The 92,498-nt window shown below is 63.4% G+C and carries 92 protein-coding genes, 7 pseudogenes and 1 other annotated feature; of the genes and pseudogenes, 60 read left to right on the top strand and 39 right to left on the bottom strand.

What is annotated here, in order from left to right; translation table 11 throughout:
* Positions 1-263: 263 nt before the first annotated feature.
* Positions 264-1,427, bottom strand: coding sequence for a TDT family transporter (locus D9601_RS18925; RefSeq protein ID WP_198355604.1), 1,164 nt, complete (start codon positions 1,425-1,427; stop codon positions 264-266).
* On the bottom strand, positions 1,424-2,296 hold the full coding sequence (locus D9601_RS18930) for a LysR substrate-binding domain-containing protein (RefSeq protein ID WP_198355605.1): 873 nt from the start codon (positions 2,294-2,296) through the stop codon (positions 1,424-1,426). Before D9601_RS18930 ends, D9601_RS18925 begins: the two co-directional genes overlap by 4 nt.
* 212 nt (positions 2,297-2,508) lie before the next feature.
* Here D9601_RS18930 and D9601_RS18935 point away from each other — a divergent pair, with 212 nt between their 5' ends.
* From D9601_RS18935 to D9601_RS18980, 10 genes are all read left to right on the top strand, one after another.
* Positions 2,509-3,930: a cytochrome ubiquinol oxidase subunit I gene (locus D9601_RS18935; protein ID WP_198355606.1), complete on the top strand. Its 1,422-nt coding sequence runs from the start codon at positions 2,509-2,511 to the stop codon at positions 3,928-3,930.
* Entirely contained in the window at positions 3,927-4,952 is a 1,026-nt protein-coding gene (cydB, locus tag D9601_RS18940) for a cytochrome d ubiquinol oxidase subunit II (RefSeq protein ID WP_198355607.1), read from the top strand. Before D9601_RS18935 ends, cydB begins: the two co-directional genes overlap by 4 nt.
* Positions 4,952-5,068 carry a DUF2474 family protein gene (locus tag D9601_RS18945; RefSeq protein ID WP_173575250.1) on the top strand — a complete coding sequence of 39 codons (117 nt, stop codon included), beginning with the start codon at positions 4,952-4,954 and terminating at the stop codon, positions 5,066-5,068. Before cydB ends, D9601_RS18945 begins: the two co-directional genes overlap by 1 nt.
* A gap of 203 nt (positions 5,069-5,271) precedes the next feature.
* The gene (locus tag D9601_RS18950; protein ID WP_198355608.1) at positions 5,272-6,207 is read left to right on the top strand and encodes an MBL fold metallo-hydrolase; all 936 of its coding nucleotides are present in this window, start codon (positions 5,272-5,274) and stop codon (positions 6,205-6,207) included.
* 18 nt (positions 6,208-6,225) lie between these two features.
* Positions 6,226-6,522 (top strand): hypothetical protein, encoded by a 297-nt coding sequence (locus D9601_RS18955; protein WP_061781379.1) that lies wholly within the window; start codon positions 6,226-6,228, stop codon positions 6,520-6,522.
* 17 nt (positions 6,523-6,539) lie between these two features.
* Positions 6,540-7,349 carry a DUF692 domain-containing protein gene (locus D9601_RS18960; RefSeq protein ID WP_332838056.1) on the top strand — a complete coding sequence of 270 codons (810 nt, stop codon included), beginning with the start codon at positions 6,540-6,542 and terminating at the stop codon, positions 7,347-7,349.
* 1 nt (position 7,350) lies between these two features.
* Positions 7,351-8,046 (top strand): HvfC/BufC family peptide modification chaperone, encoded by a 696-nt coding sequence (locus tag D9601_RS18965; RefSeq protein ID WP_198355609.1) that lies wholly within the window; start codon positions 7,351-7,353, stop codon positions 8,044-8,046.
* Complete coding sequence (locus D9601_RS18970; protein ID WP_198355610.1) at positions 8,043-8,723, top strand: HvfX family Cu-binding RiPP maturation protein; 681 nt, start codon at positions 8,043-8,045, stop codon at positions 8,721-8,723. Before D9601_RS18965 ends, D9601_RS18970 begins: the two co-directional genes overlap by 4 nt.
* Before the next feature lie 137 nt (positions 8,724-8,860).
* A complete protein-coding gene (locus tag D9601_RS18975; RefSeq protein WP_198355611.1) occupies positions 8,861-9,877 on the top strand; it encodes a malate dehydrogenase in 1,017 nt (338 codons plus the stop codon).
* A gap of 299 nt (positions 9,878-10,176) precedes the next feature.
* A complete protein-coding gene (locus D9601_RS18980; RefSeq protein WP_198355612.1) occupies positions 10,177-12,249 on the top strand; it encodes a catalase in 2,073 nt (690 codons plus the stop codon).
* 36 nt (positions 12,250-12,285) lie between these two features.
* On the opposite strand, the gene D9601_RS18985 is transcribed toward D9601_RS18980, so the two are convergent.
* Positions 12,286-13,002, bottom strand: a complete 717-nt coding sequence (locus tag D9601_RS18985; protein WP_198355613.1) for a recombinase family protein — start codon at positions 13,000-13,002, stop codon at positions 12,286-12,288.
* Between the two features lie 125 nt (positions 13,003-13,127).
* Between D9601_RS18985 and D9601_RS18990 the strand changes: the two genes are divergently transcribed.
* The 5 genes and pseudogenes from D9601_RS18990 to D9601_RS20250 all read left to right on the top strand — a co-directional run.
* Entirely contained in the window at positions 13,128-13,490 is a 363-nt protein-coding gene (locus tag D9601_RS18990; protein WP_198355614.1) for an AbrB/MazE/SpoVT family DNA-binding domain-containing protein, read from the top strand.
* A complete protein-coding gene (locus D9601_RS18995; RefSeq protein ID WP_116463056.1) occupies positions 13,483-13,881 on the top strand; it encodes a type II toxin-antitoxin system VapC family toxin in 399 nt (132 codons plus the stop codon). Before D9601_RS18990 ends, D9601_RS18995 begins: the two co-directional genes overlap by 8 nt.
* A 405-nt stretch (positions 13,882-14,286) precedes the next feature.
* Positions 14,287-17,175, top strand: a complete 2,889-nt coding sequence (locus D9601_RS19000; protein ID WP_145147071.1) for a class I SAM-dependent DNA methyltransferase — start codon at positions 14,287-14,289, stop codon at positions 17,173-17,175.
* Positions 17,176-17,255: 80 nt separating this feature from the next.
* A complete protein-coding gene (locus D9601_RS19005; RefSeq protein ID WP_198355615.1) occupies positions 17,256-17,504 on the top strand; it encodes a hypothetical protein in 249 nt (82 codons plus the stop codon).
* A gap of 269 nt (positions 17,505-17,773) precedes the next feature.
* A pseudogene (locus tag D9601_RS20250) lies at positions 17,774-18,106 on the top strand (DMP19 family protein); the annotation flags it as partial.
* 200 nt (positions 18,107-18,306) lie between these two features.
* On the opposite strand, the pseudogene istB reads toward D9601_RS20250, so the two are convergent.
* Positions 18,307-18,825: pseudogene (gene istB / locus D9601_RS19010) on the bottom strand (IS21-like element helper ATPase IstB); the annotation flags it as partial.
* 4 nt (positions 18,826-18,829) lie between these two features.
* A complete protein-coding gene (locus tag D9601_RS19935; protein WP_238995146.1) occupies positions 18,830-19,072 on the bottom strand; it encodes a transposase in 243 nt (80 codons plus the stop codon).
* A gap of 276 nt (positions 19,073-19,348) precedes the next feature.
* Here D9601_RS19935 and D9601_RS19020 point away from each other — a divergent pair, with 276 nt between their 5' ends.
* Complete coding sequence (locus D9601_RS19020; RefSeq protein WP_232474419.1) at positions 19,349-19,573, top strand: hypothetical protein; 225 nt, start codon at positions 19,349-19,351, stop codon at positions 19,571-19,573.
* 5 nt (positions 19,574-19,578) lie between these two features.
* Here the strand turns inward: D9601_RS19020 and D9601_RS19025 are convergent, their stop codons facing one another.
* Both D9601_RS19025 and D9601_RS19940 read right to left on the bottom strand, forming a co-directional pair.
* On the bottom strand, positions 19,579-20,133 hold the full coding sequence (locus tag D9601_RS19025; RefSeq protein ID WP_116463053.1) for a DUF488 domain-containing protein: 555 nt from the start codon (positions 20,131-20,133) through the stop codon (positions 19,579-19,581).
* A 48-nt stretch (positions 20,134-20,181) separates the two neighbouring features.
* Entirely contained in the window at positions 20,182-20,964 is a 783-nt protein-coding gene (locus tag D9601_RS19940; RefSeq protein ID WP_232474420.1) for a MarR family winged helix-turn-helix transcriptional regulator, read from the bottom strand.
* 155 nt (positions 20,965-21,119) lie between these two features.
* Between D9601_RS19940 and D9601_RS19035 the strand changes: the two genes are divergently transcribed.
* The 5 genes from D9601_RS19035 to D9601_RS19055 all read left to right on the top strand — a co-directional run bounded on the left by D9601_RS19035 (position 21,120) and on the right by D9601_RS19055 (position 24,416).
* Positions 21,120-21,743 (top strand): uracil-DNA glycosylase family protein, encoded by a 624-nt coding sequence (locus D9601_RS19035; protein WP_116463051.1) that lies wholly within the window; start codon positions 21,120-21,122, stop codon positions 21,741-21,743.
* 146 nt (positions 21,744-21,889) lie between these two features.
* Complete coding sequence (locus D9601_RS19040) at positions 21,890-22,123, top strand: heme-binding protein (protein WP_198355616.1); 234 nt, start codon at positions 21,890-21,892, stop codon at positions 22,121-22,123.
* Between the two features lie 57 nt (positions 22,124-22,180).
* A complete protein-coding gene (locus D9601_RS19045; protein WP_010408781.1) occupies positions 22,181-22,855 on the top strand; it encodes a putative quinol monooxygenase in 675 nt (224 codons plus the stop codon).
* Positions 22,855-23,001 carry a hypothetical protein gene (locus D9601_RS19050; protein WP_018250478.1) on the top strand — a complete coding sequence of 49 codons (147 nt, stop codon included), beginning with the start codon at positions 22,855-22,857 and terminating at the stop codon, positions 22,999-23,001. Before D9601_RS19045 ends, D9601_RS19050 begins: the two co-directional genes overlap by 1 nt.
* 52 nt (positions 23,002-23,053) lie before the next feature.
* Positions 23,054-24,416 (top strand): IS3 family transposase gene (locus D9601_RS19055; protein ID WP_420822844.1). Its coding sequence is split into 2 segments (ribosomal slippage): positions 23,054-23,401 and positions 23,403-24,416, totalling 1,362 coding nucleotides; the frame shifts between segments, so codons are not numbered across the junction.
* A gap of 193 nt (positions 24,417-24,609) precedes the next feature.
* Here D9601_RS19055 and D9601_RS19060 read toward each other — a convergent pair.
* The 3 genes from D9601_RS19060 to D9601_RS19070 are packed head-to-tail and all read right to left on the bottom strand — an operon-like array spanning position 24,610 to position 26,468.
* Positions 24,610-25,512, bottom strand: coding sequence for a cation transporter (locus D9601_RS19060; RefSeq protein ID WP_198355617.1), 903 nt, complete (start codon positions 25,510-25,512; stop codon positions 24,610-24,612).
* A gap of 32 nt (positions 25,513-25,544) precedes the next feature.
* Positions 25,545-25,985 (bottom strand): hypothetical protein, encoded by a 441-nt coding sequence (locus D9601_RS19065; RefSeq protein WP_133177343.1) that lies wholly within the window; start codon positions 25,983-25,985, stop codon positions 25,545-25,547.
* A 57-nt stretch (positions 25,986-26,042) separates the two neighbouring features.
* A complete protein-coding gene (locus tag D9601_RS19070; RefSeq protein WP_116462985.1) occupies positions 26,043-26,468 on the bottom strand; it encodes an Rrf2 family transcriptional regulator in 426 nt (141 codons plus the stop codon).
* Between the two features lie 78 nt (positions 26,469-26,546).
* Here D9601_RS19070 and D9601_RS19075 point away from each other — a divergent pair, with 78 nt between their 5' ends.
* Genes D9601_RS19075 through hmpA form a run of 3 tightly spaced genes read left to right on the top strand, consistent with a single transcriptional unit; the run spans position 26,547 to position 28,515 of the window.
* Entirely contained in the window at positions 26,547-26,978 is a 432-nt protein-coding gene (locus D9601_RS19075) for a group III truncated hemoglobin (protein WP_198355618.1), read from the top strand.
* A gap of 1 nt (position 26,979) precedes the next feature.
* Positions 26,980-27,255 carry a DUF1971 domain-containing protein gene (locus D9601_RS19080; protein WP_116462983.1) on the top strand — a complete coding sequence of 92 codons (276 nt, stop codon included), beginning with the start codon at positions 26,980-26,982 and terminating at the stop codon, positions 27,253-27,255.
* Positions 27,256-27,303: 48 nt separating this feature from the next.
* Positions 27,304-28,515, top strand: a complete 1,212-nt coding sequence (gene hmpA, locus D9601_RS19085; protein WP_145147073.1) for an NO-inducible flavohemoprotein — start codon at positions 27,304-27,306, stop codon at positions 28,513-28,515.
* Between the two features lie 362 nt (positions 28,516-28,877).
* On the opposite strand, the gene D9601_RS19090 is transcribed toward hmpA, so the two are convergent.
* The 4 genes from D9601_RS19090 to D9601_RS19105 form a co-directional block, all read right to left on the bottom strand.
* Positions 28,878-29,798 carry a TDT family transporter gene (locus D9601_RS19090; protein ID WP_145147075.1) on the bottom strand — a complete coding sequence of 307 codons (921 nt, stop codon included), beginning with the start codon at positions 29,796-29,798 and terminating at the stop codon, positions 28,878-28,880.
* A gap of 202 nt (positions 29,799-30,000) precedes the next feature.
* Positions 30,001-31,029: a Swt1 family HEPN domain-containing protein gene (locus D9601_RS19095; protein WP_116462980.1), complete on the bottom strand. Its 1,029-nt coding sequence runs from the start codon at positions 31,027-31,029 to the stop codon at positions 30,001-30,003.
* 20 nt (positions 31,030-31,049) lie between these two features.
* Positions 31,050-31,715: a hypothetical protein gene (locus D9601_RS19100; RefSeq protein WP_116462979.1), complete on the bottom strand. Its 666-nt coding sequence runs from the start codon at positions 31,713-31,715 to the stop codon at positions 31,050-31,052.
* A 334-nt stretch (positions 31,716-32,049) separates the two neighbouring features.
* Positions 32,050-32,922 (bottom strand): LysR family transcriptional regulator, encoded by an 873-nt coding sequence (locus D9601_RS19105; RefSeq protein WP_116732679.1) that lies wholly within the window; start codon positions 32,920-32,922, stop codon positions 32,050-32,052.
* 146 nt (positions 32,923-33,068) lie between these two features.
* On the opposite strand from D9601_RS19105, the gene D9601_RS19110 reads away from it, so the two are divergent.
* From D9601_RS19110 to D9601_RS19125, 3 genes and pseudogenes are all read left to right on the top strand, one after another.
* The gene (locus tag D9601_RS19110; protein ID WP_114688962.1) at positions 33,069-34,136 is read left to right on the top strand and encodes a molybdopterin-dependent oxidoreductase; all 1,068 of its coding nucleotides are present in this window, start codon (positions 33,069-33,071) and stop codon (positions 34,134-34,136) included.
* Positions 34,133-34,645, top strand: coding sequence for an MgtC/SapB family protein (locus D9601_RS19115; protein WP_116732694.1), 513 nt, complete (start codon positions 34,133-34,135; stop codon positions 34,643-34,645). The genes D9601_RS19110 and D9601_RS19115 overlap by 4 nt, the downstream gene beginning before the upstream one ends.
* A gap of 350 nt (positions 34,646-34,995) precedes the next feature.
* Positions 34,996-35,214, top strand: a pseudogene (locus D9601_RS19125) (Tn3 family transposase); the annotation flags it as partial.
* A gap of 21 nt (positions 35,215-35,235) precedes the next feature.
* On the opposite strand, the gene D9601_RS19130 reads toward D9601_RS19125, so the two are convergent.
* Positions 35,236-35,418: a hypothetical protein gene (locus tag D9601_RS19130; RefSeq protein ID WP_116463104.1), complete on the bottom strand. Its 183-nt coding sequence runs from the start codon at positions 35,416-35,418 to the stop codon at positions 35,236-35,238.
* Positions 35,419-35,571: 153 nt separating this feature from the next.
* On the opposite strand from D9601_RS19130, the gene D9601_RS19135 reads away from it, so the two are divergent.
* Positions 35,572-37,470 carry a sensor domain-containing phosphodiesterase gene (locus D9601_RS19135; protein WP_254688145.1) on the top strand — a complete coding sequence of 633 codons (1,899 nt, stop codon included), beginning with the start codon at positions 35,572-35,574 and terminating at the stop codon, positions 37,468-37,470.
* Between the two features lie 124 nt (positions 37,471-37,594).
* On the opposite strand, the gene D9601_RS19140 is transcribed toward D9601_RS19135, so the two are convergent.
* A complete protein-coding gene (locus D9601_RS19140) occupies positions 37,595-38,770 on the bottom strand; it encodes a zinc-dependent alcohol dehydrogenase (RefSeq protein ID WP_116732693.1) in 1,176 nt (391 codons plus the stop codon).
* Between the two features lie 254 nt (positions 38,771-39,024).
* On the opposite strand from D9601_RS19140, the pseudogene D9601_RS19145 reads away from it, so the two are divergent.
* Positions 39,025-39,324: pseudogene (locus D9601_RS19145) on the top strand (transposase); the annotation flags it as partial.
* A 481-nt stretch (positions 39,325-39,805) separates the two neighbouring features.
* On the opposite strand, the gene D9601_RS19150 reads toward D9601_RS19145, so the two are convergent.
* Positions 39,806-40,108, bottom strand: a complete 303-nt coding sequence (locus D9601_RS19150) for a UBP-type zinc finger domain-containing protein (RefSeq protein ID WP_198355619.1) — start codon at positions 40,106-40,108, stop codon at positions 39,806-39,808.
* Positions 40,105-41,748, bottom strand: a complete 1,644-nt coding sequence (locus D9601_RS19155) for an FAD-dependent oxidoreductase (protein ID WP_198355620.1) — start codon at positions 41,746-41,748, stop codon at positions 40,105-40,107. Before D9601_RS19155 ends, D9601_RS19150 begins: the two co-directional genes overlap by 4 nt.
* A gap of 166 nt (positions 41,749-41,914) precedes the next feature.
* Between D9601_RS19155 and D9601_RS19160 the strand changes: the two genes are divergently transcribed.
* Positions 41,915-42,244 (top strand): putative quinol monooxygenase, encoded by a 330-nt coding sequence (locus tag D9601_RS19160; protein WP_332838058.1) that lies wholly within the window; start codon positions 41,915-41,917, stop codon positions 42,242-42,244.
* 17 nt (positions 42,245-42,261) lie between these two features.
* Here the strand turns inward: D9601_RS19160 and D9601_RS19165 are convergent.
* Positions 42,262-43,677 (bottom strand): annotated as a pseudogene (locus D9601_RS19165) (FAD-containing oxidoreductase).
* A gap of 660 nt (positions 43,678-44,337) precedes the next feature.
* Here D9601_RS19165 and D9601_RS19170 point away from each other — a divergent pair.
* Positions 44,338-45,096 (top strand): hypothetical protein, encoded by a 759-nt coding sequence (locus D9601_RS19170; protein ID WP_198355621.1) that lies wholly within the window; start codon positions 44,338-44,340, stop codon positions 45,094-45,096.
* A 78-nt stretch (positions 45,097-45,174) separates the two neighbouring features.
* Here the strand turns inward: D9601_RS19170 and D9601_RS20090 are convergent, their stop codons facing one another.
* The gene (locus tag D9601_RS20090) at positions 45,175-45,795 is read right to left on the bottom strand and encodes a methyl-accepting chemotaxis protein (protein WP_443024777.1); all 621 of its coding nucleotides are present in this window, start codon (positions 45,793-45,795) and stop codon (positions 45,175-45,177) included.
* 571 nt (positions 45,796-46,366) lie between these two features.
* Positions 46,367-47,077, bottom strand: a complete 711-nt coding sequence (locus D9601_RS19180) for an Abi family protein (RefSeq protein WP_232474422.1) — start codon at positions 47,075-47,077, stop codon at positions 46,367-46,369.
* Between the two features lie 403 nt (positions 47,078-47,480).
* On the opposite strand from D9601_RS19180, the gene D9601_RS19185 reads away from it, so the two are divergent.
* From D9601_RS19185 to D9601_RS19210, 6 genes are all read left to right on the top strand, one after another.
* A protein-coding gene (locus tag D9601_RS19185; protein WP_198355623.1) for an IS3 family transposase occupies positions 47,481-48,709 on the top strand; the annotation gives its coding sequence in 2 pieces (ribosomal slippage) (positions 47,481-47,769 and positions 47,769-48,709; 1,230 coding nt in all).
* Positions 47,762-47,878 (top strand) — a sequence feature (AL1L pseudoknot). Its footprint overlaps the gene before it by 117 nt.
* Positions 48,710-48,843: 134 nt before the next feature.
* Positions 48,844-49,977: a major royal jelly family protein gene (locus D9601_RS19190; RefSeq protein ID WP_232474423.1), complete on the top strand. Its 1,134-nt coding sequence runs from the start codon at positions 48,844-48,846 to the stop codon at positions 49,975-49,977.
* 8 nt (positions 49,978-49,985) lie between these two features.
* Positions 49,986-51,068, top strand: a complete 1,083-nt coding sequence (locus D9601_RS19195; protein WP_198355624.1) for a catalase family protein — start codon at positions 49,986-49,988, stop codon at positions 51,066-51,068.
* A gap of 23 nt (positions 51,069-51,091) precedes the next feature.
* On the top strand, positions 51,092-51,604 hold the full coding sequence (locus D9601_RS19200) for a (2Fe-2S)-binding protein (RefSeq protein ID WP_232474424.1): 513 nt from the start codon (positions 51,092-51,094) through the stop codon (positions 51,602-51,604).
* Positions 51,601-52,614 (top strand): FAD binding domain-containing protein, encoded by a 1,014-nt coding sequence (locus tag D9601_RS19205; protein ID WP_198355626.1) that lies wholly within the window; start codon positions 51,601-51,603, stop codon positions 52,612-52,614. The genes D9601_RS19200 and D9601_RS19205 overlap by 4 nt, the downstream gene beginning before the upstream one ends.
* A gap of 12 nt (positions 52,615-52,626) precedes the next feature.
* Positions 52,627-54,873: a xanthine dehydrogenase family protein molybdopterin-binding subunit gene (locus D9601_RS19210; RefSeq protein WP_198355627.1), complete on the top strand. Its 2,247-nt coding sequence runs from the start codon at positions 52,627-52,629 to the stop codon at positions 54,871-54,873.
* A gap of 43 nt (positions 54,874-54,916) precedes the next feature.
* On the opposite strand, the gene D9601_RS19215 is transcribed toward D9601_RS19210, so the two are convergent.
* The 3 genes from D9601_RS19215 to D9601_RS19225 all read right to left on the bottom strand — a co-directional run bounded on the left by D9601_RS19215 (position 54,917) and on the right by D9601_RS19225 (position 57,055).
* The gene (locus D9601_RS19215; RefSeq protein WP_198355628.1) at positions 54,917-55,564 is read right to left on the bottom strand and encodes a TMEM175 family protein; all 648 of its coding nucleotides are present in this window, start codon (positions 55,562-55,564) and stop codon (positions 54,917-54,919) included.
* Positions 55,565-55,570: 6 nt separating this feature from the next.
* On the bottom strand, positions 55,571-56,401 hold the full coding sequence (locus tag D9601_RS19220; protein ID WP_198355629.1) for an aldo/keto reductase: 831 nt from the start codon (positions 56,399-56,401) through the stop codon (positions 55,571-55,573).
* Between the two features lie 75 nt (positions 56,402-56,476).
* Entirely contained in the window at positions 56,477-57,055 is a 579-nt protein-coding gene (locus D9601_RS19225) for a TetR/AcrR family transcriptional regulator (protein WP_332838059.1), read from the bottom strand.
* A gap of 138 nt (positions 57,056-57,193) precedes the next feature.
* On the opposite strand from D9601_RS19225, the gene D9601_RS19230 reads away from it, so the two are divergent.
* The 3 genes from D9601_RS19230 (at position 57,194) to D9601_RS20095 (ending at position 62,266) form a co-directional block, all read left to right on the top strand.
* The gene (locus D9601_RS19230; RefSeq protein WP_198355631.1) at positions 57,194-58,183 is read left to right on the top strand and encodes a zinc-dependent alcohol dehydrogenase family protein; all 990 of its coding nucleotides are present in this window, start codon (positions 57,194-57,196) and stop codon (positions 58,181-58,183) included.
* 99 nt (positions 58,184-58,282) lie between these two features.
* Positions 58,283-59,392: an S-(hydroxymethyl)glutathione dehydrogenase/class III alcohol dehydrogenase gene (locus D9601_RS19235; protein ID WP_198355632.1), complete on the top strand. Its 1,110-nt coding sequence runs from the start codon at positions 58,283-58,285 to the stop codon at positions 59,390-59,392.
* Positions 59,393-59,605: 213 nt separating this feature from the next.
* The gene (locus D9601_RS20095) at positions 59,606-62,266 is read left to right on the top strand and encodes an excinuclease ABC subunit UvrA (RefSeq protein WP_269769699.1); all 2,661 of its coding nucleotides are present in this window, start codon (positions 59,606-59,608) and stop codon (positions 62,264-62,266) included.
* Positions 62,267-62,523: 257 nt separating this feature from the next.
* Here the strand turns inward: D9601_RS20095 and D9601_RS19245 are convergent, their stop codons facing one another.
* The 6 genes from D9601_RS19245 to D9601_RS19270 all read right to left on the bottom strand — a co-directional run bounded on the left by D9601_RS19245 (position 62,524) and on the right by D9601_RS19270 (position 67,234).
* The gene (locus tag D9601_RS19245) at positions 62,524-63,093 is read right to left on the bottom strand and encodes a type 1 glutamine amidotransferase domain-containing protein (RefSeq protein ID WP_198355633.1); all 570 of its coding nucleotides are present in this window, start codon (positions 63,091-63,093) and stop codon (positions 62,524-62,526) included.
* 31 nt (positions 63,094-63,124) lie between these two features.
* Positions 63,125-64,264, bottom strand: coding sequence for a glutathione-independent formaldehyde dehydrogenase (locus D9601_RS19250; protein ID WP_198355634.1), 1,140 nt, complete (start codon positions 64,262-64,264; stop codon positions 63,125-63,127).
* A gap of 457 nt (positions 64,265-64,721) precedes the next feature.
* Positions 64,722-65,015, bottom strand: a complete 294-nt coding sequence (locus D9601_RS19255) for a putative quinol monooxygenase (protein ID WP_037093999.1) — start codon at positions 65,013-65,015, stop codon at positions 64,722-64,724.
* 111 nt (positions 65,016-65,126) lie between these two features.
* Complete coding sequence (locus tag D9601_RS19260; RefSeq protein ID WP_198355635.1) at positions 65,127-65,867, bottom strand: SDR family oxidoreductase; 741 nt, start codon at positions 65,865-65,867, stop codon at positions 65,127-65,129.
* A gap of 204 nt (positions 65,868-66,071) precedes the next feature.
* Positions 66,072-66,368, bottom strand: coding sequence for a putative quinol monooxygenase (locus tag D9601_RS19265; RefSeq protein ID WP_066521495.1), 297 nt, complete (start codon positions 66,366-66,368; stop codon positions 66,072-66,074).
* Between the two features lie 71 nt (positions 66,369-66,439).
* Positions 66,440-67,234, bottom strand: coding sequence for a type 1 glutamine amidotransferase domain-containing protein (locus D9601_RS19270; RefSeq protein WP_198355636.1), 795 nt, complete (start codon positions 67,232-67,234; stop codon positions 66,440-66,442).
* A gap of 113 nt (positions 67,235-67,347) precedes the next feature.
* Here D9601_RS19270 and D9601_RS19275 point away from each other — a divergent pair, with 113 nt between their 5' ends.
* Both D9601_RS19275 and D9601_RS19280 read left to right on the top strand, forming a co-directional pair.
* Positions 67,348-68,283 (top strand): LysR substrate-binding domain-containing protein, encoded by a 936-nt coding sequence (locus D9601_RS19275; protein ID WP_198355637.1) that lies wholly within the window; start codon positions 67,348-67,350, stop codon positions 68,281-68,283.
* Positions 68,284-68,367: 84 nt separating this feature from the next.
* Positions 68,368-69,384, top strand: a pseudogene (locus D9601_RS19280) (zinc-binding alcohol dehydrogenase family protein).
* Between the two features lie 216 nt (positions 69,385-69,600).
* Here the strand turns inward: D9601_RS19280 and D9601_RS19285 are convergent.
* Positions 69,601-70,509 carry a LysR family transcriptional regulator gene (locus tag D9601_RS19285; RefSeq protein ID WP_198355638.1) on the bottom strand — a complete coding sequence of 303 codons (909 nt, stop codon included), beginning with the start codon at positions 70,507-70,509 and terminating at the stop codon, positions 69,601-69,603.
* 91 nt (positions 70,510-70,600) lie between these two features.
* Here D9601_RS19285 and D9601_RS19290 point away from each other — a divergent pair, with 91 nt between their 5' ends.
* From D9601_RS19290 to D9601_RS19325, 9 genes are all read left to right on the top strand, one after another.
* Positions 70,601-71,440, top strand: a complete 840-nt coding sequence (locus D9601_RS19290; RefSeq protein ID WP_232474425.1) for a DODA-type extradiol aromatic ring-opening family dioxygenase — start codon at positions 70,601-70,603, stop codon at positions 71,438-71,440.
* A gap of 29 nt (positions 71,441-71,469) precedes the next feature.
* Entirely contained in the window at positions 71,470-72,324 is an 855-nt protein-coding gene (locus D9601_RS19295; RefSeq protein WP_198355639.1) for an SDR family oxidoreductase, read from the top strand.
* Between the two features lie 194 nt (positions 72,325-72,518).
* Positions 72,519-73,618 (top strand): IS3 family transposase gene (locus tag D9601_RS19300; RefSeq protein ID WP_198355640.1). Its coding sequence is split into 2 segments (ribosomal slippage): positions 72,519-72,771 and positions 72,771-73,618, totalling 1,101 coding nucleotides; the frame shifts between segments, so codons are not numbered across the junction.
* A gap of 138 nt (positions 73,619-73,756) precedes the next feature.
* Positions 73,757-73,924 (top strand): hypothetical protein, encoded by a 168-nt coding sequence (locus tag D9601_RS19305; RefSeq protein ID WP_181814892.1) that lies wholly within the window; start codon positions 73,757-73,759, stop codon positions 73,922-73,924.
* Positions 73,917-74,696, top strand: a complete 780-nt coding sequence (locus D9601_RS19310) for a Crp/Fnr family transcriptional regulator (RefSeq protein WP_114689032.1) — start codon at positions 73,917-73,919, stop codon at positions 74,694-74,696. The genes D9601_RS19305 and D9601_RS19310 overlap by 8 nt, the downstream gene beginning before the upstream one ends.
* The gene (locus tag D9601_RS19315; protein ID WP_198355641.1) at positions 74,693-75,421 is read left to right on the top strand and encodes a sensor histidine kinase; all 729 of its coding nucleotides are present in this window, start codon (positions 74,693-74,695) and stop codon (positions 75,419-75,421) included. The genes D9601_RS19310 and D9601_RS19315 overlap by 4 nt, the downstream gene beginning before the upstream one ends.
* The gene (locus D9601_RS19320) at positions 75,418-75,603 is read left to right on the top strand and encodes a hypothetical protein (protein ID WP_232474426.1); all 186 of its coding nucleotides are present in this window, start codon (positions 75,418-75,420) and stop codon (positions 75,601-75,603) included. Before D9601_RS19315 ends, D9601_RS19320 begins: the two co-directional genes overlap by 4 nt.
* Before the next feature lie 78 nt (positions 75,604-75,681).
* Complete coding sequence (locus tag D9601_RS19965) at positions 75,682-75,933, top strand: plasmid stabilization protein (protein WP_332838060.1); 252 nt, start codon at positions 75,682-75,684, stop codon at positions 75,931-75,933.
* Between the two features lie 126 nt (positions 75,934-76,059).
* The gene (locus tag D9601_RS19325; protein WP_198355642.1) at positions 76,060-76,833 is read left to right on the top strand and encodes a protein-L-isoaspartate O-methyltransferase family protein; all 774 of its coding nucleotides are present in this window, start codon (positions 76,060-76,062) and stop codon (positions 76,831-76,833) included.
* A gap of 234 nt (positions 76,834-77,067) precedes the next feature.
* Here the strand turns inward: D9601_RS19325 and D9601_RS19330 are convergent, their stop codons facing one another.
* The gene (locus D9601_RS19330) at positions 77,068-77,706 is read right to left on the bottom strand and encodes a recombinase family protein (protein ID WP_198355659.1); all 639 of its coding nucleotides are present in this window, start codon (positions 77,704-77,706) and stop codon (positions 77,068-77,070) included.
* 478 nt (positions 77,707-78,184) lie between these two features.
* Here D9601_RS19330 and D9601_RS19335 point away from each other — a divergent pair, with 478 nt between their 5' ends.
* Positions 78,185-78,601 carry a hypothetical protein gene (locus D9601_RS19335; RefSeq protein ID WP_198355643.1) on the top strand — a complete coding sequence of 139 codons (417 nt, stop codon included), beginning with the start codon at positions 78,185-78,187 and terminating at the stop codon, positions 78,599-78,601.
* Positions 78,586-78,819, top strand: a complete 234-nt coding sequence (locus D9601_RS19340) for a hypothetical protein (RefSeq protein WP_198355644.1) — start codon at positions 78,586-78,588, stop codon at positions 78,817-78,819. The genes D9601_RS19335 and D9601_RS19340 overlap by 16 nt, the downstream gene beginning before the upstream one ends.
* 220 nt (positions 78,820-79,039) lie before the next feature.
* Here D9601_RS19340 and D9601_RS19345 read toward each other — a convergent pair whose 3' ends face one another.
* On the bottom strand, positions 79,040-79,987 hold the full coding sequence (locus tag D9601_RS19345) for a hypothetical protein (protein ID WP_198355645.1): 948 nt from the start codon (positions 79,985-79,987) through the stop codon (positions 79,040-79,042).
* Between the two features lie 131 nt (positions 79,988-80,118).
* Here D9601_RS19345 and D9601_RS19350 point away from each other — a divergent pair, with 131 nt between their 5' ends.
* From D9601_RS19350 to D9601_RS19365, 4 genes are read left to right on the top strand one after another with little or no spacing between them, the layout of a single operon-like run.
* On the top strand, positions 80,119-81,600 hold the full coding sequence (locus D9601_RS19350; protein WP_198355646.1) for a TolC family protein: 1,482 nt from the start codon (positions 80,119-80,121) through the stop codon (positions 81,598-81,600).
* Positions 81,597-82,607, top strand: a complete 1,011-nt coding sequence (locus tag D9601_RS19355; RefSeq protein WP_198355647.1) for an HlyD family secretion protein — start codon at positions 81,597-81,599, stop codon at positions 82,605-82,607. The genes D9601_RS19350 and D9601_RS19355 overlap by 4 nt, the downstream gene beginning before the upstream one ends.
* On the top strand, positions 82,604-83,725 hold the full coding sequence (locus D9601_RS19360; protein WP_198355648.1) for an ABC transporter permease: 1,122 nt from the start codon (positions 82,604-82,606) through the stop codon (positions 83,723-83,725). The genes D9601_RS19355 and D9601_RS19360 overlap by 4 nt, the downstream gene beginning before the upstream one ends.
* The gene (locus tag D9601_RS19365; RefSeq protein WP_198355649.1) at positions 83,722-84,849 is read left to right on the top strand and encodes an ABC transporter permease; all 1,128 of its coding nucleotides are present in this window, start codon (positions 83,722-83,724) and stop codon (positions 84,847-84,849) included. Before D9601_RS19360 ends, D9601_RS19365 begins: the two co-directional genes overlap by 4 nt.
* 238 nt (positions 84,850-85,087) lie before the next feature.
* On the opposite strand, the gene D9601_RS19370 is transcribed toward D9601_RS19365, so the two are convergent.
* Positions 85,088-85,285, bottom strand: a complete 198-nt coding sequence (locus D9601_RS19370; RefSeq protein ID WP_198355650.1) for a hypothetical protein — start codon at positions 85,283-85,285, stop codon at positions 85,088-85,090.
* 32 nt (positions 85,286-85,317) lie between these two features.
* On the opposite strand from D9601_RS19370, the gene D9601_RS19375 reads away from it, so the two are divergent.
* Positions 85,318-85,548 carry an EAL domain-containing protein gene (locus D9601_RS19375; RefSeq protein WP_269769700.1) on the top strand — a complete coding sequence of 77 codons (231 nt, stop codon included), beginning with the start codon at positions 85,318-85,320 and terminating at the stop codon, positions 85,546-85,548.
* 120 nt (positions 85,549-85,668) lie between these two features.
* Here the strand turns inward: D9601_RS19375 and D9601_RS19380 are convergent, their stop codons facing one another.
* Together D9601_RS19380 and D9601_RS19385 are read right to left on the bottom strand one after the other, a co-directional pair.
* A complete protein-coding gene (locus D9601_RS19380; protein WP_116732693.1) occupies positions 85,669-86,844 on the bottom strand; it encodes a zinc-dependent alcohol dehydrogenase in 1,176 nt (391 codons plus the stop codon).
* Between the two features lie 99 nt (positions 86,845-86,943).
* Positions 86,944-87,243 carry a diguanylate cyclase gene (locus D9601_RS19385; protein WP_232474428.1) on the bottom strand — a complete coding sequence of 100 codons (300 nt, stop codon included), beginning with the start codon at positions 87,241-87,243 and terminating at the stop codon, positions 86,944-86,946.
* 274 nt (positions 87,244-87,517) lie between these two features.
* On the opposite strand from D9601_RS19385, the gene D9601_RS19390 reads away from it, so the two are divergent.
* Positions 87,518-89,686 (top strand): catalase, encoded by a 2,169-nt coding sequence (locus tag D9601_RS19390; protein WP_232474429.1) that lies wholly within the window; start codon positions 87,518-87,520, stop codon positions 89,684-89,686.
* A 95-nt stretch (positions 89,687-89,781) separates the two neighbouring features.
* Here the strand turns inward: D9601_RS19390 and D9601_RS19395 are convergent, their stop codons facing one another.
* From D9601_RS19395 to D9601_RS19405, 3 genes are read right to left on the bottom strand one after another with little or no spacing between them, the layout of a single operon-like run.
* Positions 89,782-90,378: a class I SAM-dependent methyltransferase gene (locus D9601_RS19395; RefSeq protein ID WP_198355651.1), complete on the bottom strand. Its 597-nt coding sequence runs from the start codon at positions 90,376-90,378 to the stop codon at positions 89,782-89,784.
* Positions 90,375-91,028 (bottom strand): PIG-L deacetylase family protein, encoded by a 654-nt coding sequence (locus D9601_RS19400; RefSeq protein ID WP_198355652.1) that lies wholly within the window; start codon positions 91,026-91,028, stop codon positions 90,375-90,377. Before D9601_RS19400 ends, D9601_RS19395 begins: the two co-directional genes overlap by 4 nt.
* On the bottom strand, positions 91,025-92,044 hold the full coding sequence (locus D9601_RS19405) for an acyl-CoA dehydrogenase (protein WP_232474430.1): 1,020 nt from the start codon (positions 92,042-92,044) through the stop codon (positions 91,025-91,027). The genes D9601_RS19400 and D9601_RS19405 overlap by 4 nt, the downstream gene beginning before the upstream one ends.
* Between D9601_RS19405 and D9601_RS19410 the strand changes: the two are divergent.
* Positions 91,992-92,105, top strand: a pseudogene (locus D9601_RS19410) (transposase domain-containing protein); the annotation flags it as partial. The gene D9601_RS19405 and the pseudogene D9601_RS19410 sit on opposite strands and share 53 nt — an antisense overlap.
* Positions 92,106-92,498 lie beyond the last annotated feature (393 nt).

Below are 92,498 nucleotides of genomic sequence, written 5' to 3' on the forward strand. Positions count from 1 at the left end.
CAACCGCCCCCGCCACGGGCATCGGGACAACGAAGCTAACTTATCAGCGGCCTGAAAACGGGGAGCAGGTCAGCCTTCGAAAAAAGTCATTCTTCCGCAGAGCTTGTCGTCGGTGTTGGTCAAGTCGGGGGGTGATCAGGGGCATTCGAGATCGGTACAGGAAAGCCGCTCGGCATCTACGCAATGGTCAACTGCAGCGGGGCTAAGACGGCTTCCATATCGAGGGTCGTCACATATCGTTCCGATCCCTTCAAGCGAGCGGTTCAGCGCGGGGTGGCGATACAGGGCGAGACGAATAGCCGGCCAGCCCAGGCCCCCGACAGCGTCTTGGCGCCCACCAGCAGCCACATCGCCGCGAGCGCCACCGTCAGCACCGTCCCGGTCACGCCGAAGAAGACGAGGTGCAGCGTCGTGCCGAGCCGGAAGGTCGCGACCGTGTAGACGCCGAGCGGGAAAGTATAGCCCCACCAGCCGAGGTTGAACGGCACGCCCGCCCGCCAGTAGCGGATCGTGATCAGCGTCGCGAGCAGCAGCCACCACAGGCCGAAGCCCCACAACAGCAGCCCCGCCACAGTGCCAAGGCCCTGCGCCAGGGCGCCGACCAGCCCCAGACCGTTTGCCGCCAGGATCGCGGGCGCATCGCCGCCCAGCACCAGCATGCCGAGCGCACCGGTCCCGATGGGTCCTAACGCCAGCCAAGAGGAAGCCGCCATGCTCTCGTGCGGCAGCTTGTGCAGCGCCATGCGCAGGATCAGGATGGCGAGGATGCCGAACGCCACCGGCACTGAATAGGCCCACAGCACGTAGGAGGTGGCGAGCACCACCATCTGCATGTGTGCGCCCACCAGGTGCGGCGCGAGCAGCCCGCCACTGGCGCCGGCGACCTCGGCCGCGACCACCGGCAGTAGCCACACTGCGGTCATACCATCCAAGTTGTGCTCGTGGCGCGTGAACATGAGGTAGGGGATCAGCACGCCGCAGGCGAGCGACATCGCCACGTCCAACCACCACAGGACCTGCGCCACGCCTACGATCCCGGGTCCGAAGCGGGCGATGCCGAAGGCGAGGCAGCCGTTGATGATCGTCGCCAGCCCCATCGGGATCGTGCCGATGAACATGGACACGGTGTTGTGGCCAAAGATGCGCTTGGCCTCATGCCCGAACAGAAGCCAGCGCGCGCCGTAAAGGCCGCTGAAAAGCATGAAGAGGCCGATGTTGAACAGCCACAGTGCCTCCCCGATCGGCTTCACCGCCGGGCCGATGCCCGGCATCTGCGGCAGGGCGAGCGCCAGGATGCCAGTGCCCATGGTCGCGGCGAACCAGTTGGGGGTGAACTGGCGGATCATCTCCCGCGGGTGTTCGAGCTGCACCAAAGGGCGCCAACCGCGGCTCACTTCTTGGAGGTTTCCGGTGTCGTCGGGCGTCATCTCGCCTGCTCCTTGATGAGGTCGGTCAACGCGTCGGCTGCCCGGGTGCGGTAGCGTTCCTTGTGGCGAAGCGCGTGGAACGGACGGTCGGGTAGGACGAACGGCAGCTCGGCGAGCGTGCCGGCCGCGAGTGCGGGCGCCACGACGAGGCGCGAGAGCGCCGCCACCCCTGCCCCGGCCTCTACCGCGGTCCGCACCGCCTCGTTCGAGGGCAAGGTCATCGTCACATCGAGACTTGCTGGATCGACGCCACGGCCACGTAGCACCTCCTCGAAGCTGGAGCGCGTGCCCGAGCCCTGCTCGCGTACGATCCAGCGTGCGGCACGGAGCCACGCCTCGTCGACTTGGGCCACGTCCGCTCGGCTAACCAAGACCATCGGATCCTGCCCCACGATCCAGTCGGCCAAGGCGGGCTCGTCGATTACGCCTTCCACGAAACCTAATTCGGCGGCCCCATCCAGCACCTGGGCAGCGGCGCCTTCCGTGTTGTCGATCGCGAGCTCGACCGCGATCTGCGGATGGCGTTCATGGAAAGCCGCCAGGATCGGTGGCAGCCAGTAGCTGGCGATGGTCTGGCTGGCGACCAACCTCAGCGTGCCGCGCGCCAGCCCCGCATAGTCGGCCAGCATCGTCTCGGCATGCGCGGCGCGGCCGAGCACGGAGCGTGCCTCGTCCAGGAAGCCGCGGCCTGCCTCAGTCAGCTGGATGCCACGGCCCACGCGATGGAACAGCGGGACGCCGTAGCGCCCCTCCAGCGCGGCGATCGCCCCAGAGGCAGCCGACTGCGTCACGTTGAGCGCCTCCGCGGCCCGCGTCATGTGCTCGCGTTCCGCCACGCCGACAAAGATCCGAAGCTGCTCAAGCGTCATTGTGTTGCCTCCTGTACCCACGAGATAGGCTTTGAGGATCGATCACACCAACCGTTTGTGGCGCTTGTTCCAATCACATGATCGTATCGATCTGCTGGCGACGAGAGGCGGCAGCCCAATCCGTTCCGTCAGCCGATCAAAATGATCTCAGCCGACGCAGTGATTTGCCGCCGCCTGCAACCTATCTGGAAGTCAGGAGGACACATCGTCCCATGCTCCAATCGCTCGACCCCGTCGTGCTCGCCCGTGCGCAGTTTGCGTTCACGGTGTCGTTCCATTTCATCTTCCCGGCCTTCTCGATCGGACTGGCGAGCTATTTGCTCGTACTGGAAAGCCTGTGGCTGCGCACGGGCAAGCAGCTCTATCTCGACCTGTTCCGCTATTGGGTGAAGATCTTCGCGGTGGCGTTCGGGATGGGCGTCGTGTCGGGCATCGTCATGTCCTACCAGTTTGGCACCAACTGGTCGGTGTTCTCGGCCAAGGCCGGGCCGGTGATCGGACCGATCATGGCCTATGAGGTCCTGACCGCCTTCTTCCTCGAAGCCGGCTTCCTCGGCGTCATGCTGTTCGGAATGAAGAAGGTCGGCCCGCGCCTTCATCTGCTCGCAACGGCGATGGTTGCACTCGGCACGCTGATCTCGGCCACTTGGATTGTCGATGCCAACAGCTGGATGCACACCCCTGCCGGGTTCGCAATCAATGCGCAGGGCCAGTTCGTGCCGGCCGGCTCATGGTGGCCGATCATTTTCAACCCGAGCTTCCCCTACCGCGTCGTCCACACCGTCATCGGCGCCTATCTCACCACCTCGCTGGTGGTGGGCGCGGTCGGAGCTTGGCACCTGCTGCGCGACGCCGGTGACGCGCACGCGCGCAAGATGTTCTCGATGGCGATGTGGATGGCGGCGCTGGTGGCACCGGTCCAGATCTTCGCGGGCGACACCCAGGGGCTCAACACCCTCCAGTATGAGCCGGCGAAGATCGCGGCGATGGAAGGGCATTTCGACAGCCATCCGCATGGCGCGCCGCTCGTTCTGTTCGGCATCCCCGATCCCGCACGCCACCGCATGGATCATGCCATCGAGGTGCCCAAGCTGTCTTCGCTCATCCTCAAGCACGACCTGAACGCGCCGCTGGCGGGGCTCGACGCCTTCCCCGCGAACCGCGTGCCGCCGGTCTCGATCCTGTTCTGGTCGTTCCGCCTCATGGTCGGGCTCGGCTTCGCAATGCTCGGCCTCGGCCTGTGGAGCCTGTGGGCGCGCTGGCGGGGGACACTGTTCGAGAACCGCTGGTTGCAGCGCGCCGCGATCCTGATGGGGCCTTCGGGCTTCGTCGCGGTGCTGGCAGGCTGGGTGACGACCGAGGTCGGCCGGCAGCCCTGGACGGTCTACGGCCATCTCCTCACCGCCCAGTCGCACTCCCCGCTCGCCGCGCCGGCCGTCGCCGCCTCACTCACCGCCTTCGTGCTGGTCTACTTCGCCGCCTTCGGCGCAGGCACCTGGTATATCCTGCGCCTGATGGCGCGCTCGCCCGACGCGGGCGAGCCAGAGCCCGCTCACATGCCGGTGCGCGCCGCGGGGATCACACCGGCGCCTGGCGTCGATGCCGACGGGCCGAAGGTGGAAGTGCACGCATGAGTTACGACCTCGACCTCTCGACCGCCTGGGCTTGCGTCATCGCCTTCGCGATCTTCGCCTACGTGGTGATGGACGGGTTTGATCTCGGCATCGGCATCCTGTTTCCAACTCTCAAGGTCGGCCCGGAGCGGGATGCGGCGATGAACAGCATCGCGCCCGTTTGGGATGGCAACGAGACCTGGCTGGTGCTGGGTGGTGGTGGGCTCCTGGCAGCGTTCCCGCTGGCCTATTCGATCATCCTGCCCGCGACCTACCCGCTCATTATCGCCATGCTGCTCGGGCTGGTGTTCCGCGGCGTGGCGTTCGAGTTCCGCTGGCGGCACGCGCCGCATCGCCCGCTCTGGGACGCGGCGTTCACCATCGGCTCGGTCGTTGCGACGCTAGCGCAGGGCATCGCGCTCGGCGCCATTCTTCAGGGTATCTCGGTGCGGAGCGATGCTGCTGCGGGCGGTTGGACCTATGCCGGTGGCTGGCTCGACTGGCTATCACCGTTTTCGCTGCTCACCGGCGCGTCGCTGCTCGTCGGCTATGCGCTGCTCGGCGCATGCTGGCTGGTGTGGAAAACGGAAGCGTCGGGTCAGGCACATGCCCGGCGCATGGCGTTCTGGTTGGCGATCGCCATGCTGGTCGCGCTCGCTGCAGTGAGCGCCGCCACGCCCTTCCTCAGCTATGCCTACTGGCGGCGCTGGTTCGCGGTCCCCGGCGTGTTTGTGACGGCGCAGGTGCCGCTGCTTGTACTCGTCACCGCCGTGCTGTTCTTCCGCTCGCTGGCACGTGGCGGCGAGCGCCTGCCATTCCTGCTCGCGCTCGGGCTGTTCCTGCTCGGGTTCGTCGGGCTCGGGGTCAGCATGTATCCTTACATCGTGCCGCAGAGCCTGACGATCTGGCAGGCCGCCGCGCCCGCGCAGAGCCAAGTGTTCATGCTCGTCGGCGCCGCCGTCATCATTCCCACGATTTTGGCCTATACTGGCTGGGCCTATTGGGTGTTCCGCGGCAAGGTTGCCGCCGAGGGGTATCACTGATGCAGGCGCCGCTCTGGCAGCGTCTCGCGTGGCTGGGCGCGATCTGGCTGGCGAGCGTCGCCGCACTCGGCTTGGTGGCCGGACTGCTACGGTGGTGGCTGATGGGTTCAGCCTAAACGGTGGCCAAGCGCTCCAAGCGCTCCAATCGATCCCAATACGAGATCAAAACTATCGGACCAAACGGTTGGATTGATTTGATAGGCCGAGGCATCTCCTTGTCATGGTTTCAACCCTCTCAGCCGTGACCGCGCAACTCTCCGTATCCGGTGTGAAAACCCGGCTCGGCGATGCCAATCCCGGAGCATCAAGGATCCCTCTGATGAAAAAGCTCTTGCGTAGCCTGCCCATGGCTGCCGCCTTTGCCATGGCATCGCCGTCGATGGCGCAGGAGGTCCCGCAATGCGGCACAAGCGGTGTTGCGCTGCAACTGCTCGGCTCGGGCGGGCCGATCTCCGACGATGCGCGCGCTTCGTCCGGGGCGATCATCTGGATCAACGGCAAGGCGCGCATCCTGATCGATGCCGGCGGCGGTACCTATCTGCGCTACGGCCAGTCGGGCGCGCGGCTGGAGGACCTCGACTTCATCGGCATCTCGCATTTCCACACGGATCACAGCGCCGATCTGCCCGCGATCCTGAAGGGCGGCTATTTCCTTGCGAACAGCCATGCGGTGAGGCTGGTCGGCCCGACGGGCAACGCCAATTTCCCCAGCATGACCGGCTTCTTCCAGCGCGAGTTCGGTAAGGGTCATGGCTCGTTCGCCTATCTGTCGGGCCTGTCCTCGGCCAGCGAGGGATTGAAGCTCGACGTCCATGCATTTGACGTCAATGTCGCCAAGCCGGTGCCGACGCTGGTATGGCGGGGTGATGGCGTGACCATCACTGCCCTGGGCATTCCCCACGGCGACGTCCCCGCGCTGGCCTTTCGCATCGCCACGCCCAAGGGGGTGATCGTGCTGTCCGCCGACCAGAACGGCAGCCGGCGCGAGTTCCTCGATTTCGCGCGCGGTGCCGACATCCTGATGATGCCGGCGGCGATCGACGACGATGCCGATGCCGCCTCGCGCTTCCTGCACGCCCCGCCGACCGTGGTGGGCAAGATCGCCGCGGCAACGCACCCCAGGATGCTGGTGCTGGACCACTTCATGGGCCGGTCGCTGCGCGACAAGGATCACAACATCCAGATCATCCGCGGCTTCTACCACGGCCCGGTCGCCGCGGGACGCGACCTGTCCTGTTTTCCCTTGTCCCGCTGACCCCAAGGAGTTGTTGTCATGAAGCGTGAACTGATCCTCGGCATCGCCGTCACATCGCTGGCAGCCAGCGCGGCGCAGGCGGCAGAAGCCGCACCCGCCGCGACCACCACCGCCAGCCCGGCGGCGCACGGCGGCGGCAAATGCGCCAGCGGCAAGTGCGGCACGGAAAAGATCTATGCCCAGACCAAGCTGAAGCAGGATCCCAGCGGCCAGCTGGTCCGCGCCCGCGACGGCCAGTGCGGCCTGAGCGGCAAGGGATACAAGGTCGCCCAGACCAGCCAGGACCGGCTGGCCGAGGGCGTATGCGGCCGCTGAGTGCCACCGCCCGCGGCGTGGGCCTTCGTCCGGAACTGGTCGCGCCCTTGTGCGACCAGCCCCGGCGGCGGGACATCGATTTCCTGGAGATCGCGCCGGAGAACTGGCTGGGGATCGGCGGGCGCAAGCGCGACCAGTTGGACCGCCTCGCCGACCTTTATCCGCTGGTGGCGCACGGGCTGAGCCTGTCGATCGCGGATCCGCGACAGCTGAACCGGGATTTCCTCGCCGATGTCCGGCGTTTCCTCGACGATTACGGCATCGCCCTGTACAGCGATCACCTCAGCCTGTCGCGCGACGAGACCGGCTATCTCTACGATCTGCTGCCGGTGCCCCGGCGGGCGTCCAACCTCGATTACCTGGCCGATCGCATCGACCAGGTGCAGGATGCGACCGGGCGCCGGCTCGTGCTGGAGAACATTTCCTATTATCACGGCTTCCCGGACCAGATGCCGGAGGCCGAGTTCGTCTCTGCGCTGGTCGAACGGTCGGGCTGTGGCCTCCTGCTGGACATCAACAACGCTTATGTGAACGCGCACAACCATCACGAGGATGCGCTGGCGTTCGTCACCGCGCTGCCGTCCGATGCGATCGTTTATTACCATATCGCCGGGCATCTGGAGCTGGAGGACGGCACGTTGCTCGACACCCACGGCACGCCGGTCGCCGATGCGGTGACCGCGCTTGGCCGGGCGGTGTGGCAGCATCACGGGGCGCGGCCGCTGCTGCTGGAGCGCGATAATTTCGTACCCTCGCTCGACGAGCTGGCGGAGGAGGTGGCGGCGGTGCAGGCCGCGATGGCGGAGCCGGCTCATGCGCTCGCCTGACGTGGCGGCGCCCGACCGGCTGCTTATCGAGATCGCCGATCTTGCCGGCCGGGCGCGGCGTGATCCCCGCGACCTGTACGGGCAATTGTTGCGCGAGAACGTCGCCGACGCCATCCGCTGCAGTTTCCCCGCCGTGGCACGCATGGCGGGCGAGGTCGTGGTGGCCGCGGCGGCGGATGCCTTCGTCGCCGCGCATCCCGCGAGCCGGCCGCAATTCCACCAGATCGCCACCGAATTCGTGCTGTTCGCGCAAGGGCAGCCGGTGCTGCCGCCCGCGCTGATGCCCCTTGTCGAATATGAATGGGTGTTGCTCCAGGTGGAAATCGACCCGGCGGCGCTGTCGGGCGATGCCGCAGGGAGCACCGACGCGGCTGGGCCGGTCACGGCCAATCCTACGCTGCGCGTGGTCATGCTGCCGTTCGATCCCGCGCTCATCGATGCGAACGACAGCCTCACACCCGCGCGACTGCGTCCGCACGGGGTGTACCGGACGCGCGAGCATCATGTCCTTACCCGCCCGCTGACCGTCAGCGACTGCCTGCTGCTGGATCGCCTGGAGCAGGAAGAGACGATGACATCGCGAGCGCTGGCCGAAGCCGTCGAACCCTCCCTCTCACCGCTGGTGTCCGACTGGGTCGAACAAGGCCTTGCCGACCAGCTTCTTGTTCTCGCCGATCAGAAGGACACTTTCCGATGATGATTTTCCGCTGGCTGGATACCGCGTTCCGCCGTGTCCAGCTGCTCGATTTCCTGCCGCTGCTTGCGATCCGGATCTATCTGCTGCCGATCTTCTACGAAGGTGCCCATGCCAAGCTGACGGGCTTCTCCGCGCTGGTACAATGGTTCGGGGCACCCGCAGCCCAGGGCGGGCTCAACATGCCGGCTCCGCTGCTCATGGCGACGCTGGCCACCGCGACGGAAACGGCCGGGTGCATCTGTCTCGCGCTTGGCCTCTTCACGCGGCTGATCTCGATCCCGCTGATGGTGACCATGACGGTTGCCGGGCTGTCGGTTCATTGGTCGCATGGCTGGGCTGCGATCGCGGGCAAGACGGCGGAGTCGACCCTGCGCTTCCAGGCTTTCATGGAGTGGCTTGCGCAGAACTTCCCTGGCCGCTTCAACTATATCACCAAGCTTGGCGATCCGATCATCCTGAATAATGGGATCGAGTTCACCGTGACCTATGTCATCATGCTGGCCGTCCTGCTCTTCTATGGCGCTGGTCGGTTTCTCAGCCTGGACTATTGGATCGCACGTGGGCGACCACTGCTGTTCGGTTGGTTGCTGCCTGCCTACCATGATGCGGCGCTTGTGCGTCCGACCGGTTCGCCGCCGATGCCACAACCGACGGGCTATCCGGCTCCGGCGATCTAAGCGGGAGAAGAGCCGTCTACATAGGTTGACGCGCCCCCTCCCGAGACAAGACAACCTGACGGCGGAGAGCGGGCCGCCATCCTCGCTCCGCTCCCCCCGCCCTCTTCCTAGCCAAGCTTCACCCAAGGACTTCCGCCATGTCAGCCAAGCCTCCCGTCCACATCGCCATCAGCGGCGCCGCCGGCCAGATCTGCTACGCGCTCCTATTCCGGATCGCGTGTGGCGACCTACTTGGCCCCGACCAGCCGGTCCGGCTTCAGCTCCTCGACCTCGAGCAGGCGCTGCCGGCAGTCTGGGGCGTGGTGATGGAGCTTGAGGACTGCGCTTTCCCGCTGCTCGAAGGGGTGGACGTCACCGCCGATCCGCACGTCGCGTTCGCCGACATCGACGCCGCGTTCCTGGTCGGATCCCGGCCTCGCTCGAAGGGCATGGAACGCCGCGACCTCCTCGCCGCCAATGCCGCCATCTTCCGTACGCAAGGCCAGGCTCTGGACCGGGCCGCGAAGCGGGAAGCCAGGGTGCTGGTTGTCGGCAACCCGGCCAATACCAACGCCTGGGTGCTGGCCGAGCACGCGCCCGGCTTCGCCCGCGACAACATCACTTCGATGATCCGGCTCGACCACAATCGCGCCGCCAGCCAGCTGGCGACACAGGCGAACGTCAACGTGGGCGAGATCGAGCGGCTCGCGGTCTGGGGCAACCATTCGCCCACCATGTATGCCGACTGGACGAACGCCGTCGTCGGCGGCGAGCCCCTGCCCCGCCTGATCGGCGACCCCGACTGGTGCACCGACACGTTGATCCCGCAGGTGGCGCAGCGCGGCACCGCGATCATCGAGGCGCGCGGCGCATCCTCGGCCGCGTCCGCCGCCAATGCCGCGCTCGATCATATGCGGGACTGGCTGCTTGGGTCGGACGGACGATGGGTGTCGATGGGCCTGTCCTCGACCGGCGAGTACGATATTCCGGAGGGGCTGATGTGCGGTGTGCCTGCGATCTGCTCGCCCGGATCGGTCGAGCGAGTGTCCGGGCTTCGGCTCGACGACTTCCAGCATATGATGATCCAGCGCAGCGTCGCCGAACTCGTGCAGGAGCGCGACGCGGTTTCACTTCTCCTCAAGGAACAGTCGGTTTCCAGCGCTGATCGGAGGTAGGCGCATGCAAGACATCGAGGATGAGCGGGCACGTCCTCCACGACGCGAACGCGCGGAGCATCTCCAGTTGGCTACGCTTTATAGGGCAGAGTTCGCTTCTCGTGCTGTTATTCGCCGCGGCAAGCTGAGCATTCTTCCGCCCGACAGCGCCCGTCGGGGACAGTCGGATCAGATAGGTCCTGTCCGCATGGACGCGTGAACAAATCGATGCTCATGCAAAGCGCGGCCGTTATCTGGCTTCGCGAGCAACCCTAAGGATTTGATATCGTTACCCTCTAACAAGCTATTCGAGGTTTCTCATGACGGACGTCCATCAGACTAAATTCGGCAACGGCGGCGAGCCGCACCAGCAGCCGCTCGGTGCGGATGACGTGCTGACTACCAACCACGGCGTTCCCGTGAGCGACAATCAGAACAGCCTGAAAGCCGGAAAGCGGGGTCCGACGCTGCTCGAGGATTTCGTGCTGCGCGAGAAGATCTTTCATTTCGATCACGAGCGTATTCCGGAGCGGATCGTCCACGCGCGAGGGTCGGGTGCCCATGGAGTGTTCGAAGCGACGGACGACATCAGTGACCTCTCACGGGCTGCGGTATTCACCAAGGGTGAGAAGACCGAGGTGTTCGTCCGCTTCTCGACGGTGACGGGTGGAGCCGGTTCGGTGGACACGCCTCGCGACGTTCGCGGCTTCGCGGTCAAGTTCTACACCCGCGAAGGCAATTGGGACCTTGTCGGCAACAACATTCCGGTGTTCTTCATCCAAGACGCGATCAAGTTTCCCGACCTGATCCATTCGGTGAAGATGGAAGCCGATCGCGCCTATCCGCAGGCGGCGACTGCTCATGACACCTTCTGGGACTGGGCGTCGCTGATGCCCGAGACGACCCACATGTTGATGTGGGCGATGTCGGATCGCGTGCTGCCGCGTTCGTTCCGCATGATGGAGGGGTTCGGCGTCCATACCTTCCGGCTCGTCAACGCGGAAGGGCAATCGAGCTTCGTCAAGTTTCATTGGAAACCACGGCTGGGCCTTCAGTCGACGATCTGGGACGAGGCAAACAAGCTCCAGGCGGCGGACAATGATTTTCAGAGGCGCGACCTATGGGAAGCGATCGACACCGGCGCCTTTCCGCAGTGGGATCTGGGCATCCAGGTGTTCGATCAGGCGTTCGCCGAGGCCCAGCCCTACGACGTGCTGGATGCGACCAAGCTGATTCCCGAGGAGGACGTGCCCGTCCGGGTCATCGGTACGCTGACCCTGAACCGCAATCCTGACAATTTCTTCGCCGAGACCGAACAGGTCGCATTCCTGCCGACGAACATCGTGCCGGGGATCGACTTCACCAACGATCCGCTGCTGCAGGGGCGTTTGTTCAGCTATCTGGATACGCAGAAGTCGCGGCTCGGCACGACCAACTTCCATCAGATCCCGATCAATGCGCCGCGGTGTCCCTTTGCGAACTTCCAGCGCGACGGCCTGATGCAGACGCAGGTGCCCAAGGGACGTGCGAATTACGAGCCGAACAGTCTGGCGGAGCATGGCGAGGAGGGCGGCCCGCGCGCGAGCATGGAGCGTGGGTTCGTCACGACCAACGCGGCGACCGGCGCGGACGAGGAGGGCGACAAGCTTCGGGTTCGTGCCGAGTTGTTCGCGGACCACTATAGCCAGGCGCGTCTGTTCTATCGCTCGCAAACAGAAAGCGAGCAGGCGCATATCGCGTCGGCCTATGTCTTCGAGCTGTCGAAGGTGGGTCTGCTCGACAAGGTGCCTGTGCGGATGGTCGCCAATCTGCGCAACGTCGACGAGGACCTGGCGCGCCGGGTCGCTGATGGGCTGGGAATCGATCTTCCCGAGCCCACGCCGGCTGCCCGGCCGACGATCGATATGGCGCCTTCGAATGCGCTGTCGATCCACAAGAACATGAAGCCGCTCCTCGAAGGTCGTGCCGTCGGCATCCTGATCGCCGATGGTACGGATGCTGACGCGCTGGCCAAGCTCGTCGCTGCGATCGAGGCCGAGAAGGGTAAGGCGGTGATCGTCGCGCCGAAGATCGGCACCACTTTGTCCGACGGCAGCAAGCGCAAGGCGGACGGCCAGCTGGCCGGCACCCCAAGCCAGATATTCGATGCTGTCGCAATCCTGGTGAACGAGGAGGGATGCGCTTCGCTACTGAAGCAGGGGCCGGCCATTCAGTTCGTCATGGATGCCTTCGGGCATCTGAAGGCGATCGGCATGACGGGGGCTGCGAGGCCGTTGCTCGAGAAGGCGGGGGTCGAGCCGGACGATGGCGTCGTCGACATCGATCACGCCTTCCTGAACGCGGCGGCAAAGCGCTTCTACGACCGTGAACCGGACGTGCGTCTTCTCGCCTGAAATATTACGGCCCCACGTCTCGCGGCGTGGGGCCGCTTAGCCTTCAACGATTCTCTGCCGTTGATCAAATTGATTAGTGGTCAGTTCGTCCTTTGACGGCGCGTGAATAGAAGACTTCGCCCGGTGCAAAGCTGTCACGCGTTTAACCTGAGCAATACTACATCCCGCTAGCTCGGCAGTACGAGTGATGCTCATGCCAGCATCTCGAAGAGCGATAATGCGACGGTGATGCGCAAGGTCTGGCTTTCGCCCGGTGTACCGCCCTGCCCGCTTCGCGATCTCGATCCCTTCACGCTGCCGCTCCCGGCGCGTCTCGTAATCGTCGCGTGCGGATTGCAGCGCTAAACGCAGTAGCATGTCCTGCACCGCTTCGAGCACAATCCGGGCGACCCCGGCACTGTCAGCCACGAGATCGGTTAAGTCCACGATTCCCGGCACGGCGAGCCGCGCCCCCTTCCCTCTTATTGCGTCGACTAACAGCTCCGCTTCGGCGAGCGGCAGACGGCTGATCCGGTCAATTTTCTCCGCGATCACCACTTCGCCCGGCTGGAGGTCGGCGACCATGCGTAGCAGTTCCGGTCGGTCGGGTCGCGCGCCCGACGCCTTCTCCCGGTAGACCGCCGCCACATAGAAGCCCGAGGCGCGGGCGCCGGCAACGATCGCCTCCTGGCGGGCTAGGTCCTGCTGTTCGGTGCTGACCCGGAGGTAGATGCGTGCCGCCTGGATCACGTTCGGTCTTGAGGTGCCGCTCATCGTTCCCCGGCTCCCATGAGTATACCCTTGTGAGCCAGTCATGCCCCAGTCGGCTCAGAACGGCAACTACCGATCCTACGTAGCGTAGCCAAGCGGACCGGGTCTAAGTAGCTGCTCCATCATCGATGAACGCTATTTCGGTGATCGGCCGTGCATCGATCCCTACCTGCGCACTGGCGTCCGACTTTGTTCTCCGGTATAAAGCCGTTGGACAGGTCGGAACAGCGGGTTTGGTGCAGATGGAAGCACAGAGGGTCAAGATCGTGGACGGTGGTAAGCTCGTTATCCCGGCAGCAATGCGCCGTGAGCTCGGGATCACCACGGGTGACACCGTTCTCGTCGATGTGGACGATGGCGAGTTGCGGGTACGTTCCGTACCTAAGGCACTTGAGCGTGCTCGCGCGATCCTGCGCAAGTATGTGCCCGAAGGTGTCGGCTTGGCTGACGAGCTGATCGCGGAGCGTCGGCGTGAGGCGGAGCGTGAGTAGCAAAGTCGTACTCGACGCCTCCGCCCTGCTCTGCCTTCTGAACGATGAACCCGGTGCGGATCGGGTAGTCGACGTCCTGACCCGCAGCATCATCGGAACGGCCAATCTCGCTGAGGTCGTTTCCAAGCTTCGGGACCGGGGATTGCCGCTCGACGAGGTGCGTGAGGCGCTTGGCGGGCTGCACCTCGATGTCCGGCCGCTCACTCCTGCCCAGGCACTCATAGTAGGCGACCTCCGGCCAGCAACGAAGGCGCTCGGTCTGTCTCTCGGCGATCGGGCGTGCCTTGCCTTGGCGATCGACTTGCAGGCCGAGATGCTCACGACGGACGGACCACTAGCGAGCGCTGATGTAGGCATCACCATCACCAACGTGCGCCCTCCGGCAGAGTAGTCGCACATTCGTGCTTTTGGGTGCGGCAGGCTCACGCGGATGCGGCGCGGTCGACCAGTGCGCCCGACGTCCACTGGTTAAGGCACAAATCTACTCTTTTCTGGTGCTGCTGTGGACGGATTACGTCCACTATTTCAGGGAAACCTACAATCGCAAAGCCGGAAGCAGCTGCCATACTGCCGATGTTGCGTCGCCGGCGTCTGGTAATGCCGGAAATACGACTATGTTCGCCGGATGCGGACGCTCGATCGAGTTCAGTCCGCCGGACTCGCTCCAGCGGGTGCCGGATGGGCGCCATGTGGGCGTGGCGTCGGTCCACGAGGCTGACCGCTGCTCCAGCGCGATTGCCCGGGGAGCACAATCAGTTATGCCCTGCATCCTCCCCGCTGCTTCGATTTGGATGTTATGACGCCCTACGACTTTCTCACCAAGTGGCGTGCGAACGAACTGAAGGAGCGGTCGGCGTCACAGAGCCACTTCATCGATCTCTGCGCGCTCCTTGGCTTGCCAGATCCGGTGTCGGCCGATCCTACGGGTGACTGGTTCACCTTCGAGAAGGGTGCCAGCAAAACGAGCGGCGGAGAGGGGTGGGCCGATGTCTGGCGCAAAGGCTGCTTCGCCTGGGAATATAAAGGACGTCATGCCAATCTCGACAAGGCGAACGCCCAACTGCTTCAATATGCGGTAGCCCTGGAGAATCCGCCGCTGCTGATCGTGTCCGACATGGCCCGAATCGTCATCCGGACCAACTGGACCAACAGCGTGCAGGAAAAGCACGAATTTGTGCTCGACGACCTGGTGGACGCTGCGGTGCGGGACCGGCTCAGGGCCGCGTTTCTTGATCCGGAGGTCTTCCGTCCCAAAAAGTCGCGTCAGGAACTCACCGAGGAAACGGCCGCTGAGTTCGCCGGACTGGCTCAGCGGTTGCGTGATCGCGGCCACGAGCCGCACGACGTGGCGCATTTCGTCAATCGCTTGGTATTCTGCATGTTCGCGGAGGATGTTGGCCTCCTCCCGGATCACCTGTTTACTAAAATGCTCGAGGTGAGCCGCCGCAGCGTAGACGAGTTTTCGCAAAACGCCTCGACGCTATTCGGCGCTATGGCCCATCGTGGCGGCAAGGTCGGTTTCACCGCTATCGAGTGGTTCAACGGCGGGTTATTTGAGAACGACGCCGTTCTGCCTGTGACAGCGGACGACATCGAGCAGCTTCTACGCGCAGCCGGGCGAGACTGGAGCCAGGTCGACCCGTCTATCCTTGGTACGTTGTTCGAGCGCGGGCTCGATCCCGCAAAGCGCAGCCAATTGGGCGCGCATTACACCGATCGCGACAAGATCATGGCGATCGTGCGCCCTGTGATCATCGAGCCCATGGAGGCCAGGTGGGCCGAAGCCAGAGCCCGTATGACCACGCTCGTCGAGAATGCCCCCCGTCAAACCAAGGAAAAGCTTCTTCGCGGCGCCGAGCTGGGCAAGCGCACCCGCGCGCTTGCCGAGGCTGCGGCAATCCACGAATCCTATATTGAGCAGCTGGCACAGTACCGAGTCCTCGATCCCGCCTGCGGGTCGGGCAACTTCCTTTATGTCGCGCTGCGGGCGCTCAAGGACATAGAGCACAGAGCCAATCTCGATTCCGAGGCGCTCGGCTTGCCCCGGGGCTTTCCGCGCGTTGGCCCCGAATGCGTGCTCGGGATTGAGCTTAACCCGTATGCTGCGGAGCTCGCGAGAGTTTCGGTCTGGATCGGCGAAATCCAGTGGATGCGGCGGAATGGGTTTGATGCCGCCAAGAACCCCATCCTTCGACCACTCGAGACAATCGAGTGTCGAGACGCGGTACTCCGGGAGGATGGCACACGTGCCGAATGGCCGACTGCAAATGCCGTGATTGGAAATCCTCCCTTCCTGGGCAACAAGAAGATGATCGCCGAGCTCGGTGAGGACTATACTCGCGCACTCCGCGAGGCGTGGCCCGAGGTGCCCGGAGGCGCTGATCTCGTCTGTTATTGGTTCGCTGCAGCGTGGTCGATGATGGCCGGGGAACGCCTGGATCGCGCAGGGCTCGTGACAACGAATAGCATTCGAGGAAGTGCAAACCGTGATGTCCTAAAGCCGGTCGTTGACCAGGGGCGCATCTTCGCTGCTTGGAGTGACGAAGGATGGACGGTCGAGGGAGCGGCGGTTCGGGTGTCGCTGGTGTGCTTCGACCGTGACCATGGGCTGCCCGCTCAGCTGAACGGCGTCCCGGTCGGTCGGATCTTTGCCGATCTGTCAGCCGAGCGCGGCGGTGCCGATCTCACGACTGCGGCCCGCCTCGCAGCGAACCGGAACGTCGCGTTTCAAGGTCCGGTCAAGGTTGGGCCGTTCGATGTGGAAGGGGAAACCGCAAGGAGCTGGCTGAGGAAGCCCAAGAATCCGAATGGCCGTTTGAACGCAGAGGTTGTGCGCCCACTCCTAAATGGCATGGATATAACTAGACGGCCTTCTGATCGGTGGATCGTCAACTTCGGCGAGATGGCTCTCGACGAAGCCGCGTTCTTCGAGGCTCCATTCGAGTATGTCAGAACCGATGTGAAACCTTTGCGGGATCGCAATCGTGACGAGGGCCGGCGTGAGAACTGGTGGCGTTTGGGTAGGTCCGGACGTGACATGGCCGAGGCATGCGCTGGTCTCACGAGAGCGATTTTTACCCCCCGTGTCGCAAAGCACCGCCTGTTCGTTTGGGCGCAGCCGCTTACCGTGCCAGACAGCCGCGTGGCTGTTATCGCCCGAGACGACGATACTACCTTTGGCATCTTACATTCCCGTTTTCACGAGCTGTGGTCGTTGGCGCTTGGCGGCTGGCATGGCGTCGGAAACGACCCCCAATATACACCCTCTCTCGGGTTCGAGACCTTCCCATTTCCTGATGGTCTGACGCCAAACCGACCGGCTGCCGGTTATGCCGATGATCCTCGAGCCCAAGCAATAGCTTCGGCTGCAGCGCGGCTAAACGACGGTCGCGAAAGCTGGCTCAACCCGGAAGAGCTGATTATCCGGATTCCGGAGGTCGTAGCGGGTTATCCCGATCGTCTTATCCCCAAGGATGAGGATGCCGCAAAGGAACTCAAAACGCGGACGCTGACCAACCTGTACAATGCACGGCCGCAGTGGTTAGCCAATGCTCATGCAGTGCTCGATGAAGCCGTTGCAGATGCCTATGGATGGGGGGACGATTGGCGTTCCGGGCGCCTCTTAGACGATGAGGTTTTGTCGCGGCTTTTCCAGCTAAATCAGGAACAGCATCAACGGCGGTGAGGAACTGGCTCGCGCCTGCGTTGGAGCAGAGCCTCTTCCCCCGCGTTCTCCCGTCTACCAAACTGCTCAGACGGGAGATCATGATGGAGCAACCGGGTCTGCATGGACGTCACCGTGACAAGAACGGTGAGATCAGCCGCAAACATGGCAACACTCTCGTGAGGACCCTGCGGAAGATCTATGGGTCATCGTTCGCCCAAGGCGCGGAGCCGAATGAGAAGCTGTCCGACTTGCTGGCCGAGATGGACGAGCCATCGCTGACCAAGTTGGTTCATGACCATGAGCATGGCCATCTCGAACGGAAGATTGGCGAAGCCGAGGCCGCCTAACCTGTACTGGTCGCGCGGAGGCGAGCCTTGCGTCGGCTTTCGCGTGATCACTCCAACTCCCCCCTTGTGCGAACCAGCGTCCCTGTCACCATCGGCAGGCGTGAGCCGGCGTGACGTTACTGGCCGGCCATCACCGGAGCCACAGGGGGGAAGTTATGGCGCTATTCGGCTGGGGCAAACGCCCCACGCGCGCGGTTCCTGAGCAGCCGTTCCACGCGGCACGTGTGCCGATGGCGCAGTCCATCATGGACAGCCACAATCCGTCCTACATGACGGAAACCGTTGTCGAGATCGTCAACCGGCTTCTGTTCGACGGCGGATTCACGCGCGCCGAGCTGCCCCCCGAGCTGCTGATGGGCTATAGCGTCGACTACTACCTCGCCCAGGTGAACAACGGTGGCCACGCCCAATTCGGGCACAACAGCAGGCTGGTCGAAGGCACCCTCAGCGACATCAGGCAAGGCCTGGTCGCGATGGGCGACCTTGAAGCTGCGGGTATCTTTGCAGACTTCGAGGCGTATCGCCGCGACGATCCGGCCGGCTTCACTCAGGGCTTGACCGATGGGTGGAAGAACCCGGTGATGAAGTCGCTCGACGACCGCTTCTACGCAGGTCTTTCGAAGAGGCTTGTCAATCGGCGTCCAAAAAGGACCCTCTATCGGCGTGCAAAAGGGACCCCCTTCGTCAAGCAGCGTGACGGGTATGAGGGTCGCACCGTTTGCGCTGGTTGCGGCGTAGGGCGGGCGCAGCCCGACCGGAGGCGCAACCAGCGCAAAGCGTCCTCTTCGGGGTGCCCCGGGCGTCAGCTTCGGTGTTTGAAGCGCCAGCTGTCGTTGCCGGTTTCAACGATGTCGCAATGGTGGGTAATGCGGTCGAGCAGCGCGGTGGTCATCTTGGGGTCGCCAAAGACCGTCGGCCATTCACCAAAGGCGAGGTTCGTCGTGACGATGACGGAGGTCTGCTCATAGAGCTTGCTGACGAGGTGGAAGAGCAGCTGACCGCCCGAGCGGGCAAAAGGCAGGTAGCCGAGCTCATCGAGCACCACGAGGTCGAGCCGGGAGAGCTGGGCCGCCAGCGTGCCGGCCTTGCCGAGGCGCGTTTCCTCCTCGAGCCGGTTCACCAGGTCGACCGTGTTGAAGTAGCGCCCGCGGGCGCCGGCCCGCACCACGTTGGCGGTAATGGCGGTGGCAAGGTGCGTCTTGCCGGTGCCCGTTCCGCCGACCAGCACGACGTTGCGCCGACCGGAGAGGAACGAGCCGCTGTACAGTGAGCGCACCAGCCCTTCGTTGATGGGAGTGTCGCCGAAGACGAAGGCGTCGAGGGGTTCATCGCAGCACCGACAGCACCCGTGCCAGCGCCCCCGCATCCACGGCAACATCCACGCTCACCCGTACGCCACCCGGCAGTTCGATCTGGATGAACCCCGGTGGACATGGTGCCGGCTGCGGTGTCCGCACGACCGGTTCCGCCACCTGCACTTCGGCGAACACCGGTAACGAAGCCACGACGCCCGCCAGCTTGCCCTCCCGCAATTGCTTGCGCCACGTGTAGATCAGGCTGCTCGACACCTCACGCCGGGCGATGACGTCGCAAACCCGCCCCCCGGCCGGAACGCTTCCGCCAGGATCTCCAGCTTCTCCGCATCCGACCATCGCCGTCGGCCCGATACACGGCCAACGACTTCCATACGACTGGTCATACGAGCGCTCGTATGACCAGTCGTAGAACCCACAACTTCCCGCACCGCCCGCGCCCTCATCAAAGGCGAAAAGCATCCCGCCTACCGGCGCTACCGCAAGGCGGCTTGCCGAACACGCTTACTGTACAACTTCCATCGAAACACCATGAAGGCGCTCGCTGAGATGACCGCGGCGGCAGGCCTGGACCATCCCTCGCTGCTTGGCCCCCATCATCTGGTGCGGCGCGTGTCTCTAACCGAGATCCGGCTGTTCTCACAGCTTCACATCTTCCTTGAGGAAGGCGAGCTGCTCACCAACTCCCATAACCGTGACTTCTACAGTGCCGCCTGGAATCTCGCGCGGGCGGATAGCTTCGAACTGCCCGCATGACGATGCTATTCGGTTGCCGCGCCTAGCTCTTGAGCTGGGTAGTGAAGACCGTCTGCTGCTTCGATGGCCCCGGGGGTCATTGAAGCAGCGCTCACCGTCGTCTCCGACATCAGGTGGAACACGCGTCTGCCCTCCTTGATGAGGTAATCGGCTACGATCCGGCGATGGCACCGCCACCAGACGGCTTCCGCGCACATGATGGCGGTACGGCGCTCCGCTGACACCTGGAGGAGATGGGCCAGACCGGAACGGAACGGCTCTGAAAGGGCGTAATCCGCATAATTGTGGAAGCTCTGGTTGCGCCACAAGGCGTTCGCGTCCGCCGGCATTCCCGACTTCTTCCGGAGCCCACCGAGCTCCGCGAACCGCATATGGGCCACCTGGAACTCGGCCAAGGCATCGGGAAGCGCGTCCAGATTATATTGTGGATTGGTCCGCGATTTCGGGACGCTGCGAATATCCACGACAAGCTGCACGCCGCCAGTCTGCAGCAAGGCGGCGAACTCAACGATTGAGCGGGTCGAATGGCCGATTGTGAAAACCGGGAGCATCTCAGGCATCCGTGTGCCCCATAGAGTGCAGCACAAGGGAAGGCATCTCTCGACCTGTCACAGCCGGGAAACCACGTTGTCAAGCATCGGACGCAGCCGTGCTAACTCCGCACGGTGCGCATTCGCCAGTGATGACAGTAGCGCCCGCCCCGCCGCGGTGAGCCGGATCCCAACCCGCCGCCGGTCGCTCCCTGACCTCAGCCGCTCAACCATGCCGATAGCCTCGAGCCGATTAAGGAGACCGCTCGTACTGTGCGGCTGAAGCAGCATCTGGTCTGCCAACTCGCCTACCGAAAGCTGGCAATCCGGGGCTGCTCGCAGCGCAAGGAGCGCTTGGTACTGCTGCGCAGTGATGCCGGCTGCCTCGGCCGCAATTTCGCTGAAACGGAGAAAGCTGCGGAGGTTCTGGCGGAACGCAGCTAAAGTGGCATAATCGTCATCGCCGAGAAGCTCGCCGCTCGGATCGATGTCCGCTCTCATTTCCGGAGCCACAGACGCCGAAACGGTATCCCCTTCCTCCGGTAGAGGCAGGGTTCTGGGCGCAAGCGACACGTTGTGTTCAATGGACTCGGAGATCGGGCTTTCGCGTAGTGCTCGCTGGCGCAACGTCGACGAGTGCACATCGTCACGTTGGGGCATCCCCACCGCCACAAGTGCGACCTCGAACGTTTGCCTGTGAAGCTCGCTGCCTCGCGTCACACTGTCCCACCCGAGTGCACCTGGATGAGTTTCGTGCCAGATCCGGCTTGCAAGTCTGTCGATCTCACCGGCCGTCGGTGGGCGATCTCTGCCGATACAAGCTGCAAGCACCGGCCATTCTGAGCCTTGCGCGTGCGCCATGCCACTTCTCCATCAATTCGGTCCGAGCCGGGCAGACACAAATCGTATCACCCCACGGGCGTGCAAAAACCTATAGCCATGTCGTTGGTATATCGCAATGCGATACATCGGGCTTTGGCCAGGGAACACCTCAAGCAGGGAGACATTCACAACTTATGGACGGAGGAACTGCGGACGAATTGGGGCCTTTGATAGAGAGGGTGCGATCATGCAGCGCATGCGCCAATTACCTCCCTCTCGGCCCGCGGCCCGTCCTGCAGCTGTCCAAGAGTGCCACCCTTCTGATCGCGAGTCAGGCGCCAGGAACCAAGGCACACGCGAGTGGCATCCCCTTCTCTGACGCGTCCGGCGACCAGCTGAGGCGCTGGATGGGCATCTCTGACGAGCAGTTCTACGACGCGGCACGGGTCGCCATCGTTCCGATGGCCTTATGCTACCCCGGGCGAGCCAGCGGCGGCGGTGATGCGCCGCCTCGCCCTGAATGCTCGACACTTTGGCGGGAGCCGCTGCTCGCACAGCTTCCCCACCTGCAGCTCACCCTACTCGTCGGGACCTACGCACAGGAACATGTGCTCGGTTCAGGAAGGATGGCCGACCGCGTGCGTCACTTCGATCGATACCTTCCCCGCCACTTTCCCTTGCCGCACCCGTCGTGGAGGTCGAGAGGGTGGATGACAAAGAACCCTTGGTTCGAGGAAAACGTGCTCCCGGAACTGCGCTGGCAGGTGTCCAATGCGCTAGGACCAGGCCACAGCGGGCTGCGGCCAAATGGAGCATGAGGTACCAAGCTATGTTATGAGGAATGTTCAGGAACCCGGCTGCTCACCGGCTTGTTGACGCTATCGATCACGCCTCCAAATGACCTGAAGGCACCGCTGATGGACACGAAGCAGAAGGCGCTTGCGAGCGAGCCAAGGAGAGTCTCATGACCATTAAGCAAGAGTCCGTGTCGCTCGAAGACGCTCAACGCGTGATCGCCGCCGGTCAGGTCAAGGCGGCCGAGATCGGGTCGCCGAGCAACGTGGCCGTGGTCGACGCGGGCGGCAACCTCGTCTCCCACATCCGCATGGATCACGCTTGGGTGACGGACGCCGAACTCGGCATGATCGATGCGGCGTTCCCGCTCGGCGCCCGGCCGCGCGAACTTCCCATGATTTAGGCCCAGAACGCCTTCCGTGGAGCTCGAGGCGCTACCATCGGAACAAGGAGAGAAAAGATGCACAAGGCACTGTTCGTAGGCATTGAAGCCGGGCCGACCCACCAGGAAGATGCCGCTGAATTCCTCCGGGGTGCGCTGGAGCCGGTCGAGCATGAGCAGGACACGCGGCACTGGTACGCGCTGCGCTTTGGCCCCGCCGACTTCGCCATCTTCGATACCTTCCCCGGCAATGCCGGCCGGCTGAAGCATCTGTTCGGCACGGTCGGCCGGGCGCTGGTGGTGAAGACCTTCACCATCCTCAACGGATTGCCGGAGATCGAGCCGGCCGACATCCTCGCCCTCAAGGTGCCGGCGGCGGACGCCCTGCCGCGCTTGGCCCTGCATGTTCCGCTTGAAGCACGGGACGGTGCGGAGGAAGAGGTTGCCCGCTTCCTCCAAGGAGCCCGATCGGCCGTGGAGCGGGAGCCTGGCACCCTGTCGTGGTACGCTCTGCGTCTCGGAAAGACTCGGTTCGCCATCCTCGATACCTTCGCCGACGAGGCAGGGCGCGAGACGCATCTGTCGGGCGAAATCGGCACGGCGCTATCGGGAAGCGCTGCTTCGCTGTTCGCCGAGCCTCCCCAGATCCACCGCGCACAAATCTTGGCGTTCAAGATTGCATCCGCTGGTGATGAGGAGAGGACGAGCAGGAACACGTCGGTCGCGCGGCCGCTTGAGAGAGGGACAGTCTGATGGACACGAAGCAGAAGGTGCTCGTTGGAGCGGCCGTCGCCAGCACCGCGGCAGCCGGGGCCGCGTTCGCGTTCAAGTCCGCGGGCACGGATTCGAAGCTCACCAAGGTCGCGTGTCCGCCGTCAGCACCAATGGCACAGATTTGAGGTTGTGATTTAAGGAGGATCTGGGCTTCGTCGTAGTGACGAAGGAACGAAGATGAAGCCCAGATCCTCCAATGTAAAATCGCCCGCCAAGGCCCCAGCAGAGCGGGTAGTGAAGGACATCCGCCGACAGACCCGGCGCCACTTTTCGGCCGAGGACAAGATCCGCATCGTGCTGGATGGCCTGCGCGGGGAAGACAGCATCGCCAAGCTATGCCGCAAGGAAGGCATTGCCCAGAGCCTGTATTACACCTGGTCGAAGGAGTTCATGGAAGCTGGCAAGCGCCGCCTGGCCGGCGACACCGCCCGTGCCGCGACCACCGGAGAGGTCCAGGACCTGCGCCGCGAAGCCCGGGCCCTGAAGGAATGCGTGGCCGATCTGACACTGGAAAACCGTCTGCTCAAAAAAGCATGGTCGCGGATGGGGGCAACGACGAATGAGGTATCCCGCATCCGAGAAGCTCGAGATCATCAGAACCGTCGAGCAGTCGCACCTGTCGGCCAAGCGCACGCTGGACCAACTCGGCATCCCTCGTCGGACATTCTACCGCTGGTATGATCGCTACCTCGAAGGCGGGCCGGAGGCGTTGGAAGATCGGCCATCGGCGCCGAGCCGGGTGTGGAACCGCATCCCGGCGGGCATCCACGACCAGATCATCGAGCTGGCGCTGGAACAGTCTGAGCTGAGCCCCCGGGAACTGGCCGTGCGCTTCACCGATGGGCAGCGCTACTTCGTGTCGGAATCCACGGTTTACCGCCTGTTGAAGGCCCACGACCTGATCACCAGCCCGGCCTATGTCGTGATCAAGGCTGCCGATCAGTTCCACACGAAAACCACGCGGCCGAACGAGATGTGGCAGACCGACTTCACCTACTTCAAGATCATCGGGTGGGGCTGGATGTATCTGTCGACCGTGCTTGACGACTTCTCACGCTACATCATCGCCTGGAAGCTGTGCACCAACATGCGAGCCGAGGACGTCACCGACACGCTGGATTTCGCCCTGGCGGCTTCTGGTTGCGACAGCGCCACGGTGCTGCACAAACCCCGGCTACTCAGCGATAATGGCCCCAGCTACATCGCGGGTGAGCTGGCGGAATACATCGAGGCCCGGAAGATGAGCCATGTCCGCGGCGCCCCGTGCCATCCCCAAACCCAGGGCAAGATCGAGCGCTGGCACCAGACCCTGAAAAACCGCATCTTGCTGGAAAACTACTTCCTGCCCGGTGACCTCGAAGCCCACATCGAGACCTTCGTCGAGCACTACAATCACCAGCGATACCGCGAGAGCCTGGCCAACGTGACGCCTGCCGACGCCTACTTCGGCAGGGCTCCGGCAATCATCAAACTGCGCGAAAGGATCAAGCGACAGACCATCGAACATCGGCGCTTGCAGCACCGCAAGTTCGCCGCCTAACATCAACCCCCTGACGAGGTCCGCACTCCGCTAATCTACGTCGCGAGTTGTGCCGAATGTTCTGACGACGGACACTGGCGCAAATGACAAGAGGGTAGGAATCAGGTCTCAGCGATCAACTACTTGCTTAAGCCGAACAGCGCATACGAAAAGTGGAATACGGAGTCGGGTAGTCTCAGCTCGCCGGGAGTCCTCAGTTTCCAGGTACATCGCCCCGATCGGAGCGGGGCGGGACGAAGCTGATGTGCCCTAGCCGCCAAGCGCGATCGGGATCGCCCGGCCAATAATCACGGACATCGAGCGTATCGTCAGGCGGCGTCGCGCCGACGATCTGAGCGCTGATCACGCGGCCGGTTTCCCGCAGATGTATCTCGGCACCGGGGAACCGTGCATCGAGTACGGCGTGTAGCGCTGAGGCATCCTCCGCGATATCGTCGCTGTCCAGTGCCCGCGGCGCCCCATCGACGAGTTCGGCCGATGCCGCTCGAAGCGCTCGTATGCCGTCGTTGAGAATGTCGAGCGAGATCAGCCCGGCAGCCACCGCGTCCGTCCACCAGTACCCAAGTCGGATGCCGATCACGCCGCCTATTCCCGCGATCCCGGTCATCCAGTTCGCCTTCTGGGTCATGGCATCGGTAAAGAGTGTCTTGTCGTTGAGCTGCTTTGCCAAGGGCAGTTTCAGCCATCCGAGCACCACAGGCACGACGATCGAGTAGACCTGCGCTGCCACCATGATCCATCCCAGCCATATCTCTTTCCCAAAGATATGGACCGCGGCCACGGTCGCGTGCTCCTGCGAGACCAGGCTCATCGCGGAATCGACCAGCAACGTGCTGCCCAAGGCCGTAAGCGCCGTAGCGGCGATGACGAAAGCGAGGCTCGGTACGCGCGCGAACCCGTTGGGAAAGCGCGCGTTAGCGGGACGACGTTCCACGCGCGCCGAGATCAGGAAGACCGCCGGCGGGATCAGGCTGAGACAATCTTCGATCCAGGCCGTCTTCATGGTCTGGCTCGAACCCATCGCCGCGCCCATGACCACGATCACGCTGATCGTCCACGCGATGGACCACCACTCAAGGCGCTCGGCACGGCGCATGGCGCCTTGCAGTTGATCGGGGATTCCTTCTCTCACGGCTCTTTCCCCGCCGCCTTAGCTTCGCGCTGGACCAACATGATCCACGCATTCTCGCCGTTCCGCGCAACGATGTGACTGGCGGTCGTACCAATTGGCGTTTCGGCCTTCGCGATTGGCGGACCGAGGGTCACTCGCGTTTTCCACGGTGTCTTCTCGTCGAAACGTCCACCCACCACGAGGTCGAGCTTGCCCGCCTCCAGGTCCAGCAGCAACGGCTCCAGCATGCCGGGTTGGAAGACCGGCTTCGCTCCCGTCGATGCCTCCACGCGTGCCAGAACCCGTCGCCAGTCTGACGCATCGGCAGCCGACCCACCCTCAACACGGCCGACCCTGATGACGTGTTCTTGACGAATGCGATCGAGCGTACCCTCCGGGTCCTTGGGCATGTTGCCGCAGCCGGCGAGGCACAGAAGCATTAAGTGATGAGTCTTCATGGACAGGGCTATGGGGCCGCGTTTGGATTGCGTCCACGACATCGGCCTGTTTGGCACTCAAGCCGCCTTCGGAGCGAACAGGTTCGCTATTTCGCTACGTTTCGCGAGCAAGTCGGCGAGTGTATAGCCATCGAGAACAGCCAGAAAGGCAGCCAACGCCTCGCGAAGGGCACCGGTCAGTCCACAGGCCGGGGCAATGATGCATGTGCCGCAATCCACGAGATCGAAGCCGTCTTCGGTGTGCCGAACGACAGCGCCGACGATGATGTCCTCAGGTGCTCGCCCGAGCTTGATACCCCCGAACCTGCCGCGAGCGCTGGCGAGATAGCCGGCTTTGCCGAGGTCATGGACCACCTTCATCAGGTGGTTTTGGGAAATCCCATAGGCACGCGAGATTTCCGCGATCGAGCACAGCCGCTCGGGGCGCGCGCCGACGTAAAGAAGCACCCGCATCGCATAATCGGTGTAGCGCGTCAGCCGCATTGGGTCTCCCGGTCAAGGCCTCATTGGCCGGTGCCGCTTATATGTATTTCCGTTGCATGTTTCAAAGCTGCTGATTAGATGCATACCTGGTACATGATTGGAGCACGACTCGTGAGCGGTTTCGCTGAGATCGACGAGCAAGGGCTGGAGCGGCTTATCGCCCTGTTCTACGCGCGGGTTCGGGAGGACGCCGAACTCGGCCCGATCTTCAATGCCGCGATTCCCGACTGGCCCGAGCATCTGGATAAGCTCACCGCGTTCTGGTCGTCGGTGATGCTGACCAGTGGGCGCTACAAGGGCAATCCCGTTGCGGCGCACCTCCGGCATACCGGACGCATTACCCCCGCCCTGTTCGATCGCTGGCTGTCATTGTGGGCCATGGTCACCGAGGGCGTGATGGCGCCTGCTGCCGCAGCGGCTCTCCAAGCCAAGGCGGCCCGCATTGCGGAAAGCCTTCAGCTCGCAATGTTCTTCAAGCTCCCGTCCGCGCAAGATCGCAAGGCCGCCTGAGATGAGCGCCGCCATTCCCTACCGCTCTACCCCGGTGTTCAATGAGGCGACGCTCCCTGCCGCCTTGCGCAGCGAGCATCGCACGAAGGCCGAGGTGTGGGGTGTGATCCGGGTGACGGAGGGCAGGTTGAAGCTCACCTACCTTGACCCGGTATCGGAGACGATCATCACGCCGGGTGTGCCCGGGCTGATCCTGCCCGAGCAACCGCATTTCGTGGAACCGCTCGGGGCCATGAAGATGCAGGTCGATTTCTATAACGAGCCGCCCAGCGGCTGATCCCTATCCTCGACGGTCAAATGACCGCCCCATTCAGCAGGAGACCTTATGTCGCAGCCCTTGAGCGAGCAGACGATCGCGCTCGTCAAAGCCACCGTTCCGGCCCTTGAAGCACATGGGCTGGAAATCGTGCGCGTCATGTACGCGCGGATGTTCGAGAACCCGATGATCCGCGACCTGTTCAACCAGTCGCATCATGGCGAGACGGGCTCGCAGCCCAAGGCGCTCGCGACCGCCATCCTCGCTTACGGTCGAAACATCGACAATCTCGGCGCACTGGCGCCAGCAGTCGAGCGGATCGCGCAGAAGCATGTCGGCCTGCAAATCCTGCCTGAGCACTACTCTTACGTTGCCGAAGCCCTGCTCGGCGCGATCAAGGAGGTCCTGGGAGAGGCCGCGACGCCCCAAATCCTCGGAGCCTGGGGCGAGGCCTATTGGTTCCTCGCCAACATCCTGATCGCGCGTGAGGACCATATCTACCACGACCTGGCGTCTGCCGAAGGCGGATGGTCCGGATGGCGGACGTTCGTCGTTGACGAGGTGCGGCCCGAAAGCGCGATCATCACCTCGTTTGTGCTACGGCCGACCGATGGCCGGCCCGTCATCGCGCACAAGCCGGGCCAGTATCTCACCTTCTGGCTCGAAATCCCCGGTCATCCGCCGCTCAAGCGCAACTACAGCATCTCGGCTGCCCCGAACGGCACGACCTATCGCATCTCGGTCAAGCGCGAGCCGCAGGGGATCGCCTCGAACTGGCTCCACGATCATGCCGCACCCGGAACGGTGCTCAAGGTCGCACCGCCTGCCGGCGAGTTCTTCCTGGCCGATCGTCCGGAACGGCCTGTGGTGCTGCTCTCGGGCGGCGTCGGGCTGACACCGATGGTGGCGATGCTGGAGACGATTGCCCAGCGTCATCCGGACCTGCCTGTTCATTACGCGCATGGAACTCTCAACGGTTCGACGCACGCAATGGGTGATCATGTGCGCTCGCTTGTGGCTGATCGCCCCAACATCCGGATCACAACCTTCTATCAGCAGCCGCGGACCGAGGATGTGGCGGAGCGCGATTTCGATGAGGCGGGTCTGATCGACGAGGAGTGGCTGCGCCAGGAAACGATGGGCGCTGAAGCCGATTACTATCTTTGTGGGCCACGCCCGTTCCTGCGGACGTTCGTTTCCACGCTGTCGCTCGCCGGCGTGCCTTCCGATCGCATTCACTATGAGTTCTTCGGTCCCGCCGACGAGCTGTTAGCGGCGTGACGAGACGGGGCAGAGCCGTGGCAGGCGCCACGGCTTTGTCCTGACAACGTTCGTATGGAGGAGGAGAGCGCCCGTTATCGCTGCGTCGGGGACGACGGCTCTCCGCTGATCGTGGTGGAATACCGTCATGTCGGCCAGCTCGATACCGATGCTGGCCCGCGCCGTTATCCAGGCGCGCGGCGGCTAGCCCTCTCTACGGGGGAGCCGGTCCGGTATATCGATGCTTGCACCTTCGAGGTCATCGATAGCGGGGAGCTGCTTCGCCGACGTGATGGAGGATGAAGCCTTCGCCGCCCTCAATCGGTTCTCGCGTCGGGCCAGTTCCTCGTGACGGCAAAGTGGAGCTGGATCGGGATCCTCACTCAAGCGCTAAATCCCTTTTCCAGCCCCGCGATCAGATCGTCCACATGCTCCAGGCCGATTGACAGCCTCAGCAGGGCATCCCTGATCCCCGCGATCCTCCGAGCTTCGATCCCCATGCGCGACGGCACCGACACCGGCCAGCCGTGCGCCGCGAGGATAGCCGGCGCGTCCGCCCCGAGCACCAGCATGCCCAGAGCACCCGTGCCGATCGGTCCCAGCGCCAGCCAGGAGGACGCCGCCATGCTCTCGTGCGGCAGTTTGTGGAGCGCCATGCGCAGGATGAGGATGGCGAGGATGCCGAACGCGACCGGCACCGAATAGGCCCACAGCACATAGGAGGTCGCAAGCGTGACGAGCTGCGCGTGAGGATCGGCCAGATGCGGCGCGAGCAGCCCGCCGCTGGCGCCCGCCACTTCGGCAGCGACGACCGGCAGCAACCATACCGCCGTCATGCCGTCCAGGCTGTGCTCGTGACGGGTGAACATCATGTACGGGATCAGCACGCCACAGGCGAGCGACATGGCGACGTCGATCCACCACAGGACGTGTGCGACCGGTACGATGCCATTCCCGAACCGTGCGATGCCGAAGGCGAAGCAGCCGTTGATGATCGTCGCGAGGCCCATCGGGATGGTGCCGATGAACATCGACACGGTGTTATGCCCGAAGATGCGCCGCGCCTCGTGCCCGAACATCACCCAGCGCGCGCCATAAAGGCCGGCGAACAGCGCGAAGAGTGCGATATTGAAGAACCACAACACCTCGCCGACGGGTTTAAGCGAAGGTCCGATGCCGGGCACCTGCGGCAGCGCGAGGGCAAGGATGCCCATGCCCATCGTCGCGGCAAACCAGTTGGGCGTGAACTGACGGATCATCTCGCGGGGATGATCGAGCCGGCTGAGCGGCTTGGGTCGGTACATAGAACGGACCCAGATATACGTTAAGCACCCTCATCTGGGTTCAGGCGGCGCAAATCACCTATTTTTAATACAGTATGGAAGGACCGGCTCTAGGAAACCAAGTGGAGCCGTTGGATGGCGTGTAGTGGCGCACTGCTACCAGACTGACTTTCGGTTCCCTTCGCGGGTCAGTTGCGTTCGCTCTGCTGCCCCTTTGAAATCCTCAGACGCCGAAAAACGAACAAGGCATATCAGGACTGAGAAAGGCGAGCGGATTCTCGGGTCCGAGCACATATTCCGGCCATTGCGATGCCAAAGCGATCACCGCTTCCTTATCCGAAAAAGCGGCGCGCACGATGCTATTCACCGCGGCCTCGTGGCACTTTTCGATAAGCGCAACGATAGCTTTGGTACCCAGGACCGAAGGTATCGTCACGCGAACCTCGCTAGAGAAGCTGTCAAGCAGAACATGGACGAGGTGCGGGTGGAGCGCGCGGGTTCGATCTAGGAATCGTCGGTAGTCTAGGCCGCGTCCATCCTGCGCGAACAGTCGAATGTCATAAAGGAGACCCGGCTGCCCGGCTTTGAGGGTTGTGACATTGGCCCACGGACGTTGCTGGTAATGCACGGTCATCCCAACCGGCAGCTCCTTGTTCCGCGTTCCGATTTGTGCCCAACGCTTCTTCTCGAACTCGACGAACGGGAGCGGGTCGAGCGGCAAAAAGCGCTTAGCCACTGGATTGATCCGCTGCGGCAGGAAGGGCTGGCCGTTGTTGTAACTGGTGCAATATCGCCAAAAGCTCTTGTCCAGATCCCGTAGAAACTGAAGAATGCGGGCGTAGTCATCAGCATGCCCAGCGCGAAAGTGCGCGACGCGGTTGCGGATTTGCTTAACCTCGCGCAACTTGGCATGCCAAAGATCGCGCGGGGGGAAATAGGTTTCGAAGCAGTCCCAATGTGTCTCGATCAATTCGAGCAAGGCGGGCAACTGACTGTAGCTCAGCGCGCTGCTTTCCGCTGTAGGCATATGGGTAAGCGATGCATCTGCCTGTTGATGGCCCGGCTTCTTTTTCAGATCATCTGCCCAAGAATCGCCGAGCTTCGCTCGAAGCTCGACGTAAACCATCGCCCGCAGCCACGTTTCGAACTGCCATAGACGTGAGTAGGTGTTGACGACCCGCACCGGGACATCGCCTATGCTCTCGGGACGGACCTCGCCTGCTGGCTCGGTTGCTTGCACGCCATTCGTCATCAAAATCCCCCGGGCGACCGTCAGCGCATTTTCACCGGGCCGAACATCCCCGATTCCACAAGGCTCAGATAAATCTTCTTGAGAGCCAGTGCGGTCTCCTGCGTCACGAACAGGGACGATCGACTGCCATGGGGCTCGCCAAGCAGATAGGGGCGCATCGTTTCCCACGTTTCGGCGCGCTGCGACCAGCGCCAGCAGGGGAGTTCCTGCTCGAGCATCAGAGGCACGGCGAGCGATTTTGGGATGGTGTGGTTGGCTTCCAGACCGCGGTCCCAATTGCACCGGACGAGGATGGGCTCAGCGTTGTCCATGTAGAACGGACCGTCGAGACGTTCGGCGGAAATCGAGACCCCAGGCGGGCAGACAATTCGTTGCGCTGAAGCGATCACCTTGTCGCCGTCAACGTAGGGACAGGTGATGAAGCCATGCGCAAAATAGCGCGTATGGTCGAGACCTTCATAGCCCGTGCGTTCGCTGGGATAGGTTTCCGGATTCCGCCCGTCATGCTGGGCGACCAGCGGGTGCCAGGTGGGATAGCCGTCGACCGGCGGACCGATCTCCTCGACAATCGCACGAAGTGCCCCGTCCGACAGCTCGCGCTGTGCTGGCGTGAAATGCCGCGACACAAGGTAGTTGCGCGCCTTCTCATAACCGCTCGCAGCGGCTTCATCTGCTCTGAACGCCATTTCGATTCCTAATACGGCCTTACTGTGCGCTGAAACGGCAAATTACACATGAGATGTCAATATCGTGCGCGTCTTAGGTATTAAGCGCGACGGCGACACGTTGCCTCGTGAACATGTCCGACAAACACATGTTTTCGGACAGGGTGCGCTCCGGCCTTGGGTCGTGGTGCCAACAGGACGGCAGAGTGTGCGACAAATCCTGTCGCTTTGGTCAGCTGTACGGAAACCCGAATCTGGGGGTTTGCCGACACCCGATCGCGTTACCGTATATCTGGGTCCGTTCTATGTGCTGACCCCGGCTTGAGGCCGCTGAGAACGGAGTGCGTGTCGGCAGTCATGCGACCTGCTCCTTGACGAGGTTCGTCAGCGCGTCGGCCGCGCGGGTGCGATAGCGTTCCTTGTGGCGTAGCGCGTGAAAGGCGCGGTCGGGCAACCCAAGCGGCAGCTCGACCAGATCGCCGGCCTTGAGCGCGCGTGCGACGACCAATCGCGACAACACAGCGACGCCGGCACCGGCCTCGACCGCGGTACGCACCGCCTCGTTGGACGGCAACGTCATCGCTACCGTCAGCTGGGCCGGATCGAACCCGCGCGTTCGCAGCACGTCCTCGAAGGTCGAGCGCGTGCCCGAACCCTGCTCGCGGACGATCCAGCGTGCAGCGCGAAGCCAGTCCTCGTCGACGCGCCCGGCGTCCTCGCGGCCGACCAGCACCATCGGGTCATGCCCGACATTCCAGTGGGCGAGCGCCGGTTCGTCCACCTCGCCCTCGACGAAACCGAGCTCCGCGGCGCCGCTCAGGACCTGCGCTGCTGCACCTTCGGTGTTGTCGATCGCCAGTTCGACCGCGATCTGCGGGTGGCGTTCGTGGAAGGCGGCGAGCTTTGCCGGCAACCAGTAGCTCGCGATCGTCTGGCTGGCGACGATCCGCAACGAACCACGGGCAAGCCCGGCATAGTCCGCCAGCATCGTCTCGGCATGCGCTGCCCGCCCCAGCACCGCGCGCGCTTCCTCCAGAAAGCCTCGGCCTGCTTCGGTCAGCTGGATGCCACGCCCGACGCGGTGAAAAAGAGGAACTCCGTAGCGCGCTTCGAGGGCCGCGACCGCGCCGGAGGCAGCGGACTGCGTCACGTTCAGCGCCTCCGCTGCTTTGGTGACGTGTTCGCGCTCCGCGGCACCGACGAAGATTCTGAGCTGCTCCAGGGTCATGCAGCATATATCGCGTACTTAGATCGATACGACCAACCGTTTGATATGGTCATTCCAATCTGGATATCGGAATGATCGGCAGCCTTTCGTCTGCGATGGTCTCGAAGACTTGGAGCGTTAGGCGGGCCTGCGACGTTTGATCGTCCATGACCAATATGATCGCGCGCAATTCCGATCCCTACAACGCCGAGCCGACGCCCGGTGCGTTGATCGAGCGGTTCCTGACGCCGCAGGCGCTGTTCTACGTGCGCAGCCACGGGCCAGTGCCGGATCTGCCCGCCAATCATCGGATCGAGGTGAGCGGGACGGGCATGGCGAGCCGCTCTTTTTCGGTAGAGGAACTGAAAGCTACGTTCCCCACGCGGACGGTGACGGCAGTTCTCCAGTGCGCCGGCAACCGGCGCACTGACCTCCAGCAGGTCGGAAAAACGTCGGGTGATCCTTGGGATGTCGGCGCGATCGGCAATGCAGAGTGGACCGGCGTACGCCTGGCCGATGTGCTCGATGCGGTCGGCGCACCTGATGCTTCCGACCTGTTCGTGGCGTTCACCGGCGCGGACGAGGTGGACGTGGAGGGCGAGGAAGCCTTGTTCGGGGTATCGATCGCCATGAGCAAGGCGCGGCAGCCCGACGTCCTCCTCGTCTGGGCGATGAACGGCGAGCCGCTGACGCCCGAACACGGCGCACCGCTCCGCATGGTGGTGCCGGGCTATGCCGGCGTGCGCAGCGCCAAGTGGCTGACACGGATCGAGGTGCGAGACATGCCTTCCGACGCACCGATCCAGGCGCACGACTACAAGCTGTTTCCCGCCGATGTGACGAGCGACACCGTCGACTGGAGCCGGGGTCTGACCATCAATGCCATGCCGCTCAACGCCGCGATCTGCGTGCCCGGCTCTGGCGAAAGCCTGCCGGCCGGGGAGGTGCGGATCGAGGGCTATGCCATCGCCTATGATCGCCGCGTCTCTCGGGTCGAAGTGTCGGTAAACGGTGGTCGCGAGTGGCAACAGGCGACGTTCGCCGATGATCCGGAGACGCACTGGGGTTGGCGGCGCTGGACCCTCGACGCCACGCTTGCCAAAGGTCGCCAGCACCTCGTCGTGCGCGCCTTCGACGGGGCTGGACAGGGACAGCCCGAACGGCCGGACACGATGTGGAACTTCGCCGGCTATCTGTGCACCGCCTGGCATCACGTCCACGTGCTGGTCGAATGATCGAAGCGTCAGCGGGATCGGACATCGGCTTCTGGATCGATGCGATCGGGCGGCTGGTGGTTGCGACCGTGGCCGGGATGGTGCTCGGCTGGGAACGCTCGCGCGAGAACCGGCAGATCATGGGCTTGCGAACGCTGGGTCTGGTCGGTCTGGCGAGCTGCATCGCCGTGCAGGCGGTCGTGCATAGTGGCCTGCCAAATGTAAACGCCGACGCCGCAGGGCGGGCGATGCAGGGCATTCTGACAGGCGTCGGTTTCATCGGTGCCGGCGCGGTGCTGCGGGTCGGCCAGGGTCAGGAAGTGCATGGATTGGCGACCGCCGCGTGCATCTGGGTGACGGCCACGATCGGCGCGGCAGCGGGGTTGGCAGTGTGGCCGCTCATCATCGGCGGGGTGAGCCTTGCAATGCTCGTCCTGTTCGTCGGTGCGCCGCTGGAACGCCGCATCCGCGAGCGGGCTCGCCTGACGCCGGCCGAGGCCGACAGGAAGGACGTCGAGCGCAAGCCGTGATCCCGCTGGATCGCCCGGTGCCTGTCGGCGTCGGGAAGCGGCAAGGTGCAATCAGGACACCAGCGCCGCATCGGCCTGGCGCCGGACCTCGTCGGCGATCGGATGCGGCTCGGAAGCGGGGCGCTCGCCCACCACTGTGGATCGGCGTGCAAAAGGGACCCCGGTAGCGGGGTGATCGGCGTCGAAAAAGGACCCCTCATCCTGGGGGTCTAGGCTGCTTGCTTGGCGGTGTGTCAAGCGGCGAGATCGGGATGGGGAACGGTGAGAGAAGGGCCGAAAACGTACGCTAAGAAGTCTTTGGAGAGCAGCGATACAGCCAAGCTCCCGGCCGTATTCGGCAGGTTACGTCAACAGGCAGCGCAACGCTGTGGAACACCGTCTATCTCGACCAGGCCGTCCGGCACCTGCGCGGCAGCGGCGTCGACGTACCCGACGAACTGCTCGCCCATGTCGCGCCGCTGGGCTGGGAGCATGTCGGCCTCACCGGCGACTATCTATGGGGTGAGATCGACAAGCCCCGCGGGCGATTCAGGCCGCTCCGCCTTCACCAGCAGGGTCGCGACGCTTAGCGTACGTTTTCGACCATCCTCTCACCGCCCCCGATTCGAGTCGGCATGCACCAGCTTTGCGTAGCGCTCTGCCATATTCAGGTGAATTGCTGCAATTGCTGGGTCGGCCGCAGACGCGGCCAGCTCGCGTTCTTGCTGCTCGCGCTTCACGTAATAGTCAGTCGTGGCCTGATCCATTATCGCAGCTCCTTGAATCAGCGCCATGCGCCATGTCCCGGTGCGTGCGCCCCCGCTCGCATCCACGACAATAGCACATGATTGTTGCGGAAGCGAGTCGACTCCAAAACCCTTGGAGCGTGTGTGTTAGCGGTTTGGTATCGATTCGCCGGCTAGGTCCGGGGCGAAGAGGCACGGATCGTGAAACAGAACGAAGAAGCGCGACTTGACGCGCTGTACCAGTTGAACCTGCTCGACACGCCTCCGAGCGCGAGCTTCGATCGCATCACGCGCATGGCGAGCCAGATCTTCAATCTGCCTATTTCGGCGGTATCACTGACCGATCGGGACCGGCAGTGGTTCAAATCGCGTGTCGGGGTCGAACATAGCTCCATACCGCGCGACAAGGCACCGTGCGCGCAGGTGGCGGAGACCACCGAGGTGCTGGTCATCCCCGACCTTCTCGCCGACAACTGCTATGCGACGAGCCTCCTGGCGGAAACAGGAGTTCGCTTCTACGCTGGCGTTCCGCTCGTTACCCGCGAAGGATTCGGCCTCGGCTCGCTTTGTGTGCTCGGCACGGAGCCGCGAACGGTGTCTGAGGTGGAGATGACCGGCCTGAGCGATCTGGCCGATATGGTCATGGTGCAGATCGAGATGCAGCACGCGTTCGGGCGCATCGATCCCCTCAGCGGCCTTCCCAACCGCACCCAGTTTCTCGACGATCTTGAAGACCTTGGTCGGGATGCGCCTGGCGAGCGGCGATATGCCGTGCTGCTCGACCTTGCCCGTAACGACCAGCTCAACAACGGCCTGCGCGTGAGGGGGCCTTCGTTCGTCGATGACATGGTGCAGGATGCCGCCAGGTCGCTCCGGGCAGCACTCGGCCCCGGACGAACGGCCTACCATGTCGCTGCAACGCAGTTTGCGTTCCTGTCCCCGCCTGAGCCGGAGCGGGACGCATATCTGGCGTTGCTCGGCTCGATGCTGGCGACAGCCCAGAATGCTTCCGTCGTTCGGTTCGCCATGACCACCGCGATTGGCGTCACGTCCGTCATTCTTGGTGAGGCGGACCCGCGCGATGTGCTGCGCACCGCCTATAGCGCCGCCCAGGACGCCCGTGCGTCAGAGAACGCCGTTAGCCTCTACTCACCCGACGAGGACCGCGTTCACGGTCGCAGGTTCACGCTCCTCAACGATTTTGGTGCCGCGCTCGACCAGCCGGGTCAGCTCAGGCTCGTATTTCAGCCGCGGGTCGATGTCGCCTCGGGGCAGTGCGTCGGGGCGGAGGCGCTGCTCCGCTGGAAGCATCCTCGCTTGGGGGAAGTGTCACCCGGAGAGTTCATTCCGATCATCGAGCAGACCTCGCTTGCGAAGCCCACTACCGCATGGGTGCTTGATACGGCCATGCGACAGCTTGCAGCCTGGCGGAAAGAGGGGCTCGACCTTCAGCTTTCGATCAACGTCTCTGCGGCCAATCTCGAAGAAAGCGACTTCGCCGGACGCGTGCAGCTCTATCTCCTGAAGCACCGGCTGCGCCCGGATGCGATCGAGCTGGAGGTGACGGAAAGTGCCGTGATGGAGAATGGCGGTCGCGCCATGACGCAGCTTCGCGAGCTGAAAGCCGCCGGGGTGCCGCTGGCAATCGACGATTTCGGCACGGGCTATAGCAGCCTTGCCTATCTCCAGCGCCTACCGGCGCGGGTGGTCAAGATCGACCAGTCATTCATCCGGCACCTGGCGGAGGAAGAGCGGGAGCAAGCCCTTGTTCGTTCAATGATCACCCTCTCGCACGATCTGGGCTACCGCGTCGTTGCCGAAGGCGTTGAGAGCGCCGCCGCTGCGACGATGCTGGCCGGGATGGGGTGCGAGGAAGCACAGGGCTACCACTTCGCACGACCAATGGAGGCGGAGGATTTCCGGCAGTGGTTGGTTGCTTCGCGCAGTTTGCCGCTGAGGACCGCCACCGCATCCGAAGCAGCAGCAGGCGGACATCCTGGCCCGAGCCGGGTGCAACGCGATCCAGGGCTATCTTTTCGCAAAGCCGCTCTCGCCGGCTCAGGCCACCGATCTACTCGACCAGGCGGCACGCTCGGCTAAAGGCAGCTGCCTAGGTCCGTCGACATACTTGGTCTCAAGCTGATCGACACCGCCGCTGAACATAATCCACAGCGGCGGTGGCGATCGGCATCGATAAGCGTCCTGTTCCCGGTTGTTCCGCCAATCAGCCGTGCGGCCGCATGACAACCTTGATTACACCTTCTTCCTTGTCGCGGAATTTAGCGTACATTTCTGGCGCGTCTTCAAGACTGGCCGGATGCGTGATCACGAAGCTGGGATCGATCGCGCCCGCGACGATCTTATCCAGTAGCGGCTTGGTGTAACGTTGCACGTGGGTCTGCCCAAGCTTGATCGTCAGCCCCTTGTTCATCGCTGCACCGATCGGAAGCTTGTCACCCATCCCGACGTAGACGCCGGGCACGGAGACCGTGCCGCCCTTGCGGCAGCTCATGATCGCCTGCCGCAGGACGTGGACGCGATCAGTGGCGAGCATCATGCTTGCCTTCACCTTGTCCATGACCGCGTCCGCCGCCCCGTGCGCGGCCGCCTCGCAGCCGACAGCATCGATGCAGCTGTCGGGGCCCCGGCCCTTGGTTCGCGCCTGCAGCTCGTCATAGACATCGGTTTCGGCGAAGTTAATCGTCTCAGCGCCACCGGCCTCCGCCATGGCGAGTCGCTCGGGCACCTCGTCGATCGCGATCACGCGGCCGGCGCCCATCATCAGCGCGGAGCGGATGGCGAACTGGCCGACCGGACCGCAGCCCCAGATCGCGACGGTGTCGCCATGCTCGATCTGCGCATTCTCGGCGGCCATGTAGCCGGTCGGGAAGATATCCGATAGGAAGAGGGCCTGCTCATCGGTTACGTTGTCGGGAATCTTGATCGGACCGACATCCGCCATCGGCACCCGGAGATACTCCGCCTGGCCGCCGCAGTAGCCGCCCAGCATGTGGCTGAAGCCGAACAGCCCGGCGGGCGAATGGCCCATCGCCTTGGCGGCCATCTCGGCGTTCGGATTGGTCCGATCGCAGGCCGCAAACAGACCCTTCTTGCAGAACCAGCAATCGCCGCAGCTGATCGTGAACGGCACCACCACCCGGTCCCCGATCTTGAGGTTGGTGACCTCGGACCCGAGCGCCACGACCTCGCCCATGTTCTCGTGGCCGAGGATGTCGCCGGCCTCCATGGTGGGCTGGTAGCCATCCAGCAGGTGAAGGTCCGACCCGCAGATCGCGCAGGCGGTTACTTTGATGATCGCATCGCGCGGGTGCTTGATCTCGGGATCCGCGACGGTGTCGACGCGGACATCGCCTTTACCGTGCCAGCATAGTGCGCGCATGTCGTTTCCCCCATCTAATCGGACGTCCCCGTGGTAAGGACCTCGTCTAAGGCGCCCAACGCCTTGGGCTGCGGCATGGTTCCCGTCTGTCGGATCCGTGAACGAGCAGCCATTTCGGGCAGCGATCGGCGAGCTCACCCGCGACATCAGGCTCAAACTGTTCGTAAAACGGCCGGGGCTGTTGAAAAGGCCGAGTGATCCGATCGCGTTCCTAACGCGTTCCCTGCTTCGACACATCGGGAGCAGCGGCCATGATGGGTGAGCAACAGCGAGGCGGCAAGGACGCAAGTTGGCGGGCGCTGGGAGCGATGAGCCCCGCCGATCACATACTACGCAGGATAGACAGGCTGATCGACCTGGGTGAGCTGCGCGATGCGCTCGCCCCGCACTACAGTCGCCGTGGGCGTCCCTCGATCGCGCCCGAATTGCTGGTTCGCATGTCACTGATCGCTCGCCTCTATGGCATCACGTCGGAACGCCGGCCGTGCGAGGAAGTCCGCTTCAACCTCGCCTACCGCTGGTTCTGCCGATTGCCGCTCGACGCGCCGGGGCCGCACGAAGACATCGAACTCGGCGGATTAGCCGCCTATTTTCGGTATCTCGACGAGGAAAAGGCCATAGCCGGAGCCGACGTGTTTCGAGCACAGGGGCTAAGCCACCTTTGTTACATAAAGGACAAGATCGTTTTTCCGACGTCTGACATCTTGAAGATATACAAAAATGCGAAGGATGCTGTGGCGTCGAAGAAAATAAAGGATCCTGCTGCGTGGCAGCCTGCGTTTCGTAATGCCCTAATCGCACAAATGATAAAACGTGATGCTGAATATAAGAGGGATTCGCGCCGAATTCTTTATCCAACATGGTTGCCGCCGCATCCCGACGAAGCAGAAGATCTCAAGCCGACTGCGGATGACCCAGCAAGGTCAAACAATGAACGTGATGACGCCCTTGATCCTCGACTAAGGCGAACATCACGCAAGCCAGGTAGTTTCAAGCTAGCGTCAATCAAGTACGATCCGAGCTAAACTGAGGGATCTAATAGTAGCGCGGCATCGGCCCCCATTGTGGGGTCTGGTCTGGAAGGTCGACCTCGATCTCGTCCACGTAACACCATCCCCAGCCCTCGGGTGGATCATAGCCTTCCATGATCGGATGGCCCGTCTTGTGATAGTGGGCCGTGGCGTGCCGATGCGGGGACTGGTCGCAGCAGCCCACATGCCCGCAGGTGCGGCAGATTCGAAGATGAACCCAGGGGCTGTCGATCTCGAGGCATTCTTGGCAACCGCGCGCGCTCGGTGTGACGTCGCGGACGGCCCCATTGTGCTGGCAAATGCTCATGGTTGCTCCTTGGTCGCTTGGCTCGCCAACATGGCGTGAATCTGGGAGACGACGGCCGCGCCCTCGCCGACAGCCGCGGCTACGCGCTTGGTCGAGGTAGCTCGCACGTCGCCGATCGCAAAGACCCCCGGCAGACTGGCTTCTAGGGGAAGGGGACCGTTGCCGGTCACGACGAACCCTTTGCCGTCAATGTCAACGCAGTCGTGGAGCCAGCCGGTGTTCGGGTCGGCCCCAATGAAGAGGAAGAGATGATGGAGATTGCAGCGGTGCGTCGAACCATCGGTCCGGTTGCGGAAGGTGGCGGCCGACAGGCCGGATGACGCATCGCCTTCGAGCCCGACAACCTCGCTGCCCACATGCAGTTCGACGTTGGGAAGTGCGGCGATCCGCTCGATCAGGTAGCTCGACATGGTCTGCTCGAGCGGACGTCGAACGAACAGGTGAAGCTTTCGTACCTGCGGCGCAAGGAAGACGATGGCCTGGCCGGCGCTGTTACCGCCGCCCACCAGCGCCACTTCCTCGCCCGCGCAGAGCCGCGCCTCGATCGGCGATGCCCAATAGGAGACGCCGTTCCCCTCGAACTCGGCGAGGTTCGGAATGTCGGGTCGGCGATAGCTTGCCCCCGAGGCGATCACGATCGCCTTGGAGATCACGCGGGTGCCCCCCGCGATTTCGAGCGTCAGTTCCTTGCCCGAGCAGTCGAGCCGGTCGACATGCATCGGGACGGCGATCTCCGCGCCAAACTTGATCGCCTGATTGAAGGCGCGCCCAGCCAGCGCACGACCGGAAATCCCAGTCGGGAAGCCCAGATAATTCTCGATCCGCGACGAGGCCCCGGCTTGGCCGCCTGTGTTGCGCCCGTCAAAGACGACTACCGAGAGCCCCTCCGACGCGGCATAGACGGCCGCCGCCAGCCCGGCCGGACCGGCACCGACGATCGCGACATCGAACCGCGCGCCATCCTTGATCGACGGCGTAATGCCGAGGCAGGTCGCGAGCTCGAGTTCGGTCGGATCGCGCAGGAAAGTGCCGTCAGGGCAGACGATCAGCGGCAGTTCGGCCGCTGATATACCAAGCCGCTCGATCAGCGCCTTGCCTTCTGCGTCGGTCGTCGCGTCCAGCACGAGGTTGGGATAGCCGGCACGGGTGAGGAACACCTGCAGCCCGACAACTTTCGGGTTCGAGGGAGCTCCCACCAGGATAGTCCCGGCCTCCGCATCCTCGATGAGCTCGACCCGGCGCAGGATGAGCGCGCGCATGACGATTTCGCCGAGATCGGCTGTCCCGATCATCAACGCACGAAGGTGCGGTGCGTCGAACGGGATGGCGATGCAGCCATCAGGCCCCGCGCGCCCTGCCGAGATGGAAGGACGGCCGGCCAGGGCGTTCACCTCGCCGCTAAACTGGCCGACACCGTAACTCGTGACGGATGTCTCGCCTTTAAGGCCGCGTCGCCGGGTCAGCTCGATCTCACCTTCGATCACGAGCCATGAGGGGGTGCCGACGGCCCCGATCGAAAAGACAGCCTCGCCGGGCGCGAAGCGTTGCTCCGGACCGCTCGCGAACCTGCGCGCGCTGTCGACCTGGTGGGCGGTCAGCGTCGGGAAGATCTGGTCTTTGCGGGTTTCCAAAATGCCCATGGGAACGCTAATCCTCGACGAGTTCATGTTGTCAGATGCTGCGGGGCGCCGGCTCGCTCCCGCAAGCTTTGCTCTGCGCGATGATTTGGCAAGGGCGCGGACTGTGCCTCCGGGCACAAGCATGTTTCACTCTCTCCGGTTGCCCTGCGCTGCGGGGAGTGTGAGCGTGCCGACGAACCCGCTGAGAAAGGACCGCCAATTGTCCTCCCATGTGAAGATCGTTGCTGTGCTCGGCGCCAAGCCTGGCAAGGCTGATGCGCTCGAGGCGCTGCTGCGTGGAATGTTGGCGCCAAGCCGGGCCGAAACCGGCAACCTGCGATATGATCTCTGGCAGGAGCCTGCACCGTCTGGTCGGTTCGTGCTCGACGAGCTCTATACCGATCAGGCGGCGGTCGACGCCCACCGGGCGACCCCGCACTTCCCGAGCTATCTGGGACAGATCGAGGGGCTCGCCGAACGGCTGGCGGTCGTTGTCCATCCCCTCGACATAGGCTGAACGAAGCTCCTCGCCGTTCATTCGAGACTGCCTGCAATTGTCGGCAGAAGTTCGGAGACGGTCGGATGGATATGCACGGTCTGCCGCAGGCGATCAGCGGTGGCGTCGTTCGCCATCATATCGAGGATGCAATGGATCGCCTCGTCGCCAGAGGTGCCTCATATCGTTCCGCCCAAAATCCGGTCCGTCTCCGCGTCGACCACGATTTCCATGAACCCTGCCGTCTCATCTTTCTCCACCGCACGCCCTACCCTCGACATGGGGCGGCGGCCGACCTTTACGCTGCGCCCTGACGATCGCGCCTTATCCGCGCTGATTCCGACCCGGCCGAGAGGCGGGTCGGTGTAGAGCGCGTAGCAGGCGATCCGGTCGGTGACCTTGCGATCCGCGCCGTCCAGGAGGTTCTCTGCGACGATCTCGAAATCATTGTAGCTCGTGTGGGTGAAGGCGCCGCGGCCGTTGCAGTCACCGAGCGCCCAGACACCGGGCGCGGTCGTCTCGAGCCGATCATTCACGCGGATATAGCCGCGCTCGTCGATCTTGATGCCGGCGGCCTCGAGGCCCAGATCGCCCGTGTTGGGGATGCGGCCAACGGCCATCAGGACATGGCTCGCGATAATTGCCGGCGCGCCGTGCGCGCACGTCAGGCCTACCTCGATCTTGTCCCCGTGAGGCGCGAAGCGGATACACTCGGCGTGCGTCCGGATTGTGATCCCTTCGTCCGCAAAAATGCGCTGCAATTCGGCCGAGACCCGCTCGTCCTCCCGGCCCACCAGGCGTTCGCCCTTTTCGACGACGGTCACTTCGGCACCGAAGCGGTGGAACGCCTGGGCGAATTCCAGGCCGACATAGCTTCCGCCGATCACGACCAGATGCGCCGGCACGGTGGAAAGCTTCAGGATGGAGCTGTTGGTGAGAAGCGGAACATCGGCGACGCCCGGCATGTCGGGAATGAAGGCCCGGCCGCCGACGTTGATGAAAATCTTGGCGGCGGTCAGAAGGTCGTCACCAACCCGAACCGATCTGCCGCCCTCGAACCGCGCGTGACCGAAGATGAGGGTGCAGTTTTCCAGGCCGCGCAGCCATTCCTCATCGCGTCCCTGCGCATCCGAAGACACCCTGCTGGTGCGCGCATGGACGCGCCCCATGTCGATGCTGATCGGACCCGTGACGACGCCGTACTCGGCACCGCGGCGCGCGAGATGCGCGGCGTAGGCTGAGGCCACCATCGTCTTGGTCGGCATGCAGCCGGTATGACGCATGTGCCGCCCACCAGATGGCGCTCGACGATCGCGACCCTTTGTCCTGCGGTGGAAAGGCGGGCGGCGAGGGCGGGGCCAGCCTGGCCGGCACCGATGATGATCGCGTCGAAATGCTTCTCCATAGGACTCCGCCTCCCTGCTCGTGCTGGGTGACGAGCGCGTTCGGAACATCCGAGCCTATCGTTCTGACCGGCATCGCGTCGAGGGCTACCGCGCGCCTTCCCGCGATATTCATAACGTTTAACCGGGATTTACATGGCGGCCGTCGTGCGCGGATGAGATGAAGGGAGAGTCGATTGTTAGGTGTAGGCGCTCGCAATCGTAGCGGCGTCTGCTCGTCATTGGAGCGATTTCCTGCTCACGCTCTCTGCCACTGGCGCATGACCCCATACTCGGATTAGCTGCCAATGTGCTCGCCATCATCCGGCGATGCTCGCAATCGGAGATGCCAGCTCACATTATCTGCTCCGGGCGTATGCTAGAGGCGGGTTCCTCTCACGGACCGAATCGTCCCGTTTCTCCGTCTCCAACCGGCCATTTTGGGAATGAGCAATCGGGAACATATTTTGGGAAAACGGCTGTCTCCTTGCCGTCCAGCGCGCCTTGCGACCGTCAGCCGTCCCGACCATCCTTCGTTTTCGGGAAGGGCAAGACTGGCAGGCAGCCACTTGCATTGGCCGCTACCAACAGCATTATGACGTAACGGATTGCTATGCCGTCCGCTCGCAGTGCCGGCGACGAACTCGGTGCCATCGAAAGGCTGTCAATGTTCAAGGGGCGGAGCAAGGACGAGAGGCATTCGAGGCCGTTGCAGAACTCGACGATTTGAACATGCAGCGCGCTCTTTTGGCCATGCTGGCACTAGCAGGTTGCGCCGCAGCGGACATACCGGAGATTTATCACGGTCATGCGGGCAAGTCGGTGCTGGCTGTGCCTAGCCGGATTGCCTCGTCGGTGCTTTACGATGGGGAGAGCGATTGGACGGCACCGGAGAAGCCAAAGGCGCAACGCACCGATCGTGACCCAATTCGATTGATCGAGTTCTACGTCGATCTAGATCACCCCGACAGCATCATAACCGATCAAGCCGCTCGCGACCGTCTTCTGGCGAGAAGCGGAACGGTGAATGTGCCAGCGGTTGTAGGGCACGTCGTTGGGATCACCGTTGACTTACCAGCTGAGGCGCAACCGAGCGTTGCGGCGATCCGCTCGCAATTCAGCAAAGGCCATCTATTCCCAGCGCCTGCGTTTCAGGCGCTGAAGCCCGCACCACCAGAATTTGGACTTGAGACCCGCCGCGCTGACTGGTCGAAACCCGTCAAAGATCGTGAGCGGCATGGCGGCGGCATCTTCAACGTCGATGTCGATTATCTAAGCGTGGCGGATAATATCTGGCTCTATTGCAACGACACGCGGCAAGTGGTCGCGCCTTTCGCACCGATGGCTAGCTGCCAGTTCGTGATCGTCGTGCCCGAGATGGGCGGGCGAATATCGGGATGTATCGACCGAGGCGACGTTCCGCGCTGGCGCGACCTCCGCGCTGCGGCGCTGGCGACACTGCACTCTTTTGTTGTTTCCCCTTCACACTGATTTGGACCCTCTCTCCTTCCCGTTTCAGCAGGTGAGACCGGTTTCGGGAATGCGCTAGCCTTCCCGAAAATCGATCGTTCATCGGGAACGATGGGACGAGGCGGCTTCCGTCACCTCCGGTTGCCCGCTGCATGCATGGTGGCGCGCGAGCATGTCGCTGGCGCGTTGCGTTGCTGCGCTCGTATCACCGGATAGCTTCTTCACCTCCGACGCGACCACCGCAAATCCCCGGCCGGCATCGCCGGCTCGTGCCGCCTCGATCGTGGCGTTGAGCGCCAGGAGGTTGGTCTGGCTGGCGATCCCGTTGATGGCAGTAACGATCTCCGCAAGCTCGCCCATGGTGCCCTGCATCGCCGCTTGGTTTGCTTGCAGCGCGCGTTCCAGCAGCACTTGACGCGTCACGTCTGTAGCCACCTTGAGCACGCGCCGGATCACTCTCTGTCCATCAAAGATTGGGTTGTAGCTAGCCTGCATCCATACCTCAGACCCGTCTGCCCGACGGCGATTGAATTTCCCCTGCTCAAACTCGCCCTGTCGGAGCAAGCGCCAGAACTGCTCATATTCGACCGATGCGGCATATTTCGGATCGCACAGAACTTGGTGATGCTGCCCGACCAGCTCGGCAAGACCGTAGCCCATCATGGCTAGAAACCGGTCATTCGCCCATGTGATGATGCCGGTAGTGTCGAACTCGATCACCGCTTGCGAACGGCAGACCGCCTCCCATGCCGCCCGGCAGTAGCCGTCGCTAGGAACATGACCGGCGGGACGAATGAGGGGCGATGCTGGCATATCTGAGGGGTATAATCACCACTCCTCGGCGGTCACCCCCTTTCCCTCAAACGATCCCATGCGAGACGGGATCGCTATGCTTTGGGGTGTCATTCCGCCCCCAACCGGACTCGGCTACCAGCGGCACATTTTTCAACAGCCCCGTATGTCGTAATATGGACGTGCGACGGACTGAGGTAAAAAGGTCTACCTTTCTGGCTGTCGCCCTCGTGGGAACAACGTCGTCACGTTTGCAATGCCGTCCCGACGAGCTAGGGTCACCGACCATGATTGCTCATGAGCAGTTGGCGCCGGAGCATGCTGCGTCACAGCCGGAGGGTTTGGGCGCTAGGGGCCGAGGAAAGCTTCAAAGCCACAGGGGCCTAGCTGCCCAGTTCTGAGGGAAGCCCATTGCGGCTAGATCGCCGGTCGGATGCTGAGCGAGCAACGTCACCAGCTCATCCCGCCAGGCTGATGTCGAAGCGACCTGTCTCAGCAGTTAAACGATGAGGACCAGGGCGTTATAGAGCTGGGCTGGAGCACGGGCTGCGGGCGGCTCAAGTGTGCTGACGAGGGCGGCCGGTTTGAAGGGCACCCGCATGCGCAGCAAAAAGCCGCGGTTCCAAAGCCGGGCATGATGCGCGCAGCTGTTTCGGATCGTGGAGAGATGCTTCAGGAGCGGCACGAGCACCGCTTCAGGGAGCCCGAGGGGTTTGGCTATGGCGTTACGCAACCCTCGATCGTCGAGCAGCGCATACCATCGAGAGAGCTGCCCGAACGACATCATCTCCGCCACCATCCACACCGGCGGCATTGCCGGAGTGCTGTAGGTCCGACGATAATGATCGATGTACGTCTCGGGCGAGCTCGCCACGTCGTTGGTTAGGCGGGTCAGGTTGTCGTGGTACTTACCCGGATGATAGTAGAGCGCTGCATCCAGGTAGCCGTGGGGTCCAAACCGCTGCGCCAGCTCGTACGCCCAGCTACCCCGTACAGCGACTTCGATCCGTTCGATTGCATCGAGCACTAGCAGCCGAAGGCGGCGGTCAAAATCGTACAGGGCGGTGACGGTATCGAAGCTGGTGCCCGGCAAGAAACGGGCGCCAGAAGTGCCCTTAGGATATTCGAAGGGCAGCCAGTAGGCGCTCAGGCGGTAGTAGCTGACATGGCGTAACCAGTGCTCGGCCCGCACCACGTCGGGGATTGCCATGCCTTCGGCCTGGAGGTGTTGGAGCTGCTGCGCGATCGTCGTCGCGGGTTTTGTGAAGGGGCGTAGCACCCATCCCGCTTAGCAGGGCAAAAAAAGACCCGCCAAGTGTGCATACCCTTGCGGGCAGAGGCCTGGCGGGTTCGATTAACCCCGAGATATGAGCGAAAACCCAACAAAGCAATAACGACTAGCCCGTTTTTGGGGCGGCCCCTTGCAGCAGCTACGATCTGGCCGTTCTTCACCGAATCCAAGCATGAATCGATGAGCTACCATCGAGCATGCTGAGCGGGGTGGGCGTGATCCAGTCGGCGCCCAACACGGGATAAGGTCCGTAGAACAAGTCGCCAAGATGAACCGCCCCGGGTTTGTCGGAGGCTCCAACTCCTGAGAAGGTGGAGCCTGTATGAGCAAGACGACGAACAAGTTTGCGCCTGAGGTCCGCGAGCGAGCGGTACGGATGGTGCTGGACCACGAGCGCGATCATTCGTCGCGCTGGGCAGCGGTAGTTTCCATTGCCGAGAAGATCGGCTGCGTTCCGCAGACGCTGCATGAGTGGGTGAAGAAGGCGGAGGTGAACAGCGGCAAGCGTGCTGGCGTTCCGACCGAGGTCGCTGACAAGATGAAGGCGCTGGAGCGGGAGAACCGCGAGCTGCGACAGGCCAACGAGATCCTGCGCAAGGCATCGGCATATTTTGCCCAGGCGGAGCTCGACCGCCCGTTCCGGCGATGATCGCCTTCATCGACGATCACCGTAAAGCCTATGGGGTCGAGCCGATCTGCCGCGTCTTGCCGATCGCCCCATCGACGTATTTCGAGCGTGTCGCGCAGCGGCAGGATCCGATGCGCCTGTCGGCGCGGGCGCAGCGGGATCAGGTTCTCAAGCCCGAGGTGGCGCGCGTGTTTGCCGAGAACTTCGCGGTCTACGGCGTGCGCAAGGTGTGGCGGCAGATGCTGCGCGAGGGCTTTCCGGTCGCCCGCTGCACCATCGAGCGGCTGATGCGCGATATGGGCCTACAGGGCGTCATCCGGGGCAAGCCGGTTCGCACGACGATGAGCGACAAGGCAGCGCCTTGCCCGCTGGATCATGTCAACCGCAGGTTCTACGCGGCAGCGCCTAACATGCTGTGGGTGTCGGACTTCACCTACGTCGCGACCTGGGCGGGCTTCGTCTATGTCGCCTTCGTGATCGACACCTACGCCAGGCGGATCGTGGGGTGGCGGGCGAGCAGAACGGCGCATGCCAGCTTCGTTCTCGATGCCCTGGAGCAGGCTCTCCATGCCCGCCGGCCGGCCCATCGGGGCGGCCTTATCCATCACAGCGACCGCGAGTCGCAATACGTGTCTATAAAGTACACCGAGCGCCTCGCCGAAGCCGGGATAGAGCCATCGGTCGGCAGCGTCGGCGACAGCTACGACAACGCTTTGGCCGAGACGATCAACGGCCTCTACAAGGCCGAGGTGATCCACAGGCGTGGACCGTGGCGCAGCTTCGAAGCCGTCGAATACGCCACGCTCGAATGGGTCGACTGGTTCAACCATCGCCGGCTGCTGGAGCCCATCGGCAACATCCCACCTGCCGAAGCCGAAGAGCAATATTATGCTGCCGCGGAGAACCTGGATATGGCAGCGTAACTCACAACCCACGGCCTCCGGCAAACCCGGGGCGGTTCACTCCCGGTCGTGGAGACGCTGTCTAACCTGTTTTATTCGTGGTTTTCCTGGATCTAAGCATGGGCCACGGTCGTTGACGAGCGAACCGTCGCGCGATGCGTCCGGTGAACAGGAGCGGACAGATGCGGAAAAGCGGTGTTCTGATCGGGCTAGGAGCCTTCACGATAGCGCTGGCGGGAGCAGCTTATGCCCAGACGGGACGCAGCGCCGCGCTAACGCAGGTGGCACGCTTCGACCACCAGGCTACCGGCGTCGCCGTCTCGGTTGACGGGCGCCGCTTCGTCAACTTCCCGCGCTGGACCGACGACGCGCCGATCTCGGTTGCGGAGGTGATGCCGAATGGGTCGCTCCGGCCCTACCCCGATGCCAAGTGGAACAGCTGGCGCAACGCCAGGGCAAACGAAATGCCGGTTGGCGACTACTTTGTCTGCGTCCAGTCGATTGTGCCGGACGGCCACGGCAATTTGTGGGTGGTCGACCCCGGCGCACCGGGCAACGAGAAGATCCTGGAGGGCGCACCGAAGCTTGTCCGCATCGACCTGAAGACGAACAAGGTGACCAAGGTCATCGCGGTGCCTGGCGACGTTGCGCTGCAGGGCACCTACCTCAACGATATCCGGTTCTCGCCCGATGGCCGGACCGGCTACATCACCGACAGCGGCACGCGCGGCGCAATCATCGTCGTCGACTTGGACGACGGAAAGAGCTTCCGAGCGCTTGATGGCCATCCTTCGACCCAAATCGACAAGAGCGTCACCGTCGCCATCGAAGGCAAGCCGCTTGTTCGCCCCGACGGGCGGCAGCCTGCGTTCGCGTCCGACGGCATCGCGATCTCGAATGACGGGAAGACGCTCTACTGGCAGGCGCTGACCGGGAAGACGCTCTATTCGATCGCCACCGACAAGCTGCGCCCCGACATCAGCGAGCGAGAGCGCAGTGGTGCAGTGCAGACCGTTGCCACCACCGCCGTCGCGGATGGGCTGTGGATGAGCAAGGCTGGGACGCTCTACATCACCTCGCCGACCGATTACTCGATCAGGCGGCTCGCCGGGTCGGGGACGGAGATCGTCTTGACGGATAAGCGGCTACGCTGGCCGGACACCTTCGCCGAAGGTCCCGACGGGACGATCTACGTCACCGCGAGCCACATTCAGGACACGCCATGGTTCACGCCGGGTGCCCCGCCGTCCATCCGTACCGAGTTGTTCTCCTTCGCTCCGATCCGCTGAGGATCGTCATGGCCTACTTGCGCTACCGCGACGACATCGAGACGCGCGAGCCCGACGAGCAGGAAACGATCGACGGCATCATCCAGGGCATGACGCAACGGAGCGAGGTGGTCGAGAAGCGCGAGCAGCACGCCGTGCGCGCCAGCCATGCCAAGAGCTCGGCCTGCGTCGTCGGCACGCTGACGATTGCCGACGACCTTCCGCCGGAGCTGGCGCAGGGGCTGTTCGCCGAGCCGGGCAGCTATGACGTCGCGATCCGCTTTGCACAGGGCCCGGGCGAGACGCTGGGCGATCGCGTGTCGACGCACCGCGGCATGGCGATCAAGGTGTTCGGCGTCGAGGGTGAAAAACTGCCCGGGCATGACGCGCCGACGCAGGATTTCGTCCTTGCCACGGGACGGACGTTCCCGTCCGGAACCGCTTCCGGCTTCCTGAGCGATGCGAAGAAGATCGGCGCGGCGACGCCGATGCCCGAGGGCGTCAAGAGCGCGGTGTCGTCGATGGCGCGCAACTTCAACAAGGTGCTGAGCCTTTTCAACACCGCCTACGCCAAGGCGGATTTCTTCGGCCATCCGTTCAGCCACCCGATCGGCGACGATTATTTCAGCCAGGCGCCGGTGCGCTACGGCGACTATGTCGCAAAGCTCGGGGCCGTGCCGGCGTCGCAGGCGCAGGACGCGTTCGGCGAGTGGCAGCTCGATCCGCATGAAGACGAGGACGGCTTCCGCCATGCCGCGACCGATTACTTCCGCGACCATGAGGCGGTGTTTGAACTTAAGGTGCAGCTCTGGGCGAACGCGGAGACGCAGCCGATCGAGGACGCCTCGGTCGAGTGGCCATCGCAGGACAGCCAGTACCGCACTGTCGCCACGATCCGCATTCCTGCGCAGGAAGCCTATAGCCCGGCACGCGTGCGCTATTTCGACGAGGTGATGACCTTTCGGCCCGCGCATAGCCTGGCCGCGCATCGGCCGCTCGGATCGGTGATGCGGGCGCGGTTGCAGGTGTATCGTGCGCTGTCCGCCTTTCGCCACCGCGAGAACGGGGTTGCCGAGGAAAACACCGCCGACATCATCGCCATCCCGGCCTAACGCAAAACATGAAGGCGCCGATCATGCCGACAGCCGTCAACTCCGCCACATACGCCGCCGTGCCGATCGGCACGGTGCCAACCACGCTGACGATTAACGGTGAGACGCGCACCCGCGCGATCGAGCCCTGGACGACGTTGCTCGACCTGCTGCGAGAAGGCGAAGATCTGATCGGCACCAAGAAGGGCTGCGACCACGGTCAGTGCGGCGCATGCACCGTGCTGGTCGACGGGCGCCGCATCAACTCGTGCCTCAAGCTGGCGGTGACGCTGGACGGGGCGAACATCACGACGATTGAGGGGTTGGGCCAGCCTGGCGACCTCCATCCGCTGCAATCCGCCTTCTGCGACCACGACGCGTTCCAGTGCGGTTATTGCACGCCTGGCCAGATTTGTTCGGCGCAGGGCCTCATCAACGAGGGCAAGGCCAGGACACGCGACGAGGTCCGCGAGCTGATGAGCGGCAATCTGTGCCGGTGCGGCGCCTATTCGAACATCGTCGATGCGGTGCTCGACGTGATCGGAGAAAAGGCATGAACCGCTTCGACTATGCCCGCCCGACCAGTGTCGCCGAAGCGGTGCAGGCGGGCGGCGGAGAGCAGGTCCGCTACCTCGCAGGTGGAACGAACCTGATCGATCTCATGAAGGAGAACGTCGATCAACCGACGACGGTGATCGACATCAACCGCCTGCCGCTAGACGCAATCGAGGAGCTGGACGGCGGTGGACTGCGGCTGGGCGCGCTCGTGCCGAACTCCAACACTGCGTGGGACGCGCGGGTCGAGCAGCGGTATCCCTTGCTGTCCTCGGCGATCCTCGCCGGCGCCAGCCCCCAGCTGCGCAATGCCGCGACCAACGGCGGCAACCTCAACCAGCGCACGCGCTGCTATTATTTCTACGACGTCGCCACACCTTGCAACAAGCGCGAACCGGGCTCGGGCTGCGGCGCGATTGGCGGGGTCAATCGCATCCATGCCATCCTGGGCGCGAGTGACCAGTGCATCGCCACGCACCCGTCGGACATGTGCGTGGCGCTGGCGGTGCTGGACGCGACCGTCCAGGTGACCGGTCCGGACGGCGACCGAGCGATCCCGATCGCCGATTATCATCGGTTGCCCGGCGACGAGCCGTGGCGCGACAATACACTGAAGCCCGGCGAATTGGTGACGGGCATCGACCTGCCGGCCGAGGATTTTACCCGCAACTACACCTACCTGAAGCTGCGCGATCGTCTGTCCTACGCCTTTGCGCTGGTGTCGGTAGCCGTCGCGATGCGGGTCGAAGGCGGCACGATCGCGGAGGCGCGGGTGGCGCTCGGCGGCGTCGCGCACAAGCCATGGCGCAGCACGGAAGCCGAGAAGCTGCTGAAGGGCCAGCAGCCGTCGCCGCAGGCGTTCGGCGCCTTCGCCGACGCCCTTCTCGCCGGCGCGGCCGGTCAGGGCGAGAACGACTTCAAGATCCTGCTCGCCCGCAAGGGGATCATCCGTGCGCTGAAGCAGGCCGCTGAGGCCACCCCGCAATCGCAGACCGACAAGCGCGTCGCTTAAGGAACAGACATCATGGCTACCGCAGCGAAAATCGGAATCGGCAGCGCGATCAACCGCGTCGATGGGATCGAGAAGGTCACCGGCACCGCGCGCTACGCCGCCGAGCATCCGGTGGCGAACTTGCTATACGGCTACATCGTCGAGGCCGCGATCGCCAAAGGGCGGATCGTCAGCATCGATGAGGAAGTCGCGCGCGCTGTGCCCGGCGTCGTCGAGGTTATCACCCACCTCAACCGGCCGCACGTTGCCTGGACCGACCACAGCTACCAGGACGAGATGAAGATTCCTGGCTCGCCGTTCCGTCCGCTTTACGATGACCGCATCCATTTCAGCCAGCAACCGATCGCGCTGGTGCTGGCCGAGACGTTCGAGGCAGCGCGCTACGCCGCCAGCGTGGTCGAGGTCGCCTACGAGGCGGAGGCGCACAATACCGACTTCGAGGTTGCGGTCGGCGATAAGTACGTGCCGAAGAAAAAGCGCAGCGGCTATATGGCGCCGAAAAATCGCGGAGACGCGGCGCAGGCGTTTGCGGACGCCCCGCTGAAGGTGTCCGGCGACTACCGGCTCGCGCCGGAACACCACAATCCCATGGAGATGTTCGGCTCCACCGTCGAATGGCACGGCGACGGCAGCATCACCGTGTGGGATAAGACCCAAGGTTCGCAGGGGGTGCATGCCTACCTTGCCAGCGTGTTCGGCTTTTCGAAAAAGAAGGTACGCGTGCTCAACCCCTATGTCGGCGGCGCCTTCGGCTCCGGACTCCGACCGCAGCATCAGGTGTTTCTCGCGGTGCTCGCCGCAAAGATGCTTGAACGCTCCGTGCGTGTGACGATGACACGCCAGCAGATGTTCAGCCACGCCTACCGCCCGCAGGCGGTTCAAAGTATTGCCTTGGGCGCGGAGACGACCGGTAAGCTCACCGCGATCCGCAACGAGGCGACCACCTCCACCTCGCGCTACGAAGATAATATGGAGAACGTGGTCACCTGGGGGCTGATGAACTACGACTGCCCGAACGCCGACGCTGAATACACCGTCGCTCAGATCGACACACCGACATCAGCAGACATGCGCGCGCCGGGGGCGGCGACCGGCATGACGCTGTTCGAGATCGCGATTGACGAGATGGCCTATGTCGCCAAGGTCGATCCGCTTGAATTCCGGCTCGTCAATTACTCGCCCATCGATGCGATGAATGGCACGCCGTACACCAGCAAGGCGCTACGAGAGGCGTTTCGCGAAGGGGCCGAGGCGTTCGGATGGAGCGAGCGCTCGGCTGAGCCGCGCTCGATGCGCGATGGCAAGGAGCTGGTCGGCTGGGGTTGCGCGACCGGCATGTGGGACGCGCAATTCTCCAAGACGTCTGCGAGCGCGAAGCTCACGGCCAACGGCCATCTGGAAGTAGCATGCGCGACGTCGGACATCGGCACCGGCAGCTACACGGTGATGACCTTGGTCGCCGCAGAGACGCTCGGCCTGCCGCCCGAGCAGATCACCGCCAAGCTGGGCGACTCAGACCTGCCGACCGCCCCGGTCGAAGGTGGATCGTGGGGGGCGGCATCGACCGGTGCGGCGGTACAGCTCGCTTGCCAAGCGCTCGGCAAGAAGCTTTTGAAGGCGGCCGGCAAGATCGCCGGTGAACCGCTGAGCGGAGCGAAGATAGACGACGTGCTGTTCGAGGACGGCTGTCTGGTGCTCAAGGACACACCGACGGTCCGGGTGCCGTTCGGAGATGCGATGCGTGCCGCTGACCTGACGGCGATCGAAGAGGAAGCCACCGCTGCGCCCGGGTTCGGCGACATGTGGAAGGGTCTGCACAAATCCAAGAACACCCACAGCGCGATCTTCGCGGAGGTGAAGGTGGACGAGGAATTGGGCGTGGTGCGGGTCACACGCATTGTCGATGCGGTGGCCGCCGGCCGCATCATCAACCCGAAGACGGCGCGCAGCCAGATCCTCGGCGGCGTGGTGATGGGCATCGGCATGGCACTTCACGAGGAGACCTTCCCCGATCACCGGCTGGGGCGCTGGATGAACCACAACTTCGGCGAATACCATGTGCCCGTGCACGCCGACATTCACGATATCCAGGTGATCTTCGTCGATGAACCCGATCCCGAAGTGACCCCGCTCGGGGTCAAGGGCCTTGGCGAGATCGGCATCGTCGGCACCGCTGCCGCGATTGCTAACGCGATCTATCACGCGACCGGTAAGCGGGTGCGGTCCCTGCCGATCACGATCGACAAGATTCTGGACTGATTAGCCGATGTGAGCATCCGCCGTGCCGGGTCTATAGCCGGTCTCAGCCATTCTCCGGTTCTTGGCCTGGCTTGTAGCTGGGCTTTGCTGGCGGAACGATGTAGGTCAAGGTCAGGATCCCCGCGGCGATCAGTCCAACACGCCAATCCCAGAATGCCAAGCCGAATGCCGCCCAATAGGCAGCGGCGGTTAGGCCATATTTGATGGTAAGGCGGCGAAGATAAGCGTCGGTCAGCCTTCGATCGGGAAGACCTCTGGCGGTGGCGTACACCCACCTTAGAAACCACCAGGTCGCCGGTGTCGCTGCTACGCCCAGATACCATAAAGTGGCGGTGGCGCTCTCCGCATCTCCGCCGAGGTGTTCGACCAACGGGCGGGCGGGAAATGGAGTGATGCTGACGGCAGCCAGAAAGCCGATGCTCAGCAGGTTGTAGCCGTGATCGGTCTTCTCCAGCAGCTTGCCGCTGAAATGGCTGTGCGCCCAGTAGAGGCCGATGAGGATCACGCTGAGGACGTAGGTGCCGTACTCCGGCGCCAGCTTCAGATACGCCGCTGCGAGATCGCCCTCTTCAGGCTTCGGTGCATGCAGCTCCACCGCAGGAAGGGTGATCGCGATCGCAAGCACCGCGTCCATGAACGCCTCGAGGCGATCCGATTCGCGTTCGGTTGCTTTGAGAGAGGATGTCACCATCTGACGCTACAGCATTTCGAGCGGGCGACGGCCCGCTGGCCGGGGAAATGCCGCATCGAGTGCCGCAAGGTCGGCGTCGGAGAGGACGATATCTGCGGCAGCGCGGTTCTCCCGCACATGTGCAATCGAACTCGCTTTCGGGATGGCGATAAGTCCACCGTGGCGCAACGTCCAGGCAAGTGCGACCTGCGCAGGGGTTCCGCCAACCTGGGCCGCTACTTTGTCGAGGGCGGGATGGCTTGTGAGGCGTCCCTGCTCGACGGGACTATACGCCATCACTGGCACTTTGTGCTGTGCGAGCCACGGCAACAGGTCCAACTCAGGGCCTCGACGGACGAGATTGTAGAGGATCTGATCGGTCACGCAGCCATCCCCGCCGGCAGCGACAAGCTCGTCCATATCGTCGGTATCGAGGTTGCTGACACCCCAATGCCTAATTTTCCCCGCTGATTTTAGCGCCTCCATTGCCTCTATCGTCTCAGCGAGCGGCACTGATCCCCGCCAGTGGAGCAGGTAGAGGTCGAGCCGATCGGTGCCGAGCCGCTTCAGGCTCGCCTCGCACGCACCGGCAAGGCGGGAGCGCGATGCGTTCTGTGGATACGCCTTGCTGACGAGGAATAGTTCGTCACGACGGTCGCCGAGCGCTTCGCAGATCAGCGTTTCCGCCGCACCATCGCCATACATTTCAGCGGTATCGACGAGCGTCATGCCCAACTCGACACCGGCGCGTAGCGCAGCGATCTCATCGGATCGCCGCTCGGCACGTTCGCCCATCTTCCAGGTGCCTTGACCCATTGAAGGAACCACTTCCCCGCCGGGCAATGTCACGTGTTTCATGTGCTTTCGTCCTATGAGATGAGTTCGACTGTTCGGTCGCGGGATGCGGATTGGCAGATGACCACCATGTAACGATCATATCGCGGCCGGCCATCGAGCGAGTGCCATTTTGGCGATGGAGAGCAGTTCGTTGATCGTAGCGCCGTCGCGCGCCTGAACGGACATGCCTTCCATGACCGTATTGATGAATTTGCCTAGCACAGCCGGATCGGTGTTGGCCGCAAGCTCGCCCTGCGCGGCGCCGCGTTGCAGACGCTCGATCAGGAGGGCCTCCGCCGCGATGCGCTTGTCGCGCAGCAGGCATTCGATGGCGGCGGACGCCGGCGAAACGGCTGCCGCTGCCGAATACATGAAGCAGCCGGCCGGCGTTCCAGGTTCCGAGAATGATGACGCCGCTCGTTCCAGCAGGTCTTTGACGGCCTCGTAGGTGGACAACGCCGGATCGTTGATGGGTGCATAGAGGTGGACGCTGAACGTCGCGGCGTAGCGCTCGATCACCGCCGCAAACAGCCCCGCCTTGTTGTCAAACGCTGCATAGAGACTGGCGGCGGCGACGCCAGTCTCCGCCACCAGATCGGCCATCGATGTCGCCTCGTAGCCGCGCTGCCAGAACAGCCGCACCGCCTTGTCGAGCGCAGCGTCAGTGTCGAACACACGAGGGCGACCTGCGCGGCGACGGGCTTTCGTCTCTGTCATCTCTGGTGCACGATATGGAACGATCGATAAATAATATCTTGAAACTGGTGGTCCGCTCCCTTACAGAACGATCATTCAATAATCAAGGATTTACCAATGAGCCGCATCGTCCGTATCCACGAATATGGCGACGCCAGCGTCCTCAGGATTGAAGATGTGGCAGTCCCCGCGCCCGCGGCCGACGAAGTGCAGATCGCGGTGAAGGCAATAGGCATAAACCGCGCCGAGGTGATGTTCCGCAACCATGCCTACCTTCAGGAAGCCGAGTTCCCGAGCCGCCTTGGCTATGAGGCTGCCGGCACTGTCGTTACGGTCGGCGCAGACGTGACCGGGTTTGCGGAAGGCGAAGCCGTCAGCGTCATCCCCCCGCTCGATATCGCGCGCTGGGGCACTTATGGCGAGGTCGCCAACGTACCCGCCCGCCTCGTCGTCAAGCATCCGGCGGCGCTGTCGTTCGAGGAAGCGGCGGCCGTGTGGATGCAGTATGTCACCGCCTGGGGTGCGCTGGTGGAGCAGGCGAAACTCGGCGAGGGCGATTTCGTCATCGTCACTGCTGCCTCCAGCAGCGTCGGCCTTGCTGCCTTCCAGATTGGGCGGATGGTCGGCGCGACGGTAATCGCGACGACGCGTACCGGCGCCAAGCGCCAGGCCCTGATCGATGCCGGTGCACATCATGTCGTCGCAACCGGGGAAGAGGATCTGGTAGCGAGGGTGATGGAGATAACCGATGGTCAGGGTGCGCGCGTGGTGCTCGATCCGGTCGGAGGCCCGTCGTTCGAGCCGCTGACCGAGAGCATGGCACGCGGCGGCATCCTGCTCGAATATGGCGCGCTCAGCGGCGAACCGACGCCGTTCCCGTTGTTCTCCGTGCTGGGCAAGAGCCTCACGCTCAAGGGGTATCTCTACAGCGAGATCGTCTCGGACGATGCCGCCCTCGATCGCGCCAAGGCGTTCATCGTGGCGGGTCTGGAATCGGGCGCGCTCAAGCCGCGGATCGCGCGCACTTTCCCGCTCGACGCCATCCAGGACGCTCACCGCTTCCTCGAATCGAACGACCAGATCGGCAAGGTCGTCGTTACGGTTTGACCGGCATACCGGGGAGTGAGCGATCGCTCCCCCACGAATTTGCGCTGACGCAACGGCCTCGCACCAGCAATCGGTTTAACTCAACGAGGGTATCCCAACATGAAATCTCGCGCCGCTGTAGCCTTCGAGGCGGGCAAGCCACTCGAAATCGTCGAGATCGATGTCGCCCCACCCCGGAAAGGCGAAGTCCTTATACGGGTGACGCACACCGGGGTGTGCCACACCGACGCGTACACGCTAGCGGGGAGTGATCCGGAGGGTGTTTTCCCGGTGGTTCTGGGCCACGAGGGCGCGGGCATAGTTGTCGAGGTCGGTGAAGGCGTCACCAGCGTCGGGCCGGGCGATCACGTGATTCCGCTCTACACCGCCGAGTGCGGCAAGTGCGACTTCTGCCTGTCGGGCAAGACCAACCTGTGCGTCGCTATCCGCGAAACGCAGGGCAAGGGCTTGATGCCCGATGGGACCACCCGCTTTTCGTACAATGGTCAGCCCCTCTATCATTACATGGGCTGTTCAACCTTCAGCGAATATACTGTCGTCGCCGAAGTCTCGCTCGCCAAGATCAATCCCCAGGCAAACCCCGAACATGTCTGCCTGCTCGGCTGCGGCGTCACGACCGGCATCGGCGCAGTCCACAATACCGCCAAGGTCCAGCCCGGAGACTCGGTCGCCGTTTTCGGCCTCGGCGGCATCGGCCTCGCGGCGATTCAGGGTGCACGCCAGGCGAAGGCGGGTCGCATCATCGCCATCGACACCAATCCGTCCAAGTTCGAGCTGGCACGCCAGTTCGGTGCGACCGAGTGCATCAACCCCAAGGACCATGACAAGCCCATCCAGCAAGTGCTGATCGAGATGACGGGCTGGGGCATCGATCATACCTTCGAGTGCATCGGCAACGTCCACGTCATGCGCGCCGCGCTTGAATCAGCGCACCGTGGCTGGGGTCAGTCGATCGTGATTGGCGTTGCCGGCGCGGGCGAGGAAATCTCCACCCGCCCATTCCAGCTCGTCACGGGCCGCGTATGGAAGGGGTCCGCTTTCGGTGGCGTCAAGGGACGGACACAGCTCCCGGGCATGGTCGAGGACGCGATGAGAGGCGATATCGATCTGGCCCCGTTCGTAACCCACACGATGGGTCTGGAGGAGATCAACGAGGCCTTCGAACTGATGCACGAAGGCAAGTCGATCCGCTCGGTCATTCACTACTGACCCGCCGATCCGAAGCGGCGCGAGGCGCCCGGATCGACAATTCGGCCGTCATCATGGCCCGAACCCGGCCATGATGACGCGCGCTCTGGCAAATGGGCAACGCGTCGCGATGCGGTAACAACCGTTGGATGTATTGCGTCGGAAATGTATTCATCTGTTACCCGATTGTGATGAACCACGGGCCGCACGGGCGTATTGGGCAGGAAGACTGAATTGAAGAGCAAGGACATTCACGCGATGACGCCGGCCACCGATCATGGTCATACGGGGCCGCCCGCTTGCGTGCAGGTTCGCGGCGCGCGCCAGAATAACCTCAAAAATATTGACGTCGATGTACCGCGCGACGCCTTCGTGGTGTTCACCGGAATATCGGGCTCGGGCAAATCATCGCTCGCGTTCGGCACCCTTTATGCCGAAGCCCAGCGGCGTTACCTGGAATCGGTTGCGCCCTATGCCCGTCGGCTGATCGACCAGGCCGGCGTGCCGGAGGTCGACGCGATCGACGGATTGCCGCCTGCGGTCGCGCTGCAGCAGCAGCGCGGTTCGGCCAACGCGCGATCCTCGGTCGGCAGCGTGACGACGCTCTCCAGCCTGGTGCGGATGCTCTATTCGCGCGTCGGCGAATATCCGCACCATCAACCCATGCTCTATGCGGAGGATTTCTCCCCCAACACGGTCGCGGGGGCCTGCCCGACCTGCCACGGCATCGGCCGCGTATATGACGCGACAGAAGAGACGATGGTTCCTGACGGCAGCCTCACCATTCGCGACCGGGCGATCGCCGCCTGGCCAACCGCGTGGCATGGGCAGAACCTGCGCGATATCCTCGTTTCGCTCGGCTATGACGTCGATACGCCGTGGCGCGACCTGCCGAAAAAGGATCGCGACTGGATCCTCTTCACTGAAGAGGCGCCGACGGTGCCGGTCTATGCGGGCCTGACGCCCGAACAGACCCGGACGGCGCTCAAGCGCCGCATGGAGCCAAGCTACCAGGGCACCTTCACCGGCGCGCGCCGCTATGTGCTGGAAACCTTCGCCAACACCAAAAGTGCGCTTATGAAGAAGCGCGTCTCGCAATATATCATCGGCCGCGATTGCCCGACCTGCGACGGCAAGCGCCTGAAGCGCGAAGCCCTGTCGGTCAAATTTGCGGGCCTCGACATTGCCGAGTTCGGCGACCTGTCGGTGCTCAACCTGAAGGACTTGCTGATGCCCGTCGCGCATGGCGCGTATGGGGCGGTCTCCGCCCCCTCAAAGGGCCATGTTCTGGAAAAAGCGGCTCGCGATGCAGCGGTCGAACAACGGGTTGCGGCGGGCGGCTCTGCGCACAAGAGCGCGCCCGACGTACGCCGCACGCCCAATCTCTCCGACGAGAAGCGGATCGCCGCCCAACGCCTTGCCTGCGAATTGATCGAGCGGCTAGAGCCGCTGATCGATCTTGGCCTTGGCTACATTTCGCTCGACCGCAGCACGCCGACGCTCTCCTCCGGAGAGCTGCAGCGCTTGCGGCTTGCCACGCAATTGTCGTCACAGCTTTTCGGCGTGGTCTATGTGCTTGACGAGCCTTCGGCAGGGTTGCACCCGGCAGATGGCGAAGCCTTGATCACTATCCTCGAGCGTCTCAAGGCGGCGGGCAACTCCCTGTTCGTCGTCGAACATGATCTCGACGTGATCCGCCGCGCGGAATGGCTCGTCGATGTCGGGCCAGGAGCCGGGGAAAAGGGGGGTGAAGTCCTCTACAGCGGGCCGATAGAGGGGCTTGCCGACGTCGAGACTTCGATCACCCGCCGCTACCTGTTCGCAGAGCCGCTCCGCAGTGAGCGCACACCGCGCGATCCCAAGGCATGGCTACGCCTGGAAGGGATCAGGCGGAACAATCTCCATGGTCTCGACGTCGAGTTTCCCATCGGCTGCTTCACCGCTGTCACCGGCGTTTCGGGATCGGGCAAATCCAGTCTTGTCAGTCAGGCGCTGCCCGAGCTCGTTACGGAACACCTCGGCGGCTCCCCCGTGGCCGAGGAGGAGGATATCGATCCGCTGCTCGATGTTGCGCAGAACGACACTGAAGGACGCATTGTCGCAGGCATGGAGCATGTTCGCAGGCTGGTGCGGGTCGATCAGAAACCGATCGGCCGCACGCCGCGCTCGAACCTATCCACCTACAGCGGCATGTTCGACCAGGTGCGACGGATCTTCGCTGATACGCCGCTCGCCCGCCGGCGGCACTACAGCCCGGGAAGGTTCTCGTTCAACGTCGCGCAAGGCCGCTGCCCTGTGTGCGAGGGCGAGGGATACGTCATGGTGGAGCTGCTGTTCCTGCCGAGCGTTTTTGCCCCGTGCTCGACCTGTCATGGCTCTCGCTACAACCCGCAAACGCTCGAAGTCGAATGGAACGGGCGCAATATCGCCCAGGTGCTCGAACTGACGGTCGACGATGCGTGCGATTTCTTCGCTGGCGAGGCATCTGTGATGCGCTCTCTCGACGTGTTGCGGGAGATCGGTCTTGGCTATCTGCGGCTCGGTCAGCCGGCGACCGAGCTGTCTGGCGGGGAGGCGCAGCGCATCAAGCTGGCGACCGAACTGCAACGCGCTCAACGCGGCAACACGATCTACATCCTCGACGAGCCAACTTCGGGGCTTCACCCCTCCGATGGCGACCGGCTGATGCAACACCTGCAGGGCCTCGTAGACGCCGGCAATACCGTCGTAGTCGTCGAACATGACATGCGCGCCATCACACAGGCGGACTGGATCATCGACTTGGGACCGGGGGCCGGGGAAGATGGAGGCCGTATCGTTGCCAGCGGCGTCCCTGGCGTCGTTGCGGAAGCGGAAGGCAGTCTCACCGCCCGCTATCTCAAGGCGGCGCTGTAGGTCGTAAATCTGGCCGAACGCACGTTCGATCAGGTGCATCTCGACCAGACGTTGGAATGGGTCGAAGCTGGAAGCGGGAGCCGGCGATGTGTCACCGCGGTTGACGCGGGTTAGGGTTTGAGTGCCCGTCAGGTGCGCCGTGTTCGTGTGATACGCGGCGTGGCGGACGGCCAATCGCCGGCCATCCGCCACGCTCGCTTTGTACAGATCTTTCCCAGGGAGAGGGCCCTCACATGGTTTCGTCGAAACGCCCCGCGTTAATTCCCTCCTGCGGGCGCTGCGCCGACACCTTCTGCGATTTCCTCAACGAGTTTAGCACAGAAGGCGGGCAAATCATTGGGATCGCGGCTGGTAACAAGGCCGTTGTCGACCACGACTTCCTCATTGGTCCATGCACCGCCGGCGTTCTCGATATCGACCTTCAGCGTCGGGTAGGACGTCAAGGTGCGACCCTCAAGCACGCCCGCCTCGATCAATGTCCAGGGTGCGTGGCATATCGCCGCAACAGGTTTTTTCTGATCGAAGAAAGCCCGGATGAAACCAATTGCCTCGACGCTGCCGCGCAGCTTGTCGGCGCCGACAGTCCCTCCGGGCACAACAAGTCCGTCGAAATCGTCGGCTTTGACCTCGGAAAACGTCTTGTCGATAGTATAGCTGCCGCCCTCGTCAAGATCGCTATTGACTGTGCGAGCCTTGCCCGGTTCAAAACTGACCACGGTCACTTTGCCACCAGCGTCCTCGACAGCTTGCTTGGGCTTCGAGAATTCTGGTTCTTCCGTCCCGCGGGGCGCGATCAGAATGGCAATCGATTTGCCTTCCAAAGTCATAATTTATTTCCTATTCCGTCGAAGACTAAGGTCAGGTGCCCGGCTTTAGCACGACCTTCGTCCAGCCAGCATCGCGCTCGTCGAAATGCTTGTAGGCGTCTGGTGCCTGATCAAGCGGCAGTCGGTGCGAGATGATTTGGGCAGGATTGGCCCGGCCTTGCTCGATCAGCTTCATCAGTCGCCGGTTGTAGTGCTTTACATTGCACTGGCCGGTGCCGATCTTCTGGCCCTTGAACCAGAAGTTGCCGAAGTCGAACGCCATCTTGCCTTCCTTCTGGAGATCGTCGGGCGCGTTCGGGTCTTCCGGAATGAACACGCCGACGACGCCGATTCCGCCGGTGGCCTTCGTGCTTTTGACGAGGCAGTTCATCGTGTAATTGCTGCGCTCCTTGCCGTGGCGATCGCAACACTGATACCCGACCGCCTCGACCCCCCGGTCGGTCCCGAGGCCGCCGGTCACGTCAAGAATCTGCTGGGCGGGATCGCCCTTGCGCATGTCGATCGGAATAGCGCCCATCGCCTCGGCCAGTTTCAGGCGGTCATCGTGAGAATCGACCACGAAGATCTGAGAGGCACCGCGGATTTCGGCTGAGTGCGCGGCCATCAAGCCGACCGGACCAGCGCCGTAGATCGCGATGCTTTCGCCAGGCAGGAAACCCGACAGTTCCACGCCATGCCAACCGGTGGGGAAGATGTCGGAGAGCATGACATAGTCATCCTCCTTCTCCTCAGCGTCCTCAGGCAGCTTCAAACAATTGAAGTCCGCATAAGGAACGCGCATCAACTCGGCCTGACCACCTTGCCACGGACCCATCTCGGCAAAGCCATATGCTGCGCCGGCGGTTCCAGGGTTGGTCGTGAGGCAGAAACCCGTCAAACCGCGTTCGCAATTTTCGCAGAAACCGCAACCGACATTGAACGGCATGCACACGCGATCGCCCTTCTTGATACGATCTACGGCTGCACCAACTTCGATGACCTCGCCAAGGTTTTCGTGACCGAAGACCCTGCCCTTCTCGAAGCTGGTACGGCCCTCATACATGTGAAGGTCCGACCCGCAGATATTGGTCGTGGTCAGCCGAATGATAACGTCGGTCTGCTTTTCGATCTTGGGATCATCGATGGTATTGACAGAAACATCTTTGGGCCCGTTGTACACGACAGCTTTCACGGATTTTTCCTTTCGCAGATCTTCTCAACGCGTCATCAAATCGAGAGCTTGCTGATGATCCCGGTCCGTCGCAGCAACGGAGGACATCGCGCCCTTCCAAGTGAGCTCAGTTTCCTGAACCTTCTGCTACCTGACAGGTTCCTTCCCATGGGCTATCCTGGGATCGATTCACGGCGGTTTTCTGAATGACTGGGCCAGAACGCCCGAATAACGCGCCAAATTGATGTGCTCAAGAATCTGCCGCGAACGAATGGTGCCGTCACGTCGCGACACATCAACGGCGCCTTATCGTTAAATTCAGAGATATGATAAGTGCAGAAGACAAGATCATCCACTATTGCGGATGACCTGCCATATTCATCTATTCATTTCCCGATACGGCCGGGCCACCCATTCCGGATAGAAACACGAACATTACCCTGCAGTCAAACAGCAGCTTAGGGTGCCGACCGCTCGGCTATTTCGCGGCCAGCAGGGTGAACTTGTGAATTTGCGGCGGTTCAGAAAACAGTTCTTCTGCCTTGTCCATCAGTGCGGCGGCAACCTTGCCGTCAAGATGGGCCTGCCGATCCTCCTCTGTGTCGAACGTATCGAAGATCGCGTACGCACCGGGACCTTCCTCGATCGCATACCAGGTCAGAGTGCCCGCCTCAGCTTGAACGAGCGGCAATGCCGAGGTCAGGAAATTGGCGACATCACGCTCTTTTCCGGGCTTGGCCTTCAGTGGTACATACAGGGCAAGTTTGGGCATAAATGACTCCTCAAGTGAAACCGACAGTCATTATTCGGCAGAGTAACGGACGAGCGGGCCGGAACGTTCCCCATGAGGCGGAGCACACGCGGCCCCGCCTCCTCGTCGAAATCAGAACTGCTGTGCGGTCGGCCGGATGACGATCGCGTTGACGTCGACGTCATCAGGTTGTTCGACAGCGAACGCGATAGCACGCGCCACCGATGCCGCCGGGATGGCCTGCTTGTAGAAGTCCAGCACCGTCTCGGCAGCAGTGCCCGACGTCGTGAACTTCAAATCGCTCTCGACAGCTCCGGGCTCGATCGACGTGACGCGGACCTTCTCGCCCACCTCCTGGCGAAGACCTTCGCTGATCGCGCTGACGGCGAACTTGGTGCCGGAATAGACCGTGCCGCCCGGGGCGAAGACCTTGATGCCGGCAACCGAACTCAGGTTGATGATGTGGCCGCTGCCCTGCTCCAGGAAGCCGGGAAGAGCCGCGGCGATGCCGTAGAGCGTGCCCTTCAGATTGACGTCGATCATCTGGTCCCACTCGTCGGTGTTGACCTCGGCCATCGGACGGATCGGCATCAGACCGGCGTTGTTGATCAGTACGTCGAGACGGCCGAAGTCGGCGACGATTGCGGCGATGACGGACTGGACCGCCGACTTGTTGGTGACATCGAGCGCGTAGCTACGTGCCGTGCCGCCGCTTGCGGCGATGTCCGCGACGACCTCGTCGAGCCTGTCCTTGCGCCGCGCGGCGATGGCCACCTTCGCGCCGCGTTCCGCGAGAAGCCGCGCGGTTTCCGCGCCGATGCCGGTGCTGCCGCCGGTGATGAGAACGACCTTGCCTTCGATACCCTTGGTCATGACTGTATTCCTTCAAGTCAGTTGTTGATTTTTCGCCGGATCGCGGCCCCGCGCCAGCGATAGGCGCGTAGATGAATGAGGCCCAAGAGCCCTGCGCGAAGCGCAGGTGCCAACAGGCCGGTCAGCCGCAACACGTCTGTATCGAACGCCTTTACAGCCGTGCCGTACCCACCCATTCTTCAGGCTTGCCCTGTGGCAGCATCCTCAGGTTGACGAGACGGGGTTGAGGACAAACGCGGCGCGCTCGGACAGATCGCCGATCTGAGAGAGGTAGTTCTGGAAGTGGGGCGTTGCACGGTGGGCGGCGACTGCATCCGCGTCCGCGTACAGCTCGTCGAGCACGAAACGATTCGGATCGCTCTGGTCCTGCCAGAGATCGTAGCGCAAATTGCCCGGCTCGGCACGGCTCGGCTTTAGCATGGCGTCGAGCAGAGCGCGCAGGCGGTCGACGGTATCCGCACGGGCGGTTAGGACGGCGACGATCTTCACGTTGGCGGTCATGGCACCATACCCTGTCCTGGTTATGTCCGAAGCGGGGCGCATCCTGAGCGCCCCGCCCGTCATCCTGGTACTCACGCAGCGGCGCGATCGAGGGCTTCGATCAAAGCGTCGGCCATGGCTTGGTCCGACGCCGGATTCTGACCCGTGATCAGCTCCCGGTCCACGACGACATTCGAAGCGAAGTTCTTGTCGGTGACAGAGACGTCGCCACCGGCCGACCGCAGCGCCTTTTCCATGTCGAAGAAGAGCTCGCCCTTCAGCACTTGCTCCTCAGCGATCTTCTCCTCGCTCGCCGAGAAGACGGTCATGCGGTAGCCTGAGTAGATCCAGTCTCGCGCCAGATCGGCCGCCCCGGCGTCATCGCCTTCCTCCAGCGCCTTGCGGAAGGCCGGAGCATCGTCGAGCGTAGAAACAACGACCACCGGTCCGTGGCAGAGGAGCGCGGTCGGCTTGGCCGCCGCGTGGAAGTGACGGAGGATCGTGCCCGCATCGCGGTCCTGCATCAGATCGACGATGGGCGCGTGACCTCCCGGCACGAACACGCCAACGAAGCCGTCCAGACCCTCGTCGATAACCGATTTCAGCGTGCGGACGTCGTTCATGGCCGGGTGGCTGGCGAAGAAGTCCTTGGCGCGCTGGTATGCCGCCTCATCACCGCCAAAGTGGTCCTTCGTGTCGGAGCCGGCGTCGATGTGCGGCTTGGTCCCGTTGGGCGTAGCGAGAACAATATCATAGCCGGCGTCGAGCAGTGCCAGCGCGGGGACTGCCGTCTCGTTGAGATACTGACCGACCGTTGCGGTACTGCCGCTACGCAGACCGAGCTGTGTCGCGTTCGATCCAAGAACGAGAACCTGACCCTTGCTCATCTGAACCTCCATGTTCGCGGCGTCCGTCGCCAATGGGTGGGAAATGGGCCTCGTTGATATATTCTAGAAGTTTATCTTTCTAATGTCAGATATACGTCTGACAGGATGACTGCATGCGCTACGATCTGAACCTGCTGCCGATCTTCGTCGCGTTGATGGAGGAGCGCAGCGTCACGCGGGCCGCCGAGCGCATGGGCATGACACAGCCCGCCCTGTCTAATGCCCTATCGCGTCTACGACTGATGCTTCAGGACCAGCTGTTCGTCCGCGAGCGCTACGGCATCCAGCCGACCCCGATCGCGCTTGAACTCTCACCGCTGATCGCCGAGGCACTCGCCCAGCTCGACGACGCGGTCCTCGGTCAGCAGGCCTTCGACCCCTTACATGCCGAACGGCTCTTCACGATCGCGCCAAACGGCTATGTCGAGTTCGTCCTCGTCCCCGCTATCGTGGCGCGCCTGGAGAAGGTCGCCCCCGGCATAAAGCTTCGTCTGACGCCCTACGGGAACGATCTTGTGGAAACAGGCGTCGTGTCAGGCACGACGGCGCTCGTGCTGGGCCGCATCGTCGATCCGCCCGACAACCTCGTCGTCCAGCACCTGATGGACGAAGGGCTCGCCTGCGCCGTCCGTGCCGACCATCCGGGCGTCGGCGATGTCATGACGCGCGAGCAGTTCGAGACGATGAAGCATGTCAACATCGTGCCGCCCGGACGGATGCGCGCCGGGCTGTTCCAGGCGCTGGCGCAGCAGCAGCTGAAGCGCGACGTCGCAATCTCCGTGACAAACTTCTTCGCGGTAGCCGAGATGGTGGCGGTAACCGACTATTGCGCCACCTTGCCCTCGCTCATCTGCAGGCGGCTGATGCACGACCCCCGGCTGAAGATCCTGCCGGCTCCGGTCGACCTTGGCAGCTTTCCCGTGGAAATGGCTTGGCACGTCCGCTATCGGCATGATCCCGCACACCGCTGGTTACGGGCGCTGATCGGCGCGGTCATCACAGACCTCACGGGGAAGACGGCAGCGGCAATCACGCCGTCGCCAGCCTGAGGACGATGTCGAACCGCGATGTCGCTTGTGCGTATCCCGTACGCGACAATGTTCGCTATACAGCCCCTGACAATAGGATTTATCATGCGCGCAATCGGCTACCAGCAGCCCGGAACGATCGATCGCACGGAAGCTCTCGTCGATATCGAACTTCCCGATCCCAACGCTACCGGCCGTGATCTCCTCGTCGAGGTCAAGGCTGTCTCGGTAAACCCGGTTGACACGAAGGTGCGCGTTGGCTCGGGTTCGATCCACGGTGATTGGCGTGTCCTGGGTTGGGATGCCGCCGGTGTCGTTCGCGCTGTTGGCCCTGAAGTGCGCGGCTTCGAACCGGGCGACGAGGTGTTCTACGCGGGCAGCATCGGCCGCGATGGGACCAACGCCGAGCTGCACCTGGTCGACGAACGCATTGTCGGAAGGAAGCCGGCCAGCCTCGATTGAGCAGAGGCAGCGGCGTTGCCGCTGACGGCGATTACCGCGTGGGAGGCCCTCTTCGAACGATTGTCCGTGCGGACTCCTGTAGCTGGTGCAGCACCTGCGCTGTTGATCATCGGCGGTGCCGGCGGGGTCGGATCGATGGCGATCCAGCTTGCCCGTCAGGTTCCCGATCTCACCGTCATCGCAACGGCATCACGCCCCGAGACGCAAGCCTGGGTGCGTGAGCTCGGCGCCCACCATGTCATCGATCATCGTCAACCGTTGGCGCAGCAGGTAGCGGATCTCGGCATTGGCGCGCCGGCTTTCATCTTCTCGGCCACGCACACCGACGAGCATATCGAGCAGATCGCCGAGCTGATCGCCCCGCAGGGACGTTTTGCACTCATCGACGACCCCAAGACACTCGATGTCGTCCCGTTCAAACGAAAATCAGTGTCGACCCACTGGGAGTTCATGTTCACCCGGTCCATGTTCGAGACTGCTGATATGGAAACGCAGGGTCAGATCCTGTCGGCCATCGCCAGCCTCGTGGACGCCGGCGAGGTGCGCACCACCCTCACCGAACGGTTCTCCCCCATCAACGCCGCGAACCTCAAGCGCGCGCACCAGGCGCTTGAGAGCACTACCGCACGCGGCAAGATCGTCATCGAGGGTTGGCAGTGATGCGGTTCACGCTCACTCAACGTCCGTCGCACCCGCGGCCCCCGCTGCACCAACTGAAAGGGACCAAGCCTCGGCGTTATTGATGCCAGCCACGTGCGGTTGTGGGCGTCGCTTTCGCTGGGTCACTGATATCTACAATCGTAAAAGACCGTGATGGTTCGAGATAGCAGACGCGGTCCTCGGGTGAAAACTCGGGACGTCTGCTAGCTTGGCATCTCACCAATCGGTGCCAAGAGCGGGGAGTGCTTCAGCTAAGAAGTCAATCCACGCCCGCGTCTTGGCGGCGGGGCGCCGCGTCGGGTGTGTGATGGCATACGCCGCTCCCAGCATCATAGGCGGCTCGTCCAGCTCAAGCTCGCTCAACTGACCGGCGCGAAGCGCCTCTGCCGCAATAAAGCGTGGCCCATAGACCAGCCCTTGGCCCGCGATGGCAGCGCGAACCAAGGCCTCGCCATTGTCGGAACACATCGATCCTGAGATCGGCACCTTGATCGTCCCGTCTTTGCCGAACGCCCACGATGTCGTTCCTGCAAGCGACGCGTTGGTGTGGCCCAGACAATCGTGATCGCCGAGATCGGCCAGGCGGGTTGGCGTTCCCCGCCTCGCCAAATAAGAGGGGGCGGCACACAGCACGACGCGCATCGCCACGAGTTTGCGGGCAACAAGCGCACTGTTGGCGAGGCGCCCGATCCGTACGGCGACATCCCAACGCTCTTCCAGCAGGTCGACGTAACGATCGTTGAAGCCCAGTTCGATCGTCACCTCGGGATGACGTGCGGAGAAAGCAGGGATGAGTGAGGCAAGGTGCAGAACGCCGAAGGTGGCGGGCGCACTGACGCGCAGCAGTCCCTGGGCGGTGATCGACCGCGAAGATGCCTCCGCCTCGGCTTCGCCGATCTCCATCAGGATACGTTCGGCCTTCTCGAAATAGTCAGCACCCGCCTCGGTCAGCGACAGCCGACGCGTCGAGCGCTGGACCAGCGTGGTGCCAAGCCGCGCTTCGAGGGCGTCGAGGTGCTTGGCCGCCATCGCAGGTGACATGTGCAGATCACGCGCGGCGGCAGAGATGCCACCGAGCCTGATCGCCTTTACGAACACGTCCATACCCGTCAACCGATCCGCCATGATTTCCTACCCGTGGTTGAAGCTGACTCTTCTACGTGGCAGATTATCATTGCGCGATAGTGGGCACATATCCCGGTCAATAGATCGAACAATGATCCAGGCGGCTTCCGTGGCGCCTGCACCGGAGTGTATGACCATGAGCGTCCAGCCTACCTACTTCATCCCGCATGGCGGCGGCCCCTGCTTCTTCATGGACGATCCACGCGGCGTGTGGACCGGTATGGAAGCGTTCCTGCGCAGCCTGCCGAACTCGCTTGCCGAGAAGCCCAAGGCTATCCTCGTCGTATCGGGACATTGGGAAACGGACGGCTTTGCCTTGACCGGCGCCGAACGGCCCGAGCTGATCTACGACTATTACAACTTCCCGCCCCATACCTATCAGCTGCGCTACGACGTACCAGGCTCGCCCGCGCTCGCCGCCCGTGCCGCGGCCCTGCTCAAGGATGCGGGCATCCCCTCGTCTGTCGACGCGACACGGGGCCTGGATCACGGCGTGTTCGTGCCCCTCAAGGTGGCCTTTCCGGATGCCGACATTCCGCTGATCGAGATGTCCGTCGAGCGGGGGCTAAACCCGGCCCTCCATGTCGCTGCCGGGCGCGCCCTCGCGCCGCTGCGGAAGGAGGGCGTGCTGATCCTGGGTTCGGGCATGAGCTTCCATAACATGCGCGCCTATGGCGATCCGCGCTCGACGCCCGGCTCGCAGGCGTTCGACCAGTGGCTGGCCGAAAGCATGGAGCTGGACGGCCCACAGCGGGCCGAGCGTCTTACGCAATGGGCCGATGCGCCATCGGCGCGGTTCGCCCATCCGCCCGCCAAGGAGGAGCATCTGCTGCCCCTGATGGTCGCGGCCGGCGCGGCTGAAGGCGAAGGCGCCCGGGTCTATGCCGAGGAAGTGCTGTCGACCGCCATCTCGGGTTTCCGTTTCAACTGATCTCACCGCGTCACTGAAGGAGAATTGTCATGACCATCGCCGTCACCGGCGCGACCGGCCAGCTTGGCCGCCTCGTCATTGAAAGCCTGAAGCGCAAGTCGACCGGCGAGCCGATCGTGGCGCTGGTGCGCTCGCCCGAAAAGGCCAGCGACCTGGGTGTCGAGGCACGCGCGTTCGATTACGCGCAGCCTGAGACGCTCGCTCCGGCACTGGCCGGGATCGACACGTTGCTCTTGATCTCGTCGAGCGAGGTCGGGCAGCGCGAGGCACAGCACCGCAACGTCATCGAGGCCGCCAAGACGGCGGGCATCAAGCGTATCGTCTACACCAGCCTGCTGCACGCCGACCGATCGCCGATCAGCCTGGGCGAGGAGCACCGTGCGACCGAAGCGCTGCTGGCGTCCTCCGGTATCCCGACGACCCTCCTGCGCAATGGCTGGTACACCGAGAACTACACCGGCTCGATTCCCGCAACCCTGGAGAATGGCGCGCTCGTCGGCAGCGCTGGCGAGGGACGCCTGTCGCTCGCGACCCGCGCCGATTATGCCCAAGCCGCAGCCATTGTGCTGACCAGCGACGGCCATGAGGGCAAGACCTATGAGCTGGCCGGTGACGACGCGGTGACGCTCGCCGACCTTGCCGCCGAGATCTCGCGCCAGACCGGTCGCAACATCCCGTACCGCGATCTGCCGCAGGCCGAATACGCTGCGATCCTGAAGCAGGTGGGCCTGCCCGAGGGCTTCGCCGAGGGAGTTGCGGCATGGGACGTCGATGCCTCGAACGGTGCGCTGTTCGATGACGGCCACCAACTCTCGAAGCTGATCGGACGTCCGACGACACCGCTGGCCGACGCCGTGCGGGCGCAACTCGCCGTGCAGGGCTGACGTTACGCAATCCCCAGACCGTTAAAGACCATCCCTGGAGATAGCGCATGAATATCGACCCTTCCGGCAAGACGACGCTCGTGACAGGTTCGACGGCCGGAATTGGCGTTGCGATTTGACGTCCTCCCTGTTTCTTCATCCAATTTGAGTGAGAGTTTTCCGGCCCTTTGAAGCCTGCGGGCAAGGAGCTGGACATGAAGAAGACGAGGCACACCGAGGAGCAGATTGCGTTCGCGCTGAAGCAGGCGGAGACGGGTACGTCGGTGGCGGAGGTCATCCGTCGGATGGGGATCTCGGAGCAGACATTCTATCGCTGGAAGAAGGTGTACGGCGGCCTCGGCGTCGGCGAGCTGCGGCGCCTGAAGCTGCTCGAGGAGGAGAACCGCAAGCTTGAGCAGCTGGTCGCGGACCTGAGCCTGGACAAGCACATCCTGCAGGATGTCCTGGCAAAAAAGCCCTGACGCCTGGACGACGGCGCGAACTCGTCGCGCACGTCCAGGCGTCTCATGGTGTCAGCGAGCGACGCAGTTGCCTGGCGCTGGGCGTCGACCGGTCGTCGGTGCGCTACGTGTCGCATCGACCGGACCAGGCGCCGCTGATGCTACGCATCCGTGATCTGGCGGCGACGCGGACGCGGTATGGCTACTTCAGGATCTACATCCTGCTGCGCAGGGAAGGATGGTTCGTGAACCACAAGCGGGTCTACCGGCTCTACCGGGATGATGGACTGAGCCTTCGGCTCAAGAAACCCAGACGCAACGTCAGCGCTGCCAATCGCGATCGGCAACCTGCGGCTGCGGCGGCCAACGAGATGTGGTCGATGGACTTCGTCTCCGACGCGTTGTTCGACGGCCGGCGGTTGCGGGCACTGACGGTAGTCGACGCGTTCACGCGCGAGGCGCTGGCGATCGACGTCGACCAGGGCATCAGGGGGGAGCAGGTGGTCGAGGTGATGGCGCGGATCTCGTCGATCCGCGGCGCACCCAGGACTATTCGCGTGGACAATGGGCCGGAGTTCATCTCGAAGGCACTCGACCGCTGGGCCTACGAGAACGGCGTCACGCTGGACTTCAGCCGGCCGAGCAAGCCGACGGACAACGCCTTCGTGGAGTCGTTCAACGGCCGCTTGCGGGACGAGTGCCTGAACACGCACTGGTTCCTGTCGCTGGAGGACGCCAGGGCCAAGATCGAGGCCTGGCGTCGCGACTACAACGAGAGCCGTCCTCACACATCGCTTGGCTGGTTGACGCCGGTCGAATATGCTGCTGCCGCGGCCAAGATCGCGGCCGAATGAACGCCGGAAACTCACCCTCGACCTGGATGAGAAACCGGGGGACCCTCATGTCGCCTTCCCGACAGACCAGCCGATAGAACTTAACATGGAGAAGATGCCGGAATATGTATCGCATGTGAACGGTAGGTGGAGGAAGGCATGACCGAAGATGATGTCCTCTATTTCCAACGTCGCGCCGGAGCCGAACTGGAGTTGGCGCAGCGGGCGACCAAGCCTGAAGTCGTAGCGGCGCACCACCGGCTCGCCGAGGCCTATCTCGATCGTATCGCCTCCGTGGAACCGGCGAGGCAGGTGGAACATGCTTGACGAGTTTCGGTCCAGCGGGACCCTCTCACACCAGCGTTCGTCTCACCCGACGCTGCTAGGCACGCGGTTCGCCGCGTCTCCCTTCCTTTCGACGGAGGACCGGCTCGCGCTTGAGAGAGTCGCGCTTCCCGCAAGGTCGGTCGCAGCCGGCAAGGACTTGTTGCGGGAGAGCGAGCGAGCCGCCCACATCGAGGTTCTGATCGATGGGTGGGCGTGCCGCTACAAAATGACGCGAGACGGCCACCGTCAGATCGTGGCGCTCCTGACCCCCGGCGAAGCGGCGAACCTGGACGCTCTGCTCTTCACGCGCCTGCATTATGCAGTGCGTACGCTCACCCCGACCAAGGTTCTCACCCTTCCGCGCGACCGCGTCCTGGCGCTGGCCGAGCAGCACAGCGGCATCGCCAAGACTCTCGGCTGGCTCGCGCTGAATGAGAACGCGATCCTCAGCCAGTGGGCGCTTTGCCTTGGCCGGCTGTCAGCCCGGCAGCGCTTGGCGCATCTGTTGTGCGAGATGAGCGCGCGGCTCGGCGATCTGGACGATGGGGAGAGCCGCTTCGAGCTGCCGCTGACCCAGGAGCAGATCGCCGATGTGCTCGGCCTCACTTCTGTCCACGTCAATCGCACGGTCCAGCAGCTGCGCGCCGAAAGCCTGATCGAGACGAAAGGGCGCACTGTCATGATCGCCGACATGGACGCGCTTCGTCAGATCGCGGGTTTCGATCCTGCCTATCTACAGGACGGGCGAGCATCCGCCCACCTCGCGCCATGAACGATTCCGAGATGGCAACGGCCTACGCCAATCCTTCTGCCGATTATCGGGCCCTGTCGCCGGAAGCCGAGCTGCTGCTGCGCGAAACCAATCATCGGTGCAGCAACGACCTCCAGCTCGTCGTGAGCCTGCTCGCGCTTCAGAGCCGGAAGGCGGCAAGTGACGAGACACGGCAGGCGCTGATCGACACGATGGAGCGGGTCGCTATCCTCGCGCGTGCCCGAGCGTCGCTCAAGGAAGAACGCCGACCGACGCTGGAGGCGGCATTGCGGCAGGTGTGCGAGGCGTTGCAGAGCCAGGCCGAGCCGCGCTCCATCTTCCTGTCGCTGGAAACGGCGAGCGCCGTGAGCGGCTTGTCGGCGGTTCAGGTCACGACACTGACGCTGATCGTCAACGAGCTGGCGACTAACGCCATCAAACACGCCTTCGCACAGGACCGAAGTGGTCGCATCCGCATCGTCGTGCGCCCGCACGACAGCCGAAGTCTGACGATCATCGTCGATGATGACGGTCTTCCTTTTCCCGAGATCGCAAGTCGAACGACGGGTGGACTGGGGCTCGGACTTGTACGGCGATTGCTCGAGTCGATCGGCGGGCTCGTCATTCTGCCCGCGAACGGATCAAAGTGTTTCGAGATCAGGGTGCCGATGGCGAGCCACTTGGCGTCATCTTGTCGTAGCCTTCGTGTGGAGAGTAGCTGGATCAGACTGAAGAGGGCGACGTGACCAACGACAATCTCGAAAATTATGAACGGCGGGCCCGAGAGGAAGCCGAGGCAGCAGACAGTGCGAAATCGGCCGAGGCGGCATTGGCGCACCGCCTGCTCGCGATCGAATATGAAGCGCACGCGCGCGAATTGCGCAGGCGCACAAAGACCCGTCCGAAGCTGACGATCCGATCAGCCTGACGGGCGAGCAGGAGAGAGCCGATACTCTAGGGAGACAAGGACGACTATACCGATAAGCAGAAGCGTAAGGCTGAGCACATCGAGGAGAGCTACGAGGAACGCGGCAGACCCAAGGATGAGGCCGAACGCCTCGCCCGAGCGACGGTCACCAAGGATAGCGGAGGCGGCGACGAGCCGGGATCGGGTCGCGGCAAAGCCGACATGCATGACTCCTTGAAGACGGGCGGTAAGAAGGGGGGAGAAGCATCCGTGCACCGATCGGCAGCCGATCGCTCCGCGTCCGCCAAGGCGGCAGCGGCGACCCGCAAGCGCAACGTCGCGGGAAAGTGAGAGATGGGCGGGATGTGGCCGAGAAGATGGCCACCAGCCCCCAGGTCGTCGACCCAAGGGGCGAGAACCGGAACGCCTCGGATCGCCATGTTTTCTCACGGAAAGAACATCGCACGGAGAGCGGCAATGACCGACGTTCAACGCGCACGCGATCGCATGATGGACGTGCATATCAAGCGGCGTGGCGTTCGGGATCAGCGCGTGCTGGCAGCGATGCGTGCCGTTCTGCGGGAGCGCTTCGTCGAACCGGGCCTCGAGGAGTTCGCGTATGAAGACGCTCCGCTTCCCATCGCCGAGGAGCAGACCATCTCGCAGCCCTTCATCGTCGCGGCGATGATCGAAGCGGCGGAGGCGCGGCTCGCCAATGTTCGATTTGAGCAAGGAGACGCCGAACACCCCGCCTATGCTGCCAGCAGCTTTGATCGTCTGTTCTGCGCGTCCGCCCTTGTGTTGATGTCGGATATCAACGCGGCCTTGCGCTGTTGGCGTGACCTTCTGAAGCCGGGCGGTACGATCGCGTTCGACACAGCCGCCAAGCCATTCGGCTTTTCGCAACGCGCGTCGGAAGCGGCGCTTCGTCACGGGGTGCGGCTGTCCTACGGCGAAGTGGCGGATACGCCTGAACGGTGCCGGGACTTGCTGGTTCAGGCAGGATTTGAGGCCGTCGATATCCGCAAAGCTTTCGCGAATACCAACCCAGTCGCGATCGACGACGTGATCGCCATGTACGACGAGCGCCTGGATCATCCGGCGTGGCGGGGCATCAAGGAGGCCAGAGCCGAAACGAGGGAGGCGATCAGGGCCGACGTCATTGGCAGCGCGATTGCCGACGCGGTGAGCGGCTATGTTCCCAATGATATGGCTTTGTTCTTCACAACGGGAAGAAAACAGCCGAGCTAAGGTCACTTGGGTTCGCTCGACCCTCGTCGCTCGCTGCGGCAAATAGCGCTATCAGAACGCCGCCACTTATCACGAGCGTTTACAGGAGACCGGTGAGAGAAGGCCCGAAAACGTACGCTAAGCCCGGCGCTTGGCCGTGGTGGTGCACCGCCGTCGAAGTAGATCACGTCTCTTGGCTCAGAGGTCATGATATCGGCAAGACCGGCTGGACTGTGCGGACAAGCCCGGCTCGCTTCACGAGGTCGGCGCTGCTGGAGCCGTCCTGGCGCGGTAGAGTGCGGTGACGCGCTTGACATGCGCGATGCTGCATCCGGCAAGCTCCGCCGTCTTCGCGATGCTCATGCCCGCCTCGCGCAGACCTACGATGCGGCGGTGGTGAGCGAGGTCGGGCTTGCGGCCGGTGTACCGCCCTGCCCGCTTCGCGATCTCGATCCCCTCGCGCTGCCGCTCGCGCCGAGTCTCATAGTCGTCCCGTGCCGTCTGCAGCGCGACGCGCAGCAGCATGTCCTGCACTGCTTCAAGCACAATGCGCGCCACGCCAGCGCTGTCGGCTACCAGGTCAGACAGGTCCACGATGCCCGGCACCGCGAGGCGCGCGCCCTTGCCCCGGATCGTCGACACCAACAGTTCGGCTTCCGGCAGCGGCAGACGGCTGATGCGGTCGATCTTCTCGGCCACTACCACCTCGCCGGGCTGAAGGTCCGCCACCATGCGCAGCAACTCCGGCCGGTCTGGCCGCGCGTTTGACGCCTTTTCCCGGTAGACCGCAGCAACGTAGAAGCCTGCCGCCCGCGCGCCGGCCACGATGCTTTCCTGCCGCGTCAGATCCTGCTCGTCCGTGCTCACCCGCAGGTACACCCGCGCCGCCTTCACCTCGCTGCCTGCCACATGCTCATCACTCCCGCCCGGCGTGCTTGGGTATACCCAGATGAGCTATGGGCCAACTTGAGAGCTGCGGGCTTCGCGGAGCCGAGAACAGGTCGTGACCTGTTGCTCCTCCGGACCTGAACAGCTCTACCGGCTGTTCAGGTCCGGGCCATGCCGTGCGCCTGGGCTCCGGTCACCTAAATCACCCGCGTTTTTGGGTGCTTTTGGCCAGCTTAAGGATCGCACTTGCTCACTACCGATGCGCCCGGGAATGAGAAGTGGACGGCTGCTTGGCCGAACGCGACAGAGACCGCGCAGGAGGGTTAGCCTTTAATGTGCTCCTGCTGAGAAGAACGCCACTTGATCTTAACCGCGCGATGCGCATATTGACGGCATACCCGCTGGCAGGGTTCGCCTTGTCAGTTCAGAAGCCGCCGAGGTCTAGGCCTTCGGCGGCTTCTGCATATCTAGCCGTTGGGGATCCATGGCCGTTCAGCGTACCTATGTCTATGTCGACGGCTTTAACGTGTACTATCGAGCGCTTCGTGGCACTCCGCACAAATGGTTGAACATCGAAGCGCTGGTGCAAGCGCTACTCGGCCCAGATAATCGGATTGACATGATCCGCTACTTTACAGCGCCGGTCAGCGGAAAGCTGGATCCGGACCAGCCGATCCGACAGGATCGCTATCTTCGAGCACTGCGGACGCTGCTCAACCTTACAGTTCACTTAGGCAATTTCATCAGCAAACCAAAGGTTCGTCCGCTTGAAACGCCGCTGGCGGACGGCACAACAAAGTTCGCGTCATCAACACGGTGGAGAAAGGCTCAGACGTCAATTTTGCTACCTATCTCGTCCATGACGCTTGGCAGGATCTGTACGACGTGGCGGTTGTGCTGACACAGGACACTGATCTTTGTGAGCCGCTGCGCATCGTTCGACGTGAGATTGGCAAGGAGATTGGGCTTGTCTGGCTGGACGGCTCGAGACCTGGAAAGATGGCGAACGATGCGAGCTTCGTGCGCCATGTCACCCCTGCCCGCTTAGCCGCAGCGCAATTCCCCTCCCAGATGGTCGGTGCAAACGGGAAAGTGATCAACAAACCTGCGACGTGGTAGAAGGTCAAGAGCGCTCGAAGAGCAAGATCAGGCGCTTTAGCGACAACACAGATTATGTACAGAATTGGGTGATTAGAGCCGGCAGCATGCCGTTCCCGTCAAGGGAGCTATGTGGACACAGGTTGCTCCCCTGGCCTCAGTTAGATCGTGAACTCACTAGCTGAGCGTAAGCTCCGTACGAGTTGCGTCTTCATCATACCGATCTTTGCCCGTACGACTTCTACCGAGCCGACGGGATCAGAACATGGCCTGCCTCAGTGCTCATTGTTGCGCTATCTGGCAACGTGGTAGGGTTCGAGGGGTAACGGCGGCCATCAAAACGCAACCGGACTGCATGCCCCGAAGCGCCACCACCAGACACTGCTACGCCCAGATCGTGCAGGCCGTGGCTTCGCGAGGGCAATAATCTGATCGGCATCTGGGTGACAGTCGTACGCCCAATGATTTCGTAACCCTTCCCTGTCGCCCTTAGGACGCCCATCGAACATCCACCGCTGCCGCAATATTCAGGGCCAGACGCATAAGCGACGATGTCCTGCTTCCCATCTTCGTCCAAGTCGACAAAGGCCGCCTCGTAGGTCACGTGATCGCCCTCGAAGAGCGTCTTGATCGCCTTGCGCGCGAGCGGCGTCTCCATTGGCGAAGAGGCAGTCGGCGGTGGCGCGGCACTGTTTGCGATCATTGTTCGAATGTCGGCAGGTTTTCGAATGAGCGATCCCGGTGTCTTGTAGACCGACAGAGCGCCATTAGTCCAAAGTCCGACTTCGACTGCTTTGTGCGCCTGGTCGAGCAGGAGATAGGCAGCCTCAGACCCTCCCTCATGCGCCCGGTTTCCCGAGGTGAACAGCACCGTTCCATCGCGCTGGAGCGGCGAAGCCGTCTCGAAATTCTGCTGCAAGGTCTGCAACCTCGCTTCCCCCAGCAAGGCGCGGAGATCATCGACGACCGCGCTCTTGGTGAAAAGACCGATCTGCGACGGATACTGACCAACCTTCGGGCCAAGCGACGCCCAGGCGACGTCGGGGTCAGCGTGCTGGTCGCCCGTGACCGAGGCATCAGCCGTTTGCTGAGCGGTGGTCGCACCGTGTTGATCCTGAACCGAGGTTCGCTCACAAGATGCCAGAACCAGTATCGCTGCCGCGACCAGAAGCCGTTCGAAGGGGATCATATTGTTACCTGTTCTGTCTACCGATCCTGACATTCAGCCTCTAGCAGGCCGACGATCGCATCGAAAGTTGTCGGCCACGTTTGGTGTCGACGTGGATGGCTGATCGTCGCCAACTGCGCCGCGGATTATGGATGGCGATTTCCGCCATCTGCATTCTCGCGCCTTATGGCCCGGCTTGCGGGCAGGAGCCGAGCGGCGATCAAACGTTGCCGCTCGATTTTGCTGCCGCTTCCGCGCGGTTCGACGGTCGATCCTCGGCTCTGAGCGGTGCCGATCATGCAACGCGGGCAGCGCGCGAGACGGAGGCGGCCGTTCGGGCCCTGCACCGCCCGATAGTTACCGCGTCGGCACAGCTCCTCGAATATCAGAAAACCCTGTCGCTCGACCTCACCGGCCCGAAACAGGACGCGCTCGGTGACACCCAACAATACCTTTCCGACCTCCCCTCGACGCTGCCGCTTGGCTTTCAGGACATCGCCGCTGCGATCACCGGCAGGTTGTCGCGAGCCTTGCCGCAACTGTTCTCGGCCATCCCCGACAGTCTCTCCTATCGCTACCGGGACACGGCCGTACACCCGACCGTGCAGGCGGTTCTGCCGATCTACACGGGAGGTGCGATCCCCGCGGTGCAGCGCGCCGCGTCGGCAGGCGTGTCGCTCGCCGAAGCGAGGTCGGATCAGATCCGTGATGCAGCGCACATCAACCTCATCCGGGTGTATTTCGGCCAATTGGCGGCGCGTGCCCTGGAAGCGTCAGCGCGCCAGTCCCGTGACGCGCTTGCAAGCCTTTATAGCGACGCGCGCAAGTTCGAGGCCGAGGGTGTGATCGCGCATGCGCGGACGCTCGAAGCCCAGGTTGCGCGAGACACGGCGGAGCGCGCGCTCGACCGCGCGGTGTTGGCGCATCAGACCGCACGCGAAGAACTGGCTGACACACTCGACGTCAACGCGGTGCAGCCCACCACCCCTCTGTTCGTGCGCTCCCAACCGCTGGCGCCTGTCTCGGCCTTTCTCGGCCATGAAGATCGCCTTCCCTCGTCGCGCGAGGCCGATGCGGCCGGCGAAGTGGCCGCATCGGGTGTCGACCTCGCGCGGGCGCGATACAGGCCGCAGGTCTTCGCCTTCGGAGAGTACAACCTCAACCGCAGCGACGCGCTGCCCACTGAACCTGACTGGGTGGTCGGGATTGGAGCACGCATCACGCTGCTGTCCAACGTCGATCGTGGGCACACGCTGGCGGCGGCACGTGCCAATCAGGCGGCAGCGACAGATGCCGCCCGGGAGGCGCGCAAGACGGCAACGAACGTCACGCGTCGCGCCTGGGACCTGGCGGAAAGCGCACGACGCTCGTTCCTGCTGCTCGACAGCTCGATAGCAGCGGCTAGCGAGAACCTGCGGGTGCAGCGGGTAGCGTTCGCGGAAGGTGAAGCCACCATGACGGTGGTGCTCGGTGCAGAGGCAGCGCTTTCGACCGCCCGCACCCAGCGGATCGCAGCCGCGTATGAATATGATCTCGCGCTCGCCGGTCTGCTTGCCTCGGCAGGCGAGCTCGACCGCTTCTCCGACTATCTGAGACAAGCTGATATCCACGTCATGCCGGAGCAAACCCGATGAGCGAGCCGGCTGTGCAACCGGAACATTCGCGCCGGCGTAAGCGCATCCTTCTGTACATGGGCCTGGCGCTCGTCTCCGTGCTTCTGGCGGTCGGCTTATGGCTCGCGGCGCAACCCGCGGCCCCGCCACTTCAGGGCGAGGTCGATGCGGCTTCGGTCAATGTTGCGACCAAGGCGCTCGCACGGCTGGAAACGGTTCGCGTCCGCGAAGGCGACCGGGTGCGCGCCGGCGCGGTGCTCGCAACGCTGTCCAGCCCTGAAATCGCGAATGGACAACAGCAGGCGCAGGCGGCGCTGGACAGCGCGCGGGCGGCGCAGACGCTTGCCGATGAAGGCGTGCGACCCGAGGATCTGACCTCCCTCAAGGCAACGTGGCAGGCAGCCCAGGCAGCAGCCGATCTCGCCGCCAAGACCAGCATGCGCGCGGACCATCTCTACGCCGAGGGCGTCATCGCCGCGCAGCGGCGCGATGAGGCGCATGCCGCGCGTCAAAGCAGCGCGAGCACGGCCAAGGCGGCGAAAGCACAATATCTGAAGGCCGCGGCCGGTGTTCGTCCGGCGGCCCGGGAAGTCGCGGCCGCGCAGGTCCGCATCGCCGCTGCCGGTGCGGCAACGGCCGACGCACTCGGACAGGAAACCCGGCTCGTCTCGCCGATCGCTGGCGAGGTCGCGCGCCGTCTTGTCGAGCCGGGCGAGCTGGTCAGTCCGGTACTGCCAGCCTTTCAGGTCATCGATGTCGATCACCCGTATGTCACGATCAACCTCCCGGAAAGCCAGTACAACGGCATAGCAGTCGGACGGCGGTTGACGGGCCGCGTTCCCGCGCTCGATCGCTCGGTTGCCTTCCGTGTCCAGCACATCGCCCCGCAAGGAGAGTTCGCGACGTTCAGGGCCGATCGCCAGTCGCGCGGCTACGACGTGCGCGCGTTTGAGGTGAAGCTCGAACCCGTGCAGCCGGTGCCAGCCTTACGGCCGGGGATGAGCGTCCTGTTCGACTGGCCGCAATGAGCCTGTCCGCCGGCTTGCGCGTCGAGATCGGCCGACTGGCGCGCTCCCGCCTCGATCTGGCGCTGCTCACGCTGCTCCCGGCGGTTCTGCTCGCGTCGATGGCAGCGATGATCTTTCCAGGTTCGCTTCATGTTCTCAAGGTCGTCGTCGTGGACCGCGATGGTGGCGCGCTCGCGCGCGCGATCGTGCGCACGATCGAAGCCTCCCCAAGGCTCAAGCTGACCGGGGTGACGCCACAGATCGGCGTCGCCCTTTCGGCGATTCGCCGCGAGGACGCGCAAGCGGTCCTGGTGATCCCGTCGCGCGTCGGCGCGGCTGGCGACACACAACAGCCGATCGAGATCCTCTACCAAGCCCAGTTCCTTGCTGCGGGCTCGCTTGCCTCGACCGACCTGGAACTGGCGACGGCCGCGGCGCTCGGCATGAATGCCACAAGCGCAACGCATCTTGCCGGGCTCGACCAGGTGCCGCGTCTGGCGCCTGGTATCCACGTGCGCCTGCTCGGCAACCCGACGCTCAGTCTGGAATGGTATCTGGGACTGCTGCTCGGCCCCGGCGTGCTTCACCTGCTGATCGCCGTCACCGCAATCGGCTCGGCCGGCCTCTTGTTGGACAGCAAGTCGTTCGAGACCTTCGCAGGCAGGACGGCCGCGCCGGCTATGTGGATCACTGGCCGTATGATCCCGCACGTCGCCGCAGGCACTTTGTGGGGAACTGCCTGGTTCCTCTGGCTGACCCTCGCACGTGGGTATCGGCTCGAGGGTAGCTTGTGGGTGGTCCTCTTAGGCCTGTTCCTGCTGTTCGTGGCGACGATTGCCATCGGCCTGTTCCTGTTGGCCGTTACGCGGGAGACAGCGACGGCGCTTTCGGGTGCGGTCATCATCGCCGGATCGGCGCTGGCCTATTCGGGCGCATCACTTCCGATTAACGGCGCGCCCTGGGTCGCGCAGGCCTGGAATGCGGTTCTGCCGCTTACCCACTATCTGCGCCTGCAGATGGACGAAGCGATGGGAGCGGCGCTCCGCCCCGCGGTCGTAGAGGCGGGATGGCTGTTGGTTTATCCGCTTGGCCCAGGCCTGCTCGCCCTGTTCCTGATGACACGTCAGCGGCGCCGATGACGACCCGTCTGCTCCGCGCTTTCGAAGCCACATGGTTCGAGGTCCTGCAAGCGCGCGAGCTCGTGTCGCTGGCGGTCATCTCGGTGCTATTCTACGCCTTCTACTACCCTGCACCCTATTCGCAGCAGCAGGCGCTGGCCCTGCCGATGGTCGTCGTCGACCGCGACCGAACACCGCTCTCCCGAGCCGTGATCCGGCATCTGGGGGAGACGCCCACCGTTCGGATCGTCGCGCTGGTGCCCGACATGATGGCGGCGCGTGAAGAAGTGCGCCAACGACGTGCTGACGGCATTCTCTACCTGTCGAAAGGTCTCGGCGGAGCGGCACTGAAGGGGCGGCCCGGGGCGGGGGCGGCCTTGATCGTCAACGGGGCATACTTCGTGCGTGCCGAAGGGATCGCCCGCGCGCTGGGTGACGTCGTGAGGGAGCAGGCGCTTGAAGTGACTGGGGCCCTCACCGCTCGTCACAGTGGGTCCGGCGCGACAATCGTCATGCAGCCGCTGTTCAACACCACCGGCGGTTATCGCGACTACGTGTTCCCGGCGATCGCCAACATCATACTTCAGCAAACGCTGCTTTTCGCGTCGGCGCGGTTGATCGCTGAACGACGTCGGCGTGATGATTGGCAGCGCGACCGGGCAACCGCACTCGGCACCTGGATCGCGATGACGCTGATCGGCATCTTTGCCGGTCTGTTCGTGTTCGGGTTCGCGTTCTGGGTGCAGGACGTGCCACGCACCGGCAATGTGCCCGGCCTGCTGCTCGCCCTTCCTGTGTTCGCGGCCACGGTAGCCGCTCTCGGACTGGTCGCAGGAAGCCTGTTCCGCAGCGGCGACGACGCGTTGAAGCTCCTGATGCCGACCTCGGTGCCGCTCGTCTTCCTGGCCGGGTTCGCATGGCCGCTCGATGAGATGCCGGGCTGGCTGGCGACGATCGCTTGGTTCTCACCGGCCACGGCCGCCATGCACCTGTTCATACGCTTCAACCAGATGGGTGCTTCGATCGCTGAAGCCGCCACCCCGCTGTTGGTTCTGATCGGGTTGATGATCGGGTACGGGGCGATCTGGTGCTTCGGTCGATCGCATGCCGGATGCGAGGATCCGACCAGCGATGCGGCAAGCTGATCGGTTGTATGTTGCTACGCAGCCGATGAGTTCGGATACCGCCCCGCCACGAAACACAGGTGACGGAGCGGTACCAATTGCCGAAATACGCCGGCATCCCCTTTTCACAGACGACCTTGGCAGCGTGCAAGTGCCTCAAGGGTGTCTTACCACCACCTTCGAGAGAGAAGGTGTTGATCGGATGAGGTGTAAGCGGCCAAACTTGAAAAGCCAAGCTTCAGGCCCTTCGCGCCGCCCCTCACGACAGCTTCAACATGCAAATCAGCATCAGGCTGATTCCGCCCAAGCAGAGGAGCGACAGCACCACCGCCAGCGTGACCCGTCCGCCAGCCTTGGCGACGGTGCGGATATCGACCCCGAGCCCTAGCGCCGCCATGGACACCACGGTCAGGAACGTCGCGGTATGTCCAATCGGCCCGATCGCGATGGTGGGCACCAGCCCGATCGATCAGTCGTTCGTTTCGCGATCTGGCCGATGACGAGCGTGGACAGGCGCTTGTCCAGTCGATGATCACGCTGTCGCACGATCTCGGCTACCGGGTCGTTGCCGAGGGCGTCGAGACCGCCGCAGCCGCGGCGATCCTGGCCGACTTGGAATGTGAGGAGGCGCAGGGTTACTATTTTGCCCGTCCGATGGAGGAAGAAGCGCTGCGGCTATGGCTCGTTGCCTCTCCGCAAGAAACATCCGTTGCAGCCTGACTGACACCTAGATCTGCCAACATACTTGGTGCAAGCTGATCGACACCGCCGCTGAACATAATCCACAGCGGCGGTGGCGATCGGCATCGATAAGCGTCCTGTTCCCGGTTGTTCCGCCAATCAGCCGTGCGGCCGCATGACAACCTTGATTACACCTTCTTCCTTGTCGCGGAATTTAGCGTACATTTCTGGCGCGTCTTCAAGACTGGCCGGATGCGTGATCACGAAGCTGGGATCGATCGCGCCCGCGACGATCTTATCCAGTAGCGGCTTGGTGTAACGTTGCACGTGGGTCTGCCCAAGCTTGATCGTCAGCCCCTTGTTCATCGCTGCACCGATCGGAAGCTTGTCACCCATCCCGACGTAGACGCCGGGCACGGAGACCGTGCCGCCCTTGCGGCAGCTCATGATCGCCTGCCGCAGGACGTGGACGCGATCAGTGGCGAGCATCATGCTTGCCTTCACCTTGTCCATGACCGCGTCCGCCGCCCCGTGCGCGGCCGCCTCGCAGCCGACAGCATCGATGCAGCTGTCGGGGCCCCGGCCCTTGGTTCGCGCCTGCAGCTCGTCATAGACATCGGTTTCGGCGAAGTTAATCGTCTCAGCGCCACCGGCCTCCGCCATGGCGAGTCGCTCGGGCACCTCGTCGATCGCGATCACGCGGCCGGCGCCCATCATCAGCGCGGAGCGGATGGCGAACTGGCCGACCGGACCGCAGCCCCAGATCGCGACGGTGTCGCCATGCTCGATCTGCGCATTCTCGGCGGCCATGTAGCCGGTCGGGAAGATATCCGATAGGAAGAGGGCCTGCTCATCGGTTACGTTGTCGGGAATCTTGATCGGACCGACATCCGCCATCGGCACCCGGAGATACTCCGCCTGGCCGCCGCAGTAGCCGCCCAGCATGTGGCTGAAGCCGAACAGCCCGGCGGGCGAATGGCCCATCGCCTTGGCGGCCATCTCGGCGTTCGGATTGGTCCGATCGCAGGCCGCAAACAGACCCTTCTTGCAGAACCAGCAATCGCCGCAGCTGATCGTGAACGGCACCACCACCCGGTCCCCGATCTTGAGGTTGGTGACCTCGGACCCGAGCGCCACGACCTCGCCCATGTTCTCGTGGCCGAGGATGTCGCCGGCCTCCATGGTGGGCTGGTAGCCATCCAGCAGGTGAAGGTCCGACCCGCAGATCGCGCAGGCGGTTACTTTGATGATCGCATCGCGCGGGTGCTTGATCTCGGGATCCGCGACGGTGTCGACGCGGACATCGCCTTTACCGTGCCAGCATAGTGCGCGCATGTCGTTTCCTCATCTGAGTGCATGTCCCTGTCGTCAGGGCCATTTCTATGACGCTCAACGCCTTGAGCCGCGGCACGGGTCCCCGTCCGTTTAAATCGTTCACATCAACGAGCGGCCGTAAAACGGCCGTACGGCCAGCGGGTCGAACGCGGACGGCATGCCCGGCTTTAAAGCCAGACAGATGATGAAGTGGGTCGCCCAAGCCGTGCAGCCGGCCGACACGATGCTGACAGGACCCCAGGGGCGGCGAGTCTTACGTCCGGAGCGTACGGCATGGGCGGCCAGGGCGAACGACGCATAGATTCCGCAGAGGCAAACCAGGCCGGCGAGCAGCACCAACCACGGATCATGGTCGTGCCGGACGCGGTCGAAAACCTGTACGACCTGGGAGTACATCATGCTCGGCTAACGGCAAGGCTTCAAGACATCCCCAACCGGTTCATATCGGCTTTCCCTGGCTGTGATCCAGGACCGAGGAAGCCGCAGTCGGGTTCTGCGCAGCCATGAACACTTACGTTGCCGAGCCCGCGCCTGTCGTCCGAACCGGCTACCATGCTCGACTGACATAACTTGATTTCGCTCCTCCGGGTTGGTTCCCAGTCGCTACAAAGATTTATGCCTCGCACCGCCGTGGCGCTGGTGGCATTAAGGGCGTGATCGGAGGATTACGTCCATGGCACGCAAGAGCATCAAAAGCGACGCGGTGAAACTCAAGGGCGAGACGGCCAAGAAGGCACCGCCGCTGCCGGCGGGTGCCGACCAGCCGACGAATTATGCCGAGCAGCAGGGCCATGGCGGCGAAACCCGCCAGACGACTTCGGACGCGGCACTTACCATGACCACGCAGCAGGGCATCCCGATCGCGGACGCCCAGAACAGTCTGAAGGCGGGTCTGCGGGGCCCCACGCTGCTCGAGGACTTCATCCTCCGCGAAAAGATCTTCCATTTCGATCACGAGCGCATCCCGGAGCGCGTCGTCCACGCACGCGGCTATGGCGCGCACGGCGTGTTCGAACTGACCGACAGTCTGGCCGACTACACCCGCGCCGACGTGCTGAGCACGGTCGGGCAGCAGACGGAGGTGTTCGTCCGCTTCTCAACGGTAGCGGGCAACAAGGGCTCGCGCGATCTGGCGCGCGACGTGCGCGGCTTCGCCGTCAAGATGTACACGAAGCAGGGCAACTGGGACATCGTCGGCAACAACATCCCGGTGTTCTTCATCCAGGATGCCATCAAGTTCCCCGATCTGGTCCATGCGGCCAAGCAGGAGCCCGACCGGGCGTTCCCCCAGGCGCAAACCGCACACGACAATTTCTGGGATTTCGCCAGCCTCACCCCGGAAGCCTGGCACATGATCATGTGGATCATGTCCGATCGCACGATCCCCCGCTCCTTCCGGACGATGGAGGGCTTCGGCGTCCATAGCTTCCGCCTGGTGAACGCGGAAGGCAGGTCGACCTTCGTCAAGTTCCACTGGAAGCCGCGCCAGGGGCTCCAGTCGGTGCTGTGGAACGAGGCGGTCAAGATCAGCGGCGCCGATCCCGACTATCATCGCCGCGATCTTTGGGAGGCGATCGAGTGCGGTGACTTCCCGCAATGGGATCTCGGCGTCCAGCTGTTCGATCAGGAAACCGCCGACAAGCTTCCCTTCGGCCATCTCGACTCGACCAAGCTGATCCCCGAGGAGGACGTGCCGGTCCGCATCGTCGGTACGCTCACGCTCAATCGCAACGTCGACAACTTCTTCGCCGAAACCGAGCAGGTCGCTTATTGCACGCAGAACATCGTGCCGGGCATCGACTTCAGTGACGACCCGCTGCTGCACGGCCGCAACTTCTCCTATCTCGATACCCAGCTGAAGCGGCTCGGCAGCCCGAACTTCACCCACCTGCCGATCAATGCCCCGCGCTGTCCGGTGATGAACTTCCAGCAGGACGGCCACATGGCGATGCGCAATCCGAAGGGGCGCGTGAACTATGAGCCGAACAGCTGGGGCGCGGAAGGCGGTCCTCGCGAGAACCCGGAGATCGGCTTCACCAGCTTCCCCGCTGAGGTTCAGGGGACCAAACAGCGGATTCGGTCCGAAACCTTTGCCGATCATTACAGCCAGGCGCGGCAGTTCTATCTCAGCCAGCAGCCGATCGAGCAGAAGCACATCGGCGACGCGCTGGTGTTCGAGCTGTCGAAGGTAGATCGTGTCGACATCCGGGCCCGGGCGGTCAGCCACCTGCGCAACATCGACGAGAATCTCGCCGCTACCGTTGCGAACGGGCTCGGCCTCGACCTGCCGGACGCCGCCAAGGCGGCCAAGCCGACGCTAGACCTGCCGACATCGTCGGCGCTCTCGATCGTCGCCAACGGCCCGGCGAATTTCGCCGGGCGAAAGATGGGCCTGCTGCTGACCGATGGGTCGAGCGCCGAGCTGTTCAATGCGCTGACCAAGGCGCTGGAAGCCGAAGGCGCGGTCTGGGAGGTGGTCGCGCCGAAGATCGGCGGGGTCACGCTCGACGACGGCACCAAGGTCGCGGCCAAGCAGAAGATCGACGGCGGACCTTCGGTCCTGTTCGATGCCGTCGCGGTGCTCCCGTCCGAGGAAGGGGCTGCGCTGCTCGCCAAGGATGCGGCCTCCAAGGACTTCGTGGCGGACGCGTTCGGCCACTGCAAGTTCATCGGCTACACCGATGCGGCCGCCACGTTGTTCGACGCCGCCCGGGTGCCGGAGCTTGACAATGGCTTCGTAGCCCTAAGCAAGAGCAAGGACGTCAAGGCGTTCGTCACGACCTGTCGTGACCTCAGGTTCTGGGCTCGGGAAATGAAGGTCGATCTCGACGCGGCGGCCTGACGACCCTGGCGGGAGCGGCAGGTGGACGTCCTGCCGCTCCACTTACCCGCGAACTTCATATCGCCCGGACGCGGTACGCGCTGCCTCGCTCGCGTTCAACGGGATCGGGGCACATCGTCGGGGCGAGCCGCGGTGACGACCCAGCGGCGGGTGCGGCGCACGGTGCGAACCGTCCAACGACGCCCGGTCTCTGCGAGGAACCGGGCGTGGATCCCTGCCGAGTGCTGGGCGAAGTCGTAGAAGTCGATCCTGTGGTGCGCGAGCACGATGGTGCCGCCTGGCGTCAGGCGGGCGGCCATCTCACGCGCAACCCGGGCCATGTCTCGCGCTGAGAGGTAATACAGTACCTCGGCGATCACGATCACGTCATAGACGGCACGTGGCGGTCGACCGGGGAGCACGAGCAGCGATGCGCACGCGCGAGGCCAGGCAGCGACGGCACGTGCCGTCAGGTCGACCCCCTCCCTCGTGCCCTCGGTCGCATCGAGGCGCAACGCCTTCCTCGCGATCGCGGCACTGTTGGAGCCGTTGCCGCTGGCCAGCTCCAGCACCCGTCCGACCGGTCGGTCACCTATTGCGCGCAGGATCGCGGTACGCTTCACCGCCTCGTCACGGGCGGTGAAGGTGCGCCAGGGATCGTCGTCGCCGGCAAACTTGGCGGCGAACCCCGCAAGATCGATCGGGCTCGTCACCTCGAACCCGGCCGGTAGCGCTCGACCGGACGAGCAAAGGCCGCAAGCTCGTGTCTCGCGATCGTGAAACCTGCTGGATCATCGGAAACGGCGCCGAGCTGCGTCCGGTAGACGTGGATCAGCGACCGCTTAACCGGAACTCCTCCGGGCACAGCGATGCGCCATGCCGGTCCGGACCTGTCCGGGCGAGGCGGCCACACGCGGTAGGTCAGCCGACCGGCGCCACCCGGGCATCGGGCGACGGCCGCTGCTACGGCGCGGTGATCGGGATGGTCGTCATCGCAGGCCGGTCCGACGATGAGATCGAGATCCCGGCATCGTGCGACCTGGCGGCGCAGCGCGCGATAACAGCGTCCCGGGATCGAGGGCAACTGGCCATCGGGCAAATTGAGGAACGAGACGTCGCCAGCAACGATGCCGAGACGACGTAGCGCATGAAGGCTCTCACGCTGGCGCGCCGCGACCAGTCGCGCTCTCGGCCATTGTCGGCTGCCCCGGTGAGACGCGGCACCATCGGTCACGACCGCAACCCGGACCCGAGCTCCATGGCGGCGAAGCCGCGCAATGAGGCCTGCCGCGCCGATGACCTCGTCATCCGGGTGCGGGGCGATCACCAGCGCGACACGTACGTTTCGCAGCGGGATCCTCACAGAATGGGGTCGAGGATGTGCTCGGCGACAGCCTGGCCGACGCGAAAGCGATGCGCGTCGGGCGCAGGCTGGCGCAGGTACACCATGAGATCGGCGATCTTTGCCGCCAGCGGATGCGACAGGAACAATCCCGGCAGCCCCACCGCCTCCTGCGCGATCGTGAGGGCGCGCTCGGCAGAGCCGGCGATCGATAGCCGCGCAGCGGACACCCGGGCGAGGCGTTCCGCATCCGTCCCGCTGAACCAGGCGCCCGCCGTGTCGCGGATGCTCGCCGCTGCACCCTGGGCAAGCAGGAACAGGTCGGCGAGGCGCGATGCCTGGAACGGATCGGAAGCGCGCTCGTGGGTGGTCAGGTGGTCACGCACTGCATCGAGCAGGCCGGCGATGCCGCCGGCATGAACCGCGGCGAAGCGCAGCGCGCCTCCGCTGAAGAACGGCTCCCGCGCATAGCTGCCGGACTCGCCGATACGGCTGTCTTCACCGATCACAGAGCCGGACCAGCGCACCAGATGTGTCTCCGAGCGCTGCATGCCGATCGTCTGCCACCACTCCCGATCGATGGCAGGCGGATCGGCCTCGAGGTCGAGCAGGAGCAGCTGCGGTCCGCGTTCGCTATTCGCGGTTACCAGCGCGTGAGTCAGTATCCCCGCCCCCGATGCATAGCCCTTGCCGCCGGTCAGCCGTCCGCCGGTAAGCACCAGCGGCTCACCCGGCAGGCCCGCATTCCAAACACCCAACGTCGCTCCCGCAGCGATGCGCGCCCGCAACGCAGCGACTTGGGACGACGTGCCGTATCGAAACACGATCTGCACCGCATCGACATGCCCCTCAAGCAGGCGCCCGATGGGGAGATCCCGGCGTCCCGCAGCGTAAAGAGGGCGGAGCAGGTCCAGATATGCCTTGGGCGTCGTCGGATCGCCGGCGGGATCGGTCGCCCACCCCGCCGCGACGATCCCATGACGCAGGCTCAACGGCGTCGACCCCGAGGCCTGGCTGGCCGACACCATCAGACGCATCGCAGACCATCCGGCCCGCCGGGTCGCTGAACTGCTGCCGTGGAACTACCGGCCCGCTTGATGTGACGCCGTCACCGGACGCTTACGGCTTAGATAGAGGCAGACCAGGTGTGGCAGACTGCGTCGATCGGGACGGTAATCTCCACGAGGCATCAGCTAGAGCATGGGAACGGCACCTATTCGATGAACGAACCGAGCCTGCATCGAACACAGTTGCGTCCGTAACGCCATCATCCATCGCCACGGGCTCCAGACATTTTTCGAGTAATGAGTACACCTCTCTAGAGGCGTGACTCGCTTAACCATCGCCAGCTGCTGGAGCTCACGGCAACATTCCGCCTGCCGAAGCGGTAGATGGATATCACGCTACCCCAGACAATATTGACCTGCTCCCCCTTTTCAGGCCGCTGATAACTTAGCTTCGGTGTCCATATGCCCCTGGCGGGGGCGGTTC

Origin of the sequence: Sphingomonas sp. MA1305 (assembly GCF_016107325.1) — a bacterium.
GTDB lineage: Bacteria > Pseudomonadota > Alphaproteobacteria > Sphingomonadales > Sphingomonadaceae > Sphingomonas.

Excerpts from the sequence above, each read along its gene's own strand:
- D9601_RS18925 (WP_198355604.1), bottom strand. The coding sequence starts at position 1,427 with ATGACGCCCGACGACACCGGAAACCTCCAAGAAGTGAGCCGCGGTTGG.
- D9601_RS18930 (WP_198355605.1), bottom strand. The coding sequence starts at position 2,296 with ATGACGCTTGAGCAGCTTCGGATCTTTGTCGGCGTGGCGGAACGCGAG.
- D9601_RS18935 (WP_198355606.1), top strand. The coding sequence starts at position 2,509 with ATGCTCCAATCGCTCGACCCCGTCGTGCTCGCCCGTGCGCAGTTTGCG.
- cydB (WP_198355607.1), top strand. The coding sequence starts at position 3,927 with ATGAGTTACGACCTCGACCTCTCGACCGCCTGGGCTTGCGTCATCGCC.
- D9601_RS18945 (WP_173575250.1), top strand. The coding sequence starts at position 4,952 with ATGCAGGCGCCGCTCTGGCAGCGTCTCGCGTGGCTGGGCGCGATCTGG.
- D9601_RS18950 (WP_198355608.1), top strand. The coding sequence starts at position 5,272 with ATGAAAAAGCTCTTGCGTAGCCTGCCCATGGCTGCCGCCTTTGCCATG.
- D9601_RS18955 (WP_061781379.1), top strand. The coding sequence starts at position 6,226 with ATGAAGCGTGAACTGATCCTCGGCATCGCCGTCACATCGCTGGCAGCC.
- D9601_RS18970 (WP_198355610.1), top strand. The coding sequence starts at position 8,043 with ATGATGATTTTCCGCTGGCTGGATACCGCGTTCCGCCGTGTCCAGCTG.
- D9601_RS18975 (WP_198355611.1), top strand. The coding sequence starts at position 8,861 with ATGTCAGCCAAGCCTCCCGTCCACATCGCCATCAGCGGCGCCGCCGGC.
- D9601_RS18980 (WP_198355612.1), top strand. The coding sequence starts at position 10,177 with ATGACGGACGTCCATCAGACTAAATTCGGCAACGGCGGCGAGCCGCAC.
- D9601_RS18985 (WP_198355613.1), bottom strand. The coding sequence starts at position 13,002 with ATGAGCGGCACCTCAAGACCGAACGTGATCCAGGCGGCACGCATCTAC.
- D9601_RS18990 (WP_198355614.1), top strand. The coding sequence starts at position 13,128 with ATGAACGCTATTTCGGTGATCGGCCGTGCATCGATCCCTACCTGCGCA.
- D9601_RS19000 (WP_145147071.1), top strand. The coding sequence starts at position 14,287 with ATGACGCCCTACGACTTTCTCACCAAGTGGCGTGCGAACGAACTGAAG.
- D9601_RS19005 (WP_198355615.1), top strand. The coding sequence starts at position 17,256 with ATGATGGAGCAACCGGGTCTGCATGGACGTCACCGTGACAAGAACGGT.
- D9601_RS19020 (WP_232474419.1), top strand. The coding sequence starts at position 19,349 with ATGAAGGCGCTCGCTGAGATGACCGCGGCGGCAGGCCTGGACCATCCC.
- D9601_RS19025 (WP_116463053.1), bottom strand. The coding sequence starts at position 20,133 with ATGCCTGAGATGCTCCCGGTTTTCACAATCGGCCATTCGACCCGCTCA.
- D9601_RS19940 (WP_232474420.1), bottom strand. The coding sequence starts at position 20,964 with ATGGCGCACGCGCAAGGCTCAGAATGGCCGGTGCTTGCAGCTTGTATC.
- D9601_RS19035 (WP_116463051.1), top strand. The coding sequence starts at position 21,120 with ATGGACGGAGGAACTGCGGACGAATTGGGGCCTTTGATAGAGAGGGTG.
- D9601_RS19040 (WP_198355616.1), top strand. The coding sequence starts at position 21,890 with ATGACCATTAAGCAAGAGTCCGTGTCGCTCGAAGACGCTCAACGCGTG.
- D9601_RS19045 (WP_010408781.1), top strand. The coding sequence starts at position 22,181 with ATGCACAAGGCACTGTTCGTAGGCATTGAAGCCGGGCCGACCCACCAG.
- D9601_RS19050 (WP_018250478.1), top strand. The coding sequence starts at position 22,855 with ATGGACACGAAGCAGAAGGTGCTCGTTGGAGCGGCCGTCGCCAGCACC.
- D9601_RS19060 (WP_198355617.1), bottom strand. The coding sequence starts at position 25,512 with ATGCGCCGTGCCGAGCGCCTTGAGTGGTGGTCCATCGCGTGGACGATC.
- D9601_RS19065 (WP_133177343.1), bottom strand. The coding sequence starts at position 25,985 with ATGAAGACTCATCACTTAATGCTTCTGTGCCTCGCCGGCTGCGGCAAC.
- D9601_RS19070 (WP_116462985.1), bottom strand. The coding sequence starts at position 26,468 with ATGCGGCTGACGCGCTACACCGATTATGCGATGCGGGTGCTTCTTTAC.
- D9601_RS19075 (WP_198355618.1), top strand. The coding sequence starts at position 26,547 with ATGCATACCTGGTACATGATTGGAGCACGACTCGTGAGCGGTTTCGCT.
- D9601_RS19080 (WP_116462983.1), top strand. The coding sequence starts at position 26,980 with ATGAGCGCCGCCATTCCCTACCGCTCTACCCCGGTGTTCAATGAGGCG.
- hmpA (WP_145147073.1), top strand. The coding sequence starts at position 27,304 with ATGTCGCAGCCCTTGAGCGAGCAGACGATCGCGCTCGTCAAAGCCACC.
- D9601_RS19090 (WP_145147075.1), bottom strand. The coding sequence starts at position 29,798 with ATGTACCGACCCAAGCCGCTCAGCCGGCTCGATCATCCCCGCGAGATG.
- D9601_RS19095 (WP_116462980.1), bottom strand. The coding sequence starts at position 31,029 with ATGACGAATGGCGTGCAAGCAACCGAGCCAGCAGGCGAGGTCCGTCCC.
- D9601_RS19100 (WP_116462979.1), bottom strand. The coding sequence starts at position 31,715 with ATGGCGTTCAGAGCAGATGAAGCCGCTGCGAGCGGTTATGAGAAGGCG.
- D9601_RS19105 (WP_116732679.1), bottom strand. The coding sequence starts at position 32,922 with ATGACCCTGGAGCAGCTCAGAATCTTCGTCGGTGCCGCGGAGCGCGAA.
- D9601_RS19110 (WP_114688962.1), top strand. The coding sequence starts at position 33,069 with ATGACCAATATGATCGCGCGCAATTCCGATCCCTACAACGCCGAGCCG.
- D9601_RS19115 (WP_116732694.1), top strand. The coding sequence starts at position 34,133 with ATGATCGAAGCGTCAGCGGGATCGGACATCGGCTTCTGGATCGATGCG.
- D9601_RS19130 (WP_116463104.1), bottom strand. The coding sequence starts at position 35,418 with ATGGCGCTGATTCAAGGAGCTGCGATAATGGATCAGGCCACGACTGAC.
- D9601_RS19140 (WP_116732693.1), bottom strand. The coding sequence starts at position 38,770 with ATGCGCGCACTATGCTGGCACGGTAAAGGCGATGTCCGCGTCGACACC.
- D9601_RS19150 (WP_198355619.1), bottom strand. The coding sequence starts at position 40,108 with ATGAGCATTTGCCAGCACAATGGGGCCGTCCGCGACGTCACACCGAGC.
- D9601_RS19155 (WP_198355620.1), bottom strand. The coding sequence starts at position 41,748 with ATGGGCATTTTGGAAACCCGCAAAGACCAGATCTTCCCGACGCTGACC.
- D9601_RS19170 (WP_198355621.1), top strand. The coding sequence starts at position 44,338 with ATGCAGCGCGCTCTTTTGGCCATGCTGGCACTAGCAGGTTGCGCCGCA.
- D9601_RS19180 (WP_232474422.1), bottom strand. The coding sequence starts at position 47,077 with ATGGCAATCCCCGACGTGGTGCGGGCCGAGCACTGGTTACGCCATGTC.
- D9601_RS19190 (WP_232474423.1), top strand. The coding sequence starts at position 48,844 with ATGCGTCCGGTGAACAGGAGCGGACAGATGCGGAAAAGCGGTGTTCTG.
- D9601_RS19195 (WP_198355624.1), top strand. The coding sequence starts at position 49,986 with ATGGCCTACTTGCGCTACCGCGACGACATCGAGACGCGCGAGCCCGAC.
- D9601_RS19200 (WP_232474424.1), top strand. The coding sequence starts at position 51,092 with ATGCCGACAGCCGTCAACTCCGCCACATACGCCGCCGTGCCGATCGGC.
- D9601_RS19205 (WP_198355626.1), top strand. The coding sequence starts at position 51,601 with ATGAACCGCTTCGACTATGCCCGCCCGACCAGTGTCGCCGAAGCGGTG.
- D9601_RS19210 (WP_198355627.1), top strand. The coding sequence starts at position 52,627 with ATGGCTACCGCAGCGAAAATCGGAATCGGCAGCGCGATCAACCGCGTC.
- D9601_RS19215 (WP_198355628.1), bottom strand. The coding sequence starts at position 55,564 with ATGGTGACATCCTCTCTCAAAGCAACCGAACGCGAATCGGATCGCCTC.
- D9601_RS19220 (WP_198355629.1), bottom strand. The coding sequence starts at position 56,401 with ATGAAACACGTGACATTGCCCGGCGGGGAAGTGGTTCCTTCAATGGGT.
- D9601_RS19230 (WP_198355631.1), top strand. The coding sequence starts at position 57,194 with ATGAGCCGCATCGTCCGTATCCACGAATATGGCGACGCCAGCGTCCTC.
- D9601_RS19235 (WP_198355632.1), top strand. The coding sequence starts at position 58,283 with ATGAAATCTCGCGCCGCTGTAGCCTTCGAGGCGGGCAAGCCACTCGAA.
- D9601_RS19245 (WP_198355633.1), bottom strand. The coding sequence starts at position 63,093 with ATGACTTTGGAAGGCAAATCGATTGCCATTCTGATCGCGCCCCGCGGG.
- D9601_RS19255 (WP_037093999.1), bottom strand. The coding sequence starts at position 65,015 with ATGCCCAAACTTGCCCTGTATGTACCACTGAAGGCCAAGCCCGGAAAA.
- D9601_RS19260 (WP_198355635.1), bottom strand. The coding sequence starts at position 65,867 with ATGACCAAGGGTATCGAAGGCAAGGTCGTTCTCATCACCGGCGGCAGC.
- D9601_RS19265 (WP_066521495.1), bottom strand. The coding sequence starts at position 66,368 with ATGACCGCCAACGTGAAGATCGTCGCCGTCCTAACCGCCCGTGCGGAT.
- D9601_RS19270 (WP_198355636.1), bottom strand. The coding sequence starts at position 67,234 with ATGAGCAAGGGTCAGGTTCTCGTTCTTGGATCGAACGCGACACAGCTC.
- D9601_RS19275 (WP_198355637.1), top strand. The coding sequence starts at position 67,348 with ATGCGCTACGATCTGAACCTGCTGCCGATCTTCGTCGCGTTGATGGAG.
- D9601_RS19285 (WP_198355638.1), bottom strand. The coding sequence starts at position 70,509 with ATGGCGGATCGGTTGACGGGTATGGACGTGTTCGTAAAGGCGATCAGG.
- D9601_RS19290 (WP_232474425.1), top strand. The coding sequence starts at position 70,601 with ATGATCCAGGCGGCTTCCGTGGCGCCTGCACCGGAGTGTATGACCATG.
- D9601_RS19295 (WP_198355639.1), top strand. The coding sequence starts at position 71,470 with ATGACCATCGCCGTCACCGGCGCGACCGGCCAGCTTGGCCGCCTCGTC.
- D9601_RS19305 (WP_181814892.1), top strand. The coding sequence starts at position 73,757 with ATGACCGAAGATGATGTCCTCTATTTCCAACGTCGCGCCGGAGCCGAA.
- D9601_RS19310 (WP_114689032.1), top strand. The coding sequence starts at position 73,917 with ATGCTTGACGAGTTTCGGTCCAGCGGGACCCTCTCACACCAGCGTTCG.
- D9601_RS19315 (WP_198355641.1), top strand. The coding sequence starts at position 74,693 with ATGAACGATTCCGAGATGGCAACGGCCTACGCCAATCCTTCTGCCGAT.
- D9601_RS19325 (WP_198355642.1), top strand. The coding sequence starts at position 76,060 with ATGACCGACGTTCAACGCGCACGCGATCGCATGATGGACGTGCATATC.
- D9601_RS19335 (WP_198355643.1), top strand. The coding sequence starts at position 78,185 with ATGGCCGTTCAGCGTACCTATGTCTATGTCGACGGCTTTAACGTGTAC.
- D9601_RS19345 (WP_198355645.1), bottom strand. The coding sequence starts at position 79,987 with ATGATCCCCTTCGAACGGCTTCTGGTCGCGGCAGCGATACTGGTTCTG.
- D9601_RS19350 (WP_198355646.1), top strand. The coding sequence starts at position 80,119 with ATGGCGATTTCCGCCATCTGCATTCTCGCGCCTTATGGCCCGGCTTGC.
- D9601_RS19355 (WP_198355647.1), top strand. The coding sequence starts at position 81,597 with ATGAGCGAGCCGGCTGTGCAACCGGAACATTCGCGCCGGCGTAAGCGC.
- D9601_RS19360 (WP_198355648.1), top strand. The coding sequence starts at position 82,604 with ATGAGCCTGTCCGCCGGCTTGCGCGTCGAGATCGGCCGACTGGCGCGC.
- D9601_RS19365 (WP_198355649.1), top strand. The coding sequence starts at position 83,722 with ATGACGACCCGTCTGCTCCGCGCTTTCGAAGCCACATGGTTCGAGGTC.
- D9601_RS19380 (WP_116732693.1), bottom strand. The coding sequence starts at position 86,844 with ATGCGCGCACTATGCTGGCACGGTAAAGGCGATGTCCGCGTCGACACC.
- D9601_RS19385 (WP_232474428.1), bottom strand. The coding sequence starts at position 87,243 with ATGATGTACTCCCAGGTCGTACAGGTTTTCGACCGCGTCCGGCACGAC.
- D9601_RS19390 (WP_232474429.1), top strand. The coding sequence starts at position 87,518 with ATGGCACGCAAGAGCATCAAAAGCGACGCGGTGAAACTCAAGGGCGAG.
- D9601_RS19405 (WP_232474430.1), bottom strand. The coding sequence starts at position 92,044 with ATGCGTCTGATGGTGTCGGCCAGCCAGGCCTCGGGGTCGACGCCGTTG.